Origin of the sequence: Finegoldia sp. BIOML-A1 (assembly GCF_009678325.1) — a bacterium.
Lineage (GTDB): Bacteria > Bacillota > Clostridia > Tissierellales > Peptoniphilaceae > Finegoldia > Finegoldia magna.
This window is the reverse complement of sequence record NZ_WKZF01000001.1, coordinates 173,015-288,357: the sequence shown is the minus strand read 5'-3', so window position 1 is coordinate 288,357 and position 115,343 is coordinate 173,015. Positions and strand designations below refer to the sequence as shown.

General features: G+C 31.7%; 116 protein-coding genes and 1 pseudogene (2 of these 117 running past the window's edge). 92 read left to right on the top strand and 25 right to left on the bottom strand.

The window, feature by feature from the left end; translation table 11 throughout:
• From GKG00_RS01375 to GKG00_RS01335, 9 genes are all read left to right on the top strand, one after another.
• Nucleotides 1-342 carry the 3' portion of an SH3 domain-containing protein gene (locus GKG00_RS01375; protein WP_154253881.1) on the top strand. 615 nt of this gene lie to the left of the window's left edge, so only the last 342 of its 957 coding nucleotides appear in the window; the start codon falls outside the window, past its left edge; it ends in the stop codon at nt 340-342.
• 259 nt (nt 343-601) lie between these two features.
• Nucleotides 602-1,645: a DNA polymerase IV gene (locus tag GKG00_RS01370; RefSeq protein ID WP_154253880.1), complete on the top strand. Its 1,044-nt coding sequence runs from the start codon at nt 602-604 to the stop codon at nt 1,643-1,645.
• A gap of 68 nt (nt 1,646-1,713) precedes the next feature.
• The gene (locus GKG00_RS01365) at nt 1,714-2,028 is read left to right on the top strand and encodes a PadR family transcriptional regulator (protein WP_094205238.1); all 315 of its coding nucleotides are present in this window, start codon (nt 1,714-1,716) and stop codon (nt 2,026-2,028) included.
• Complete coding sequence (locus GKG00_RS01360) at nt 2,029-3,063, top strand: DUF4097 family beta strand repeat-containing protein (protein WP_002835631.1); 1,035 nt, start codon at nt 2,029-2,031, stop codon at nt 3,061-3,063.
• Nucleotides 3,064-3,193: 130 nt separating this feature from the next.
• Complete coding sequence (locus GKG00_RS01355) at nt 3,194-4,315, top strand: class I SAM-dependent RNA methyltransferase (RefSeq protein WP_154253879.1); 1,122 nt, start codon at nt 3,194-3,196, stop codon at nt 4,313-4,315.
• 12 nt (nt 4,316-4,327) lie between these two features.
• Nucleotides 4,328-5,434, top strand: a complete 1,107-nt coding sequence (locus tag GKG00_RS01350) for a PP2C family protein-serine/threonine phosphatase (RefSeq protein WP_154253878.1) — start codon at nt 4,328-4,330, stop codon at nt 5,432-5,434.
• A gap of 8 nt (nt 5,435-5,442) precedes the next feature.
• Complete coding sequence (locus GKG00_RS01345; protein WP_154253876.1) at nt 5,443-6,720, top strand: glucose-6-phosphate isomerase; 1,278 nt, start codon at nt 5,443-5,445, stop codon at nt 6,718-6,720.
• A 1-nt stretch (nt 6,721) separates the two neighbouring features.
• Nucleotides 6,722-7,231, top strand: a complete 510-nt coding sequence (locus GKG00_RS01340) for a hypothetical protein (protein WP_154253875.1) — start codon at nt 6,722-6,724, stop codon at nt 7,229-7,231.
• A 15-nt stretch (nt 7,232-7,246) separates the two neighbouring features.
• Nucleotides 7,247-8,698, top strand: coding sequence for a helicase HerA-like domain-containing protein (locus GKG00_RS01335; protein WP_346962821.1), 1,452 nt, complete (start codon nt 7,247-7,249; stop codon nt 8,696-8,698).
• Between the two features lie 44 nt (nt 8,699-8,742).
• On the opposite strand, the gene GKG00_RS01330 is transcribed toward GKG00_RS01335, so the two are convergent.
• Nucleotides 8,743-9,447, bottom strand: a complete 705-nt coding sequence (locus tag GKG00_RS01330) for a class I SAM-dependent methyltransferase (RefSeq protein ID WP_094207562.1) — start codon at nt 9,445-9,447, stop codon at nt 8,743-8,745.
• Nucleotides 9,448-9,560: 113 nt separating this feature from the next.
• On the opposite strand from GKG00_RS01330, the gene GKG00_RS01325 reads away from it, so the two are divergent.
• From GKG00_RS01325 to GKG00_RS01125, 41 genes and pseudogenes are all read left to right on the top strand, one after another.
• On the top strand, nt 9,561-10,541 hold the full coding sequence (locus GKG00_RS01325; RefSeq protein ID WP_094205246.1) for a C39 family peptidase: 981 nt from the start codon (nt 9,561-9,563) through the stop codon (nt 10,539-10,541).
• On the top strand, nt 10,542-11,246 hold the full coding sequence (locus GKG00_RS01320; RefSeq protein WP_154253874.1) for a TrmH family RNA methyltransferase: 705 nt from the start codon (nt 10,542-10,544) through the stop codon (nt 11,244-11,246).
• Nucleotides 11,246-11,941 carry an HAD family hydrolase gene (locus GKG00_RS01315; RefSeq protein ID WP_154253872.1) on the top strand — a complete coding sequence of 232 codons (696 nt, stop codon included), beginning with the start codon at nt 11,246-11,248 and terminating at the stop codon, nt 11,939-11,941. The genes GKG00_RS01320 and GKG00_RS01315 overlap by 1 nt, the downstream gene beginning before the upstream one ends.
• Nucleotides 11,934-12,533: an epoxyqueuosine reductase QueH gene (locus GKG00_RS01310; protein ID WP_241673630.1), complete on the top strand. Its 600-nt coding sequence runs from the start codon at nt 11,934-11,936 to the stop codon at nt 12,531-12,533. The genes GKG00_RS01315 and GKG00_RS01310 overlap by 8 nt, the downstream gene beginning before the upstream one ends.
• Before the next feature lie 143 nt (nt 12,534-12,676).
• The gene (fdhD, locus tag GKG00_RS01305) at nt 12,677-13,429 is read left to right on the top strand and encodes a formate dehydrogenase accessory sulfurtransferase FdhD (protein WP_094205249.1); all 753 of its coding nucleotides are present in this window, start codon (nt 12,677-12,679) and stop codon (nt 13,427-13,429) included.
• A gap of 2 nt (nt 13,430-13,431) precedes the next feature.
• Nucleotides 13,432-14,067: a formate/nitrite transporter family protein gene (locus GKG00_RS01300; protein ID WP_002835617.1), complete on the top strand. Its 636-nt coding sequence runs from the start codon at nt 13,432-13,434 to the stop codon at nt 14,065-14,067.
• A gap of 10 nt (nt 14,068-14,077) precedes the next feature.
• Nucleotides 14,078-15,259, top strand: a complete 1,182-nt coding sequence (locus tag GKG00_RS01295; RefSeq protein WP_154253868.1) for a molybdopterin molybdotransferase MoeA — start codon at nt 14,078-14,080, stop codon at nt 15,257-15,259.
• A complete protein-coding gene (mobB, locus tag GKG00_RS01290) occupies nt 15,256-16,263 on the top strand; it encodes a molybdopterin-guanine dinucleotide biosynthesis protein B (protein ID WP_154253866.1) in 1,008 nt (335 codons plus the stop codon). Before GKG00_RS01295 ends, mobB begins: the two co-directional genes overlap by 4 nt.
• A 9-nt stretch (nt 16,264-16,272) precedes the next feature.
• Nucleotides 16,273-16,728 carry an NUDIX domain-containing protein gene (locus GKG00_RS01285; RefSeq protein ID WP_154253864.1) on the top strand — a complete coding sequence of 152 codons (456 nt, stop codon included), beginning with the start codon at nt 16,273-16,275 and terminating at the stop codon, nt 16,726-16,728.
• On the top strand, nt 16,728-17,636 hold the full coding sequence (locus GKG00_RS01280; protein WP_346962820.1) for a DMT family transporter: 909 nt from the start codon (nt 16,728-16,730) through the stop codon (nt 17,634-17,636). Before GKG00_RS01285 ends, GKG00_RS01280 begins: the two co-directional genes overlap by 1 nt.
• The gene (locus GKG00_RS01275) at nt 17,629-18,369 is read left to right on the top strand and encodes an NAD-dependent protein deacylase (RefSeq protein WP_154253862.1); all 741 of its coding nucleotides are present in this window, start codon (nt 17,629-17,631) and stop codon (nt 18,367-18,369) included. Before GKG00_RS01280 ends, GKG00_RS01275 begins: the two co-directional genes overlap by 8 nt.
• Nucleotides 18,359-18,757: a hypothetical protein gene (locus GKG00_RS01270; RefSeq protein WP_154253860.1), complete on the top strand. Its 399-nt coding sequence runs from the start codon at nt 18,359-18,361 to the stop codon at nt 18,755-18,757. Before GKG00_RS01275 ends, GKG00_RS01270 begins: the two co-directional genes overlap by 11 nt.
• A gap of 211 nt (nt 18,758-18,968) precedes the next feature.
• The gene (locus GKG00_RS01265) at nt 18,969-19,829 is read left to right on the top strand and encodes a DegV family protein (RefSeq protein ID WP_154253858.1); all 861 of its coding nucleotides are present in this window, start codon (nt 18,969-18,971) and stop codon (nt 19,827-19,829) included.
• A 218-nt stretch (nt 19,830-20,047) separates the two neighbouring features.
• Nucleotides 20,048-21,202: a TlpA disulfide reductase family protein gene (locus tag GKG00_RS01260; RefSeq protein WP_154253856.1), complete on the top strand. Its 1,155-nt coding sequence runs from the start codon at nt 20,048-20,050 to the stop codon at nt 21,200-21,202.
• A 15-nt stretch (nt 21,203-21,217) separates the two neighbouring features.
• Complete coding sequence (locus tag GKG00_RS08860) at nt 21,218-21,370, top strand: CD1871A family CXXC motif-containing protein (RefSeq protein ID WP_002835608.1); 153 nt, start codon at nt 21,218-21,220, stop codon at nt 21,368-21,370.
• Nucleotides 21,363-22,259, top strand: coding sequence for a 4Fe-4S binding protein (locus tag GKG00_RS01255; RefSeq protein ID WP_154253853.1), 897 nt, complete (start codon nt 21,363-21,365; stop codon nt 22,257-22,259). The genes GKG00_RS08860 and GKG00_RS01255 overlap by 8 nt, the downstream gene beginning before the upstream one ends.
• Before the next feature lie 101 nt (nt 22,260-22,360).
• Entirely contained in the window at nt 22,361-23,143 is a 783-nt protein-coding gene (locus GKG00_RS01250; protein WP_172976406.1) for a rhodanese-like domain-containing protein, read from the top strand.
• 54 nt (nt 23,144-23,197) lie between these two features.
• Nucleotides 23,198-24,679, top strand: a complete 1,482-nt coding sequence (locus GKG00_RS01245; protein ID WP_154253851.1) for a TIGR04282 family arsenosugar biosynthesis glycosyltransferase — start codon at nt 23,198-23,200, stop codon at nt 24,677-24,679.
• The gene (locus tag GKG00_RS01240) at nt 24,651-25,313 is read left to right on the top strand and encodes a TIGR04283 family arsenosugar biosynthesis glycosyltransferase (protein ID WP_154253849.1); all 663 of its coding nucleotides are present in this window, start codon (nt 24,651-24,653) and stop codon (nt 25,311-25,313) included. The genes GKG00_RS01245 and GKG00_RS01240 overlap by 29 nt, the downstream gene beginning before the upstream one ends.
• Nucleotides 25,288-26,235: a (Fe-S)-binding protein gene (locus GKG00_RS01235; RefSeq protein ID WP_154253847.1), complete on the top strand. Its 948-nt coding sequence runs from the start codon at nt 25,288-25,290 to the stop codon at nt 26,233-26,235. Before GKG00_RS01240 ends, GKG00_RS01235 begins: the two co-directional genes overlap by 26 nt.
• A complete protein-coding gene (gene arsS, locus GKG00_RS01230; RefSeq protein WP_154253845.1) occupies nt 26,232-27,152 on the top strand; it encodes an arsenosugar biosynthesis radical SAM (seleno)protein ArsS in 921 nt (306 codons plus the stop codon). Before GKG00_RS01235 ends, arsS begins: the two co-directional genes overlap by 4 nt.
• A complete protein-coding gene (locus GKG00_RS01225; RefSeq protein WP_094204092.1) occupies nt 27,145-27,585 on the top strand; it encodes a C-GCAxxG-C-C family protein in 441 nt (146 codons plus the stop codon). Before arsS ends, GKG00_RS01225 begins: the two co-directional genes overlap by 8 nt.
• Nucleotides 27,586-27,880: 295 nt before the next feature.
• Nucleotides 27,881-29,425 carry an FAD-dependent protein gene (locus GKG00_RS01220; RefSeq protein WP_154253843.1) on the top strand — a complete coding sequence of 515 codons (1,545 nt, stop codon included), beginning with the start codon at nt 27,881-27,883 and terminating at the stop codon, nt 29,423-29,425.
• Nucleotides 29,426-29,495: 70 nt separating this feature from the next.
• Nucleotides 29,496-30,449, top strand: a complete 954-nt coding sequence (locus GKG00_RS01215; protein ID WP_154253841.1) for a hexose kinase — start codon at nt 29,496-29,498, stop codon at nt 30,447-30,449.
• A 187-nt stretch (nt 30,450-30,636) separates the two neighbouring features.
• Nucleotides 30,637-32,088 carry an IMP dehydrogenase gene (gene guaB / locus GKG00_RS01210; protein WP_094210186.1) on the top strand — a complete coding sequence of 484 codons (1,452 nt, stop codon included), beginning with the start codon at nt 30,637-30,639 and terminating at the stop codon, nt 32,086-32,088.
• A gap of 9 nt (nt 32,089-32,097) precedes the next feature.
• The gene (gene purE / locus GKG00_RS01205; RefSeq protein ID WP_094205267.1) at nt 32,098-32,571 is read left to right on the top strand and encodes a 5-(carboxyamino)imidazole ribonucleotide mutase; all 474 of its coding nucleotides are present in this window, start codon (nt 32,098-32,100) and stop codon (nt 32,569-32,571) included.
• Complete coding sequence (purM, locus tag GKG00_RS01200) at nt 32,571-33,596, top strand: phosphoribosylformylglycinamidine cyclo-ligase (RefSeq protein ID WP_094208221.1); 1,026 nt, start codon at nt 32,571-32,573, stop codon at nt 33,594-33,596. Before purE ends, purM begins: the two co-directional genes overlap by 1 nt.
• 58 nt (nt 33,597-33,654) lie before the next feature.
• On the top strand, nt 33,655-34,770 hold the full coding sequence (locus GKG00_RS01195; protein ID WP_154253839.1) for a uroporphyrinogen decarboxylase family protein: 1,116 nt from the start codon (nt 33,655-33,657) through the stop codon (nt 34,768-34,770).
• A 135-nt stretch (nt 34,771-34,905) separates the two neighbouring features.
• Complete coding sequence (locus GKG00_RS01190; protein WP_154253837.1) at nt 34,906-36,501, top strand: ATP-binding cassette domain-containing protein; 1,596 nt, start codon at nt 34,906-34,908, stop codon at nt 36,499-36,501.
• A gap of 8 nt (nt 36,502-36,509) precedes the next feature.
• Nucleotides 36,510-38,042 carry a glutamine-hydrolyzing GMP synthase gene (gene guaA / locus GKG00_RS01185; protein WP_154253836.1) on the top strand — a complete coding sequence of 511 codons (1,533 nt, stop codon included), beginning with the start codon at nt 36,510-36,512 and terminating at the stop codon, nt 38,040-38,042.
• Nucleotides 38,043-38,296: 254 nt separating this feature from the next.
• Nucleotides 38,297-38,635 (top strand): helix-turn-helix transcriptional regulator, encoded by a 339-nt coding sequence (locus GKG00_RS01180; protein WP_102164260.1) that lies wholly within the window; start codon nt 38,297-38,299, stop codon nt 38,633-38,635.
• Nucleotides 38,628-39,200 carry a DUF2812 domain-containing protein gene (locus tag GKG00_RS01175; protein ID WP_154253835.1) on the top strand — a complete coding sequence of 191 codons (573 nt, stop codon included), beginning with the start codon at nt 38,628-38,630 and terminating at the stop codon, nt 39,198-39,200. The genes GKG00_RS01180 and GKG00_RS01175 overlap by 8 nt, the downstream gene beginning before the upstream one ends.
• 78 nt (nt 39,201-39,278) lie before the next feature.
• Nucleotides 39,279-39,611 carry an RNA helicase gene (locus tag GKG00_RS01165; RefSeq protein ID WP_102164262.1) on the top strand — a complete coding sequence of 111 codons (333 nt, stop codon included), beginning with the start codon at nt 39,279-39,281 and terminating at the stop codon, nt 39,609-39,611.
• Nucleotides 39,611-39,796, top strand: coding sequence for a DUF4926 domain-containing protein (locus tag GKG00_RS01160; protein ID WP_154253833.1), 186 nt, complete (start codon nt 39,611-39,613; stop codon nt 39,794-39,796). Before GKG00_RS01165 ends, GKG00_RS01160 begins: the two co-directional genes overlap by 1 nt.
• Nucleotides 39,797-40,512: 716 nt before the next feature.
• Complete coding sequence (locus GKG00_RS01155) at nt 40,513-41,799, top strand: DUF2254 domain-containing protein (protein WP_241673629.1); 1,287 nt, start codon at nt 40,513-40,515, stop codon at nt 41,797-41,799.
• A 493-nt stretch (nt 41,800-42,292) separates the two neighbouring features.
• A complete protein-coding gene (locus tag GKG00_RS01150) occupies nt 42,293-42,826 on the top strand; it encodes a helix-turn-helix transcriptional regulator (protein WP_154253832.1) in 534 nt (177 codons plus the stop codon).
• Nucleotides 42,827-42,841: 15 nt separating this feature from the next.
• Nucleotides 42,842-43,220, top strand: a pseudogene (locus GKG00_RS01145) (MobA/MobL family protein); the annotation flags it as partial.
• Nucleotides 43,221-43,358: 138 nt separating this feature from the next.
• Nucleotides 43,359-43,931, top strand: coding sequence for a uracil-DNA glycosylase family protein (locus tag GKG00_RS01140; protein WP_154253830.1), 573 nt, complete (start codon nt 43,359-43,361; stop codon nt 43,929-43,931).
• 113 nt (nt 43,932-44,044) lie between these two features.
• Nucleotides 44,045-44,287, top strand: coding sequence for an AraC family ligand binding domain-containing protein (locus GKG00_RS01135; protein ID WP_154253828.1), 243 nt, complete (start codon nt 44,045-44,047; stop codon nt 44,285-44,287).
• Nucleotides 44,288-44,746: 459 nt separating this feature from the next.
• Nucleotides 44,747-46,804, top strand: a complete 2,058-nt coding sequence (gene fusA / locus GKG00_RS01130) for an elongation factor G (protein ID WP_154253827.1) — start codon at nt 44,747-44,749, stop codon at nt 46,802-46,804.
• A 159-nt stretch (nt 46,805-46,963) separates the two neighbouring features.
• Complete coding sequence (locus GKG00_RS01125) at nt 46,964-48,562, top strand: heparinase II/III family protein (RefSeq protein WP_154253825.1); 1,599 nt, start codon at nt 46,964-46,966, stop codon at nt 48,560-48,562.
• Between the two features lie 165 nt (nt 48,563-48,727).
• Here GKG00_RS01125 and GKG00_RS01120 read toward each other — a convergent pair whose 3' ends face one another.
• On the bottom strand, nt 48,728-49,393 hold the full coding sequence (locus tag GKG00_RS01120) for a Crp/Fnr family transcriptional regulator (protein ID WP_154253823.1): 666 nt from the start codon (nt 49,391-49,393) through the stop codon (nt 48,728-48,730).
• Nucleotides 49,394-49,501: 108 nt separating this feature from the next.
• Between GKG00_RS01120 and cysK the strand changes: the two genes are divergently transcribed.
• From cysK to GKG00_RS01100, 4 genes are all read left to right on the top strand, one after another.
• Nucleotides 49,502-50,398 carry a cysteine synthase A gene (gene cysK, locus GKG00_RS01115; protein ID WP_154253821.1) on the top strand — a complete coding sequence of 299 codons (897 nt, stop codon included), beginning with the start codon at nt 49,502-49,504 and terminating at the stop codon, nt 50,396-50,398.
• The gene (epsC, locus tag GKG00_RS01110) at nt 50,385-50,909 is read left to right on the top strand and encodes a serine O-acetyltransferase EpsC (protein ID WP_154253819.1); all 525 of its coding nucleotides are present in this window, start codon (nt 50,385-50,387) and stop codon (nt 50,907-50,909) included. The genes cysK and epsC overlap by 14 nt, the downstream gene beginning before the upstream one ends.
• A 90-nt stretch (nt 50,910-50,999) precedes the next feature.
• Nucleotides 51,000-52,001, top strand: coding sequence for a hypothetical protein (locus tag GKG00_RS01105; RefSeq protein ID WP_154253817.1), 1,002 nt, complete (start codon nt 51,000-51,002; stop codon nt 51,999-52,001).
• A gap of 142 nt (nt 52,002-52,143) precedes the next feature.
• The gene (locus GKG00_RS01100; protein ID WP_154253815.1) at nt 52,144-53,235 is read left to right on the top strand and encodes a glycerol dehydrogenase; all 1,092 of its coding nucleotides are present in this window, start codon (nt 52,144-52,146) and stop codon (nt 53,233-53,235) included.
• Nucleotides 53,236-53,300: 65 nt separating this feature from the next.
• On the opposite strand, the gene GKG00_RS01095 is transcribed toward GKG00_RS01100, so the two are convergent.
• From GKG00_RS01095 to GKG00_RS01045, 11 genes are all read right to left on the bottom strand, one after another.
• Complete coding sequence (locus GKG00_RS01095) at nt 53,301-54,875, bottom strand: antibiotic ABC transporter permease (RefSeq protein ID WP_154253813.1); 1,575 nt, start codon at nt 54,873-54,875, stop codon at nt 53,301-53,303.
• Nucleotides 54,862-55,602 (bottom strand): ABC transporter ATP-binding protein, encoded by a 741-nt coding sequence (locus GKG00_RS01090; RefSeq protein WP_094206156.1) that lies wholly within the window; start codon nt 55,600-55,602, stop codon nt 54,862-54,864. Before GKG00_RS01090 ends, GKG00_RS01095 begins: the two co-directional genes overlap by 14 nt.
• Nucleotides 55,603-55,895: 293 nt before the next feature.
• Nucleotides 55,896-56,435 (bottom strand): DUF3783 domain-containing protein, encoded by a 540-nt coding sequence (locus tag GKG00_RS01085; protein WP_154253811.1) that lies wholly within the window; start codon nt 56,433-56,435, stop codon nt 55,896-55,898.
• 9 nt (nt 56,436-56,444) lie between these two features.
• A complete protein-coding gene (locus tag GKG00_RS01080) occupies nt 56,445-56,861 on the bottom strand; it encodes a hypothetical protein (protein ID WP_154253809.1) in 417 nt (138 codons plus the stop codon).
• Nucleotides 56,862-56,885: 24 nt separating this feature from the next.
• Entirely contained in the window at nt 56,886-57,752 is an 867-nt protein-coding gene (locus tag GKG00_RS01075) for a hypothetical protein (protein ID WP_154253807.1), read from the bottom strand.
• 220 nt (nt 57,753-57,972) lie between these two features.
• A complete protein-coding gene (locus tag GKG00_RS01070; RefSeq protein ID WP_154253805.1) occupies nt 57,973-58,413 on the bottom strand; it encodes a GNAT family N-acetyltransferase in 441 nt (146 codons plus the stop codon).
• A 288-nt stretch (nt 58,414-58,701) separates the two neighbouring features.
• Nucleotides 58,702-59,238 carry a hypothetical protein gene (locus GKG00_RS01065; RefSeq protein ID WP_154253803.1) on the bottom strand — a complete coding sequence of 179 codons (537 nt, stop codon included), beginning with the start codon at nt 59,236-59,238 and terminating at the stop codon, nt 58,702-58,704.
• Between the two features lie 57 nt (nt 59,239-59,295).
• A complete protein-coding gene (gene rlmD / locus GKG00_RS01060; protein ID WP_154253801.1) occupies nt 59,296-60,624 on the bottom strand; it encodes a 23S rRNA (uracil(1939)-C(5))-methyltransferase RlmD in 1,329 nt (442 codons plus the stop codon).
• Complete coding sequence (locus tag GKG00_RS01055; RefSeq protein ID WP_002835237.1) at nt 60,624-60,884, bottom strand: hypothetical protein; 261 nt, start codon at nt 60,882-60,884, stop codon at nt 60,624-60,626. Before GKG00_RS01055 ends, rlmD begins: the two co-directional genes overlap by 1 nt.
• 78 nt (nt 60,885-60,962) lie before the next feature.
• The gene (locus GKG00_RS01050) at nt 60,963-63,209 is read right to left on the bottom strand and encodes an ATP-dependent DNA helicase (protein WP_154253799.1); all 2,247 of its coding nucleotides are present in this window, start codon (nt 63,207-63,209) and stop codon (nt 60,963-60,965) included.
• Nucleotides 63,206-63,676 (bottom strand): acyl-CoA thioesterase, encoded by a 471-nt coding sequence (locus GKG00_RS01045; RefSeq protein ID WP_094208259.1) that lies wholly within the window; start codon nt 63,674-63,676, stop codon nt 63,206-63,208. Before GKG00_RS01045 ends, GKG00_RS01050 begins: the two co-directional genes overlap by 4 nt.
• A gap of 145 nt (nt 63,677-63,821) precedes the next feature.
• Here GKG00_RS01045 and GKG00_RS01040 point away from each other — a divergent pair, with 145 nt between their 5' ends.
• The 5 genes from GKG00_RS01040 to GKG00_RS01020 all read left to right on the top strand — a co-directional run bounded on the left by GKG00_RS01040 (nt 63,822) and on the right by GKG00_RS01020 (nt 68,790).
• Nucleotides 63,822-64,241, top strand: a complete 420-nt coding sequence (locus GKG00_RS01040; RefSeq protein ID WP_002835234.1) for a PPC domain-containing DNA-binding protein — start codon at nt 63,822-63,824, stop codon at nt 64,239-64,241.
• 9 nt (nt 64,242-64,250) lie between these two features.
• Nucleotides 64,251-65,213, top strand: a complete 963-nt coding sequence (locus GKG00_RS01035; protein WP_154253797.1) for a lipoate--protein ligase — start codon at nt 64,251-64,253, stop codon at nt 65,211-65,213.
• Complete coding sequence (gene lipA, locus GKG00_RS01030) at nt 65,206-66,069, top strand: lipoyl synthase (protein WP_154253795.1); 864 nt, start codon at nt 65,206-65,208, stop codon at nt 66,067-66,069. Before GKG00_RS01035 ends, lipA begins: the two co-directional genes overlap by 8 nt.
• Nucleotides 66,070-66,115: 46 nt before the next feature.
• A complete protein-coding gene (locus GKG00_RS01025) occupies nt 66,116-67,657 on the top strand; it encodes an ABC transporter ATP-binding protein/permease (protein ID WP_154253793.1) in 1,542 nt (513 codons plus the stop codon).
• Between the two features lie 107 nt (nt 67,658-67,764).
• A complete protein-coding gene (locus tag GKG00_RS01020) occupies nt 67,765-68,790 on the top strand; it encodes a YeiH family protein (protein ID WP_154253791.1) in 1,026 nt (341 codons plus the stop codon).
• Nucleotides 68,791-69,003: 213 nt separating this feature from the next.
• Here the strand turns inward: GKG00_RS01020 and GKG00_RS01015 are convergent, their stop codons facing one another.
• Nucleotides 69,004-69,441 (bottom strand): DUF523 domain-containing protein, encoded by a 438-nt coding sequence (locus GKG00_RS01015; RefSeq protein ID WP_154253789.1) that lies wholly within the window; start codon nt 69,439-69,441, stop codon nt 69,004-69,006.
• 11 nt (nt 69,442-69,452) lie between these two features.
• Nucleotides 69,453-70,091 carry a Maf family protein gene (locus GKG00_RS01010; RefSeq protein ID WP_154253787.1) on the bottom strand — a complete coding sequence of 213 codons (639 nt, stop codon included), beginning with the start codon at nt 70,089-70,091 and terminating at the stop codon, nt 69,453-69,455.
• A 70-nt stretch (nt 70,092-70,161) separates the two neighbouring features.
• Between GKG00_RS01010 and pfkB the strand changes: the two genes are divergently transcribed.
• The 5 genes from pfkB (at nt 70,162) to GKG00_RS00985 (ending at nt 75,058) form a co-directional block, all read left to right on the top strand.
• Complete coding sequence (gene pfkB / locus GKG00_RS01005) at nt 70,162-71,085, top strand: 1-phosphofructokinase (protein ID WP_154253785.1); 924 nt, start codon at nt 70,162-70,164, stop codon at nt 71,083-71,085.
• Nucleotides 71,075-72,946 carry a fructose-specific PTS transporter subunit EIIC gene (locus GKG00_RS01000; protein ID WP_154253783.1) on the top strand — a complete coding sequence of 624 codons (1,872 nt, stop codon included), beginning with the start codon at nt 71,075-71,077 and terminating at the stop codon, nt 72,944-72,946. The genes pfkB and GKG00_RS01000 overlap by 11 nt, the downstream gene beginning before the upstream one ends.
• A gap of 52 nt (nt 72,947-72,998) precedes the next feature.
• Nucleotides 72,999-73,865 (top strand): class II fructose-1,6-bisphosphate aldolase, encoded by an 867-nt coding sequence (fba, locus tag GKG00_RS00995; RefSeq protein ID WP_002835224.1) that lies wholly within the window; start codon nt 72,999-73,001, stop codon nt 73,863-73,865.
• 91 nt (nt 73,866-73,956) lie between these two features.
• Nucleotides 73,957-74,520 (top strand): chromate transporter, encoded by a 564-nt coding sequence (locus GKG00_RS00990; RefSeq protein ID WP_012290953.1) that lies wholly within the window; start codon nt 73,957-73,959, stop codon nt 74,518-74,520.
• Entirely contained in the window at nt 74,507-75,058 is a 552-nt protein-coding gene (locus GKG00_RS00985) for a chromate transporter (protein ID WP_154253781.1), read from the top strand. The genes GKG00_RS00990 and GKG00_RS00985 overlap by 14 nt, the downstream gene beginning before the upstream one ends.
• A 30-nt stretch (nt 75,059-75,088) precedes the next feature.
• Here GKG00_RS00985 and GKG00_RS00980 read toward each other — a convergent pair whose 3' ends face one another.
• From GKG00_RS00980 to scfA, 6 genes are all read right to left on the bottom strand, one after another.
• A complete protein-coding gene (locus GKG00_RS00980; RefSeq protein ID WP_094206141.1) occupies nt 75,089-75,925 on the bottom strand; it encodes an antibiotic ABC transporter permease in 837 nt (278 codons plus the stop codon).
• Nucleotides 75,918-76,622, bottom strand: a complete 705-nt coding sequence (locus GKG00_RS00975; protein ID WP_154253779.1) for an ABC transporter ATP-binding protein — start codon at nt 76,620-76,622, stop codon at nt 75,918-75,920. The genes GKG00_RS00980 and GKG00_RS00975 overlap by 8 nt, the downstream gene beginning before the upstream one ends.
• Nucleotides 76,619-76,975 (bottom strand): GntR family transcriptional regulator, encoded by a 357-nt coding sequence (locus GKG00_RS00970; RefSeq protein WP_154253777.1) that lies wholly within the window; start codon nt 76,973-76,975, stop codon nt 76,619-76,621. The genes GKG00_RS00975 and GKG00_RS00970 overlap by 4 nt, the downstream gene beginning before the upstream one ends.
• Before the next feature lie 60 nt (nt 76,976-77,035).
• On the bottom strand, nt 77,036-78,280 hold the full coding sequence (locus tag GKG00_RS00965; RefSeq protein ID WP_154253775.1) for an aminotransferase class V-fold PLP-dependent enzyme: 1,245 nt from the start codon (nt 78,278-78,280) through the stop codon (nt 77,036-77,038).
• Nucleotides 78,273-79,631 carry a thioether cross-link-forming SCIFF peptide maturase gene (scfB, locus tag GKG00_RS00960; RefSeq protein ID WP_154253773.1) on the bottom strand — a complete coding sequence of 453 codons (1,359 nt, stop codon included), beginning with the start codon at nt 79,629-79,631 and terminating at the stop codon, nt 78,273-78,275. The genes GKG00_RS00965 and scfB overlap by 8 nt, the downstream gene beginning before the upstream one ends.
• Before the next feature lie 149 nt (nt 79,632-79,780).
• Nucleotides 79,781-79,930: a six-cysteine ranthipeptide SCIFF gene (gene scfA, locus GKG00_RS00955; RefSeq protein ID WP_002835215.1), complete on the bottom strand. Its 150-nt coding sequence runs from the start codon at nt 79,928-79,930 to the stop codon at nt 79,781-79,783.
• 133 nt (nt 79,931-80,063) lie between these two features.
• Between scfA and GKG00_RS00950 the strand changes: the two genes are divergently transcribed.
• The 7 genes from GKG00_RS00950 (at nt 80,064) to GKG00_RS00925 (ending at nt 86,940) form a co-directional block, all read left to right on the top strand.
• Nucleotides 80,064-81,683: an ABC transporter ATP-binding protein gene (locus tag GKG00_RS00950; RefSeq protein WP_154253771.1), complete on the top strand. Its 1,620-nt coding sequence runs from the start codon at nt 80,064-80,066 to the stop codon at nt 81,681-81,683.
• 19 nt (nt 81,684-81,702) lie between these two features.
• Nucleotides 81,703-82,518, top strand: a complete 816-nt coding sequence (locus GKG00_RS00945; RefSeq protein ID WP_154253769.1) for a hypothetical protein — start codon at nt 81,703-81,705, stop codon at nt 82,516-82,518.
• A gap of 135 nt (nt 82,519-82,653) precedes the next feature.
• Nucleotides 82,654-83,571: an ATP-binding cassette domain-containing protein gene (locus tag GKG00_RS00940; protein ID WP_154253767.1), complete on the top strand. Its 918-nt coding sequence runs from the start codon at nt 82,654-82,656 to the stop codon at nt 83,569-83,571.
• Complete coding sequence (locus GKG00_RS00935; RefSeq protein WP_154253766.1) at nt 83,568-84,338, top strand: ABC-2 family transporter protein; 771 nt, start codon at nt 83,568-83,570, stop codon at nt 84,336-84,338. Before GKG00_RS00940 ends, GKG00_RS00935 begins: the two co-directional genes overlap by 4 nt.
• 1 nt (nt 84,339) lies before the next feature.
• Nucleotides 84,340-85,110 carry an ABC-2 family transporter protein gene (locus GKG00_RS00930; protein ID WP_241673628.1) on the top strand — a complete coding sequence of 257 codons (771 nt, stop codon included), beginning with the start codon at nt 84,340-84,342 and terminating at the stop codon, nt 85,108-85,110.
• Nucleotides 85,111-85,112: 2 nt separating this feature from the next.
• Nucleotides 85,113-85,238: a hypothetical protein gene (locus GKG00_RS09015; RefSeq protein ID WP_256369386.1), complete on the top strand. Its 126-nt coding sequence runs from the start codon at nt 85,113-85,115 to the stop codon at nt 85,236-85,238.
• 232 nt (nt 85,239-85,470) lie between these two features.
• On the top strand, nt 85,471-86,940 hold the full coding sequence (locus GKG00_RS00925; RefSeq protein ID WP_154253762.1) for an ABC transporter ATP-binding protein: 1,470 nt from the start codon (nt 85,471-85,473) through the stop codon (nt 86,938-86,940).
• Nucleotides 86,941-86,942: 2 nt separating this feature from the next.
• Here the strand turns inward: GKG00_RS00925 and GKG00_RS00920 are convergent, their stop codons facing one another.
• Nucleotides 86,943-87,851, bottom strand: a complete 909-nt coding sequence (locus tag GKG00_RS00920; RefSeq protein ID WP_154253760.1) for a DMT family transporter — start codon at nt 87,849-87,851, stop codon at nt 86,943-86,945.
• Between the two features lie 113 nt (nt 87,852-87,964).
• Between GKG00_RS00920 and GKG00_RS00915 the strand changes: the two genes are divergently transcribed.
• Together GKG00_RS00915 and GKG00_RS00910 are read left to right on the top strand one after the other, a co-directional pair.
• Nucleotides 87,965-89,506, top strand: a complete 1,542-nt coding sequence (locus GKG00_RS00915) for an ABC transporter ATP-binding protein (protein ID WP_154253758.1) — start codon at nt 87,965-87,967, stop codon at nt 89,504-89,506.
• Entirely contained in the window at nt 89,499-91,028 is a 1,530-nt protein-coding gene (locus tag GKG00_RS00910; RefSeq protein ID WP_241673627.1) for an ABC transporter ATP-binding protein/permease, read from the top strand. The genes GKG00_RS00915 and GKG00_RS00910 overlap by 8 nt, the downstream gene beginning before the upstream one ends.
• Before the next feature lie 32 nt (nt 91,029-91,060).
• Here GKG00_RS00910 and GKG00_RS00905 read toward each other — a convergent pair whose 3' ends face one another.
• The gene (locus tag GKG00_RS00905; RefSeq protein WP_154253756.1) at nt 91,061-92,212 is read right to left on the bottom strand and encodes an iron-containing alcohol dehydrogenase; all 1,152 of its coding nucleotides are present in this window, start codon (nt 92,210-92,212) and stop codon (nt 91,061-91,063) included.
• A gap of 95 nt (nt 92,213-92,307) precedes the next feature.
• Nucleotides 92,308-93,750 carry a threonine synthase gene (locus GKG00_RS00900; RefSeq protein ID WP_154253755.1) on the bottom strand — a complete coding sequence of 481 codons (1,443 nt, stop codon included), beginning with the start codon at nt 93,748-93,750 and terminating at the stop codon, nt 92,308-92,310.
• 223 nt (nt 93,751-93,973) lie between these two features.
• On the opposite strand from GKG00_RS00900, the gene GKG00_RS00895 reads away from it, so the two are divergent.
• Nucleotides 93,974-95,548 carry an ABC transporter ATP-binding protein gene (locus GKG00_RS00895; protein ID WP_154253753.1) on the top strand — a complete coding sequence of 525 codons (1,575 nt, stop codon included), beginning with the start codon at nt 93,974-93,976 and terminating at the stop codon, nt 95,546-95,548.
• Nucleotides 95,549-95,577: 29 nt separating this feature from the next.
• Here the strand turns inward: GKG00_RS00895 and GKG00_RS00890 are convergent, their stop codons facing one another.
• The gene (locus GKG00_RS00890; protein ID WP_346962824.1) at nt 95,578-95,721 is read right to left on the bottom strand and encodes a hypothetical protein; all 144 of its coding nucleotides are present in this window, start codon (nt 95,719-95,721) and stop codon (nt 95,578-95,580) included.
• Between the two features lie 81 nt (nt 95,722-95,802).
• Between GKG00_RS00890 and GKG00_RS08920 the strand changes: the two genes are divergently transcribed.
• The 18 genes from GKG00_RS08920 to GKG00_RS00800 form a co-directional block, all read left to right on the top strand.
• The gene (locus GKG00_RS08920; RefSeq protein WP_275077064.1) at nt 95,803-95,970 is read left to right on the top strand and encodes an iron hydrogenase small subunit; all 168 of its coding nucleotides are present in this window, start codon (nt 95,803-95,805) and stop codon (nt 95,968-95,970) included.
• 102 nt (nt 95,971-96,072) lie between these two features.
• Nucleotides 96,073-97,212, top strand: coding sequence for a YibE/F family protein (locus GKG00_RS00880; protein WP_094206101.1), 1,140 nt, complete (start codon nt 96,073-96,075; stop codon nt 97,210-97,212).
• Nucleotides 97,213-97,314: 102 nt separating this feature from the next.
• Nucleotides 97,315-98,430, top strand: coding sequence for a YibE/F family protein (locus tag GKG00_RS00875; RefSeq protein ID WP_094206100.1), 1,116 nt, complete (start codon nt 97,315-97,317; stop codon nt 98,428-98,430).
• Nucleotides 98,430-100,769 (top strand): cell wall-binding repeat-containing protein, encoded by a 2,340-nt coding sequence (locus tag GKG00_RS00870; RefSeq protein ID WP_154253749.1) that lies wholly within the window; start codon nt 98,430-98,432, stop codon nt 100,767-100,769. Before GKG00_RS00875 ends, GKG00_RS00870 begins: the two co-directional genes overlap by 1 nt.
• Nucleotides 100,770-100,880: 111 nt before the next feature.
• Nucleotides 100,881-101,603, top strand: coding sequence for a hypothetical protein (locus tag GKG00_RS00865; RefSeq protein WP_154253747.1), 723 nt, complete (start codon nt 100,881-100,883; stop codon nt 101,601-101,603).
• Between the two features lie 106 nt (nt 101,604-101,709).
• Nucleotides 101,710-102,783 (top strand): ABC transporter substrate-binding protein, encoded by a 1,074-nt coding sequence (locus tag GKG00_RS00860; protein ID WP_094206097.1) that lies wholly within the window; start codon nt 101,710-101,712, stop codon nt 102,781-102,783.
• Nucleotides 102,784-102,861: 78 nt separating this feature from the next.
• Nucleotides 102,862-104,457 (top strand): iron ABC transporter permease, encoded by a 1,596-nt coding sequence (locus GKG00_RS00855; protein ID WP_154253745.1) that lies wholly within the window; start codon nt 102,862-102,864, stop codon nt 104,455-104,457.
• Complete coding sequence (locus tag GKG00_RS00850) at nt 104,454-105,386, top strand: ABC transporter ATP-binding protein (protein WP_094225010.1); 933 nt, start codon at nt 104,454-104,456, stop codon at nt 105,384-105,386. The genes GKG00_RS00855 and GKG00_RS00850 overlap by 4 nt, the downstream gene beginning before the upstream one ends.
• Before the next feature lie 57 nt (nt 105,387-105,443).
• Nucleotides 105,444-105,956, top strand: coding sequence for a phosphatidylglycerophosphatase A (locus GKG00_RS00845; protein WP_094225009.1), 513 nt, complete (start codon nt 105,444-105,446; stop codon nt 105,954-105,956).
• An 8-nt stretch (nt 105,957-105,964) separates the two neighbouring features.
• A complete protein-coding gene (locus tag GKG00_RS00840; RefSeq protein ID WP_094204024.1) occupies nt 105,965-106,852 on the top strand; it encodes an ABC transporter in 888 nt (295 codons plus the stop codon).
• Nucleotides 106,818-107,516 (top strand): hypothetical protein, encoded by a 699-nt coding sequence (locus GKG00_RS00835; protein ID WP_241673626.1) that lies wholly within the window; start codon nt 106,818-106,820, stop codon nt 107,514-107,516. Before GKG00_RS00840 ends, GKG00_RS00835 begins: the two co-directional genes overlap by 35 nt.
• 34 nt (nt 107,517-107,550) lie before the next feature.
• Nucleotides 107,551-108,027, top strand: coding sequence for a methylated-DNA--[protein]-cysteine S-methyltransferase (locus GKG00_RS00830; RefSeq protein WP_154253744.1), 477 nt, complete (start codon nt 107,551-107,553; stop codon nt 108,025-108,027).
• An 86-nt stretch (nt 108,028-108,113) separates the two neighbouring features.
• The gene (locus GKG00_RS00825) at nt 108,114-109,874 is read left to right on the top strand and encodes a DUF4153 domain-containing protein (protein ID WP_154253742.1); all 1,761 of its coding nucleotides are present in this window, start codon (nt 108,114-108,116) and stop codon (nt 109,872-109,874) included.
• Between the two features lie 89 nt (nt 109,875-109,963).
• Nucleotides 109,964-110,980, top strand: a complete 1,017-nt coding sequence (locus GKG00_RS00820; protein WP_154253740.1) for a beta-eliminating lyase-related protein — start codon at nt 109,964-109,966, stop codon at nt 110,978-110,980.
• A gap of 537 nt (nt 110,981-111,517) precedes the next feature.
• A complete protein-coding gene (locus GKG00_RS00815; RefSeq protein WP_154253738.1) occupies nt 111,518-113,173 on the top strand; it encodes a peptide ABC transporter substrate-binding protein in 1,656 nt (551 codons plus the stop codon).
• A gap of 72 nt (nt 113,174-113,245) precedes the next feature.
• Nucleotides 113,246-114,172 carry an ABC transporter permease gene (locus tag GKG00_RS00810; protein WP_094202792.1) on the top strand — a complete coding sequence of 309 codons (927 nt, stop codon included), beginning with the start codon at nt 113,246-113,248 and terminating at the stop codon, nt 114,170-114,172.
• A gap of 9 nt (nt 114,173-114,181) precedes the next feature.
• Nucleotides 114,182-115,099 carry an ABC transporter permease gene (locus tag GKG00_RS00805; RefSeq protein WP_154253737.1) on the top strand — a complete coding sequence of 306 codons (918 nt, stop codon included), beginning with the start codon at nt 114,182-114,184 and terminating at the stop codon, nt 115,097-115,099.
• An 11-nt stretch (nt 115,100-115,110) separates the two neighbouring features.
• A protein-coding gene (locus tag GKG00_RS00800; protein ID WP_154253735.1) for an ABC transporter ATP-binding protein crosses the window boundary here: on the top strand, nt 115,111-115,343 show its 5' end (the start). The gene runs 1,003 nt beyond the window's last position; only the first 233 of its 1,236 coding nucleotides appear in the window; its start codon is at nt 115,111-115,113; the stop codon falls past the right edge of the window.

Sequence of the window (115,343 nt, the reverse complement as noted above, 5' to 3'; positions counted from 1 at the left end):
GAATCAGCAGAAGAATTAAAGAAAGAAAAAGAAAGCACAAAACAACCGGATAAAAAAGATGAAAGTTATGAAACTGATGATAACAAAAGACTTATTGATTTGTGCATTCGTTTAGTTGGCAAAACTTATTTGGTAACTACAGATAATGCCAAAATTTACGAAGAACCAAGCAATAAATCAGAAGTGATTTCCTCAATACCTATGGGAAGTGAAGTGTACATTTATGAAGCAAAACCAGATTCAGGTCAAAGAGTATGGTGTCATGCGATAATAAAAAGTGCAGATTCACTAAAATCATACGATGCGTGGATATCATCGAACAACTTAGAAATTAACGATTAAGCTCTCAATAATGAGGGCTTTTTGCAAATTGCAAACCTTCATGCACGAACATCGGACTCAAAAAATTTGTGATTTCTAAAATTCAATCTTCTAAAATCCGTAACTCGCATTCGCTCAAACAGACGGATTTTTCAACGAAGATTTTCAATTTGAAATCAATTAAATTTTTATCGTATGATGTTCTTAGCATTACGGTTTGCAAGTTATAATTGAAACTGCTCTCAATAATGAGGGCTTTTTTAGTAGAAAGGGGTGTGTTATGGATTTAAATTTTTTGCATTTTGATTTGGATGCTTTCTTTGCCTCTTGTGAAATTCTGGATAATCCAAAATTGAAACACGTCCCAATGGTTGTCGGTGGTAAAAGTCAGAGAGGAATAATTACTACTGCGAACTACGAAGCTAGAAAGTACGGATTGCATTCTGCAATGCCAATATTTCAAGCAAAAAAGATCGTTCCAAATCTTGTTATAGTTACTCCAGATTTTGAAAAATACAGAAGAAATAGCGAGAAAGTTTTCAAGGTTTTGTCGGCATTTTCGACTAAAATTCAAAAGATGAGTATAGATGAAGGTTGCATGGATATTTCTCATATAGATATGGATAGGTTGGAACTGGCAAATCTAATACAAGAAAATGTCAGGATAAAAACGGGATTGTCTATTTCTATAGGAATTAGCTACAATATGAGCCTTGCAAAGCTTGCATCAGATTGGAACAAGCCTCATGGAATCAAAATTATCACACAAGATGATATTCCAGATATTTTGATGGACTTAAATGTGGGAAAAATTCAAGGAATTGGCAGAAAATCTGAGGAAAAACTAAATAATATTGGGATAAAAAAAGTATGCGATTTGTACGATTTATCCAGAAATAATTTGAGAGAATTATTTGGTAAATTTGGCGAAGTGATTTACGATAGAATTCGTGGTATTGACGATAGACAGTTGGATTTGTCAAGAATTAGAAAATCTATTGGAGTGGAGTACACTTTTGAAAGAGATTTGAAAAATTACAATGAATTACTAAAGAAAGCCAGTGAATTCAGCGAAGAATTGGCAGAAGATCTTCATAAGAAAAATATTAAAGCGAAAACAATTAGGATTAAAATAAAGCTTAGCGATTTTTCGGTGATTACAAAATCAATGACTCTTGATGAATACATTTGTGATGTCAAGGATATTTATAGGATTGTGAAGTATCTTGTGGTTAACACTAAAATTGAAAAGCCTGTCAGACTTTTTGGGATTACTGCTGCAAACCTTAGCGACACGACTTTTGAGCAGTTAAAATTTTTATAGTAAAAAACTTTACATAATACCTTGCAATATGTACTACTGTGTATTATAATGTAATCAGGAGGTAAGATATGAACACACAATTAAAAAAAGGGATTTTAGAATTATGTGTCTTATCGGTTATATCTAAACAAGACAGCTACGGATACGAAATTATAGATCAGATAAAAGATAAGATACCAATGAGCGAAGGAACGATTTATCCTATGCTTAGAAGATTGAAAAACGACAAATACTTGGAAGATTACACTGAACAATCAGAGTCAGGTCCATCTAGAAAATACTATAAGATAACAGACGAAGGAAAAACTTATTTGCACTCACAACTTGAAGATTATAAAAAATTGGTTGAAAGTGTTAAGACCTTGTTAGAGGAGGGTTTTTAAATGAATAAAGAACAATTTATGGAACTTTTAGATTATTATTTCAGAAATGTCGACGAAACAACTTACAGAGAAATAAAGAATGATTACGAAGAACATTTTAGAATCGGCGTTGAAAACGGAAAAACTGAAGAAGAGATTTCAACTGAATTAGGTAATCCAAGAGAGATATTCAACGAATGTAAAGAAGCTGGAATCATCAGAGAAAACAACTTATTTGGTATGTTTAACTTGGATAGCATTGGTGATTTCTTTAATTCTAAAATTTTTGACCAATCTAAAGACAAAGACTATGATTTGTCACAACAAACATTGGAATTTGACAATGATTTTCACAGAATTGAAGTTAAATCGAATGCGGACATAGATGTGTCAACTCACGAATTGGATAAAATAATCGTAACTTACACTACAACTGATGAAACACAAAAGTTAGATGTAGATTATATGAATCACGTGTTGAAGCTTGGTAAAGTTAAAATGGAAAAATTCTTCCAAAAAAGTTTCATCAAATCAATTTCTATCAAAATTCCACAAGACAGTGATTTGGGATTAAACATTGCGACAGCAAGTGGAGATGTAAATGTAGATGTTATTAGTAATGATGTTACTTGCAACACTTCAAGTGGTGATGTAAATATCACTACACAATCGAACAATGTAAATGTCAACACTGCAAGTGGAGATGTTCAAGTTTCCAAATGCAAAAAAGAAATTTACGTTAATACTGTAAGCGGTGATGTGAAGGTGAATTCTGAAAATCCAGAAATCACAGTGAACACTGTAAGTGGCGATATCGAAATCGATGTGAACGAAAACAAAGATTTGAATGTGAGAGGTGTATCTAGCGATATTAATATCCATATCAAAGAAAAGAAAGGTTCTATAGAACTTAGAACTGTTAGCGGTGAAATTCAAATTGATAGTTACTACAAAGATAGTTCGAAAAAAATCAGTAAATCTCACGACCAATCATTCTCAAATGATGAAATCGAAATAAGTGCTGCAACAGTTAGTGGAGATATTACTGTAGATTAGAATCTAAATAGACTGCAATGATTTTTCGTTGCAGTTTTTTTATTGTAAATTTACAGTTAAATATTATTATAACGTAAAAAAAACATTGAAAATATGATAAAATAGAAGGTAATATGGAGGAATAATAATTTTGAAAATAATAGTAACTTGCGCATTCGGTTTGGAGAGCTTGGTCAAAAGACAACTTTTGGATATGGGCTATGAGAATTTGAATGTAAACGACGGAAGAATAATGCTTGAAGGCGATGAAAAAGATATCGCAAAATTAAATATAAATTTGAGATGTGCAGACAGAGTTCTAATCGAATTGGGTAATTTTAAGGCTGTATCATTCGAACAACTTTTTAAGGGCGTTGAAAAAATAAATTGGTTGAATATTTTGGAAGCGGATTCTAATTTTATTGTAGAAGGCAGAAGTTACAAATCAAAATTATTTTCTATTAAAGACTGTCAATCGATTACGGAAAAGGCGATTATTAAATCTCTTCAGAAAAAATACAAGGTGGACTGGTTCTCAAAATCCAAGGGGAGATTTAGGATTGAAGTTAGTCTGGTAAAAGATATTTGTTCGATAACTTTGGATACCTCTGGAGACGGACTTCACAAAAGAGGATACAGAGAAGAATCAGTTCTTGCCCCTATAAGAGAAAACTTAGCAGCAGGAATTATCGATTTATCATTTGCTAATAGCGACAGACCTCTTGTGGATTTGTTCTGCGGCAGTGGAACTTTTGCGATAGAAGCTGCGAGAAAATTCAGAAATATTGCACCTGGAATTGATAGAAAATTCGATTTTATTAATTTTAATGATAAATTTAACAATGCATACAAACAAGAGCGTACCAAAGCTTTGGAGAGCATTGATTACGATAAGAAGATAGATATTTTCGCAAGTGATGTAGATGGCTCAGCGATTGAAAAAGCTATTGCAAATGCGGAAAATGCAGGAGTCAGAGAGGATATTAGATTCGTGACGAGGGATTTCAGAAATGTTGTGTTAAATGATAATTACTTCGTTCTAATATCTAACCCACCTTATGGAAAAAGGCTTGGCGAAAGACAAGAAGCCGAGAAGATTTATAAGGATTTGGGAATTAAAATGGCAAAATTCAAGACTGCATCACAATATATAATCACAGATTGCGAAGAGTTTGAGAAATTTTACGGCAAAAAAGCATCTAAAAATAGAAAGATGTACAACGGAAATATGAAGTGTTATTTGTATCAATATTTTGGTCCGAGACCTAAATAGGAGGAGATATCCTTGGAGAAGAAATCAAGTGAAGATGTTAGTGATTTCAAAGGATCTGATTACGAGGTTCTAAATTCTATGAAGGATTTAGTTAGAGTAATAGATAAAGATGGGGTAATAATATTTGCCAATACTAGCATGATAAAATCTATGCCTATCAATCCAATAGGAGTGAATTGCTATTTGGATTATAGTGAAGATTTTCCAAAATGTTTGGCAGATAGGAAATACCGTTTGAACAGCACTATCAAAGAAAAAAGAAAAATAAATGGCGTGGATTATTCCATAACTTCTTCTCCAGTTATGGATAAAGATGGAGAAGTGGTAAGTACTGTCGAGGTTTTCAGAGATATTTCAAAAGAGGTCAAAACTCAGATTGATTTGATTAATGCGAACAAGGACATCAAGGATGAAATCAAATTCGCCAAGCACATTCAAAGCAAAACTTTGCCTAGTAAGGGTGAGCATGTCGGTTTGGATTTGGATTACAGCTATATTTCATCTAGGGATTTGTCAGGAGATATCATCGATTGCATAGATATTGACGAAAGATTTGTAGGAATTTACATCGCAGATGTTGTGGGACATGGGATTGCGGCATCTATTTTGACGATGTTTATCAGACAGACAATGAGGTATTTGGTAAGTAGAATTACAGATTCTAGACCGAAAAGAGTGCTGAAGGATTTGAATACCACATTTACTGAACTTAATTTATCGGTAGACAAATATTTTACGATTTTTTATGGGTTATACGATAGAAAACTCAAAATATTTTCATATGCAAATGCTGGGCACAATGGTATTCCATTTTTGATTTCCAATGATAAATTAGAAGAATTAAAGGTTACAGGTCATCCTATCTCTCCAATGTTTGAAGGAGTTGGGTTTGATCAGAGAGATATATTGGTCTCCAGTGGTGATGAATTAATTATGTACACTGATGGGATAACTGAAACTAGAGGATTTAACAACGAATTTTACGGCGAAGAAAGACTAAAAAGAGATTTAATGAAAGTTCCAGATAGAAGAATTGAATATGTGTTAAACGAGGTGAATTCTTTTAGGTTTTTGGAACAGGATGACGATATTGTTCTAGTGAGTTTGAAGGTTCTATAGGAGGAAATATGTTCAAGCTAGATTTTTCAAATACGACAAGTCATAATTCTGTGGATACTTTGAGAACAGAATCCGTAAATGCTTTAGAAAAGCTTTTAAATAAATCCTGTGAAGGCAAGGAATTCACAGGATGGATTGATTTGCCTAAAAATTACGACAGAGAAGAATTCGAGAGAATTAAAAAATGTGCTAAGAAGATAAGAGAAACGTCTGACTGCTTGGTTGTGATTGGAATCGGTGGTAGTTACATGGGGGCAAAGGCGATTGATTATGCGATGAGCGATTATTTTGAGAAATCGGGCATCGAAATCATCTACGCTGGTTTCCAATTGTCTTCTACGTATTTGGCTGAACTTTTGGAATATTTGAAGGACAAGGATTTTTGTGTAAATGTAATAAGCAAATCGGGAACTACTACAGAGACTGCAATCGCTTTTAGATTTATAAAGGAATTAATGGATGAAAAATACACAAAAGAAGAACAAAAGAGCAGAATTTTCGCCACGACTGATAAACAAAAAGGTGCATTGAAAGAATTGTCTGATATCAATGGTTATGAAACTTTTGTAGTGCCAGATGATATCGGTGGAAGATTTTCCGTTCTAACTTCTGTTGGATTATTGCCACTTTGTGTAAAAGGCTTGGACATTGACAAATTGATGATGGGTGCATCCAATGCAATGAAAGATTTTACAAAACTTGACTATGAGTCAAATTTTGCACTGCAATACGCTTCATTCAGAAATGATATGTATCGCAATGGAAAAGATATAGAGATACTTATTAATTACGAAATGAGATTAAAATATTTTTCTGAATGGTTCAAGCAATTATTCGCAGAATCGGAAGGAAAAAACAACAAGGGAATATTCCCAATGATGTGTAATTTCACGACGGATTTGCATTCAGTAGGTCAAATGATTCAAGATGGACAAAAAAATGTATTTGAAACTGTGATTTCAGTAGAAAATCCACGCAAAGATTTGTATATAAAATCCGATGCTGATAATTTGGATAATCTGAATTATTTGAGCGGTAAATCAGTAGATTATGTGAATAAGATGGCTATGCAAGGAACGCTTAATGCGCACTTGTCGTCAAATGTTGAAAGTGTTGTCGTGAAAATTGATGAGATTAATGAAGAAAATCTAGGATATATGATTTATTTCTTCGAGATGAGTGTTGCGATTTCAGCGCTTGTTTTGGGAGTGAATCCTTTTAATCAACCAGGAGTTGAAGAATACAAGAAGCAAATGTTTAAACTATTAGAAAAGCCGGGTTATTAATATGAAAGAGAATTTTAAAAAAATAATTTTGTACGAGAAAAGTTACGAGGTTTCGAAAATAATATTGGTTTTATTGACATCTGTTTTATTTTTGAAATTTGCTAAGGTAGACCACGTTTTTGTTAAATCGTTTTTTATAACTGTGTTTTCATTCGTGCCAATAATAGGAGCGGGAGTGTATTTTATTCCAGCAATCATTCTTAATTTATTAGAATCAAATACGCTCTATCTAGCGATGTATGCGTGGTTATTTTTGGCATTAATTAGCATTGATAAAATAATTTACAGCGTGTTTTACGATTTGCCATTTGATTACAGCCCAATATTTTATGTTATTATGGGAATGATTTTGTATTTGATATTTGGCAAATACATATTGATGGTGTTTAGTTTGTTTGTTTACGGAATAAACGTGTACAACAATTACAACAAGTACAAGAAAACAAAAGCTTTTTACAACAAAGCTTTGTTCAATTTCATTGATTTGAAACAAATTATTCAAGAAAATTAGAATGCGGAGGAAATTGTGGAAAAATTATTGATTGCAAGAGGAAACGAAGATATCGAACTTCTTTCAAATAAAGTAAATCAACATGGGCTTATCGTAGGAGCGACTGGAAGCGGAAAGACAGTTACATTAAAAGTGTTGTGCGAATATTTCTCAGATTTGGGAGTGCCAACTATTTTGTCAGACGTTAAGGGAGATTTGTCAAACTTAGCATCGGTTGGTGAAATGAACGATAATCTTAAATCTAGACTAGATGAAATGAATATCACTGATTTTAATTTCAAAAACTATCCTGTGAATTTGTGGGATGTTTACGGAGAAGCTGGTCTTCCATTGAGAGTTTCAGTTTCTGAAATGGGTCCGATTTTGTTATCGCAAATTTTGGATTTGAACGATACTCAAGCGGGAATTTTGAATATTGCATTTAGGGTTTCAGATGAGGAAGGGCTATTGTTGTTGGACATAAAAGATTTGCGTTCTATGCTTAATCATTTGTCGGACAACAGGGAAGTTTATTCAAAAAAATACGGAAATATCACAACTCAAAGTATTAGCGCAATCATGAGAAAATTATTGTACATCGAAGATATGGGTGCAGATAAATTCTTGGGAGAACCAAGTTTGGATATAAGAGATTTGATGAAGACAGATTCTGATGGACGCGGATTTGTGAATATAATTTCTTCTGCAAGACTTATTAACGAAAAAAACTTGTATTCGATGTTTTTGTTGTGGCTGTTATCAGAACTTTTCGAATCACTACCAGAAGTTGGCAACCCAGAAATCCCAAAACTTGTGTTCTTCTTTGACGAAGCACATTTGTTATTTGATAATGCAAACAAAATGATAATGGATAAAATAGAACAAGTTGTAAGACTTATTCGTTCAAAAGGCGTGGGAATATTCTTCATCACACAAAACCCACTAGACATTCCAGATTCGATTTCTTCGCAATTAGGAAATAGAATTGTGCATCAATTGAGAGCATTCTCTCCAAAAGAATTGAAGGCTGTGCAAAAAGTTTCTGAAACTTTCAGAGCAAACGAAGATATGAATGTAAAAGATGAAATTGTAAACTTACGAACAGGTGAAGCGTTGATTTCATTTTTGGATGAAAAAGGAGCACCAAGTATAACTAAAAAAGGACTCGTACTTCCACCACATTCATCATTTACGCCACTTTCTAAATCAGACGTGGATTATATTGTGAAAAACTCTGATTTGCATCAAAAATATTCACAATCAATCGACAGAGAATCTGCTTATGAAATATTGCAAAAAAAATTGCAAAATCAAATCAAAGAAGAGCCGGAAAAACAAACTAAGAAATCCAAGAAACAAGAAAAATCTCCGATAGAAGATTTCGCGTCTAAAAGCATTAACTCCATGCTTGGTAGTTTTACAAGACAAATCGGAAGAGATATCGCGCGCGGAATTTTTGGATCAATAAAAAAGAGCATAAAATTTTAAGAAACCTCCCAGATGGGAGGTTTTTAAATGTGCTAAAGATTATTTTATAGTTTTTCGGCGACTAATACTAACGGTCTAGAATTTTCCTTATCGAATTCTGCTTTATTAAATCCACCGTATATTTTTATATTCTCAAAACCATTTTGTTCTAAAAGTGTTACTAATTCATCAGATGTTATCGGAAATAAATTAACGTCGTTTTCAATGGATTTATCACCGGCTGTCATAACTGTGTTAAATCGTATAAAATCACCGCTTCTGAAATATTTTCGTACAAATTCAACTTTTTTGTTTTTGATAGTAGGAAGATTTCCTAAGTAATCATCATCTACTTGTAAAAATGGATAGAAATTAATGATTTGAATTACAAGATTTCCTTTTGTGTCTAACTTGTCGTAGCATTTTTTCAAAAATTCATTTATTTTTTCTGAAGATTCCAAGTGTACCAAAGAATTTCCGATGCAATAAATCAAACCGAAATTATCTCTCAATTTGTCGATATCTAGCATATTCATACATTTAGCATCGATTTTATTTTCATTAATCGCTTTGTTCACAAACTTTTCTTCCAAATCAATCCCCATCACATCAAACCCATCATCTTGAAGTCTTTTCGCAACTTTTCCTGTGGCACACGCAACATCCAAGATTTTGCCTTTAGCATGTTCTTCTAAGAAATTTATTTGCTTGTCATTTGGTTGAAATATATCTTCGTAATTATCTGAAATTGAATCGTAAAATTTACTCATATCATCACCTCTAATGTATTTATACCCAAAAGAATGTTACAATTTTATAAAGTTGTCATAATTTTGTAATAATTTCAAATCCTGTGATATAATTAGATAAATGAGGTGGAAACTTGATACGTAATAATCACGATAGATTTCTAGAAGAAAAAAGAAGACGCGCAGTAAAACGAAGGATTGTGTTTTCTGTATTTCTTCTAGTAATTCTATTTTCAATCATAAAAGTAAAAAACGATAGACAAGAGCATGCAGCTGAACAAAAACAAGCTGAGATAGCTCAGGAGAAAAAAACTTCCGTACAACAAGACTCCAAACCAGAAGAACCAGTGGAAAAAGAGAAAACTGATGAGGAGGTTTTTGAAGAAATCAAAAAAACTGAAAATATTTACCAAAACACATTTAAGAGAAATGAATTGTTGCACAATTTGGAAGTTTACGCTAAGTACAATCCTAATGCAAAATTAGTGATGAAAAACGCTGATGACATTCATCCATCTCTTTTAAAACTTGCTGGTAATAACTACACTGCGGTTAATTTCGTGGCGAAAACAATTGATTCTACAATAAAAAACGACTATTCATATCCAGAAAATGCAAATAATTCAAATGTGCCATTGTATTTGCAGTGGGACAAGAGATGGGGTTATGAAAAATACGGATACGGAATTATAGGTTTTACTGGATGTGGCCCTACAAGTTGCGCTATGGCGATGTCGTATTTGAAAAACGATCCTTCAATCACTCCAGCTAAAATAGCAGAAGAAAGTGATCGCAACGGATATTCGTCATCAGAAGGAACAAGCTGGGGATTTTATCCTTATATCGCAAGAAAATACGGATTGAAAGCTGTGCAAATGGATGCGAATTATAATGTTATAAAAGAGAATATAAAAAAAGGAAATCCGATCCTAATTTCTGTAAGACCTGGTGATTTCACACAAACGGGACATGTTATGGTGATTTCGGGAATAGATTCAAATGGCAATATTATAATTAACGATCCGAATAGTTTTACTAATTCGCAAAAATCATGGAAATATGACAGATTACAACCACAAATCAAAGCGATGTGGGTGTTTAGTAATGGAGTATAAATGAAAAAATACACAAAATACAAAAAAGATCTTGAATATTCTTATACAATGGGACCTTTTCCAACTTATGAACTTATTGAAAATAAGGCTGATATTGTTGAGGAGGTCTTAATTTCTGAGGATTTCAATGACACAGAAAAACTGATAAATATATTGAATGATAAGAAAATTCCTTATACGATTTCAAGTAAACAAATAAACAAAATTTCATTAAAAGATAAGGAATACGTGATTGGAGTTTTCAAAAAGCAAAAATCAAAATTACAAGAAAAAAACCACATAATTTTGGACGGAATAGACAACATGGGAAATCTCGGAACGATTATGAGAAGTATGCTTGCATTTGGATATAAGGATTTGGCTTTGATATCAAATACGTGTGATGTTTACAATCCTAAAGTTGTCCGTGCCAGTATGGGAGCTTTTTTCAAATTGAATATCCAAAGATTTGATAACCTACAAGATTATAAGAAAAATTTCCCGGAAAATAAGATTTATTCGTTTTTGCTAGATGAAAGTTCAGATGAACTTGGCGATGTGAAGTTCGAACAACCATTTAGCTTGGCATTTGGAAATGAAGGGGCAGGGCTTCCAAAAGAATACTACAATGAAAATAAGATTTTCATCAATCAATCTAAGGATGTGGACTCCTTGAATTTACCGATAGCTTGTTCCATTGCAATGTATCAATCGAGGGTGATTTAATGAAGAGAGTATTTGTATTTGATTTGGACGGAACGTTGATAGATTCTATTGAAATGATAAATAATTGTTTCAACTATACCACTAAAAAATTCGGGCTTAAACCTGTAGAAAAGGAAAAATTTAATTATTTTCTTGGAGATGGACCTAAAATTTTGGTGGAAAAATCTTTGAATTATTTAATAGAGCGTGATAATTTGGATGAAGCAGTGATTAATTCGAAATTTTCTAAAATCTACGACAGCTATATTGAGTATTACAACGGATATGACGATAAGAAAACGCAACTGTATCCATACATTAGAGAAAGTTTGGATAAATTAAAAGAAATGGGCGCGCTTGTTTGCGTATGCACGAATAAAACTCTTCCAGCAGCGGAGAAAATTTTGAACAATTTATTTCCAAAAGGCTATTTTGATTATGTGTCTGCACTGGAAGATGAAACCAAAAGAAAGCCTAATCCATTTTTGCTAGAAAAAATCGTGGAAGATTTGGATATTAAAAAAGAAGAGATTGTATATTTTGGAGACACTGATACAGATATTGAGACGTGTAAAAATGCGAGTGTAACAAGTGTCGGTGTTGAGTGGGGATTTAGAGAAAGAGAAGAACTCGTAGAATCGGGAGCAGATTTTGTGATTTCTGATCAAAGAAGGATAGTTGATTTTTATGGAGAATTACCAAAAAATATTGGATAAAACAATTGAAAATCTAGACGGAGGAGAAACACTTCTTCTTCACAGTTGTTGTGGGCCTTGTTCCAGTTATGTTTTGGAATATTTGTCACAGTATTTTAAGATAACTATTTTGTTTTACAACCCAAACATTTCTCCACAATCTGAGTTCGATAAGAGAGTTGTGGAGCAGAAAAAAGTCATCGCAAATACAAAAGCAAAATATCCTATTGATATAATCGTCGACAAATACGATCCAGATGAATTTTACGAAAGAGTTGCTCCTTATAAGGATTTGGGAGAGAAATCACAGCGATGCTATGAGTGCTACGATTTGCGAATCGACAGAACTTTCGACATTGCAGATGAGATGGGTTTTGATTTTGTAACGACGACGTTGTCGGTTAGCCCTCATAAAAACAGCCAATGGATTAATGAAATCGGAGAAAAATTAGAACAAACTCATAAAACTAAATTCTTGCACTCTGATTTCAAAAAGAAAAATGGTTACAAGAGGTCGATTGAATTATCAAAGGAATTTGATTTGTATAGACAAGATTACTGTGGATGCGTTTACAGCAAAAAAGAAGCAGAACAACGACATAATAATGATTGATTGAATCGGTGATTTTTATCGCCGATTTTTCATTTCTAAAATATTTAAAATGAGAATTATATGACAAAATTATTATAAAAATTTGGAATTATAGTATTTGAATCGGCTAAAGTTGTTTGATATAATTAAATAAAGGAGATTTTATGAATTTTGAAAAAAATGTAATGGTTAAGAAATATAACGATGGAGTTATAGAAGAAGTAGAAGATGTTATTCTTAGAGAATTTTTGTTGGATATCAATATTAATTCGAAACCGATTGTTAAACTTTTGTGTATTGAAAAGGATTTACAAGAACTTGTGACGGGATATCTTATCACGGAAAATATTGTAAGGCCAGAAGATATACAAAACGTAGATATAAATATTGATGGAAATATTTGTAATGTTGAGTTGAAAGATATCGATAACACTCCAAGTCATGTGACTACAGAAAGTGGAGATTACAAAAATGTTCCATACAATTTTACAAACAGAAATGAAAAAGTCACTCCGATTGATTGGGATGAAGAAACGTTGTTGAAGATTTCCAATTACAATTTATCGGGATCGCAGTTATTCAAAGAAACTGGCAATGTGCATTCTGTTGTTTTGGCAAAAAATGGAGAAATAATTTGCCAATGTGATGATATCGGTAGATATAACGCTTTTGACAAAGCCGTTGGAACAGCTGTATTGAAAGGCGAAAAATTATCCGATCTGATTGCATTTACATCAGGGAGAATTCCTTCATCAATTGTTCAAAAATGTATCAATTCAGGAATTTCTGTCATAGTTTCTAGAAGTGCACCAACGGATATTTCTTTGGAACTAGCAAGCAAATATAATTTGTCCGTAATCGGCTTTTGTAAACAAAGTCGTTTAAATATTTATAGGGATTTTAGAAAGAAGGATTAGTTATGAAAAAATTAGCGGATTTTTTGTATGCCATTATGGCAGGGGCATTTATTGCTATGGGCGGAGTTGTGTTTTTGAGCCTAGACAATAAAATCGTTGGAGCATTTATGTTCAGTTTGGGACTTTTTGCTGTGTGTACTTTGAAGTATAATTTGTTTACGGGAAAAGTTGGATATCTGTTCTGTAATGATGTGAAAACTTATTTGCCATGGTGCTTGATGGTGTGGGTTGGAAATTTAGTTGGTAGTATTATCGTAGCGGAATTGGTTCGTCTTACAAGAGTTGCCCCAGGAATTATCGAAAAATCCACGAAATTGGTTCAAGTAAAAGCAGACGATACTTTGATTAGTTTGTTTGTTTTGGGTATTTTCTGTAATATTATGGTTGTTCACGCTGTGGATCAATACTTAAACAATCCTCACGAAATTGGAAAATATTTGGGAATTGTAATGAGCATTATGGTATTTATCCTATGCGGATTTGAACACTGTATTGCAGATATGTTTTACATTCAAATGGCAAGAATGTGGAATTCACAAACAATTATCGCTCTAATTGTCATTACTTTGGGTAATGTGTTGGGCGGAATTTTGATTCCAACAATGAGAAAAATCAACACAAAATTAAAGAGTGAATAAGGTTGAATAAATGTTATTACAAGTAGAAAAAGCTAAGGAGATTCTTAGAAAAATACAAAAAAAAGCATCTGATATTGAGGAAATTGATATCGATGATGCTTATAACAGAGTTTTGGCGGAGGATGTGTTGGCGAAGTTCAACAATCCTCCTTATCCAAAAAGTGCAATGGATGGATATGCTGTAAGTAGCAAAGATTTTGACAAATTATCGAAAAAGAAAATTATTGGGACGAATTTTGCAGGTGATTGCAATGACTTTGAATACGAAGAAAATACTTGCGTGAGAATAATGACAGGTGCATTCGTACCACAAGGCTACGATGCAATTGTAAAACAAGAAGACTGCGAAGTAGTTGATGATTTTATTGAAATCAAAAAATCTTACAAGCCTTTTGATTACTACATCAAAGAAGGCGAAGATGTGTCCAAAGGAGATTTGTTAATTCCTAAAAACACGAGGATTTCTTCAGTTGATTTATCGATTTTGGCTTCAAATGGTTATGCAAAAGTTAAAGTTTATAGGAAATTAAAAGTAGCGCTATTGTCGACAGGATCTGAATTGTTGTATCCTGGGGATGATTATACTCCAGGTAAAATCTACAGTTCAACTACTTTTACATTGAAATCTATTCTAAAAAATTCAGGCGTAGAAGTTGTCGAACAAAAAAACTGCATGGATGATGAAAAATCAATTATAAAAGAAATAAAAAACCTAACACAAAAATCAGATATCGTTATAACAACGGGCGGAGTTAGTGTTGGTGACAAAGATTTAATGGAAACCTGCATGAAACAAATCGGAGAAGTTTTGTTTCATAGAATTGCCATGAAGCCTGGAACTCCAGTGATGGCATCAAAAGTAGGTGACACAATTGTGTTGTCGTGTTCTGGAAGTCCGTTTGCAGCTTTTTGTAATTTTGAAGTTTTATTTTGGGATTTGTACAATAAATATTATGGATTAAATGTAAAACAATTTGAAAAAGGAAAAGTTGTAAAAGGCTCGATGAAACCTTCCAAGCTTCAACGATACGTCAGATGTTTTGTAAAAGATTCTGAGATTACGATTTTTGATAAGCACAAGAATTCTATGCTACAAGATTTGACAAATTGTAATGCGCTTTTACTTCAAAAACAAAACGAAAATTTGGAAGTGGGTTCAAGCGTGGATTATATATATTTGGGTGAAATATGAGAGCTTCTGTAGGAATATTGGCTGGCGGAAAAAGTGTGAGAATGGGTCAAGACAAGTTTAATTTGAACTTTTACGGTCACACTTTTATAGAGGAATTAATAGATAGGTTCAAAGATTTTGAAGTAATTGTTTCATCTAATACAGCCGATTATTCTCCAATTAAAACTGTAAAGGACACTTATATTGATGCGGGACCTTTGAGTGGAATATTGGAGATTTTAAAAAATTCTACAAATGAATATGTATTTATAACTTCTTGCGATATGATAAATGTAAAATCTGATTTGGTGGATTTTGCAGCATCTATCGCAAGTTTTTCAGATGAAGCTGTAATTTTTGAAACAGATGGGAGATGCTATCCTACTTGCGGGATTTTTTCGAAAAAAATTATTCCTGTTATAGAAGGAATGCTACAAATTGGAGATTATCGTGTGATGAATTTGGTTAAGAAAATCGATGCGAAATTTGTTAATTTGAAATACACAATTTTTGAGGATGAATTTGTTAATATTAATTATCCAGAGGAATTAAAACAAAATGCGACGCCTTTGATTTGTATCTGCGGCAAAAAAAATAGTGGCAAGACTACTTTTATTAAAAAGCTTGTTGGAGAATTGAAAAATAGGGGTAAAAGCTGCTCGGTAATTAAACACGATGGGCACGATTTTGAGCTTGATTTCAAAGATACTGACACTTTTTATTACAAAGAGTACGGCGCTTGTCAGACCTTGATTTTTAACGATAAATACTTTAAATTAGATGGTAGGAGTAAAAATATTTATGATTTGATCAAATTATTGGACGATGTCGATTTGATTATTATCGAAGGAATGAAGGATTCAGATTTCATTAAATACGAATGTACTCTTACAGATAATTTGGTATGTAGCGATGTAAATAAATACGGAATTATTAGCGACAGAAATTTTACGGGGTATGATAATTTCGATATAAATAATCCATCAGAGTTTACAGACTACATTATTCGAAAATTTAAAATTTAGAAGGTATTTATGGAAAATATTTTGTGCAATATGATAAAAATCAATCGTGGAAATGATGTTTTGGTTTTAGATAAAGTAAAAAAATACGGCTGGGAAGGGTTAACTTTTCCAGGAGGTCATGTCGAAAAGGTAGAATCTATAACTGAATCTGTCATTAGAGAAGCGAAAGAGGAAACTAATTTGGATATTGAAAACATAAAATATGTTGGAATGATTAGCTGGTACGACATTGACAACAACGACAGAATTGTCGGATTTTTGTATGAAACTGATGATTTTTCTGGAGAATTGATAAAGGAAAATATCGAAGGAACGTTGGAATTTATAGATTACCAAGAATTTAAAAACATGGATGGCCATAGCGATTCTATGGGTGAAATTTTCGCTATTTACGACGGGGAATATTCTGAAATCGTGCTTTATTATGAAGATAATAAATGCGTAAAAAAGGAGTGTTATAAATAGTGAGAAAAGCTAAAGGAATGATGTTCGCCATAATATCGGCGTTGATTTTTGGATTTACACCGATTATGGTCAGAGAAACTCTGAGCAATGGAAGTAACGTAATTATGACTTCTTTTTTGAGGGGGTTTTTCGTAATTCCATTTTTGATTATTTCATTGAAAAGCAGAAATGTCAGCCTCAAAGTTACAAACCAAGAATTGAAAAAACTAATTTTGATGTGTAGCATTGGTGGTTGTATCACAATGACAATGCTTTACGCGTCGTATCAATACATTTCCGTTGGGCTTGCAACTTCTATTCATTTTATTTTTCCGACGATTGTAACAGTGTATTCGGTTATGTTCCTAAATGAAAAGATGACGAAATACAAATTCATCTCACTGATCGCATCTATAATCGGAGTTATTTTACTCGCAAATAATGTCGGTGGAAGCAGTAATTTTCCATTGGGAATGTTTTTGGCTGTGGCATCTGGTTGTACTTATTCTTTTTATTTGATTTATATGGATGTATCGGGGCTAAAAAACATGGACAGTGTCAAAGTTACATTTTACAATTGCACAATTAACTCAACGATGCTTTTGATATTTGGACTTATTACTGGAGATTTTACGTTGTCTTTATCAAGATATGCGTGGATAATTGCATTCGTGATTTCGATATTGGTTTCAGTTTTTGGAACGTTATTCATTCAACTTTCCATTGTGAATGCAGGTGTTAGCACGTACACGATTTTTTCGACATTGGAACCAATTACATCTGTAATTTTAGGAATTATTTTATTTAACGAAACTACAGATCCAAGAAGATTGCTTGGCTGTTTTATGATATTTTTGTCGGTGATGATATTGGCAGTTTCAACTAGATTTCAAGAAAGAAAAGCAAAGGGAGCGGTAAAAAATGGATGATGTTGAAAGATTAAAACAAATTGTAGAACAAAGTGACAAAATCGTGTTTTTCGGTGGAGCAGGAGTGTCTACTGCATCTGGAATTCCGGATTTTAGATCTGCAACGGGACTTTACAACAAGAAAAACGACAGCGATTTTTCACCAGAATATATGTTGAGCCACGAATTTTTCGTGACACGTCCCGATTTATTTCAGAATTATGTTTTGGAAAATTTGATTATTGATGGAGTAAAACCAAACAAAGCTCATTTGTCTTTGACGAAATTAGAAAAAGCAAACAAACTTCTTGGCGTTATTACTCAAAATATCGACAGCTTGGACAAAATGGCTGGAACGAAAAATATCGCTGAAATTCACGGCAATTTGAGAGATTATTACTGTGTGAATTGTGGTGCAAAATACGATTTGGATTATTACAAACAAAACAGACCTTGCAAATGTGAAAAATGTGGAGGTGTTGTGCGTCCAGATGTTACATTGTACGGAGAAGTTCCACCACAAAGTGAATTTGCAAAAGCAATCAATTGGATAAATAAAGCAGACACTATGATTGTAGCTGGAAGTTCACTTGTCGTGTATCCTGCGAGTGGGCTTATAAATTATTTTAGAGGAGATAATTTGATACTGATTAATCGAGATCGTACAAGCTACGACAATATGGCAAATATCGTCATTCACGACGATATCGCAAAAACTTTAGAATATGTGACGAGGGATATTGATGAAAGATAAAATAAAAAATTATTTGCAAAAAGTGTACGGAGTGGATTTTTTGTCGAAAACTATGATAATAGTCGCTCTGATACTTTCTTTGATTAATTTAAAATTTAAAAATAGAGTTATAGAAGTCATTACGATGATTTTGATTATGTATTTTGGGATTTTCAGAGTTTTTTCTGTTAATAAATATCAAAGAATGGTTGAAAATCAAAAATTCGCGAAGGCTGTAAAGCCTATGACGGATTTTTTTGAAAAATATAAAATCAGAGCTTTAAATTCCAAGGACAAGAAGTACATTAAATGTCCAAACTGCAAGAAAGAAATGAAAATTCCAAGAAATAAAGGAAAAATCAAAGTAACTTGCCCTCATTGTGGACATAAATTTGTGAAGAAAAGTTAATAAAAAATCTGTGAATCTATTATTGAGCTAGTCGCTTGATAATAGATTTTTTTGTGTTTTTATTTGATGAATTATTCGTTTAAAAGTAATAATTTGGGTTAATAATGTATAATTGGCTAAAATTTCATGAGTTTATGTATATAAATTACATATAATTGACCGCGTGAACAATAAATGTTATCATTAAAAAAATAATTAGGAGGAGCAAACGATGATAAAAATCATATCAGATTCAGCTTGCGATTTAAAAAAAGCCTATACGGAACAAAATAACATAGGAATTGTTCCATTTAATATAATCATAAACGAAGATACATCACTTAAAGATAAAATTGAAATCCAATCAGAAGAATTATTGGAGATGATGAAAAACGATTCGCAATTTTTTGCAAAAACTTCACAGCCAAGCCCGGACGATTACAAAATAGAATTCGAAAAGGCGGCAAAACAAGGCAGTGACATAATATGTTTTACGATAACATCTGAACTGAGTGGATCGTACCAATCAGCAGAGATTGCCAAGAAAATTATTCAAGAACAGTACGACGTGGACATCAGAATTGTTGATAGTTTATCGGCATCTCTTGGACAGGGGATTTTAATTAAAAAAGCCGTGGAAATGATTCAGCAAAATAAATCGTTGGATGAGATAGAAGATTATGTAAATAAAATCAAATTGACTGGTAAGATTTTCTTATTAGTGGATACTTTAAAATATCTTGAAAAAGGTGGAAGAATTAGTAAATCCAAGAGATTAATCGGGAATGCACTGAGCCTAAAACCTATTTTGAAATTAGAAAATGGAAAATTAGACATAGTGGATAAAGTTATTGGCAAAAAAAGAGCTATAAAACATTTGATGAAATTGGTTAGCACAGAGAAAAATAATGCAGCCAAAGGCTATGAGTATTTCGTGGTACACGCAGATTCCAAACAAGAAGCTAGTGAAATCTATGATGAATTAAAGACTGAAAATAATTTGCCTTTCGATATAGAAACAATATCTCCGGTTTTAGTTTGCCATTCGGGAAATGGAAGCATTGCTGTTGGGATTGTAAACACTGAAGCTTAATCTAAAATAATATATAGAAAATTAAAATAAATGATAGTGCGTTTTAACTAACGCATTATTTTTTTGCGTTTAAATAGGGATTTTATTAACTGCGATTTAATTTAATTAAAAAAAGTTTTTTGTTTCACGAACATTTCATAAAACTATCGTAATATAATATCAGATCACACGAGACCGTGTTATCTAAAAATGAACTTAGATATTTTATGGAGGAAATTATGAGAAAAAATGTTTTAAAAGGAACAACTTTGCTACTAGCTTTGTGTTTTAGCGTTGGAGCAGTTGGATGCCAAAAATCTAGTGGAAATACGGGAAAAGAAACTAAAGTGGTAAGTCCAAAAGAAGCGGGAATGAAGGACGATAAAACGCAAGAAAATGAAAAATTCAAACCTTCTGATTATTCATTAAAACCAAAAGATGAATTTGTATATGAGTTTTTGGGATTGAAGTTCAAGCTTTCAGAACAAGTTAAAAAAGATATGACGAACAAGAAGATTGCGATGCTGGATGAACAAAGCCCTATCGACAAAGAATTGAAATACGCGATGCTTACTTTCAGTAAATTGACAGAAGAACAAAAAAATGCAGTAGTGGATAAGATGGGTGATGGATACGAAAAGTGGCAAAAAGAACTTGAAAGAGTTGGTACTATCGGAATGTTTGAAAAAAACATGTCCGAAGCTGAGATTGCTAAAATCACAAAATGTGACAATCATAAGAAAATCGGAAAATCAAAAGATGGTAAGTTCACTTACTACATAAGCACAAAAGGCAAAATGAATGAGGGCTTTGCAAAAGAATTTGCTAATACTCAAATTGATATTATAGACAAAAAACCACGTCCTGAAAATGGATTTGTATTATCTGAAAAAACTGATTTGGAAAATACAGAAGCATTCGACAAAAAATCTGTTAAGGGTTTGAACAATTTATCCACAAAAGACATCAATGGCAAAGATTTCTCAAGCAAAGATTTTTCAAAATACGACCTTACAATGGTAAATGTGTTTGCCACTTGGTGTAGTGCTTGTGTGAATGAAATTCCTGATTTGAGTGAAGTTCAAAAAGAAATGAAGAACAAAGGTGTAAATATTGTAGGAGTTGTCACAGATACTGTGGACGATAATGGTACTAATAATGAAGCATTGAAAAAGGCAAAACTAATTCAAGAAAAAACAAAAGCTTCATATCCATTTTTAATGCCAGACAAATCAAACTTCAACGGCAGATTAAACGGAATACAAGCAATGCCAGAAACTTTCTTTGTCGATAAAAATGGAAATATTGTAGGAGAAACTTATTCTGGTGCAAAATCAAAAGAAGAATGGAAACAAGTTATCGAAAAAGAATTAGCTAATTTGAAAAACAAATAAAATTAGGTGATTTAAATGTACAAAAAATTTATTCATAGCCGTATATTTTCAGTTACGATTTTATTTCTGTCTGTTGGGATGATTTATTACGGTTACAACAACGGCGAAGTAAAAGTTGTGTTGGATAAGGCTATAAGAATTTGCATGGAGTGTATTGGAATTGGATAAGATTAAAAATTTATTAAGCTTTGGAACGAAGAAAAACAGATATAAAATAATGGATAATTTCAGACACGCTTTCCAATCGCTGTGGTTTTTGATTACAAATTCTTATGTAGAAGGTTTTAAAACCGGAAAGATTTACGGTGGAAACCTCAAGAAAATTTGCGTTCCGGGGATGAATTGTTATTCTTGCCCCGGAGCCAAAGGCTCTTGCCCGATTGGTTCATTGCAAGCTGTAATTGGAAACTCTAATTTTAAGTTTAGCTATTACATAGTAGGATTTTTGTTTTTCATTGGAGCTTTGATGGGAAGATTTGTGTGTGGATGGTTGTGTCCGTTTGGATTGATTCAAGATTTGTTATACAAAATCCCTTTTTTCAAAAAGATAAAAACTTTTAAATACGATAAACATTTGAGAAAATTAAAATATTTTATTTTGCTAATTTTTGTAATTATTTTGCCGATGTTTGTGGTGGATATTTTGGGACAAGGCTCTCCGTATTTTTGCAAACTGATTTGTCCGGTAGGAATGCTAGAGGGAGGAATTCCTCTCGTATTACTCAACAAAAGTATGAGAGGAGCGATCGGATTTTTGTATTATTGGAAGGGAACTATTCTGATACTTACGATTTTACTTTCAATAATGATTTACAGACCTTTCTGCAAATATGTTTGTCCTTTGGGTGCAATTTATTCATTTTTCAATCCGATTTCTATTTTTAAATATAGATTGGACAAAGACAAATGTATTAGTTGTGGAAGATGCAAGAAAGTTTGCCAAATGAACGTGGATCCTACGAAAAACTGCAATCATAAGGAATGTATTAGATGTGCAAGATGCAAAAATGCCTGCCCTGTTGATGCGATAAGCTGTGGAATAAGAGATAAAAATTAATACTCAAAATCATTTATAGAAAATTTCAATAAATGAATCTTGGAATTTGTAGTGTCTGTATGATACAATGTTATAGAAAAGATTTTTAGGAGGAATTTATAGTGAAAAAACTTTTATTAACATTAGCTTTAGTATCAGCTTTAACTGTTACTGGATGTTCAAATAATTCAGATAAACCAGCTGACAATAATACTAAAACAGAAGAAAATGCTGAAAAACCAGCAGAAAAGACTGAAGAAAAAACTGAAGAAAAAACTGAAGAAAAAGCAGCCATAAAAGAAATGAAAGGCGCTGATCTTGAAGCTATCGAACAAGATAAAAAGAAAAAAGAAACTGTATTGGTTGTTGACGTTAGAAGCAAAGAAGAATACGACCAAGGTCACGTTAAATGGGCTATCAATATGCCAATTGACACTTTCGAACAAGAAGTTTCTAAGTTAGATGCTTACAAAGATAAAGCTGTAATCACAGTTTGCAACACAGGAAAGAAAAGCCAAAAAGCTGCTGAAATTTTAGTAAATAACGGATTCAAAGATGTTACAAACGCAGAAGGCGTTAAGAAATTTGAATACAAATTAGTTAAATTCGCTAACATTTTACCAGAAGATTTAGTAAAAGCATCTGAAGATACTAATAACGTAATAGTTGATGTTAGAGATAAAAAAGATTATGATGCAGGTCATATCAAAAATGCAATTAACATTCCATTAGATGAAGCAGATGCAAGATTATCAGAAATTCCTACAGATAAACCAGTTTACACTTATTGCTATTCTGGAAATAAATCTGGTCAATTAGCACAAAAATTAATCGACAGAGGAAACAAAGACGTATTCAACTCTTTAGATGGAACTAAAGAACACGACTACGAATTAGTAAAATAGTTTTTAAAATTAATGCGGCTCAGAATATGGGCCGCTTTTTTTACAGGAGATTGAATGAACGCAGTAATTTTAATGACTAAAATTCCAAATAAAAATTCTAAAACAAGATTATCTACAATTTTATCTGAAGAACAAAGGATAATGATGAGTAATAATTTGATAGAAAAAAACTTAAATGCTATCAAAAACTACAAAGTTTTTTTGTCTCTAACTCCAGATGAATTATTTGACGATTACACGAAAAATTCTCCTTATGAATGTATCAGACAAATAGGAAATGATATTGGTGAGAGAATGAACAATTCTATAAAAGAAGTTTTGTCACTTGGCTATTCCAAGGTGGTTTTAATTGGCTCAGATATAATTGATTTTGATGGTGAGATTTTCGAAGAAGCTTTTGATAAATTAGAAAATAACGATGTAGTATTCAGTCCAACTGAAGACGGCGGTTATAGTCTGATTGGAATGAAAAAAGCGCACGACGTGTTGTTTGAAAACAAAAAATATTCTAATCCAAACGTAGAAAACGATTTGGAAAATAGTTTAATTAAAAATAATTTGTCGTATTATAAATTGAAAGAAACCCACGATATTGACACAGATATTGATTTTGTAAGATACATATCCCAATCTGAAAATGTGAAATTACTTGGTAAAGGAGAGTACAATTCGAATTATTTGATTGATGATGATTATTTGATAAGAATTGCGCGTGGATCACAAATGCATTTGGATAATCAAATTGAATACGAGTATAATGCGCTCAAGTTTTTAGAAAAATCAAATGTAACTGCCAAGGTTTACGATTTGAAAAAGGATAAATTATCAGGGATTTCTTATCTTACGGAAGAATATTTAATAGGAAGGGATTTGGATTATCATACTGATTTAAAAATCGCAGCATATTTGCTTTCACAAATCCACTCATTAGATGTTATTGGACAAGATTTTATAAAAGCAGGCAGTCCTTTTAATATGATGTTCGACGAATTTACACAGATGTTTTCTCATTATCAAAAATGGGATAAGAAAAACAATGCAACTGAAGAAAAGATTTCAAATATGCTAAAATACATCAAAAATTTAGGACTTGATTCTACACTTGAAAATCCATGTCTTATCAACACTGAACTCAACAATAAAAATTTTATAATTGATGAAAAATCTTACGTTATAGACTGGGAAAAGCCAATTATAGGAGAGCGTGAACAAGATTTGGCGCACTTTTTGGCACCGACTACGACTTTTTGGAAAACGGATGTAATTTTTGACAACGACATAATGGATGATTTCTTAGATGAATACGACAAATTATCAAAAACAAAAGTTGATAGAAAAAAATTCGTAAAATATTTGTTGTTCACATGTCTCAGAGGAATAACTTGGTGCTCAATGGCATACACTCAATATGTTGATGAAAACAGGGATAATGGATTTACTTTTGAGAAGATAAAAGCGTATTTGTCGGATGAATTTTTAGATAATATATGGGAGTTTATAAAAGCGAATGATTTCAGTAATAGTGCCAGTGTATAATGAATCTGACAAAATCGATAGGTTTATCGACCACCTGGATGTTTTTGATGATGAGTTTGAGGTGGTTTTCAGCGTAAGTGGAGATGACGACACGTTTGAAAAAATCAGAGACAGAGGATATAATCCAATTAGAAGCATCAAGGGTCGTGGCAATCAAATTATAAATGGAATTGCAAAATCAACAGGGAAAATAATTCTGATTCTTCACGCGGATACTTTCTTCAAAGAAAATCCAAAAGAAGAAATCAAATCAATTTTACAAAATTATAAAATGGGTTGTTTCAGTATTTCGTTTGTTCCAAAACAGTTCATAATGAAGATTGTCGCATTTAATTCTAGTAATCGTGTCAGACACAGAAACATCGCATTCGGAGATCAGGGAATGTTTTTCACGAGAGCGTTTTACGATGAGATGGGTGGATTCAAAAATATTGATTTAATGGAAGATTACGATTTTTCGATTAGAGTAAAGGAAAAAGGATACAAAATTTTTCTTTCAAAAATGAAGATATATTCTTCATCGCGTAGATTTCAGAAAAATGGGCCTTTTAGAACTATGTGGATGATGCAGAAATGTCAACATATGTATCGCAAGGGGGAAAGCGTAGATGATATCAAACAAAAGTACAAATGATTACTTACAAGAAGTAAAAGATAAGTGTATTGATTGTGGTAAATGCACAAAATGTTGTCCGTTTTTGACTAAATACAAGATTAATTTAAAAGATTTTGCAGACAGACAAGACTTGGCTTTTTCTTGTTTCTTGTGTCAAAAATGTGAGGCAGTGTGTCCAGTTGATTTGGATGGAAAAAAGATTTCACTTATTCACAGAAAAGCAAATCCAAAGTTCGAATCAGTTAAAAAACAAAAAGAAAATTATTTCTTCAAAAACAAATCCGATAGAAAAACAAAAGATTTGTTGTATCTGGGATGTAATTTTCCAGCATTTTATCCGGATACTACAAAGTATTTAATGGAATTGTTCAACAAAGAAGGATTTGATTATTCAATAGATTGTTGCAATCTTCCAAGTGATTATACGGGATTTGAAAATAATTACATGGAAAGATTGGAAAAAGAACTCAAAGACAAACAAGTGGAAAGAATTGTGTGCGTGTGTCCAAACTGTTTCCACAAATTCTACAAAAATTTGTCGGTAGAAGTCATCACGATTTTTAAATGGCTTGAAGAAAGAAATATGATTCAAGACATCGACGAGGAAGTAAATGTGTTCTTCCCATGTTCTGACAGATACAATCATATAATATTTGAAGAAATCAAGAGACATATTAAAGGATTCAACAATAAATACATAAGCACAAACTGCTGTGGAGCAGGTGGAATTGCAGGCAAAAGCGAAAAAGACATCGCAACACAAATGCAAAACTCCATTAAAAATGAAAAAATGTATACTTATTGTGCGACTTGTTCATCCAAGTTTGTGGCAAATAATGAAGTGCACCATTTTGTAAGTACAATGGTTGGTATAGATGAAAAATGCGATCCAAGCTTTTTCAAAAATGCATTAAAAGGAAAATTTAGGGGGAGAAAATGAGATTCGAAGACAGAATTCCAGAAAAATTTAAGAAAACTGGAGATATCACAACACTACAATTAAACATTACTGAAAAATGTAATTTGCGTTGTAAACACTGCCACGTTATGAAAAACAGCGAAAACTTAGAAATGTCCAAGGAAACTATGGAAGATTGCTTGAAGTTTTTGGATAACCACAAGATGAAAACTGTGGATATTACAGGGGGAGAACCAACAACACATCCAGAAATTGTGTGGTTTATAAAAGAATGTTTGAAAAGAGTAGAAGAACTTATTATTAGAACAAACGCAACAGATATCGAAAAAAACAAAGAATTAATGGATTTATTTGATAAAGAAAAAATCAAAATTGTCGTATCTCTTCCCTGCTACACACAAGACAATGTAGATAGCCAAAGAGGAGATGGCGTATACGACAAAGTCATAGCTAACTTGAAGAAGCTTAACGAAATTGGCTATGGAACTGAAAAAGAATTGGATTTAGTTTATAATCCACTTGGTGGATTCTTGCCACCAGAACAATCCAATCTTCAATCAGATTATGAACGCGAATTGAAAAAGAAGGATGTTGTGTTTAATAATTTGTTCACTATTACAAATATGCCTATTGGATATTTCAAAGATTTTTTAATTGAAAAAGGCGAATACGAAGATTACATGAAATTGTTGGAAGATAATTACAATGAAGAAACTTGTGAAAATATAATGTGCAGATTCCAAATTTCTGTAGATAGTTTGGGAAATCTTCACGATTGCGACTTCCACTTAGCAGAAAAAGTCCCAATGAAAGACTACACAAACATCAAAGATTTAATCGATGTGAAGGATTTGTCCAGAGAAATTGTGTGGAAAGATTACTGCTACGGATGTACTGCAGGTAGTGGATCAAGTTGTGGAGGTGCATTGGATGAGTAAATTAACTAACGAAGAAATTTGGCAACAATTTACAGAAGGCATAGATTGTGCGCAAGTAGTTTTGAGATATTTCGCAGATGATTTGGGAGTGGACAAGGAACTTGTTACAAAAATCGCATCACCATTTACAGGTGGAATGTACAAAGGAATGACTTGTGGAGCAGTAACTGGTGCCTACATGGTTTTAGGAATCAAATACGGACATTCAAAGCCGAATGAAGGCGAAAAGAAAGTTGAATTAGTAAAAAAAATGTTCGAATTCGATACCAAATTCAAAGAAAAACAATCTACGATAATTTGTGAAGAAATATTGGGAGATAATATAGCAGAAAATCTTGAAAAAATCGAACAAGAAAACACGATGCAAAGAAAATGTCCACAAGCTGTGAACGATGCAATAGATATATTAGAGGAAATGTTTGAAGAAAAATAAAATGAGAGCTGTCTACTTCGGTAGGCAGCTTTTTGAGTGTGGATTTAAAAATCCTAATGCTAAGAATATCATACGGAAAAAATTGGCTTGATTTCAAATCGGAAAAATCCGGCTAAAATCGCACTGTTTGAGCGATAGCGAGTTTGCGATTTTAGGATTTTGAGATTTAGAAATCTACAATTTTTGTAGTCTAGATATTCGAGCATTAGATTTTTAAAAATCGTTATGTTTTGCCAATCAATATTTCTATTTAAATAATGATATAATACAAGTAACAAATGAAAGAGAGAAAATTATGATTATTATTAGAAATATAAAATTAAAAAATGACGACGAAAACGAATTGAAGAAAAAAATCTCTAAAATGATTGGAATGAAAAACTTCAATTATGAAATCTACAGAAAATCAATTGATGCTAGGAGGGGAATTCTGTTCAACTACCAAGTTATCGTTGATGTTGATTTGTCTGATAAAAAAATAAAATCAATCAAAAATTGCGAAAGATATCATGAAGAAGATTTTAACCTAGAAGATGTCGATAATTCGAAAAGCGTCACAGTTGTTGGAAGTGGTCCTGCGGGATTGTTTTGTGCGTATTTATTAGCGAAAAATGGAACTAAGGTGAAAGTTATTGAACGAGGAAGCCAAGTATCCAAAAGAGTTGAAGATATCAACAAATTCCTGGATACTGGTAAGCTAAACACAAACAGTAACGTGCAATTTGGTGAAGGAGGAGCTGGAACTTTTTCTGACGGCAAATTAACTGCACGTTCCAAAGACAAAAGAGTCAGGGAAGTTTTGAAGACATTTGTTGACTACGGCGCTCCAAGTGAAATCATGTACGACTCCAAGCCACACATCGGAACTGATGAATTACAAAAAGTAATCGTGAATATGAGAAATGACCTTATAAAAATGGGTTGCGAATTTGAATTCGATACATTAATCGACAATTTGGAAATTGAAAAAGAAAAATGTGTGGGAATAAAATCGCATAATAGAAAATTTCAATCTGACTGTTACGTTTTGGCTCTTGGCAATAGTTCAAGAGATACTGTGATGATGTTAGCCGACAAAATTAAAATGACGAACAAACCTTTTGCGGTTGGTTTTAGAATTGAGCATCCACAAAAAATGATTGATTTTGCACAATATAAATGCGATAGAGATCTTCCAAGTGCGACTTATCAGCTTTCTTATTCTGAAGAAAACAAAAGAGGAGTGTACACTTTCTGTATGTGTCCAGGCGGATATGTAATCAATGCTTCTAGTGAAGAAAATGAATTGTGCGTCAATGGTATGAGTTTTCACAAAAGAGACGGCAAGAACGCAAATAGTGCGATTGTGTGCGGTATAGATGAGAATACTTACGGACATAATTTGTTAGATGGGATTAGATTTCAACAAGAAATCGAACGCAAGGCTTTTGAATTGGGAGGATCCAATTACAATGCACCAGTTCAATTGGTAAAAGATTTTATGGATGATAAAAAATCTGAAAAAATCGGAGAAGTTGAACCGACTGTAAAACCGGGATATGTTTTGAGCAATTTGAATGATATTTACCCAGAGCATGTTACAAATTACATTAAAACTGCGATTAAAATGATGGACAACAAGCTTCACGGATTTTCAATGGATGATGCTATACTCACAGGAGTTGAAACGAGAACATCGTGTGCAGTGAGAATGGATCGAGATGATTTGTTAAGAAGCGAAAATGTTGATAATTTGTATGTGATTGGCGAAGGTAGTGGATATTCTGGAGGAATCGTGTCAAGTGCTATTGATGGATTGAAGGCTGCTGAAGTTATTCTTACATCCAAATTATCCAAATAATTTAAAAAGCTAAATTATTGGGTATATTTATTAAAGATAAATTTTTAATTAATTTGAAGAGGGGAATAAAATGATACTTTGTATAACTGCAAATCCTGCTATTGATGTGATTTACGAAATGGATGAGCTGGATACTAATGGAGTAAATGTAGTTGATGATGCGTATAAAACGCCTGGAGGCAAAGGGATAAATGTGTCCAAAGTTTTGGATTTGTTGAGAGCAGATTTCATGGTTACAGGCTTTATCGGAGGAAGTAATGGAGATTATGTAATCGACAAGTTGGACGATGTGAATATCAAGCACGATTTTATTTTTACAAATGTCGACACAAGAAACTGTATTAGAGTGATTCATGGCGATAAGCAATTTGAAATCTTTGAAAAAACTAACAAAATTGATTCTAGATTTGAAAGAACTTTTATGTCACTTATAAAAGAAATCGGAAAAAATTACAATATAGCAGTAATCAGTGGAAGTTTGATGAACGGTTTATCCGAAGATTTTGTCGAAGAAACTATGGATATTCTAAAAGCTAATAGCAAGATTATTTTGGATACAAATGGACAAGTGACTAAAAAAGTTTTGAAAAATAATTATAAACCATTTGCTATCAAGCCTAATTTCTACGAATTTAAGGAAATCATTGGTTTAACAGAAGATATTTCTTCAGAAGATTTCATAAAAAAAGATTCTGAGTATTTGAAGAACATCTTTGAAAACGAGTTGTTAGATGATATTGAAATAGTTTTGGTTACCAATGGAAAATACGGAGCGATTTTAAAATACAAAGATAATTTGTACAGGATTTCTGTTCCTCAATATAAAATACAAAGAACTGTCGGAAGTGGAGATGCTACTGTGGCAGGCCTCGCGAAATTCTTGGATGAGGGAGAAGGCGTAATGGAAACTGTTTTGAAGGCTTTATCTCTTGGCGTATTAAATGCCAGAGTTTCAGAAGTTGAAAAATTGGACGCAGATAAAATAAACGAAGTAGCAGAACAAATAAATGTTGAATTATTATAGAAGATTTACGCATCAAAAGTTTTTTTGGTGCTTTTTTCTTGCTCAAAAATTTGTATTTCTGATATAATAGCTGTAAAGAAAATAAAAGGAATAAATTTGCTTGACTTGTGATCATTTGTATGGTAAATTTATTCTCAACATTAAAAATTTTTAACAAAGTTTTTATTTATTTTATGAGGAGGGTATTATGCAATTTATCGGCGAAGGATTAACATTTGATGACGTACTTCTAGTACCAGGTCCATCAGAAGTGTTACCTAATGAAACTATCTTGAAAACAAGATTAACTAAAAAAATTGAATTGAACATTCCTATGATGTCAGCAGGAATGGACACTGTAACTGAGTCAAAAATGGCTATCGCTATGGCGAGACAAGGCGGGATCGGAATTATTCACAAGAACATGACTATTGAAGAACAAGCAAGAGAAGTAGATAGAGTTAAACGTTCAGAAAATGGAATAATTACTGATCCTTTTTACTTATCTGCAGATGACAAAATCGTTGATGCTTTGAAATTGATGAGTCATTACAGAATTAGCGGTGTACCTATAGTTAATGATGAAATGACTTTGGTCGGAATCCTAACTAACAGAGATGTTAGATTCGTAAAGGACGAACAACTTCCAATTGGAGATGTTATGACTAAGGACAATTTAATAACAGGTCACGAAAACATATCAATGGATGAAGCCTTGGAAAAAATGATGAATGCTAAGATTGAAAAACTTCCAATTGTAGATGAAAACTTCAAATTAAAAGGTCTTATCACTACAAAAGATGTTGAAAAAACAATCCAATATCCAAATTCAGCAAGAGATTCACAAGGAAGATTATTAGTTGGTGCAGCTGTTGGTATCACTAATGATATGATTGAAAGATGTCAAGCTTTAGTAGATGCAAAAGTTGATGTCGTAACTATTGATACAGCTCACGGTCATTCAAGAGGAGTTTTGAATGCTGTCAGAAAATTAAAAGAAGCTTTCCCAGATCTTCAAATTATCGCAGGTAATGTTGCAACAGCAGATGCTACAAGGGATTTGATAGAAGCTGGGGCAGATTGTGTTAAAGTTGGTATCGGACCTGGATCTATTTGTACGACAAGAGTTGTAACAGGTATAGGTGTTCCTCAAATGACAGCTATAATCGAATGTGCGAAAGAAGCTGATAAACACGGTATTCCAATCATCGCCGATGGTGGTATTAAATACTCAGGAGATATTACAAAAGCATTAGCAGCAGGTGCATCTGTTATCATGGCAGGTAGCTTGTTCGCTGGTACTGAAGAAAGTCCTGGAGAATTAGTTGTATTAGAAGGTAGACAATACAAAGAATACAGAGGAATGGGTTCGCTTGGAGCTATGAAAGCTGGAAGTGGAGACAGATATTTCCAAAATAACACTAAAAAATACGTTCCAGAAGGAGTAGAAGGTAGAGTTGCTTACAAAGGATCTGTTGCAGAAGTTGTTTATCAATTAGTTGGTGGACTTCGTTCAGGTATGGGTTATGTAGGAAGTAAAGACTTAGTTGAATTAAAAGAAAAATCAAAATTCGTGAAGATTTCTCCAGCAACACTTGTAGAAAATCATCCACATGATATTACAATTACTAGAGAATCTCCAAACTATACAAAAAAATAGGAGCAAACAATGGATATTAGATTAATAATGGGAAGCAGTTCAGATATTGAAGTTGCAAAAAAAGTTACTAAAATGTTGAAAAAATTTGATCTATCTTATGAAGTATCAGTTATTTCAGCACACAGAGCATTGGATGTTTTAAAAGAAACTGTTGAAAAAGACGACTGCAAAGTTTACATCACAATCGCTGGCAAAGCAGCACACTTAGGTGGAGTAACAGCAGGAATGACAACAAAACCAGTTATAGGAATTCCTGTAAAAGGATCTGCACTTGCTGGAATGGATGCTTTGTATTCAATAGTTCAAATGCCTAAAGGAGTTCCAGTTGCAACTGTAGCAATCGATGGTGGAGAAAATGCAGCTATCTTAGCAGCTCAAATGATTGCTTTGTCTGACGAAAAACTAGCTCAAAAATTAAAAGATTACAAAGAAGAAATGAAACAAGGTGTCATTGATTCTGACAGGGAGTTAGAAGAAATATAATGGGATTAACTTACAAAGATTCTGGTGTAGATAAAGAAAAAGGCTACGAAGAAGTTCAAATCATAAAAGAAATCGTAAAGAAAACTCATGGAAAAGAAGTTCTAACAGGTATCGGTGGATTTGCTGGTTTATTTAAACCAGAAATCTCCGATATGAAAGAACCTGTATTGGTTAGTGGAACTGATGGCGTTGGAACAAAAATCAAATTAGCCATGGAACTAGACAAACACGATACAGTTGGTATTGATTTGGTTGCAATGTGTGTTAATGATGTTTTGTGTCAAGGGGCAAAACCATTGTTTTTCTTGGATTACATCGCTACAGGAAGTTTAAAACCAGAAAAAATGGCGGATTTGGTTCGTGGTGTAGCGGAAGGTTGCACTCAATCAGAATGTGCATTAATTGGTGGAGAAACTGCCGAAATGCCAGGGTTATACAAAGAAAATGATTATGATTTGGCGGGATTTGCAGTTGGAATCGTAGACCGCGAAAAAATAATTGACGGAAGTAGCATTAAGGAAGGAGACGTTGCAATATCTCTATCTTCAAGCGGAGTTCACAGCAATGGATTTTCACTTGTAAGAGCAGCATTGGATATGGCAAATGTGAAATTATCCGACAAATTTGAAGATACTACAGTTGGAGAAAGACTTTTGGTTCCTACGAGAATTTACGAAAAAGAAATCTCAGCTTTATTAAAAGAAGTTCAAATCAAAGGAATTGCTCACATCACAGGTGGTGGATTGTACGAAAACGTGCCTAGAATGTTGCCTGAAAATATAGGAATAGAATTTGACTTAAAAGAATCAGAGATTGATCCTGTGTTCAAAGCTATTCAAGAATGGGGAAATGTCGAAACAAAAGAAATGTTCTCCACATTTAATATGGGAATTGGAATGGTAGTTGTAGTAGATGCAAAAGATGTGGATAAATCTCTTGAAATATTACAAAAAATAGATCCAAAAGCAAAAAAATGCGGAGTTTGCAAACAAACAGAAACAAAAGTTGCGATTAATCTAGACTAATGTAGGAATTAATCAAAATTTTCAAAAATAATTCTGGGTCAAAAAAGTGAGGGAGAATATGTCGAAAAAATTTATTTCATTTGTTGATGAAGGTCTTTTGAATATGACTTATACTTCCAGGTTACAATCATACTTGGAAGGAAATGTCGTGGATGTAAATCCTTTCGATCTTTTTGATGTGGAGACTCCACTGGCTATAAATTCCGGATATTCCAAGAAAGATATTTTAAATGATTTTGGGTTGTACACTGATATGGTTCATTTGAAAAAATCGTTGTATGGAATTGATTACATGTATATAGGAATGGATCAAAAAGGAATTGGAAGTATTTTGGGAAGTGAAACCAAGATGACTGAAAAAGGAGATTCATTGACATCGGTGTATGCGCTTGATGATTACAAAGATTTTTCTAAAATGGAAAATATCGATATAAAATCTAGCGAAACTGTGGTAAATTTTATTGAAAAAGCTAAAAAAACAAAAGAAGCAATGAGAGGAATCACCATATTTGGTGCTGTGACAGGACCTCTTACGACAGCATCAGGAGTTAGACCTGTGGAAAAACTTCTTCGTGATACTCGAAAAAATAAGGAAGAAATCAAAAAACTGTTGGAAATGTGCACAGATTATACTATAGAATTTGTAAAGATTTTTACAGAAGAAGTAGGTGGATGTTTTTTCAAAATTGCTGATCCAGTTTCTTCGTTGAATGTCATCAGTAGGAAACAATACGATGAATTCACTCAACCTTACATGGAAAAATTATCAGATAGTGTGTACGAAATCACTGGAATTAAGCCTATGGTTCATATCTGCGGCAAAACAGATAAAGTGTGGGAAAATTTCAGGGACAGTAGTTTTTCAAGATTTTCTGTGGACAATATCGAAGATATCGGAGAATTGAAAAATAGTTTGGGCGACAATATGATAATCGAAGGAAATATTGCGCCTATGGATATACTATTGAATTCGAATCCAGAGACTGTGAGAAACGAAGTCAAAACACTTTTGCAAAAGGCGTCAGACAGTCCAAAAGGATACATTCTAAATGCAGGATGTACTGTTTGTGATAACACTCCAATTGAAAACATTGAAAGCTACATCAGAGCTGTGTGTGAATTTGGAAAAGATGCTTCAATTGGAAATTTGCCAAAAGGATTGACCAATATATAAATTTATAAAATCAACAACCATTTATTTTTCAAAATTAAATGGTTGTTTTTGAATTGAAAAATGTATCCAAATATTGTGATATCAAGACTTGATAATACTTTTATGGTATAATATGTGAGTATTGGAGGGATTTAGATGTTAACAGTTAACAATTTAAGTGTCATATTCCCCGATAAAAAATTATTTGAGGATGTTAACCTAATTTTTAATCCAGGTAACTGTTACGGAGTTATTGGTGCGAATGGTGCTGGGAAATCTACATTCCTCAAAATTTTATCCGGAGAAAAAGAGCCTACAAAAGGCAATGTCACGATAGATAAGAACACAAGATTATCAAAACTTAACCAAGATCACTACGCTTTTGAAGAAAACAGCGTAATGGATACAGTTTTGATGGGAAACAAAAAGCTTTACGATATCCAAAAAGAAAAAGATGCTATATACATGAAGCCAGATTTCAGCGATGAAGATGGAATGAGAGCAGCGGAATTAGAAGCAGAATTCCAAGAACTTGGAGGATATGAAGCAGAAGCGGAAAGTTCATCTTTGCTGCAAGGTTTGGGAATAACGACACAACAACATTTTATGTTGATGAAAGATTTGAAAGAATCTGACAAGGTAAAAGTTTTATTGGCACAAGCTTTGTTCGGAAATCCAGGAATATTGCTACTAGACGAACCTACAAATGGTTTGGATTTGAAGGCAATATTGTGGCTTGAAGACTTTCTGATGGATTTTCCAGGAATTGTAATTATAGTATCTCACGATAGATATTTCTTAAATGAAGTGTGTACTCATATGGTCGATGTCGACTACGGAAAGATTAATATGTTTGTTGGTAACTACGATTTCTGGTATGAATCAAGCCAACTTGCACTTCGAATGCAAAAAGAACAAAACAAGAAAAAAGAAGACAAAATCAAAGAACTTCAAGATTTCATTCAAAGATTTTCTGCCAATAAATCAAAATCAAAACAAGCTACAAGTAGGAAGAAACTTTTAGATAAAATCACATTAGATGACATTAAACCATCTAGTAGACGTTATCCATTCGTTGGATTTGAACTTTCAAGAGAAGTTGGTAATGAAATTCTAAATGTAGAAAACTTGACTGTAGAACAAAATGGCAACAAGCTTATCGATAATTTGAGCTTCAGAGTAAACAAAGGAGATAAGATTGGATTCATCGGAAACGAAATTGCAATCACGAAATTCTTCGAAATAATCAACGGAAACGATGATGATTATACAGGAGAATACAAATGGGGACAAACTATAACTCACACGTATTTTCCAAAAGATAATACTAGGTTCTTCGAAGATTGCGATTTGAATTTGATTGATTGGTTGAGACAATTCAGCGAAGAAAAATCTGAAATTCACATCAGAGGATTTTTGGGAAAGATGCTTTTTTCAGGTGATGAAGCTTTGAAGAAAGCCAACGTTCTTAGCGGGGGCGAAAAAGTCAGAATGATGTTTTCCAAAATGATGGTAACACCAGCCAATGTCTTGGTGTTCGACCAACCTACAAACCATTTGGATTTGGAAAGTATCGAAGCTGTAAATAACGGTTTGATTACATTCAAATCAAACATTTTGTTCACATCACTCGATCACCAATTTGTATCTTCTGTTGCAAATAGAATTATTGAAATATTTGATGACGGAACTTATCGTGACGTATCAATGAATTACGAAGACTATATAGAAAAATATTTAACTAATAATTAGGAGTAGAAATGAAACATCAATTAGTTATTGTAGTAGATTTTGGAGGACAATATAATCAACTAATCGCTCGCCGTGTTAGAGATTTGAACGTGTACTGCGAAGTTGTTCCTTACAAAAAAGCATTGGATGTTATCAAAGAAAAACAACCAATCGGGATAATCTTTACAGGTGGACCAAACAGTGTTTACGAAGAAAATTCTCCACAAATCGACAAAGAAATTTTTGAATTAAATATTCCTATTTTGGGAATGTGCTACGGAATGCAACTTATCTCCAAAGATTTTGGTGGAGTTGTTGAAAAGGCAAAAAATCGTGAATTTGGTAAAACTAATGCCAAAATTGCAAATCAAAGTTCTATCTTAAAAGATATGAGCGACGAAAGCATCGTGTGGATGAGTCACACTGATTTCGTATCAGAAAAACCAGAAGGATTTGACATCATTCAAATAACGGATTCTTGCCCAGTAGCAGCAATTGCAAATGAAGACAAGAAAATCTACGCTGTTCAATATCACCCAGAAGTTAATCATACAGTTGAAGGTAAAATACTTATCAAAAACTTCCTTTATGAAATCTGTAAAGCAGACGGAGATTGGACAATGGAAAACTTCTTGGAAGAACAAATCCAAAAAATCAGAAAAACTGTAGGCGACAAAAAAGTTTTGTTGGCATTATCAGGTGGGGTAGACAGTTCTGTATGTGCATCACTTTTATCAAAAGCTATCGGCAAAAATTTGACATGTGTATTCGTTGACCATGGTTTGATGAGAAAAAATGAAGGCGACGAAGTTGAAGCCGCATTCAAAAATGACGAATTGAACTTTGTAAGAGTAGATGCAAAAGACAGATTCCTAGATAAATTAAAAGGTGTATCAGATCCAGAACAAAAGAGAAAAATCATCGGAGAAGAATTCATCAGAGTATTTGAAGATGAAGCTAAGAAAATCGGATCTGTAGATTTCCTAGCACAGGGAACAATCTATCCAGATGTAATAGAATCTGGACAAGGCGATGCATCCGTTATCAAATCTCACCACAACGTTGGAGGACTTCCAGATGTAGTTGATTTCAAAGATTTAATCGAACCACTTCGTGATTTATTCAAAGACGAAGTTAGAAGATTGGGATTAGAATTAGAAATGCCAGAATATTTGGTATATCGTCAACCATTCCCAGGACCAGGACTAGGAATCAGAGTAATGGGAGAAATCACTGAAGAAAAATTAGAAGTGTTGCGTGAAGCAGACTATATATTCAGAGACGAAGTCGCAAAAGCAGGAATCGACAAAGACATCAACCAATACTTCGCAGTAATCACTAACAATAGAACGGTTGGGGTAATGGGAGATTTCAGAACTTACGATTACACATTGGCACTAAGAGCTGTAACAACAACAGACTTCATGACAGCCGATTGGGCGAGAATCCCATACGAAGTATTAGATAAAACTTCAGTAAGAATAATCAACGAAGTAGACCACATCAATAGAATAGTTTACGATATAACAAGTAAACCCCCAGCAACAATTGAATGGGAATAGTCGCAAAAAAATTAAAAGCTTTTTAAAATCAACGGTTACAGAGAATCAAAAACTGTAACTGGGATTAAAATGGGAACATTTGTAAAAAAGAATAAACTGAATAATTCTTCCAAGTGGTTTGCATTTGGGCAAAAAATTAGACCGTAGTTTGAAGCTACGGTCTTTTTAAAAATAATAATTACGTTATACATACTACTTGATACGTAGTAAGTTTGGTGATATACTTTAGATAATCAGATACGGGGGTGTTGATAATGGGTGATGATTTAGAGAAAAATATTCCTTTGACGGAAACGATGTTTCTAGTTTTACTAACAATGCTAGAAGAAAACTATGGCTATAAAGTTTCACAAGAAGTCGAAGAAATAACAGGAGGAAGAATTGTTTTAGGGCCAGGTACACTGTATGGTGCGATAAACAATCTTAGCAAAAAAGGCTGGATCAAGTTAGTTGATAAAGATAAGGAGAGTGGAAAAAAAGTCTATATAGCAACTGACATTGGAAAAAAATTAGTCTTATTAGAGATTGATAGGATGAGAACTTTAGTCTTAGAGGGGGAAAAGAAATTAAAGAAGGAGGGAAATTATGAATAAAATAAGAGTTTTTATGAATCCAATAGAAGGCAGAGAAAAATACATTAATCAAATTGCAAGTGAAGGGTATCGTCTCGTAAAAAGTGGATCAATTTTACATGAATTTGAAAAAACTAATTCAGATCACAAATATTCAGTACAGTATGTCGGATATATGAGTAATACAGAAAGAAAAAAATACTCTGATTTTTTAAAGGAAATGAATTTTAAAGTTTTTACTGCTCCACTTAATATTGGAAAGTTTAGTTTAGGCAACGTGAAATTAAGACCTTATAACTCACCTAAAGGTATGATAGCGACTTATCCTGGTATGATTAATAAGGAAATCTTGTTAATTGAATCAGATGGAAATAAAGAAATTCCAGTTTTTTCAGATAGGGAGAGTAAGAATTTAGATATTAATAGGAGAAAAGCACCATATTATTATCTTATCACTACCTCTGTTCTTTTGATGGTCTTAGGTTTATTTAAAATAATTGATTATAAATCAATAATTTTAGGAACATTTTTATTTATATTAGCAAGTCATGGCTTATATAAATTGTACTCAATTAAAGAAAAGTAAAGGAGAATATATTGTAATTACAGGAGTAGGAACAAATGGATTTATAGTATCAGTTTATCCAGGAGGAGGTTCAAGATAATGAAAAAATTAATAATAATGTTAGATTTTATATCTGGTCCACTTTGGAAGGATATATATGATACAAAAAAGAAAGAATTAGTTACAGGAATAGATGTTGTTGACGATGACGAATATATCCAAAAACTAAATAATGAAATTTCGAATTTATATTCATCATACTATAAAATCAATTACAATGATGAACCTGTGTATTTTGATAAGGAAAAAGAGAAAAAAGATAAATACAAAATGCTTGACCTGCTTGAGAAACTTATTAAAAGACTTGACGAATTAAATGATGGCTCTTTTGAAATTGATGATAGAGAGACTGAGAGGGTTAAAAATTTATAATGAAAGAATTAGATGAAGTAAGATTGAAAGAGGATTACAAAGAAATAATTAAAGGAACAAAGGGAACGATTGTTTTACTTTATAATGATAAAAATTGTGAAGTTGAATTTTTTGATAAAGATGGAGATACAATAGATGTATTCATGACTCCTTTAAAAAAATTAGAACTAATAAATTCATTCTAATATAATTTAAATTTTTGTGAATAGAGCTTGTGAGGAATAAATCATACAAGCTCTATTATTATATCCATTTGAATAAATTACTTTTGTTAAGTACCATGTCTTCTATCGTTAAATTGAAAAGGATAGGGTAAATTCATCAAGAGAACTATGTAAATCTAGTTTTTCAATAAATACGTAATATTACGATACAGCTCAAGATTTACATTTCTGTATTTAAATTTAATTCCGGTACTGGGACGAGACTAAAAATTTGAAAACATCCTATAATTAGGTAGATTTAGTGATACTCTAAAAAATAGAATATAGTATTCTGAATGGTTTGGGATATATCGGACGTTTGGAAAAGAAGAGTGGGAATAAATTTGCGGTCTAAATGGCGTATTAAACTTGTTTAGTCGCCTCACAACCTCGACGTACTAATTGTACGACTCGACTGCGAGGCTCCTCATCGGCGTCTAATCCATCCATTTATTTCCGCAAATTGTTGTAGCATTTTAAATGGTGAACTAGGCTTGTCTCGAAAGCACCTCATTGCGGCGTACTTGAGTAGTTTCTTTTATAGATTGATTGATGATAGATTGGGGAAATAAACGAGAAAATCGCCAGTGAATTTTCAATGACAAGGATATAAATATATAAATTCATATTGTACAAGAATCAAGTATATGATAATATAGTTTAATAATTACAATATTTAAACAGGAGGATTGAGTATATTGTCTAAAATTAAATTGTGGTTTTTTAATCATAAGAATTTTTTAAGGATGTCAAGATTTTTAATTTTAACAGTGTCGCTTCTTTTAGTTACCTGGATTTTTGATTATCAATATATTGCAATTAAATCTTATATTCCCAAACAACTATTGCTGTCGGTTGAAGTTTCGGTAGATTTCCTTTCTAATATATCTGGAATATTTCTGACTATAAGTACTTTTTGTTTTACAATTATTGTCACTGTACTTAATAAATATAGCAGTAGCATATCACCTAGGATGCTTCAGAGTTTCATAGATAGGACCGGAGTTCTTGGTTTATATGGTATATTTGTAAGTGGTTTTTTCTACTCGGTAATCAGTATCCTATTATTGCAAGATATTGCTCCAGACCAACATGTTGTCGCTGGAAGTCTTGGAATTGCTTATTCCATAATTGCGATGCTAAGTTTTATCGCTTTCTCAAGACAGGTTCTTGATAATATAAAGGTATCAAATGTTATAGAATATATTTTTAATGACTGCGAGAAACTTATTGATAAAGAGGTAGAACTAAGAAAAAAAGCTAAGCATTATGAAGTAGATGACGAATCTACAAAGTTATCAATTGTAGCTGAGAGTTCAGGTTATTTATTTGAAATAAAAGCAGATGAGATTTTTAAAGAGCTTAATGGCATAAAAGCAGAACTTGCTATAAACAAGAGAATTGGTGAATACACAACCAAAGGCGAAACCTTAGGAGAATTAAATATATTCCAATGCGAGTTAGATGATGATGAAAAAAAAGAATTAAAAGAAAAATTAAGTCCATTGTTTATAATAAATGCTTACAATAATAGAGAAGAAGATTATCACCGTGGAATTGTAAACTTAACCGAAATTGCGAATATGGCGCTAAGTCCTGGCACAAATGATCCAAATACTGCAATAATTTGTATAAATAAAATGTCATCATTGCTAGGGAAACTATTATCTGCAGGCAATCATTTTATAATCATGAAAGAGGACGAAGATGTAAAAATAATTTATCAAAGTTATTCTGTGGAGGATGAACTATATCTTGGTTTCAGCCAGATAATTTCCTATTCAGCAGGTGATCCTTTGGTTACAAAAGCGATTTTAGAAGGAATTTTTATAATATATACAATGGCAGATATAGATGCTAAAAAAAGCATAAAAGAATTTTTTGATGATAGTTATGAAATTTTAATAGAAAATTTTACTCACGAAATTCATTTGGATATTTTTAAAAGAATAAAAAACAAAATGGAAGAGCACGTAAGCTTATAGGAAAATGAGACAATGTTTTTAAAAAAATAGAAAATGATTCCAAACTAAAAAATCTACATGATAGATTTAATAATTATAGATCTACAAATTATATTTCTAAGGGATTGGGACTGAAAATCTGAAAACAGCCTATAATTAGATGGATTTAGTGATACTCTAAAAAATAAAATCTAGTATTTTGAATGGTTTGGTATACATCGGACGTTCGGAAAAGAAGAATTATTGATTAAAGGATAAGCATAGGCTTGTCCTTTTTACGTGGGAAAAATATTGTACTAGGAATGAAATAAACTCATTAAAATAGTCGCGGTGAATATTTATGATACAATATTTTGAAACTAATAATTATTTATCATTTATATCACGAATACGCAAGTTATATTAACTTAGTGATTAATGCTGAAAATCATAGAATTATGTTATGTTAGTTTTAGTTTCTTGTAGCAACGGCAGGAATTATTGTATCATTGTGGCATAGAAAGAAGGGATAAAAATGTTGAATGAAAATATTAAATCACTAAGAAAACAAAATGGATTGTCACAAGAAGAATTAGCAAATAAAATGCACGTTGTCAGACAAACAGTATCGAAATGGGAGAGAGGATTGTCCGTTCCTGATTCGGATTCTTTGATAAATTTATCGGAAATCTTACACACATCTGTAAGTGTTCTATTAGGTGAAAATATAGAAGAAACACAACAAACAGAATTAGATAAAATATCGGAGAAACTCGAAGAAATTAATCTGCAATTTTTCGAAAATAAACAAAAGAAAATTACGATTTACAGAAATATCTTTATCGTAGTTGATGTTTTAATTGTTTTTGTATTCTTAGTGTTGTTTTTCATGAAAAGTAGCTATTTACAATGGGACACGACAGATTCAAATACAGCAGTAATGAAATTCATATTGCAAAGTTTCGAATGGGGATTTGTCAGAGTTGCACCACTAATTCTTGTGATTTGCACAATTTGTGCTTATATTTTTAATAAGAAATTAAAAGCAATGTTTGTGTCGTGTAATTAGCATATTTCAGAAAAAATGGCAGATAGTTTTCATTTTTCAGTAAACATAATATCAAGAGAAAAAGGAAAAAGCGCAGTAGCAAGTACGGCATATATAAGTGGAGAAAAAATAAAAAATGAATGGGACAGAGTAACCTACGACTATACAAGGAAAAAAAGTATTAGTAAAAAATATAATATTACCTGATCATATACCAAAAGAATTTAATGATAGGTCGACCTTATGGAACAAAGTAGAAATGGCAGAAAAAAATTCTAATGCACAATTAAAAAGACAATTAATAATAGGACTACCCAAAAAATTATCTTTAAGTGAAAACAAAAACCTAGTTGAAAAATTTATAAAAGAAAATTTAACATCACAAGGAATGATAGTAGATTATGCAATTCATGATTAGAGTCAAGACAAAAATGGGTAATAATCTTATGTAGGTTGAAAGTTTTACTATGCTAAGAATAGATTTTTTACGAAAATTGTTACTTGCCATAAAGCTTGGTAAGGTTCTAATTCTAATGAAGGTGATGGCAAAATTATGAAAGAAAAACTCATTATTAAAAAATTAAGAGAAGATAGCAGAAATGAAATCTACACAAATAGAGGAATTAACCCAATATTCCAGCTAAATCCAAAATCAAAATTTTTGATAATTGGGCAAGCTCCTGGGGAAAGGGTTGAAGAAACTGGTATTTTATTTAATGATAAGAGTGGGGAAAATCTTGTCAAATGGTTGGGTATATCCGAAGACGTCCTCCATAGTGAAGATTTTTCTATAATTCCAATGGATTTTTATTATCCTGGAAAGGGGAAATCGGGCGACAAGGCTCCTAGATCTTTTATTGCAAAAGAATACCATCCACTATTATTAGATGAATTGAAGGATATAAAGTTAACCATTTTGATAGGAGCCTATGCTCAAAAATTTTATTTGAAGGATAAATTTAAGAAAAATTTAACCGAAACAGTAAAATCTTACAAAGAATTTTTACCAGAATATTTCCCAATAGCCCACCCAAGTCCTCTAAACAACAGATGGATAGCAAAAAATCCTTTTTTTAGAGAGGAGGTCTTGCCTGAGTTAAAGAAAATTGTAAAAAAGCTGAGATAAATTGTGTTTGTAAAAATTTATTGTATACCATTTTTTATGGTAATGGTCATTAACAAGGAGAGAAAATATGAAAAAAAATAAGTGCGAATATTTTAGACGGCAAATTTGAGCATTTGGTGGATGAGGATAATTTACAAATAACCCACCTACAAATCAAAAAGGGCGATGAAATACCAAGTCACAAGTCAGATAAAAGTGTAGTAGTTGTAATTTATAAGGGCAAGGTAGATTTTAAGGGACAGAACGGAAATCAGATAATAATCCCAGGTGATATAATCACAATGGATCCTAATGAAATCCATGCTCTTGGGGCTCTTGAGGATAGCGATTTGATGGTTATCAAAGTAAAAATTTAAGAATATATTTAGCTAAGATAGGCAGGTGGTTATTTTATCAACCTGCCTTTAATTTTTACATATTTAAGCTAAAATTTGAGGCATCATATATAAAAAAACTTAGTTTTATTGAAAATACAGAGGTTTTATGTTTTATAAGAATAATTATCTTATTTTAGAAAGATATCGTGCTTTAAGATTATCTTATGTAGATATAAGATGTTAGATTTAGCTTCAAGCAAAATAAAATCTCATTTTAAAAAATATAAATATGTAAGTAGGAATTTTTCTATAATATTTTTTAGGTTGTTAGGAATTTTAATTTTTGGGTATATATATTTTAATAATATAAGAGAAACGTTGCGGTCATTTTGCAAACGATATTATAAATATTGTTTGACAAATTTACTTATCAAATTGCGTATTAAACTATGCAATAAAAATGCAAATGTTTTCTTATAAATAATAGGAGGCACAATTATGAAATCTTATCCAACAAACAAAATCAGAAATCTTAGCTTGGTTGGGCATAGTGGAAGTGGAAAAACTCAACTCACTGAAGCATGCCTATACTTAACCAATGTGATTAACAGAGTAGGAAAAGTTGAGGACAAAAACACAGTTTCTGACTATTCTAAGCAAGAAATGAAGAGGGGTATTTCTATATCCAGCTCTGTTATTCCAATCGAACATAACGACATAAAAATCAATTTCATAGACACTCCGGGCTATTTTGATTTCGAAAGAGAAGTTTATCAATCACTAAGAGCATCTGAAGCGGCGCTTATTGTTATTGATGCTGTTAATGGTATAGAAGTAGGAACAGAAAAAGTTCTTCGTTACACTCAATCAATAGATCTTCCAAGAATTATTTTCGTAAATAAAATGGAAAAAGAAAATGCTAATTTCAACAAATGTGTTAGTGATTTGCACGTTAAATTTGGTAATAATATCATTCCATTTACTTTGACTCTTGGTGAAGGCGAAGACTTTAAGGGAGTTATTGATGTTATCGACAAGAAAGCATATGAATACAATGGTTTCGAATTTAAGGAAGTTCCTATTCCAGAAGATAGAGTGGATGAAGTTAATGTCGTATTCGATGAAATTTGTGAAGTTGTCGCTCAAACAGACGATGATTTGATGGAAAAATATTTCAACGGAGAAGAATTTACTCACGAAGAATTCAAAAAAGCTTTGGTATCAGCACTACTTGAAGGTAGTTGTGTACCACTTATTGCAGGAAGTGCGCTTACAGGAGTAGGTGTTGATGTTTTATTAGAAATTATCGAAAAATACATGCCAACACCTGACGATGAAAGAGCAAAATACGGATTCAGACATGCAGATGATAAACAACGTAAGTTTTCTGTTGACGAACCAATGAGTGCAGTTGTATTTAAGACAATTGTGGATCCTTTTGTTGGAAAGATTTCGATTTTCAAGGTTATATCAGGTAAAATAACCAAAGATACTTTAATATATAATTCAAGCAAGGAAGTTGAAGAAAAAATTGGTGATTTGTTCTTCTTGCGTGGTAAGGAACAAATCAAGACTGATGAAGTTCACGCAGGAGATATCGGTGCGATTAGCAAATTAGTTGAAACAGAAACAGGGGATACTATTTCTGATAAGAATGATCCAACTGTTTACAAACGTTTGAAATTAAAACCTGCAACATTATTCTTTGCAATTCAACCAAAATCAAAATCAGATGACGATAAGATTTCAAGTGCATTAAACAAATTGCAAACCGAAGATTTGTCATTTGTATCTGAAAGAAATAATGAAACTAAGCAATTATTAATCGGTGGACGAGGCAATGTTCAACTTCAAGTAATGATGGACAGATTAAAAGATGAATACCAAGTAGAAACGGAAGTTGTTCCATTGAGAATTGCATATCGTGAAACTATCAAATCCAAATCAGATGTCGAAGGAAAACACAAGAAACAATCTGGTGGTGCTGGACAATTTGCGGATGTATTTATTAGATTTGAACCATTGACAGATTCTGAAGAAAACTTCGTATTTGAAGAAGAAGTATTCGGTGGAGCTGTTCCTAAGAATTTCTTCCCAGCAGTTGAAAAAGGCTTGGAAGAATCTTTGGAAAAGGGACCTTTGGCAGGATATCCTGTAGTTGGCGTCAAAGCGATTCTTTACGATGGAAAATATCACCCTGTAGATTCAAATGAAATGGCATTCAAGATCGCAGCCCAAATCGCATTTAAAAAAGGAATTGAAGAAGCGAAACCAATTTTATTAGAACCTATTATGAAAGTTACAATCAAAATCCCTGAAGAATACATGGGAGATGTAATGGGAGATATGAACAAACGCCGTGGTAAAATTTTGGGAATGGAATCTGACGAAGACGGTAACCAAGTAGTAATCGCAGAAGCTCCTCACAAAGAATTATTCGAATATTCAATAGATTTGAGATCAATGACTCAAGCAAGGGGAGAATTTGAAATGGAATTTGTGAGATATGAAGAAGTTCCTTCTAATGTTACAGAAGAAATAATTAAAGAACAATAAAATTAGAGATGCCCTTATCGTTTGATAGGGGCATTTTTTCGTGACAAAAAGCTTGCTGACGTATATGTTAATCTATTATTTATTTCTATTGCAAATACATTTGATTTATTGTAAGCTAATATTGATATTATATATGAAAAATACATACAAGGAGTTAATATGAAGTTAAGGATTTTATGTCTGGTTATATTATCGTCTATTGTTCTGTCTGCTTGTGGGCAAGAAAAATTAAATAATAAACCAGAACAAAAAATTGAGCAAACAAATAATTCGAAATCTAAGATTATTTCCGATAAAATTATAGATGGTACAATGGTTATTGATTTTAAAGGGAAAGAACAGACATATAAATTTGATGGAGATTGGAAAGCTTTCAGTAATATAGAAAGATCTTTTCAAAGATTGATTTATGGATTTTCTTTTTTAGACGATTTTTTTAATGCGTATGAAGATACAAAGGATATTTCATATATAAAAGAAGGGTATTCATTGATTATTTCTTTTGTAGAGCAAATGGAGTTTGATAAAAGTAAAATGTCATGGCATGATGAAACAACTGCTCTTAGAATGACAAATATTCTAAACTTTATTAAAAAAACTGAACAATTAGATTTTAAATTGTCTAATAAAGATGAAGAATTGCTTGACGATAATTTGAAGAAAACCGCAGAACTTTTTGCATTTACTGATTTCTATTCTGGTAATAACAATCATGGGTTTTTTCAAGATGAAGCAGGTCTTATGTATGCAGTAAAATATGGTAGAGATGACATAAAAGATATATGCAGTAAAAGAATAGAAAAATATATTAAAGATAACTTTGATAATGATGGTGTCCATTTGGAAAATTCATCTGAATATCACTATGTGTTAGTTGCTGAATTAAAAAAAGTTTTAGATAATTATGACGAAAATGTGATTCCAAATTACAATGAATTAAAGGAAATTTACGTAAAATCTGCAGATTTTGCCTACCAAACTCTTCTTCCAAGTGGAATCATACCTAATATTGGTGATTCCTGGTCGATGAAGATTAATCTAAATGATTATTATAGTGAGGATATTTTAAATAATAGAAACACTAACAAAAGACAAACTTATTATGAATCTGGTTATGACATTTACAAAAATATGGACAAAAAAGCTTTTCTTTTGTTTAGGGGTGGTTACATCAAGAATCCTCACCATCATAACGATGATTTGAGTTTTTGGCTATATAAGGACGGTAATATATTTACTGAATTTGGTTCGTATGGATATGAAGAATCTAATCCTCATACAAAATACCAAACAGATTTTGAAGCCCATAATACTTTAATTGTAGACGATGGAAATAAATTTAAGGGTAAGGATGTAAAAATAACAAAAACAGATTCTCCATGGGAAATGTCAGGTGTGACTAAAAGAATTTCAAATATTACTTTCAAAAGGAATATAAGATTTAACAAAGACTTATCAAATATTTCGATAATTGATACTGTAAAATCATTGGACAAACAAGAACATAAATACACTAGACTATTTCACTTAGATCCTTCAATTCAACCTAAAATCAAGAAGAAGTTAGGAAAAAATGTTGTTGAACTTTATAGAGGCGACAAGCTTATTGGAAAGTTAATTACTGAAGATGAAGTGAGTTTAACAGATGATTTTTATTATTCTGTTTACTATCAAAATCCTCCACAAAGTACAAAAGTAATTAAAGTTGATTGTAATGGAATAGATAAAGAAATGAAAGTTGATATTGAATTAAAATAATTATAATAAGTAGAGATGCCCTTATCGTGTGATAGGGGCATTTTTTGTGTGGAGGAATTTGGTAGCATATAGGAAATATTACAGTTGCTGTACACACGTAGGTCAAGATTATAGCAAATATCACCAACAAATATATTTTTTCAGACAATATGCTGTTACTCATTTCTAGATTACGTAGAAGTATTCTTCGTTGAAGTTTTTGTGGAGTGAGAAGTGGTTTTTGTTGTAGTCGAGCAGTCCTTCTTTTTTCATTTCCATTAGTTCCTTAGATAGTGCACTTCTGTCGACGTTTAGGTAATCTGCTAGTTCTTGTCTATTAAATGGTATGTCGAATTGGTTGGTTTCTTTTTTTAGGGCGACAGAGCTAAGGTAGACGGATAGTTTTTGTCGAATTTTTTTGAAGGAGGATTGGCAAAGTTTTTGTGATAGTGAATAATTGTCATTTGATAGTATGAGTAGCAAATTTTTTATTAATTTATCGTTGTAGTTGTTGTGATTTGCGAAAATTTGGTTTGTTTTTATGAACAAGATTTCACAGTCTTCACTTGCAACTACATCTATGATTAATTTTTCGCCACTTATTGCGTAGGACTCTGCTATTATTTGGAATTTGTTCCTGTTAGAAAGTATCATTCTACTTCCCCAATAATTTGTGATTTCTAATCTAATTTTTCCTTTGAGTATTAACCCGAATGTGTCTGTTGTGTTTCCAGATTTGTATATGTATTGGTGTTTTTTATAGGATTTTTGGTAAATAAAATTTGAGTTTAATAGTTGTTCGATTTCTTGTTTTGAGAAGTTTTTAAATAATTCTGATTTTAATATTTCCATTTCTACCTCTTATGTTGTTTTAACAACGTACTTTTTCATTAAATTATATTAAACTATAGACATAAAATCAAATGTGGTTTATTATATATGGAAACAAAGGAGAGAAAAATGAAAAATATTTTAGATACAATTGGAAATACAAGACTTGTTAGATTGAAGAACATAGGAAATGGAAGTATTTATGTTAAGGTTGAAAAGGAAAATGCAACTGGTTCAATCAAAGACAGAGCAGCTCTTGAAATGATAAAAGGTGCGATTGATGATGGTTCATTAAAACCAGGCATGAAGATTGTTGAACCAACAAGTGGTAACACGGGAATTGCGATTGCAATGATTGGTAAAACTTTGGGCTACGAAGTTACAATTGTTATGCCAGAATCAATGTCTATCGAAAGACGTAAATTGATGCAAGCTTATGGTGCGACAATTATTTTGACTGGCGAAGGTGGTATGCAAACAGCTGTTGATAAGGCGAAGGAATTGGAAGCTACTGGAGAATATTTTATGCCAAATCAATTTGCAAATCCTTACAACACTTTGGCTCACGAAAAATACACAGGTCCTGAAATCTATTCTGAATTACCAGAGGTTAAAGGATTTATCGCTGGTGTTGGAACAGGTGGAACTGTTAGTGGTGTTGGTCATTTCTTAAAGGAAAAGAATGAAAATGTAGCTGTGTGGGCTATTGAACCAGAAGAATCAGCGTTGTTGAGCACTGGAAAAGCTGGTGGACATAAAATCCAAGGAATTGGAGCAAACTTTGTTCCAGAAATTTTGGATAGAGAAATGTTAGATGAAGTAATCACTGTAAAGGGTGATGATGCTTTGGATATGGCAAGAAGACTTGCAAAAGAAGAAGGACTTTTGGTGGGAATTTCTTCGGGCGCAAATGTATTTGGCGCATTAAAAATGTTAGAGAAAGTTGATGGTCCGATAGTTACTGTTCTTCCAGACACTGGAGAAAGATACTTGTCGACTGAATTATTTGAAAATGAGGCTAATTAAAAGATTATCTGAATACGGTGATTTTATTTTAAAAGAAGATCCTGCATGTCGCACCAAATTCGAAGCGTTATTCATGTATCCAATCGTGAAGGCGTTAATTTATCACAGAATCGCAAATTATTTTTACAGAAAAAAGCACACAACTCTTGCGAGATTTTTCTCACAAAGAGCGAGACGTAAAACTGGAATTGAAATTCATCCAGGAGCGACTATCGGCAAGAATCTGTTCATAGATCATGCGATGGCAGTTGTAATTGGGGAGACTGCGATTGTCGGGGACAATTGCCACTTCTACCATAATGTCACATTAGGTGGTACTGGCAACGAAAAAGAACACCAACGCCACCCGATTGTAGGAAATAATGTTGTAATTGGAACTGGAGCAACTGTTCTGGGGCCGATTAAAATTGGAGATCGTGCGAAAATAGGAGCAGGAGCAGTTGTTTTACATGATGTTCCAATTGATTGTACAGCAGTTGGAATGCCTGCAAAAATAATAAGACACCATTAATATTGAATTTAAATCTCTTTGGCAAATTATTTGCTGAGGAGATTTTTTATTTGTGATAAAATGGGTGTATAAGCAAGCAGGAGGAATTTTATGAAAAAGAAAATATTTGCAATTTTAATGGCGCTTTTAATGTTGTGTTCATGTAGCATTGGAAAAAGAGAAGTGTATTTGTATGGAGAAGACCACGATATAAAACCTATTTATAATGAAGAATTAAACATTTTGAGAGATTACTACAAAAAAGGTGGTAGGAATTATTTTTTGGAGGATTCTCATTATGGTGCACAATATCTTAATTTGTGGATGAAATCAGATAATGATGAGTATTTGAACAAAATGTATGATGTTATTAAAAAATACGGAAACTATGATTATGATTACACTATCGAATATTTCAAGACAATAAAAAAAGAAATGAATGATATTAAATTCTACGGTGTAGATGTGGGACATTCATACGATATTATAGGCAAGGATTACCTAAAATTAGCAAAAGAAAAAGGCGACAAAGAAGATATTGAACTTACTGAAAGAGCGATAGAACAAGGCAAGAATTTCTATGGCAAAGAAAAAGTTGATCATTTAAAAGCCAGTGAGTACAGAGATAAAATGATGGCAGAAAACTTCATGGATACATATAACAGGACAAAAGGAGATGTTATTGGATTTTTTGGATTGGGTCATATAGATGGAACACGTTATATTAACGATTATATGACGAAAATTATCCAAGATAAAATTAAAAATCTTCACATAGTTAATTTGTTGAAAAGTAAAAATCTCAAACCAATCTCAACAGAAAAAATCACATACAATGGAAGAGAATTTGAAGCAGATTATTATGGAATTATAAGTCACAAGTACTCTCCATATCCTCACGAAAAACTATACCGAATTAAAGACAAGGAATACTTCAAAGATTTCACGACAACAGTTTACAATCAATCATTTCCGTATAATTTCAGCTTTGAAAAAGGAGACATCATATTAACTAGACAATACAACGATAAAGATCAAGAAGATGTAGTTGTAAGAGTTAGAAGTGATGGAACAGAAAAACTTTTCTTAGTAGACTACATTCAACCAAAATAATTAAAAAATAGACAGCGATGAACGAAAAAAGTTTGTCGCTGTTTTCGTTTTTTTAAATTTGGGTATAAATATCTTAGAGGTTGATTGAACATAAATGTTAAATAAATAACCTTGTTTATCAAAATTACGAAAGGAGAATTAAATGTTAAAATTAATTAGAACACCACAAAAATACGTTCAAGGCAAAGACGCTTTAAATGAATTTGGGAAATACGCAAAGGATTATGGAAACAGGTTTTTGTTCGTATCTTCAAAAAGAGGATTGAACGATTGTAAGGAAAAAATCGAAAAAAGTTTTGAAGGAACTGACGCTTTCAGAAAATATGAAATTTTCTCCGGGATTTCTTCTAATGGAGAAATAGAGAGAATGAGAAAAATTGTCGTCGATGAAAAAATCGATGCGGTGGTTGGAATTGGTGGAGGATCTGCTATTGATACTGCAAAGGCCACAGCATTTTATGAAAACAAACCAGTACTTGTAGTTCCTACTGTTGTAGCGACTGATGCTCCTTGTACTGGACTTTCAGTTATTTACAATGACGATCAGACATTTGACAGATATATTTTCTATCCAGATAATCCTAACATGGTAATCGTGGATACGACAATAATTGCCAACGCTCCTGTGAGATTTTTGGTTGCAGGAATGGGCGATGCTTTGGGAACTTACTACGAAGCAAGAAGTTGCAAAAAAGTTGATGCACCTTCACTAGAAAATGGTGGAATTAGTGAATCAGCGATGGCACTTTGCAAATTGTGCAATGAAATTTTGTTTGAACATGGAGAAATTGCCAAGAAATCTGTGGATAATCATTTGTTGAATGAATCTGTAGAAAAAGTTATTGAAGCAGCAACTTATCTAAGTGGTGTTGGTGCTGATAATGGTGGACTTGCAGCGGCACATTCTATCTACAACGGATTTACTGAAATAGAAGGTGTGTCTGCAATGCACGGAGAAATCGTAGCTTTCGGTTCAATTGTGCAATTGTTGATGGAATCAGCTCCAAAAGATGAATTGATGAAGGTAATGGATTTCTGCTACAAAGTTGGACTTCCAATCACTTTGAAAGATATGAATATAAAAGCTGAAAATATAATGGTAGGTTGTGAAAAAGCCTGTGTTGAAGGAGAAACTATTCACAACGTAGTTGGAGAAATCACTCCGGAAAAATTAAGAGATTTCGTATTGACAGCTGATGTATTGGGAACAAGATACTACGAAGAGCACAAATAAATTTACACATTAATAGCATATTAAAAAATCATCCTCTATTTAAAAAGAGGATGATTTTTGTGTGTCTATTTTATTTTTCTCCAAAAACCGATTTGATTGTAAAGTTCAATTCCTATTACTATTAATGCCCATGGAATTAATATTCCCATGAGAATCCATTTAATTGGGGCTGATTGAATGCTAAACAATACAAATGAGAATATTGCTATTGTCAAAAATGAAAGTCCCATCATTTTAATAACGTAGGCGAATTTGGATTGTCTGTTCATTATGTCTGAAATGCTCGACCAATTTACGTACTTGTGTTTATAATCTCCTGCGACTTTGAATCTACAAAATACGAATATAGATATTAAATTCAACACAATTGCAACGATTACGAAATAGATTTTTACTCTAAAGAATATGGAAAATCCTAATATTGCAAGGGCAGATAACACGCCCATTATTGTAAATGAGAATTTTACTTTTTCATTCAAATAAGTTTTCTTACTCATTGGTAGACTCATCAAATAATCGTGATTTTGTCCGTCCAATGAAACTATTATCGATTGTAGGTTCATAGGAAATAGTCCAATGAACACACTGTACATAAATGAAATGCTAAGAGCAATAGCAAGTGATTGCAAATCGGAAATATTTGTCCCGATTTCGCTTCGCATACTAGGCGCGCTAGTAAATGTCATCAATATTGGAAACATTACTGGGAATAAAATGCACGATGTGATAGTTGTAGCATCACTCAAAAGCATTTTGTTGTATTTGAACATTTCCTTGCCGATATTGCTTGGTTCTTTGTCAACTTTAGTTCTCTTAACAGAATTTTTTCTGTTTTGAATATCGCTCATGTGTTCGTACAAGTTCTTCGATGCAAATTCTAGAATCGCTTTTCCTAAAATCACTTCAACAACTGCCAATACAGCTATGAAAATAATCGCCGATAATGGATTGTGAAGTAATCCTGAAATAGGGCCAAATCCTGTAGTGTTTTTCATTATGTTTGAATTTTGAATAAAAATTACAAATACTATGGCAACGACTTGAATGAAAATATTAAGCCCAACCATTATTTGCGTGTTGAATTTGTACAATGCAGATGTTCTCACCAAAAGCTCCGCAACGACAATATTCAAAATTATTGTAAAAACGAATAAAACTACGAAATTCAAAATTCCGAACAAAATTGCCAAGAATATATTGAATTTGAAATCAATGAAAAACTTTATCGACAACAACAAAATCGGACTTAGAACTGTCAACGAACTCAACATTGTCAAGAAAGTTTTGGAAACGAACATTTCCTTCTGACTGATTGGAAAATAGGACATCTTCAACGAATCCTTGTTTTCATAAAACAGATTGAATACGCTGATGAAGTTTTGCAAAGTTCCCAAAATTACCAAGTAAAACACGAATAAATCAAACATCTTAGGTGCCTTGCTATAATCAAACACAAATCCGAACATAATTCCGTAAATTACAAGCATCATCACAGCGGACATTATATATTGTCTGATAATTTTCTTGTAAATACTTTTGTTCTCAGCAGGCTTGGTCTTCTGTCTGATTTGACCTGTGAGCATAGGATTTATATTCAATAAGTCGATTTTCATCAATTCTTTTAATTTAGTTTTGTTCATTTGGAACCTCATCGTGTGATTTTATCATTTCAAGATAAATTTCTTCCAAAGATTTATCCGGATGTAAATCTTTTAGTTCTTGAACCGTACCTAAGAATATAAGTTTTCCTTTTTGCAAAATTCCAATTCTGTCGCAAAGTTTTTCTGCAATTTCCAAAATATGAGTAGAGAACAAAACAGTATTTCCTTTGTTGGCGTGTTCTCTCATCATTTCCTTTAAATTGTACGAGCTTTGTGGGTCAAGTCCTGTCAACGGTTCGTCCAATACCCACACATCTGGATCAGATAACAGAGCAGCTATTACGAAAACTTTTTGTCTCATACCATGTGAAAAAGATTCAATAGGTTGGAAGAATTCTGTCAAATCAAATTTTTCGGAAAGCATCTTGCAAGTAGCGTTGAATTTGTTTTCTTCAATTTCATAAATTGTTCCGACAAATCTCCAAAATTCGTAAGGAGTCATCTTCAAAAACATATCTGGACTGTCAGACACATATCCGATTTTCTTCTTAGCTTCCATTGGATTATCTCTTACATCAATATCGTCAACTTTGATAGTCCCTTCTTCAGGTTTTATAACACCAACTAAGGATTTTATCGTAGTTGATTTACCAGCTCCGTTATGGCCGATAAGACCGAAGATTTCTCCGCTGTTAATTGTAAGATTCAAATTGTCCAAAGCAATTTTTCTGTCGTATTTTTTTGTCACATTCTCAAAAGTAATCATACATACCTCCTCTTGTATCATACTGTATCATAATCGTAGCACACTTGTGATATCGTGTCAAATAAAAAAGAATTAGCTATTGCTAATTCTAATACGTAAGCAAACCCTCATACACGAATATCTGGACTACAAAAATTGTTGATTTCTAAATCTCAAAATCCTAAAATCGAAAACTCACTTACGTTCAAACAGTTCGATTTTTACGGATTTTTTCGAATTGAAATCAAAGCAATTTTCTCCGTATGATATTCTTAGCATGAGGGTTTATTACTTTGACTATGAGTTAAATAAATCTAGCCAATTCTTTCTATAACTGATTTTAAATGGTTGAATCTTCTGATAAGTTCATCCTTTTCAAATTCTTTTGGTTGCATATATTCAGTGACTTCAGTAATAGTTTCATAAAGTTCATCATCGTCGTTTTCTTTATACAATTGAATAGCTTGTGATCTGAGAGAAGCAAGCTCCTTGTAAATCGTCATCACCTCGTGCTCTTCTTTGTTTTCCAAAAGAAGTTGTTTAAGTGGCCAATTGATATTGTGCTCAGTAGTCACGCATTTGTTTGGAATGTAAATATTCTCACGTTGCATATCCTTCAAAAATCTATTTAAAATTTGGTTGTTGAATTTATTGATCATTAGAAAATTAATATCAACACCTTCTTCAGCACACTCAATTTTTTCGCCGTCTTCTTCTGTTAAAAGCACAGATATTTTAGTGCGCAAATCAGAATCATCGCATTCAATTATTTCAAAATTGTGCTTTTCAGATTCTATCACCAAAAATTCTTTAATATTTTCAGGTATATTGTAAATTAAAATCGATCTAGCCATAAAACCTCCTTAAATACTCATATCTTCCCAATCAAAATCATCACTCAAAGGCTTTTCATTATAAAAGTCCTTGAACAAATCCTTCGTATCTTCGACACTCACATCATCGACTATTTTCACCAAACTGTCAGATATGTCTTTCATATATTCAATATGATAGACAGACTCATCAGGAGCAGGAATAAAAGTCGCTTGAATGAAACTTTCGCCTACAAATTCCAACGAGAAAAAGTAAGTCTTCTTACCAGATCTCACTTCCTTGTAATTTCTTAACGCATCTTCTGAAATCTTGTCTATCTCATCTAAAACTATATCGAATAGGGGAGAGTCGAATGTTTTTTCTGAAGTTTTCAAAATCAATTTACTATTTTGCTCTAAAAACTCATCAGTTCCACTAAAAACTCCCTTTTTCAAAAACTCAAGCATAAAAACCTCCTTAAAATTATACATTTAATTGCTTAAACTAATTGTATATAATTCATACTTCGCTACGAAATTAAAACCAACACTTTCAACTATTTTTCTTTCTTTTTCTTCAACAAAAAACGTAGTATATTTTTGATTATCTAATTTTGATGTATTCAAGCATTTAATCAATAAACTTCGCATTATATTTTCGTCAAAATCATCCTTATAATCAATCCCGAAAACTTCCATAAGTAAAGGCGTGTACACAAAATAAATACATCCTTTTAAAATATTTTTTTCGTAATATAAAAAAATATTCCATTTCTTATTTGACTTTGAATTTAAAGCGTTGAAAAGCCTATCGGAATTCCGGTAGATATCACTTGTTTTATCATGTAAATCTCGAAAATCATTCCAATTTTCATCATTAACTCTAACAATATCTCCATCATATTTTAGAGGAGAATATTTTTCAAAATTTAAAGTATATACGTAGTTTTCGTCAATTTTTTCAGAATTTATACTTTTTAAATACTCAATACTTAGTTTATTATCTGAAGGAAAACCAAAATAAATAGTATAGTTTGGATATCTGGATTTTGAATATTCAATAAATTCTTCAATAGCTTCTTGTTGATTATTTTGAATATTAAATACATTAAAGCCTAAATAATGGTCTTGTTCAATCCAATAATAATCAATCCAACCTAACACTTCATCATTATTTATAAATAAGAGTATTTTTGAATTTGATTTTGAAAATGATGAATATGCTGATTTGTAAAAATCATTTTTAGTTTTGATACCATCCAAATAAGTTGGGAATGCTGAAGTTGTCAAATCTTGTGATAAATTATATGAAAAATCCAAATAATTTTCTATATCTTGTAAAGTTGCTTCTATTAGCATATATTACAAATTTCCCTTCATTAATATCTGTCATACATTAATGATACCACAAATCAAATAAATTACGGTAATTAAATCAAAAAACACGATAGCGTACAATGCAATATTAAGATATTGTATATTACGATGTTGCATTAAAAATATCAAAATAATAATGAGTTGAAAAGTTTTGTAATAGTTTACTAAATTTTTGCAAGAAAAAAAGCGACAAGTTCGCCGCTTAAAATTTGTATTCAAATAATTCTTCATCGATTTGCTTAAAACCTACAGCTTCAAACATTTTTCTGCTTTGATGATTAAAAGCGTAGATATTTGCCGTGACAGATTTTAATCCATTTTCTTTTGCTAATTCCAAAATCTTTTTGACACAACATCGTCCGATGTGTTTGTTTTGAAATTCTTTGCACACAACTATTGTTATTTCATTGTCATCAGTCAAGGAAATATCTCCAACTAATTCGTTATTGTATTCAATGTAGAACAACTTTCCATGAGTATTCAAGTAATTGTACATTTTTTGAAGCCTATCAATATCGTATACGAAATCAATGTTGTCGACTTGTTTGCACACATCCTTATCTTCGTACCATTTCAAAGTAGTATCGTAATTTTCGAAATAGGGAACAAGCTTGATTGCTTCATTGACGGTAATTGTGTTCATGTTATTTTTCCTTTATTTTATGTTTTATTTTGCAATTCATCATAATTTAATAAATATTTCAGTTTCATTTTTTATTTTGATACTAAATTTGTACTTAAATTATACCACTGATTTTAATAAAAAATTAAAAACTTTATATATTCAATTTGATCCTGACTTTGTTTTTTATAAATCTATCATTTTAATTTTATTCATGTATTTCAAATTAATATAACTGAAATTTTACTATCCAAAACCCGACCATTATCAATTGTGATAAAGCCGGGTTTTAAATTTTAATATAAATTTTTATTGTGTTATGACAATCTTCAATAAATAATCTTCATTTTTATCTTCAAACGATTTATTTGCTTCATTAATATTTGCCCATTTGAATACCAACTCTGTTGTTTCACTATCTGAAACTTCGATATTAAATTTCTGTACAAAAGGTGAGATACCTTCAATCATATTATCTTTCTTTATTGGATACTCTAATTTTTCATAAGATTTTAAATTTATATAATTTTTTTCATCGAAAAACCAACTATTAATAGGAAGATATTGAGGAAGAATAATTTCAATATCTTTTTTGTCATCTGATAATTTCAACTCAATTTTAGTGTTAACTTTGGAATTTTCATTTGAATTATTTTTAAGGTTTATAGAGTAAGTATTTCCGTTAATAATTACAACATTATTTTGAGGATAGTCTTTATCGTCTAAAGGGAAATCCACACTTTTTTCATGAGTATCTGTATTTTTATTGTTGCAAGAACTTAGTATGAAAACTGATAGAAACAAAAGCGAAATCATAATAATTAAAAATCTTTTTTGCTTAATCATATATAAACCTCCTTCATAAATAATAAACTATCACAGTTAATACAATTTCCGTAATTTCTAATTTTTCTCCAACAACACAACAGCTTCGCAGTGGTACGTTCTTGGAAACTGGTCGAAAAACTCTAATGACTTAATTTTATACCCTTTTTCGATAAATTTCTCCAAATCCATTCTTTGTGTTATCGGATTGCATGAGATGTAGATAAATTTATCGGGATTGATGTCGATTAATCTATCGATTGCTTTTGGATGAATTCCATCTCGTGGAGGATCGAGGACTACTACGTCTTTTTTCTCAACTTTTTCCATAAAATTCAAGCAATCATCGCATACGAATTCTGTATTTGTTAATCCGTTTAGTTTTGCGTTTTCTCGAGCTTTTTCGACTGCTTCTTCTACTATTTCGACGCCAATCACACTTTCGGATTTTTTTGCAAAAATTTGTGCGATGGTTCCAGTTCCACAGTACAAATCGTAGACGTTTTTTCCTGACAAATCTCCAGCTAATTCCAAGGCTCTGTTATAGATTTGTTCTGCTTGTGCTGGATTTGGCTGAAAGAATGAAAATGGAGATATTCTAAATTCCAATCCGTTTATTTTTTCTGTCAAATATTCTTTGCCGTACAACAATTCTAATTTGTCGACAATTACCGCATCAGAAATATTATCGTTAATTGTGTGATAAATAGACACGATTCTGTTGTCGATTTGCTTTGCAAATTCAACGAAATCATTCACATCAAACTCATCACTTGTCGTTACCAAATTAATCATGTACTCATCTTCACTGAAACTTTTTCTGATTATGAAGTGTCTCAAAAGTCCAGTATGTTTTACTTTTTTAAAAAATTCGTAATTTTTGTCGCGAAAATATTCTTGAACAGCTTGTCTGATTTTGTTAAAGCCTTCATCAATGATATTGCAATCTACGGTGTCTGTTATTTCGTAGAATTTGTTTTTAGTGTGAAGTCCTAAAACAAGTGGACCACCTTTGACACTATCTCCAAAAGTGTATTCCATTTTGTTTCTATAGCCTTGTAAAATAGGCGATGGATGAAAAGTAATATCCTCATCGTAAATATCTTTGTATAATTCTGTGAGTGTTTTTTTCTTCAAATCGCACTCCACATCATACTCTAATTTTTGATAAATACAACCGCCACATCTTTCATTTACAGGACAACCTTCAATAGTTTCAAGAGGAGACTTTTCTAGTTTTTCAACTAGTTTTCCCTCAATAAATCCCTTTTTCTTTCTTTTTCGTTGAAAAGAGATTGTTTGTCCTTGAATTGTGTTCTTTATAGAATACAAATTATCGTCTATTTTGCAAATTCCCTTGTTAGGAAATAAGTTGTATTCTACTTTTGCCTCTAAAATTTTTTTCATTATCCTTGTAGACCGTCTGCTTGTCTTTGCATATTTTCTACGACGATATCGTGAATATCTCCGATTGATTGTCCGTATTCCAATACTTGCCAAGGTTCATTAGTATGGAAATGAATTTTAATCAAATCATCGCCACCTACAACCAAAAGGCAATCTCCTTTGAAATGTTCTGTAATATATTCACTAATTGTATCGCTTGATAAGTTTTCTCCTGCTATTAATAATTGTGTATCAAATCTAAATTCTATTTGTTCTGACATAATTTCACCTTCATTTTAAAATTTCCCATTGGGATTAAGTTAATTTTACCATATTGCATGATTATTTTCTTAAAAAATTTATTTCCAGCTATTTGGAAGAAGCGATTTGTATGGATATGAGTCAAACCTATCGTCAATCAAAAATAATTCTCCAGTATCGGTGTCTGTTCTAATAAGTCTTCCACCAGCTTGGTGCACCTTGTTCATTCCTGGATACACGTAAGCGTAATCGAATCCGTTTTTTCCATTTTCGTCAAAATATTTTTTAATCAAATCATTTTCTACGCTAATTCCGGGAAGTCCGACGGAAATTATTCCAACAGTATTCAATCTGTCGCCACTCAAATCCACGCCTTCGCTGAACACTCCACCTAAAACACAAAACGCCATTATGTTTGAACTAGTTGTAAATTGGGACAAAAATTCCAATCTTTCCATATCAGTTAGCGTTCGTTCTTGTGTTAAAATATCGAAACCACAAATCTCATACACAGATTCCAAGTACGAATAAGAAGGGAAGAATATGAGTTTGTTTCCAGGCTTTTCGTTGATTTTTCGAAGGATTTCTGCAATTTTATATTTCGTATCTTCGCGGTCTTTGAATCTAGTTGAAATGTTGATGTGATTTACTTTCAAATTCTCTTTTGGGAAAGGAGATTCCAATCTTATGTTATAGAATTTTTCCAAACCCAATACATCTGCAAAGTAGGTCATAGGAGACAAAGTAGCTGAGAAAAATACGTTTGATTTACACTTTTTTAAAAGATTTTTAAAAATATTGTGAGTGTTCAAGCACATGATGTTGTAAATAACATCATTGTTTTCTGATTTTATCAAAGTGACGAAAGAATCATCGTAAAAATCAGAAATTTTCAAAAACTTATTGATTTCAAAATACACATCCAATACTTTGTCGTAGTATGGTTTGTCCTTTTCTTCGACCAAGAATTTCGTCATGGATTCTTTGCAATGCACACAATAATCAATCAAATCTACTGACAAATCCTTGTAAGTGTTTACTGGTTTTCCTAATGCTTCATCTTTGATTTGTTTTGCGAGTTTCTTCAAATTGCGTTTGATTTTGAGCTCTTTTTTATCATCTAAAAGCTCATCACAACAGTCCATAAGTTGGTTGAAACTCAATGAATACGAATACATATCACGTCCTCGACTCACCAAGTTATGAGCTTCATCAACCAAAAGCGACATTCTCAAATAAGGAACTTCGAAAAATCTTTTCAGATATACTACCGGATCAAAAACGTAATTGTAATCACAAATCACAATGTCACAGAAATTGGACAAATCCAGCTCCAATTCCAACGGACAAACTCTGTATTTGAATGCGTATTTTTTAATGATTTCTTCCACGATAATATCCTCGTTTTCAAGCATATCGAGAATGCATTTGTTGACCCTGTCGTAGTGACCTTTTGCAAATTCACAATCATTTGGATTACACTTGACTTCATTGTTGATGCAGACTTTGTTCTTTGCGATTATCTCGACTGATTTTATTATCAAACCTTTTTGTTTCATCAAATACAATTGGTCGTTGCAGGCTTTTTTTAGCGTAGATTTTGCAGTCAAATAAAAAATCTTGTCCGTCAAATCTTCTCCCATAGCTTTAATTGAAGGAAAAAGCGTGGAGATAGTCTTGCCAATTCCTGTTGCAGCTTCCACCATCAAATCTACACCCTGTTTGGTTGCAGAATAAACGTTTTGGCTCAAATACTTCTGACCAGCTCTAAATGCAGGATATGGAAATGACAAGTTCTGAATGGATTCTTCACGATCTTTTATGTGCTGTGTGATTAATTCTGTGAACACGGAATATTTTTCTAATAATGAAAAATAAAATTCTTTTAATTCTTCAAAAGTAAAATTTTGCCTGATAAATTTTATTTTCTTGGTATCAGTTTGATAATAAGTTAGCTGCAAATCAATATCTTCCAAGCCATTGTCCACAGAATAAAAATACCCGTAGCATTTTACTTGTGCCCAGTGATATTTGTTCGAATTGTATTCCAATTCTTCCAAATCACGCGTAGTAGATTTTATTTCATCTATTAAAGTTTTACCGTTTTTAATTCCTATTCCGTCAGCTCTACCTTCCACGATGTAATTTACCGACTTGTAGAGGGTAGTGTTTTTGAGAGTAACTTCCGGCAAAAATCCAATATCGTATTCTTTTTGAATCATTTTGTGGATTCTTTGCCCTTCTTTTGCTCTGTCGAACACATTTCTGAACCTGTCGTCTATGTCGCCACTTCGTTCAGTGTATTCAACCAAATCTCTGACAGAAAGTTTGATTTCTTTTTTCATAGTTTATAATTTTGTTGAAGCAAATTTACTTCCTTGTAAATTTTTCTTCGTTCAATCGCCAAATCGCGATACATTTTATCCTCATCTGTTACATATTCTATTGTTTCATTTACCATTTCAGATTCTCCGTCTTCGTTTACACTCACCATTGTGAAATATCCTGAAGCTTTTATGATATCTGTGCCTTCGACTTTTGCACGAACGAAACATTCCATGCTAGTTTTTCCAACGTAATCTATAATCGCTGTGATTTTTATAATTTCTCCCAATTTTGTTGGAGCGTTGAATGTCAAATTATTTACGGCTTTTGTCAATGTTTTATTGGAACAAAATCTTCTCGTGCACACACCTGCGATTGTGTCCATCATTTTGAACAATTCTCCTCCGTGGAGAAGTCCGTAAAAATTTCCCATATCTCCATTTGCTCTGAATTTTACAATTGTTTTTGTATCTTGTTTTGTTTTCATTTTTTCCACCTTTTAATTCTTACTTCTATTATAGTATAAAATTTTGTTTTCGGAAAAATGAAATCAATCGCAAGATTTTAAAATTGAAACAAAAAGAAATTAAATGTATAATTAGATTGTATGAACTTTACAGGAGGTTAATGATTTGAAATATAGAGAATATTATGATAATGTTTTAGTCCGAATTGAAAAGGGCGAAGACGTTGTAGAAAAATTATTCGAATTAGTTGAAAAGCTTCAGCTAAAAAATGGTTCTATTTCTGGTATTGGTGCCAGTGATAATATAACTGTGGGATTATATAGTGTCGAAAAACAAGAATACACTAAGAAAAATTTCACAGGAGAGATGGAAATCACAAGCATCCTTGGAAATATCTCTACTATGAATGACAAACCTTATTTGCACATGCATATTACATTTGCAGATGAGAATTTGAATGTTCACGGCGGACATTTGAACGAGGCTATCATATCAGCAACTTGTGAAATCATAATTAATAAAATAGACGAAAAAGTTGATAGATTCAAAGATTCTGAAACAGGTTTAAATTTATACGATATTTAAAGGAGATAAATGAAATATTATTTTAATAATGACAGCGTAGATCCGTATTACAATTTTGCGGTTGAATATTTTTTCGCAAAGCATAACATTCCAGTGTTTATTTTGTGGAGAAACAAGGATTCAATTCTACTAGGCAAAAATCAAAACATTTACAGAGAAGTTAACTTAAAATACACTGAAGAAAATGGAATTAATCTAGTTCGTAGGTTATCTGGCGGTGGTTGCATATATACTGATGAAAAAAATATGCAATACACTTTTATTGAAAGTCAAAACTACGCAAATGACTTCAAACATTTCGCTAATATGATAATCAATCAAATGAAAAAGATGGGACTTAATCCAGAATTCAGCGGTAGAAATGATATTTTGATTGACGGTAAGAAAATAAGTGGCAACGCACAATATATGAAAAACAGCATGGTTGTTCATCATGGTACAATTCTTTTCGATATTGGAGTTGAAAAGATGATGCATTCACTTACTCCTCAAAAAATAAAATTCGAAGGAAAAGCTATCAAATCTGTAGAATCCAGAATCACAACTATTAATGATATGATTGATATGGAATACGATGAGTTTTTCAATAAAATTAAAAACGGTATCATTGAAGATAATAACTTAGAAGAATACGTGCTTAACGATTCTGAAAAAGAAGAAGTGAATGATTACATCGATTTATTTAAAAATGAAGAATTTATTTACTCAAAAGGAGAAACTACTGCAAATTATCAAAGAAAACACAAGTTTGGAGTTGTGGAGTATAGCTACAACATCAAGGATAATTTGATTGATAGTTTCAAAATAGAAGGGGATTTCTTTTCAAACAAAGATATTTCAGAATTTTGCGATATGTTTGTTGGAAAGGCTATGACAATAGATGGTTTCCACAATGTTTTGAATGATGTTAATATCGGGGAATACATTGTTGGAATGGATGAGAAAGTGTTTTTAGGTGATATATTTGATTAGAAAACCAAAATGGATGAGAGTAAAAATCGAAGGTAGCCAAAACCTTCACGAAGTAGAAAGTTTAGTAGATGGTTTTGAATTGAACACAGTTTGCAAGGAAGCAAATTGTCCTAACAGAATGAAATGCTACGAATCACGTACAGCTACATTTATGATTTTAGGAGATATTTGTACTAGAAACTGTAGATATTGCAACGTAACTACTGGAAGAGGAAGAGCTGTTGATGAAAAGGAACCTGAAAATGTTGCAAAAGTTGTGCAAAAATTAGGGTTGAAATACGCTGTTATTACTTCAGTTGACAGAGATGACTTAAAAGACGAAGGTGCAACTCAATTCAAAAATGTTATCAAGGAAATTAGAAAACACAACGAAGGAACATTGGTTGAAGTTTTGATTCCTGATATGCACGCAAAGCATGAATTGTTGGATATTGTTTTTGATGAAAGACCAGATGTATTAAATCACAACGTTGAAACAGTTCGTTCTATCTTCAAAGAAATGAGACCACAAGGTAACTTGGACAATTCTTTTGAAGTTTTAAGATATGCAAAAGAAAAAGGACTTGTAACTAAATCTGGATTTATGGTTGGACTTGGAGAAACTAATGAAGAAGTTCATCAAATGTTAGATAAGTTGAACGAATTAAAAGTAGATATAGTTACTATTGGACAATATTTGATGCCTACATTAGAACATGCAGAGTTGGACAGATATGTTACTCCCGAAGAATTCGAAGAATACAAAAAATACGGAGAATCAATCGGAATTAAGCATGTTGAAAGTGGCCCATTCGTAAGAAGTTCCTACAATGCAGGAAATGTATTTAAATCATTGGAGAAAAAAGAAAATGAGTAATGCAAAATAGGGCGAAAGCTCTATTTTGTATTATAAGAGGGAATATATGAATAAGTACATTTTTAGAGAGAAAATCAATTTGCTAATGCAAATTTTACTGACAATTTTGTTGTCGTGTTTTTTGGTGGTGGCGATAGTATTTACGAAAAGATTATTTGAAGTCCAAAATAAGACCTTCTCACTTATTGTAATTAGTGCATCGTTAATTTTATTCGCTGGAATAAATTATCTCAAGGACAGGACGATTTACAATATGGGACTTTTATTTGTAGAAGGGTTTAAACAAGATTTGTTTCATAATGTGATTTCACAAAACTTTTACGAAATACAACAAAAAGAAAAAACTTTTTCGAATGACATTACATCGACATCGCTATACTTAAAAGAATATTACATTATTCCGACATTGGAGATGATATCTGATGCAATTCTATTGATTGCAGTTTTTGTTACAACAGGATACTGCGTTTCATTTATTCCGGTGTCAATTATAACTGTAGGAGTGTTGGTTTTCAGTTTGATAAATGTGAGAATCGACAAATCAATATTAGAAAAGAAAACAAATACATCGAATTTAAGAAAAAGATACGTGTATTTTCTAGATGATATGTTAAATTCCAAGAAAGTCATCAACTCAAAGGCTAACAAAGCGCTTGAAGTTGTTCACAGTAAATTAATAGAAGATATATCAGAAAAAGTGACGGAACTTGACAAGGAAGAGCTCACAAAATACAATCTAAAATTATTATTCATCGGAGTATATTTTATAATTAGTTTGATTTATATTATTAAGCAGCCACAAATCAGCACCGGTGAAGTTATCATTCTTATAAGTTCAGTTATGTTGCTTCATCATATCATTAAAAAAATCGTAAAAGAACGATCTATGATTGTGCAATCTGAGCAAAAAGTTTTCGAAATGGAAGAAATTTTTGGGAATCAAGAAAAATCAGATAAAATTGTAGAACACATAAAAGACATTGAGTTCAGAGATGTGAAATTGTATTCTTCAAATGTTAAAGTTAAGATCAACTACACATTTTATACTGACAAAAAATACTTAATTATTTGTGATAATGAAGAAGTTGTAAACTTACTAGCCAAATCATTCATTCAGACATTGTCTCCGCAAAGTGGAATGATTTTGGTAAATAATGAGCCATTAGAAGAGTTTGATTTGTCATCAAACCTGCTAGTAACTTACGATGAAAGTTACATCTTCGATACTGATTTTAGAAATAATGTTACATTGTTTAATTCTTTTGCGGATAAGAAAATCCCACCATTGTTAAAAATATTCGATGAAGAATTGACTTCGAAACAAAGATATTCTGAATATAGTGATAGAGATAAGAATTTAATCAGATATAAGAGAATAATCAATCAAGATTCTGAATTTAACATGGTAGTTAATTTGTTTGAAAATTTGGACGAAAATACTGGCAATATTTTGCTAGAAGATTTCATCTTGAGATTCAATGGATCAATATACTGTGCTAAGGACGTTAATCCATTTATAAAGGAAAAATTCGACGAAGTATTGTATGTTAAAAATATTGACAGCGACTATTTGTTAGTTCAAGAATAAATCAAACATCACGGTAAATTATTTATCGTGGTGTTTTTTTATTTTTATACTTTACAAGAAAAAATTTTGAGTTAAAATATATAAGTAATTTAAATTTTGGAGGAATTATGAATTGGTTAAATAAAAATTATAAAGGATTATTGCTTTGCCTTTTAATAGCTATTCCTTGCCATTTTTTGGGCAAAAAATTCCCTGTAATAGGTGGTGCAGTTCTAGCGATTTTGGTTGGGATTGTTATGGGATATGTTATTAAAGACAAATCACAATTTGAAGTCGGAATGAAATTTGCATCTAAAAAAATATTGCAATATGCTGTAATTTTACTTGGATTTGGAATGAATTTGGCGGTTGTAATGGAAACTGGAAAACAATCATTGCCAATAATTACACTAACTATTTCCACATCTTTAATTATTTCTTATGTACTTGCAAAGAAAATGAATATTGCGAAAAACATTGCGATATTAGTGGGAGTTGGATCATCAATTTGCGGTGGATCTGCAATTGCAGCAACTGCTCCAGTAATAGAAGCTGATGATGAAGATGTTGCACAGGCAATTTCTGTAATATTTTTCTTCAATGTAATTGCGGCTTTGATTTTCCCGTTGTTGGGAAGCGTGATTGGATTTTCCACTCATTCTGGAGAAGCGTTCGGAATATTTGCAGGAACTGCTGTAAATGATACATCATCAGTAACAGCGGCAGCCGCAACTTGGGATGGATTGTACAATTTGGGAACACAAACATTGGACAAAGCTGTTACTGTAAAATTGACTAGAACATTAGCGATTATTCCAATCACTTTGGTATTGTCGTATTTGAGAACTAAAAAACAAGAACAATCAGAAAAAGTTGAACTCAAAAAAATATTTCCTATGTTTATTTTGTATTTCGTTCTTGCAAGTATTATAACTACAGTTGCTTTGAAAATGGGAGTGGATGCGAAAGTTTTTAATCCATTAAAAGAATTGTCTAAATTTTTCATTGTAATGGCAATGGCTGCAATTGGATTTAAAACAGATATTGTAAAATTAATAAAAACAGGTGGCAAACCAATCCTTCTTGGATTTTGTTGCTGGATTGGAATCACTATAGTTTCAATAGCAATGCAATTTGCACTTGGACTAATATAGCATAAAGCTACGCAAAAATTTTGCGTAGCTTTTTTCATGAAAAAAAATCACGGCTTTAGGGGGAGCCGTGATTCTTAAGTACAATTTTATCTTACAAGGGGTTTGTTTGATATAAATTGATATCTATTATCATTATACTACGGTTTTTCAATTTGTCAACTAAAAATGATTATCAAATTAAAAAAATCAAACAAATAGTAATATTTTTATATTTTACAGTAATATTTTAACATTTTCTTCACTAAATAATTTTATATTTTCTTTTGAAAGTTTGTGAGCAGCAATCCCCATGCCTTTTATTTTTTGATGATTGAAAGTTCCATCGTAAATATAATTAGTTCCACATGATGGAGAATTTTCTTTTAAGATGGCGATTGTAGCATCGTATAACTTGGCAAGTTTTACCACTTCTTCGCTTCCTTTTTCAAACTCTTTTGTAAATTCTTCTCCGTCATAATCAAAAACTTTCCCATCACTAATCTCAACAGGATTTCTGGGAGTTGGTAAACCTCCCATAATTTCTGGGCATACTGGAATTAAATTGTATTTTTCTTTGAGTAAGTTGATAGTTTCTTCGTCTAGTTTATTATTAGAACCGTTGTATTTACAATCAACGCCCAATAAACAAGCGCTAATTAAAACATTTTGCATATTTGTCTCCTTTAATTTTTGAAAATCCTTTTGTTAATTTCACTGACAGGAAGGCCTATTATTGTATTCAAATCACCTTCGATGTAATCTATAAGAACTGGATTTAAATCTTGAATTCCGTAGGCACCAGCTTTGTCATAGACTGTGCCTTCATCGATGTATTTTTTGATTAAATGGATATTTTTATCTGTTTTTTCTGAAAATTTTACGTTACTGTAAGTGTAGAATATTTCTTCGTAATTTTTTGATTTCAAACAAACAGATGTCACAACTTTGTGAACTTTTCCGAGATAGGATGTTAGCATATCCAATGCCTCGTCATAATCTTGTGGCTTGTTCAAAATTTTACCGTCGTTAATTACGATTGTGTCAGAAGAAATGTAGAGCGTGTCTTCTTTTAATTCTAATGGAAGAATTTTTGCTTTGGATATTTCACAGCAAACAAGTGCAAGTTTTTCTATAATTTCACGGTCTTTGTATTTTTCATAAGCTAGTTTTTCTATTTTTCTCTCATCAATATCAGTAGATGTGCTTTCAAATTCACAAATATTTTTCAATAATTCGTTTCTTCTTGGAGATTTGCTAACCAAAATTACATGAGTAAATTCGTCTAATTTCCCAATTTTTGTAACATTTTTTACGTATTTCATTTTATCACCAAATATATTGTCTTATCTTTTTATTAATGTGTCAAATGGGTATATATAATATGGTGATTATATGATATATACAGTGACATTAAATCCTTCGATTGATTACATAATGCGATTGGATGATTTTCGAAATGGAGAAACAAATAGAGCAAAAGTTACTGAACTTTACGCTGGTGGAAAAGGAATTATGGTTAGCAAATTGCTACATAATTTGGATGTAGGAACCCAAAATATTGGATTTTTGGGAGGATTTACAGGGGATTACATCGAAAAATTATTAGATGAGATGGAAATTCTCCACGATTTTACAAAAATTAATGGAAACAACAGAATTAATGTAAAATTAAAAATGGATTCTGAAACAGAAGTTAACGCACCAGGGCCAGATATTTCTCAAGAAGAATTAGAAGACTTCTACGAAAAACTTTCTGGAATTGATGGTGGAATAGTATCTTTTTCCGGATCTGTGGCAGCGAATATGGACAAGGATATTTATATTGAGATGATAAAAAAATTATCTCCGAATACTAGATTCACATTGGATACAACTGGTGATGTGTTATTGAAAAGCTTGGATTATAATCCTTTGCTGCTAAAACCCAACCAAGCAGAATTAGAAGAAATTTACGGAGACAAGTTTAATTCAAAAGAAGAAATAATTTCATATATAAAATCGACCATGATTCCAAAAGCAGAGCATGTGATATGTTCTTTGGGAAGTGATGGTGCGATTTTTGTGAGTGCAAATAATTCATTTTACATTCCAATTGTAAAAGGAGAAGTTATCAACAGTGTTGGCGCTGGAGATAGTATGGTTGCAGGATTTATCTACGCTTATATGAATGAAATGAGTGAAGAAGATATGTTCAAAATGGCTGTGGCTAGTGCGACTGCGACTGTTTTCTCATATGATATGGGAGAAAAGGATCAAATAAATGAAATATTTGGCAAATTAAAAATAATAAATATGGGGGAAAATAATGGAAATTAAAGATTTGCTTTCAAAAGATCTAATGATTATGAATCTTAAATCTACAACAAAAAAAGATGTTATAGATGAGATGATTGAAAAATTGTACGAAAACAATGTTATTAATGATGTACTAAAATTTAGATCTGAAATTATGAAAAGAGAGTTGGAATCTTCGACAGGTCTTGGAGAAGGTGTTGCTATGCCTCATGCGAAAACATCGGCAGTGAATAAACCTGCGATTGTATTTGCAAGAAGTACAACTGGCGTGGATTATGAAGCATTAGATGGAGAAGATACTTATATATTTTTCATGATTGCTGCAACTGAAGGACAAAACCAAATGCATATTGAAACTTTGGCGAAATTGTCCAAGCTTTTATTAAAAGAAGGATTTATCGATAGATTAAAATCTAGCGAATCTCCAGAAGATGTTTACAAAACTATTGACTATTATGCAGAAGAATCTGAGCCGAAAGTAGCACCAGTAGAAACCAGCTCGATTTATACAGAAAAACCATTCGTCCTAGCTGTAACTGCATGTCCAACGGGAATTGCACACACTTATATGGCAGAAGAAGCTTTGAAGGAACAAGCATCTAAAATGGGAGTTGACATCAAGGTAGAAACAAACGGATCTGATGGTGTTAAGAACAAATTAACAGCTGATGATATCGAAAAATCTACTGGAATTATTATAGCTGCGGATAGAAAAGTAGAAACTGCACGTTTTAATGGCAAAAATGTAATTGAGTGTCCGGTTTCCGATGCAATTAGAAATCCAAAAGATTTGATTGAAAAAATAGTAGACGGCAAAGCGAAGATTTATCACGCAGATGAATCGGAGTCAAAAGAAGTTGAAGAAGAAACGACAAATTGGAAATCAAAATTATACCAAGATATTATGAATGGTGTAAGTCATATGTTGCCATTTGTAGTTGGCGGCGGAATTTTATTGGCGTTGTCATTCTTGGTTGAAAGATTTTTCTCAGATACTTCACCAATTTACAATTTATTCTCCGTAGGTGGAAAAGCAGCGTTTGGATTTTTGATTCCAATTTTGGCAGGATACATTGCTATGAGCATTGGAGATAGACCAGCGTTAATGCCTGGTATGGTTGCAGGTTTCATTGCAGGACAAGGCGCAGGATTTTTGGGAGGACTGTTAGGTGGTTTCTTAGCAGGTTATGTTATTTTATTCTTGAAGAAGATTACTAGAAATCTTCCAAAATCACTTGAAGGGACTAAACCAATGTTAATCTTCCCGGTATTTGGGTTGCTATTAACATCTTTGGGTATGATTTTCGTAATATCTCCAGTGTTTACTACAATTAACAAAGCAATCAATGGATTTTTGGCAAATATGGGAACTACAAACTCAATTTTACTTGGAGCTTTGCTCGGAGCGATGATGAGTGTGGACATGGGTGGTCCTGTTAACAAAGCAAGTTACACTTTCTCAATAGGAGTATTCACAGATACTGGTAATGGTGCTTTTATGGCAGCTACAATGGCTGGAGGAATGGTTGCGCCACTTGCAATAGCTATAGCATCTAGTTTATTTAAAAATAAATTTGACGAAAAAGAAAAGAAATCAGCAGTCACTAACTATATTTTGGGTGCATCATTTATCACAGAAGGAGCGATTCCTTTTGCAGCAAAAGATCCATTGAGAGTAATTGTGTCATCTGTAATAGGTAGTGCAATTGCAGGTGGACTTACACAAGCATTTGAAGTAAAATCTCCAGCACCACACGGAGGAATATTCATTTTACCAGCTATGGAATCTGTAGACAAGGCGTTGTTCTTCGTATTATCTGTAGCAGTGGGATCATTGGTTTCAGCAATCATTTATGGATTGTGGAAACAAAAAGCAGAATAATGTTATAATAATATTGTAATTTACAAATTTTCAAATTTTCAAGGAGGAAATTATGTTAGTAGCAGCAGACAAAATGTTAAAAGATGCATTAAAAGGAAAATACGCAGTAGGTCATTTCAACATCAACAACTTGGAATGGACTAAAGCTATTTTGGAAACAGCACAAGAAAACAACTCACCAGTTATTTTGGGAGTTAGCGAAGGCGCTGGAAAATATATGGGCGGATACAAAACAGTTGTAGGAATGGTTAAAGGAATGATTGAAGAATTAAACATAACAGTTCCTGTAGCAATCCACTTAGACCACGGATCATTCGAAGGAGCAAAAAAATGTATCGAAGCAGGATTTACGTCAGTAATGTTTGATGGTTCTAAATATCCAATTGATGAAAATATAGAAAAAACAAAAGAAATAGTTGAACTTGCTCACTCAAAAGGAATCAGCGTTGAAGCAGAAGTTGGAGCTATCGGTGGCGAAGAAGACGGAGTAATCGGTCAAGGAGAAATCGCCGACAAAAACGAATGCAAGAGAATTTCTGAATTAGGAATAGATTTCTTGGCAGCAGGAATTGGTAATATCCATGGTGTTTATCCTGAAAACTGGAAGGGATTAGACTTCAATGCTCTTGGAGAAATCAAAGGAGAAATCGGAGAAATGCCCCTAGTTCTTCATGGTGGAACAGGAATTCCAACTGATATGATAAAAGAAGCAATCAGCCTTGGAGTATCCAAAATAAATGTAAACACTGAATGTCAAATCGTATTTACAGAAGAAACTAGAAAATATTTCGAAGAAAATAAAGACAAAGAAAAGAAAGGATTTGACCCAAGAAAAGTTTTGAAACCAGGCTACGAAGCAATCAAAGCAAAAGTTAAAGAAAAAATGGAAATTTTTGGATCAATCGACAAAGCAAACTAATTTAAAAATCAGAATTCAAGCTGAATCTATTAATTTAGATTCGGCTTTTTGATTTGAAAAAATTTTTATTGTATAGGATAATATTACCTAGGTGATAAATTTGAAAAACATTGATTTATTTAAAACTCTTTTGAAAATTAATGCCGTGACGTTTGGTGGAGGATATACAATAGTTCCTATAATTAGAGATGAGTTTGTTAAGAACAAAAAAATAATTGACGACGACGAAATGATGAAAATAATCGCCTTGGCACAAAGTTGTCCAGGAGCGATGGCTATTAACACGTCGATTTTATTAGGATACAGGATTAATAAAACAAAAGGGGCAATTGCAAGTGTACTTGCAGCGACTCTTCCATGTTTGGTTATTATTTCGATTGTAAGTTTAATTTACAACAAAATTCACGACAATCCATTTATCAACATGATGCTTATTAGTATGAGTGGAGCAATCAGTGCGATATTACTTTTAACTGTTGTGGATTTGGCAAAATCAAATTTGAAAAAAGACAGAGCACTTGGAATTGGAATAATGATCTTAGCATTTGTAATGGGATTTGTATTTAACATAAATGTTGCGATAATTTTACTTGCTTGCGCTTGTATCGGGGTAATGTATTCAAAGATTGTAGGTGGCAAATATGATTTTGATTAAATTATTCTGGGTGTTTTTTAAAGTTGGATTATTTGCTTTTGGTGGAGGATATGCAACACTTCCACTTATCACAAATTTTGTAGTAAATGAAAATCAATGGATCAGTCTTAGAGAATTGACAGACGTACTTACGATTTCGCAAATGACGCCAGGACCAATAGCGATAAATTCTGCGACATTTGTTGGAATGAAAATATATTCCGTGCTGGGAGCTGTTGTAGCAACTACTGGATTGGTGTTTCCGGCGTTAATTATTCTACTTCCGTTATCTAAGCTAATTTTTTCGGGAAAAGAATTAAAGTTTTTGGATTATATACTAAAAGGGATCAAACCTGCAGTTGCAGCACTGATATTCATTGCATTTATCGATTTGTTCGAATCGGCAGTGTTTAATGGCACATTTAATACGACAAACATAAACATTGTCGCCGTAATTTCATTTTTTGTAGGATTTGTAATGTATTATAAAAAAGTTTCTATTATTAAGATAATCGGCGTGTGTGCAACGATAGGACTTATATATCAATTTGTAATCTAAAAAAAGCCTCACTATGAGGCTTTTTGTCGTTTAAATATCTATTGAGTTGTCCATCATTTTTATTGACGCTTGGTATAAGCCAAGACCTGTCAATATCCAAATAATAGTGCTTGTAATTGGTATTCCCATTATTTTTGTGAATGTGTTCATTGTAATTGTATCTGAATTTTTTAGCGTTATTAATTCGCTAGCATCTACGATTCCTTCACCTACATATGAGATTAGATAAGGGAATCTTGCGAATATTTCTTGGTCGATTAGGGATATAACCACGTTAATCACAATCATAATTATAATCCATGAGTAACCAGTTTTGTTTGATGGAAACAATGATTTTGTAGCAACTATTGAGAAATACATTACAATATATCCTATAAATGTACTTATAATAAAGTTTACAGTCAAAATGATGAATGTAAATGGAGAAATCGTAAAGTACGGATTATTAAATGCCAATTTAATCATTTCTAAGAATTTCGATTCACCAACAAAATACATTCCCAAGAAGTTTATTAAAGAAAATGCTATTGCAAATATTACTGTCCAAATAAGAGCGAATAATAGTTTACTCATTAAAATGTCGTTGCTTTTAACAGGAAGTGTGAACATCAAATAGCCTCTGTCGGAATAGTAATCGCGTCTGAACACCATAACTATTTGTACAGTCAATGCCAAGAAACTTCCAAAAACTGCAAGGATACATAAAATCAAGAAAAGCATTTCGATAAATCCCATCGTTTGAGTATTTGCGATTATTGAATTTTTAAATAATGCATATAACAAGCTGTTTCCCAACAATCCGACAAATAATGATATCAAGCATAATTTCAAGTTGTTTTTTAAATCGTGTTTTAAAAGTTTAAGCATGGTGACCTCCAAAAATTTGTTTGTACACATCTTCAATGCCTTTGTTGTAAGTTGATCTCAAATTTTCTACGCTATCATTTAATTCCACAGAACCTTTGTTGAGCATGATTACTCTGTCGAAAATTCTTTCGATATCTCTAACCAAGTGAGTAGTAATGACGAGAGTAGAATCAGGGTCGATGTTATCAATGATTGCATCCAAAATTTGTTCACGAGCTACAGGGTCAACTCCTGCGATTGGCTCATCAATTATGAAAAGCTTAGCGTGACGTGATAACACAAGTGCCAAGTTCAATTTTTCGGTCATACCTTTTGATAGATTGCTGACTTTCATTTTCTTGTCCAAACTCATTTGTTCAATAAAACTTGTGAATTTTTCTCCGTCAAAATCGGAATAAAAATCTTCGAACAATGCTTGTGTTTGAGCGATTGTAAGGTTAGGATCTAGGAAAAAACGATCCGGCAAATAACTTACGAATTCTTTTGTCTTGTAATTAACATTTTGTGAATCGATTTTAACTTCGCCTTCGTATTTTTTTATTATTCCAGCTAAAATTTTGATTAAAGTTGTCTTGCCAGAACCATTTGGACCTAGAAGTCCGATGACTTCTCCTTTTTCGGCTGTAAATGATACATCTTTAAGTGCTTGTTTGTTGCCGTATTTTTTCGACAAATTTTTTATTTCGAGTACGCTCATTTTTTCCACCTTTCATCTATAAGTTCCATTAGTTTTTCTTTTGGCATATTCATTTGATACATTTCGTTTAAGAAATCATCTATCAATTGTTCTGCCATATCATTTTTCAAAGCTTTTAATTTATCTTCGTCGACATCGACAAATGAACCAAGTCCTCGTTTACTCATAGTAATTCCACAGCTTTCCAACTCTGCATAAGCACGTTGAACTGTGTTAGGATTTACATTTAATTCTTTCGCAGTTTCTCTGACAGAAGGAATTTTATCAGAAGACTTTAATTCTTGCCTAATTATTTTGTATTTAAAATAATCTACGATTTGAATGTAGATAGGCTTATTATCATCAAATTGCATATTATCTCCTTTCTCATCTGTTCTATAACAATAATACACCGTTACAATAAAAAAGTCAAGCTATTTTAATAAAATATTTACGCCCTTTGATGATAAATCATTCAGCTCATCGATTTGTTCTTGATTAATTGTGGAATTTTTCTTAGCGAAAATCTTTCCCGGTGGATAAATCACGATATCATTGGTAATCTTTTTGTTCAGTAAATAATCGTATGTTTTATAAATTTTCGTAGAGTCTGATTTTTCATATGAACGAAGAGCTTCCAGCAAAATTTCAAAATCTTTTTTATCATCGGCAATCGTTGAAATCAATACGAGATTTTTGTAGTCTATCATTTCAATATAAATTCCGTTTTTTATCAAATGCTCATTCACATCACTTGGATTGTCGCATTCAAGGACAATTCTTGTAAAATCTCTCTTGCAATTTTTTTGAATAGGAGTTTTTCTTATGAAATCTAAGCCTTCAATCTCACTATAAAACCAATCTATTATTTCTTTTAATTCAGCGTATTTGCTCTCATTTTTAGTACAATAATTGACGGCATATTCCACAGATGTCATGAAAATATATGATGGGGAAGATGTCATAATCATTTGTAGATTACTCATAGTTTTATCTATCAATCTATCTTCCGAGTTGAAATTAATCGCAGCAGTTTGTGTGAATGCAGGCATCGTTTTGTGATACGAATTAATAGAAATATCACAACCTAGTTGCATTGCATTTTTGTCAAAACATTCCAATGCAAAATGCGTTCCGTGTGCTTCGTCAACAATAATCTTGATATTATTTTCGTGACAGTAAGTTACAAGTTTTTCGATAGGCTGATAAATCCCATAATAATTGGGGCGTGTTATAAGAACTGCTTTGATAGATGAATCTTTTTTCAAATTTTCTATCAAAACTTCTTGTTCACACACTCCATCACAGTCAATCTCCACAGATTCTCCGCGAGCAAGTCGTACGCCGTTGATTACGGATTTGTGGCAATTTTTCTCTACCAAAATTTTGTCGTTTTCATCTAATACGCTCATTATACTTGCGACTATTCCAGAGGTTGAACCATTGACAAGATACATTGATTTTTTTGCATGTGAAAAAAGGGCAAGATTATTCCTGCCCTCAGCTATAATATTATTTGCATGGTACAAATCATCTGTATCAGATAATTCAGTTACATCAATCTTCAAAATATTTTCAAGAAAATCGCTCATGCCTTCCAGCATCTTGCCCTTATGACCAGGCATGTGAAAGCTTACTTTTTCTTTTCTTTTTCTCAGATTTTCATACAAATTACGCATTCAACATTTTCTCCACTTCTACCATAATTGCACATTCAGTACGTTTCTTTTGCATTGCGCAACCCAATTCGTATGGCTTGTAAATATCGTTATTAAAATTGTACGCATTTGCATGGCAACCACCAGAACAGTAGAATTTGCACCAACAATTTTTGCAATCTTCTTTTGTAAATACGTGACAATTCAAGAATTCTTCACGCAAATCTTCTGGTAAAGTTAGATTTTCATCTAAAATATTTCCCATTTTGAATTTTTCGTTGCCGACAAATTGATGACAAGGATAAATATCTCCTTCTGGAGTAACTGCAATGTATTCGCATCCAGCTCCACAACCTTGCATTCTTTTTATTACACATGGACCTTGAGTCAAATCAACCATAAAATGGAAGAACTTAAAGTTAGAACCATTAACTTGATCCTTTGCATAATCCACTGCCAATTTTTCGTATTCATTCAAAACAGTGTCCAAATCTTCCTTAGTAATAGCGTAATCGTCATAATCGCTGTCTACAACAGGTTCGATACTTGACAATTCAAATCCCAAATCTTTGAAATGTTTTACATCTTCTGAGAAATCCAAGTTTTTCTTAGTGAAAGTTCCTCTTACGTAATAATATTTTCCTTTTCTTCCTTTAATAAGCTTTTGGAATTTAGGAACGATTAAATCATAAGAGCCCTTATCGTTCAAAGTTTTTCTCATATTATCGTTGACAGATTTTCTACCATCAAGACTAAGAACTACGTTGTGCATATTTTCGTTGATAAAATCAATCTTGTCATCGTCCAACAAAACGCCGTTAGTAGTTATCGTAAATCTGAATTTCTTACCTTTTTCATCGGCTATTTCATTGCCATATTTTACTAATTTCTTTACAAGTTCGAAATCCATCAGAGGTTCTCCACCGAAGAAATCCACTTCCAAGAATTTTCTTGAACCGCTATTGTCAACCAAATATTTCAAAGCTTTCTTGCCGACTTCTTCAGTCATATAAGCTTTGTGTCCACCGAAATCACCTTGTGAAGCAAAACAATATTCGCACTTCAAGTTACAATCGTGAACAACGTGAAGACACATTGCCTTTAACACAGGTTCTCTCTTTTTGAAATCTTCAATGTGAAGATAATCATCCGATGAAAAAAGCATATTCGCTTTTTCCAATTCTGCAATTTCCTTGATAGAATCTCTGACAGATTCTTCAGGATATTGAGCTAATTTTTCTACTATTTCATCTGCACTTAAATCTTTGTAATAATCAAGTACATCGTAACTTATGTCGTCAAAAACATGGACACTTCCACCGTTTACATCTAAAACAATGTTGTGGCCATTCATTTTGTATTTATGTATCATATAATTCTCCTTTCAGCTACCGTACTATTTTATAGAAAATTATGAATTAAGTCAATAAAAAACGAAAACCACTCAAAAGAGTGGCATTAATTTAATAATCGCATATCTGATTGTTTACTTAAAAGTCTTCAATCATTATGTAAACAAGATTATCTATTTTCGTTTTCACATTCTTGGTTAGCAACTGTGCAAGAAGTTTTGCAAGCTGATTGGCAAGATGTTTGGCATTCACCACAACCACCTTTGCAAGCTGATTCTTTCAAAGTGTTAGGTGTTAAAGTTTTAATATGTTTTTCCATAATATTCACCTCAAAATAATTATATCATAAATTCTAAAAAAATGTGAGAGATAATATTTCGGGTGTATAATCAAAAAAAACATTGCATAATAATAAAATAAGTGATATATTTAACTTAAAGGGGGAGATTAAAATGTTCAAATACATTACTCATAACAAAAAATTATTCTATTTAACTCTTCTTACAGCGCCTATTGCCGTTGGATTTGATATTGGCTTGGCGTGGCTTTTAAGAATTATAACAGATGCAGGAACTAATGGAGAAGAACAACTTTTGCCCAGATTAATTCTAATTTCTGTGTTGTACATAATTTTTGCAAGTATTTCCGATTTGCTATATCGAAAAAGCACAGTAGAACTTACGAATAATTGTATATATAATGTTAGAAATGATTTGTTCAACAGTATAACAGACGAATCTCTAATCAAAATATCCAAACAAAATAGTGGATATTATATATCGATGTTTTTGAATGATTTGGAAGATTTGAAGATGGATTATTTCAAAAATATGGTGTCTTCATATCATGAAATTCTCAATTTCGTAATATCCTTAGTCTTGCTTGTCAAAATCGACATAATAATGGCAATCACAATAATAATATTTTCCGTGGTGCAACTAGCAGTGCCATTTATTTTCGAAAAATTAATCGAAAAAAGACAAGAAGAACTTATGAATATAAGAAATGAATATACGTCTAGTTTGCAAGAATTCGTGAACAATTTCAATTTGATTAAGTTTTTCAAAAAAGAAATTATTTTTCAAAAAATTAACCAAGATAAATCCATTGAATATCGTAACGCATCAAATACTAAGGAAACTTTGAGCAAAACTATTTACGTTTTATCATTTGCTAGTTCATTGGCAATGTATTTGGGTTGTATGTTGGTCGGAATTTGGCTAGTATTTAAAGACAGAATAACCATTGGTCAAGTAATAGAATCAAGTCAACTTATGGCTTATGTGACAGGACCGTTATTAAATTTCACAGATATAATGACAAGCTTTAAATCATCAAAACCAGTCCAAAACAAAATTATGAATTTCATCTCAGAAGAAAAACCTGTTGAGGTAGAAGATGAATTCGAATTTAATAATTTGAAATTAAACAATATTTCGTTCAAATATCCAACAAGTGACAAATACGTTTTGAAAAATTTGGATTTTACATTTGAAAAAGGCAAAAAATACATTATTATTGGAGAAAGTGGAACGGGCAAATCAACTATATTCAAGATTTTGCAAAAACAAGAAATAGCAACCGAAGGAGAAGTTCAGCTTAACAATAAAAATATTTTGAATATTACAGATAGCACATATTATTCTAAAATCGGATTTGCAACACAAGACACTGGAATATTCACAGCTAGTATCAAAGACAACATATCCTTGTTTGACAACAAACCTGTAGATAAAACAATCATTGAACAATTGGGATTAAATACTTTGATTAATTCCAAACCAAAAGGAATTGACACTGTAATTTCCAGTGAAGACAAATCTATCTCAGGTGGAGAAAAACAACGAATTGCCATTGCAAGACTACTAAATGAAGACTTTGACTGTATTTTATTAGACGAATCAACATCCTCATTGGATAAACACAGTGTAGATATTGTTGAAGAATGCATACTTTCGAAAAAAGATTTGACAGTAATTGCAATTACACATCATTTGACAAGTAAAGCAATTGAAATGAGCGATTGTATTTTAAAATTAGAAGACGGGAAATTAGTACCAGTTACAATGTAAACTAAAAGAGGTTAATAATATGGGAACTAAAAACACTTATAACAACTATCAATTTTATGAAACACCAGCATTGACTAAATATTTGGAAGAACAATCAATAAAAGGCTATAGTTTTTGTGGCGCAGTGGGAAGTTTTTTGGATATACTGAAGTTTCGCTATGATGAAAACAAAGCCCCACAATCTTATTGTGTCTTACGTAAGCGTTTTGACAAACATATCGATGAAAAAATACAAATCATGAAAACTAATTCTCAGATGATTTATGAAAATAATGTGTATGTTGTATTTTCGAATCAAACAGATAATGAGTTTAAGAATTTGGAACAAATACTGAAAAAACAAGATGATTTGCAAGCAGTTTCCATCAAAAAATCCATATCATTCATTGCAGTATTATTGGTGATTTCTCTGATTAGTTTGGTGATAAATATTTTATTTACGCAAGAAGAGAATTTGCAGTTAAGAAATTTGAATGTGGGAGTTTGTATTTCTCTAATTATTAATTTCTTGATTTATTTTATTGGAGATTTGCACGATTATTTTTCGGGAAAAGCAGTAATAACAGACGGGAAGCTAATATTTAATAACCGCACCAAATTAAAATATACGCTATTTCGATTTGGAGATGTACTTAAATTCGCAATATTATTGGTAAGTATATTTCTTAGCATAAAAGTTGTGCTACAAACAAGTGATCCTGCGGTTACAGTTAATGTTTTAAAAATGTGGTCGATATTTTGTATTGTGGGATTTGGTTCAAGGATAAAATTCCAAAAATCATATATCGCATTGCTTTTTATCGAAGTATTTCTAATAACACTTGGAGCGTTGTAGAAAACAAAAACTAATTTCTATGTAAAAAATTGCACGATTAATCTCGTGCTTTTTTTATTGCTAACATGTAGCAGGAAATTGTTTTTTTAGGATATAATATATAATGATATTGAAAGTATAAACATGGAGCGAATTATGATAGAGATAAACAACTTGAAAAAAGATTATGAAATAATTAAGAGAAAAAGTTTATTAAACAAAGAAAGAACTATCGTGAATGCAGTGAAGAAGATTTCTTTTAAAATTGAAGATGGAGAAAGGGTCGGACTCATTGGGCTTAATGGAGCTGGCAAGACTACTACGATTAAAATGATGACTGGAATTTTGTATCCAACGGATGGTTTTATAAAAGTGAATGGATTCACTCCGTCTGATAGGAAAAAGGAATTCTTGAATGAGATCGGAGTATCAATGGGACAACGTTCGTGTATGTTTTACGATATTGATGTGATAGAATCTTTCAAGTATTTCAAAGAAGTTTATGAAATTTCAGATGAGGATTTTGAGGAAAGACTACAAGAATTTGATAAAGTTCTTGGACTTTCACAACTTTTACATACTCCTGTAAGAAAATTGTCTTTCGGTCAGAGAATGAAGTGTGAATTGGCAGTGAGCATTATTCATTTGCCGCGAACGATATTTTTGGATGAGCCTACTATTGGTCTTGATGTTGTGGTTCAAGAAAATATATTTGAGTTTTTGAATATGATAAACCAAAAATACAATTCTACGATCATATTGACCACACATGAGATAGAAAATATAGATAAATTTTGCCCTAGAATTATAGTATTAAATCATGGAGAAGTGATTTACGATGGAAGGTGTAATAAATTTTTGGATAGGGATAAGTACAGAAAACTAACTGTATCTTCAAAATACGTTAATTATTTGAAGGATTTTAATCCAGAAATCGACAATGAGAAGGCGACAGCTTTATTGACAATCGATCAGTTAAATAGTGTAGATATTTCACAATTTTCTAAGTCCGAATTCACCATCGAAGAATTGAGTTTGGAAGATGTTTTGAAGACTAAATTGAGGGGTGAATGATGAAATTATTTGCTTGTTCTCTAAGAATTGCTTTGAAAAAGATGCTTGCTTATCCAAATGAAATAATCATGATATTTTTTCACAGCCTTTTCCAATTATTGTCGACGATTTTGTTTTGGGTTGTGTTATTTGACAATGTAGATTCTTTTGGATACGACAAATCTTTTATATATTTGTTGGCAATGGTCGGGATGTTATCGTCGGCTATTGAAGAAATGTTTTTCGGACTCAGAGATTTTGAGTGGTTGGTGCGTGACGGAAGTTTGGATAGGTATTTGTATCGCCCTCAAAATACTTTGTTTATGATAATGATAGAAAATATTCCACTTGTTGCATTTATTGAACAACTAGTGCTTGGAATTGTCGGAATAATTTTGGTAGTAGTGAAGTTTGATATCGCGATTTCTTTTGTAGCTGTATTAAAGATGATAATTCTTTTAATAATAGGGAACATTTATTATCAAACGATTTATGCGACTATAACTATGCTGAGTTTAAGATTTGAAAAAATATCGACATTAAGGGATTTGATTTTCAATTTTAATTTTTCAAAAAATTATCCTACTACAATTTTCCCGGATTTTTTGAGAAAATTTCTGACTTATGTAGTTCCTGTTTCTTTGATAGCATTTGTTCCAACACTAGCTTTAAGCGGAAAACCTACTAGACATTTTCCTCTAATATTAATTTTTTTAGCAGTGAGCTTGATGATTTTATACATTGTGTACAATCGTGGACTTAGAAGATATTCTTCAAATGGAGGTTAGAATGAAAAAATACTTGCAGTCTTTGAAAATAGAATACCTAAATTCAAAAGAATACTTTATTTCTTTTGTTTCCTCCATATTTTATATACCAATTACAATAATTGTTTATTATTTTTTGTGGAAATTCATAATGAAAGAACAAGCTGATATTGCTGGAATGAATTTTGATGATGTGATTGCGTATTTCATGACGATTTTGGTAGTAAAAAATTCAATATCAAATACAATGGCTGAAACTTATTACATATTTCAAGATATAAATTCGGGAAATATTGATACTCTGATAACTAAGCCAATTTATTATCCTCTTTCTAGATTTTGCATATCTATAGGAAGAGTTGTAATATCAATGCCTTTGGGGATAGTTTTTTGGATAGCAGTTCAGTTGTATTTCAATAAGTTTTCATTTGCATCGCTTGGTTATTTTATAATATCCTTGTTTCTAGGATTTTGTTTGATGTTTCAAGTGTTATGCATTTTAGGATTACTAACATTTTGGTTAAAATCTGTACTTAGTCTCAGAGATATTTTCTGGTATATTCTGGCAATATTTTCAGGAGAAGTAGTTCCTTTAGCGTTTTTCTCCGGAAAATTTGAAATGATAAAACACAATCCTCTTGCAGGAATTTATTACATTCCTGCAAACATAATTAACTCAAACAATATGAAGGCTTTGATTTTGGAACAAGTAATTTACATCGTGATTTTTTCCATAATAATTTATTTTATGTGGAGAAGAGGAATAAAACATTACGAATCACAAGGCGGGTAAATATGATTTTGATATTAAATAATATATATGATAGGATTAAATTAGCAATGGATGTGAGTTTATTTATGTTTACAGTATTAAGAGAAGGTGGCAGTGGCGGAGAAGATAAATGCCCAAGAAGAGCTTAAATATTGAATTGTAAAAAAGAGAAAGCAAAAATGAGCGAATATTCTTAAAGTTGGTTTTATATCTAATTTTTGAGAATCAGTTCAAAATGTTTCCTTTTTTTATAATAAATGAAAAGGTTTAAAATAAATTGTAATTATGAATCTATAAATTATTTGAATAAATTATATTTTTTGTTTGAATTGTCAAATGAATTTGGTGTTTACATAGAAAACCCATTGGGGGTGATAAATAATGTTGAAATTAAAAAGATATGTTTCAAATAAAAGCCTTGCCATTTATTGTTTGATAAATGGTCTATTAAAAATTTTGTTTTTAGTATCTCCACTTGTTGCAAAAAAGTTTATAGATAATGCAATGAATAAAAATTTTAATAATATGTTGATTTTTGGACTGATAGATGTTTTCTTATTTGTATTAACTCAGGTTGTATCTTATATATTTGATATTTTCAGTAAAAAAGTAGAAACATCAGCAATATCTAATATTTTCAAAGAGGTAAATGAAAATTTGGATACATATAGAGTAAAAGAACATTCAATTAATAGAGATAGGATTAATCAAGAAATAACAAATAATCTTACATTAATAAAAGGCTTTATTGTAGATATACCTGTTAGTATTGTATTTTCTATTATTACTATGATAGCAATATTTTTAATAATGTTAAAATTGTCTATTAGCTTAGCATTAGTTATGATAATTGTAGTCCCAGTAGGTGCATATATATCATATAAATTAGGTTATTTGATTTCAGATTATTCGGAAAAGGATTTAACGAATAATAGAGATATTAAGGGATATCTGCTAGATAAATATTCTATTACAAAGTCAGAAAGACTTTTAAAAAAAAAGCAGATGTTTGATATAAAAATTTTATTAGAAAATTATGAAAATACCTTAAATAAAAAATATAAATTAGAATCTCTTGTAAATAATATGATGATTTATTTTGTTTTAAATGGTGTAATAATTTCTATGTATTTGATTTCTGGATATTATGTGTATAGAAATATGATTACAATAGGTACTTTTTATGCTACACAACTTTATGTGTCTAGATTTTGGACACCAGTAGAATATTTGTTTGACATAAGAAATCAATATTTAACAGCAAAGCCAGCAATAAATAGTTTTTTGAATTTTATGGAAGTAAAAAAAACAAGATACAATTATGATATTATAAAAGAAATAGAATTGGTGAATTTTGAATGTTTGAGTAATAAAGGGAAAGTATTAAATGAAAAAATTTCTATGAAATTTGATAATAAAAATATAAATATAATTTCTGGAGATAATGGTGTAGGAAAAACAACTGTGATAGAATCTATTTTGAATTATACTGATAGATACAATGGAGATATATTAATAAATGGAAGAATATTAAAAGAGAGCTACTATGATATGGTGTACATATCATCTGATTATAATATATCTAATTTTGGATTGTTATCTGATAAAATAAATTTTTCTTCTGGACAAAAGAAAAAAGCACAAATAGAGTTAGCATTAAATACGGATAAGAGTGTTTATATAATAGATGAACCTACTAATTTTTTAGATGAAGAAAATAAAATCAAAATAGCGAATATGATAAATGAGTTGTATTTTAAAAAGAAAATAGTGATTTTGATTACGCATGATAGCGAAATTATTAATATGATAAAAAATAAAAAAATGTATTTTTTAAAAAAATCTGCATGAGATTATACTCGTGCAGATTTTTCATTTATTAGCATTCTTTGTTTTCTTCTATTGTTTAAAAAGTTAATCAATGCTCCGCTGAATATCAATACATATCCGATTATACTTAAATAATCAGGGATTTGATGCAAGAATAAAAATCCGAACAATCCTGTAAAAATTATCGTCGAATAATCAAACACTGAAATTTCAGATGCAGGAGCGAATTTGTAAGCTAATGTTATTCCAAATTGTCCGATAAGGGCTGCAAGTCCAACGCCGATAAGAGCAAGGATTGATGATGTTCCCATTGGAACAAAATTAAATATCATAAAAGGAATACATACTATACACGAAAATCCAGAGAAAAACGCAACGATAAACGAACTATTAACTCCTAGAGTGTTCAATTTTCTAACGCAAGTGTAAGCTCCGCCTGCGCAAATTCCACCCAAAATTCCTATTAAATATGGAAGGATTTCTTGGATTTGTAGTGTAGGTTTTACGACGAATAAAACCCCTACAAATGCTATCAAAATCGAAATTATGTGTTCCTTTCTCAAATCTTCTTTTAGGAAAATCCAAGACAAAATCAAAGTCGCAAATGGAGCTAGTTTGTTGAGAACTGATGCATCAGAAATAAACAAATGATCCAACGCATAATAATTACAAAAAATTCCTGCAGTACCCAAACTTGCTCTCAAAATCAAAGTTTTCCATGGGATTGACTTAATATCGTGAAGTTCTTTTACTTCTTCTTTTTTATTTGATTTCAATAAAAGCGCGAATGCCACCAAAAAAGCAATCAAATTTCTGAAAAAACTTTTTTGAATAGTTGGCAAATCTCCAGCAAGTGGTATGAATAAATTCATAAGAGCAAATCCAAATGCTGATAATAATATTGCTATAATACCTTTAGTTCTATTATTCATTTATTACCTCCGTATTAATAAATGATATCATAAAACAATGTAGATTTGAAATTTATTCTATTTCGCAAGATTTTATTAGGTGGTATAATCAAAAAAGAGAGGAATTTGTGATTATGAAAACTAAAGCGAAAAAATATTTTATTTATTCAAGTTTGTTTTATGTATTTATTTTTGTGCTTGATTTTTTAGTGTCTGTAATTACATCAAATTTTGCAGACGAATTTGTAAAACTAAATACAGTAGAATTTCAAAATACAATAAAAACTATGTTAATTATAATATTAGTATTTGGTGTGAAATTTTTATTAGAAAAACTGATACCTTATAAATTAGAATTAATAAAACATCAATTAAAATTTCAGTTTAAAAACAATATACTAAAAGATATTTACAATTTACGAAAAGAATTGTTATTCGAATTGTCAGGAGAGCAAGTTTTGCAAATTGTAGATAAGGATAGCGAAATCGTAGCAAGTTTTAGGTATGAATATTTGGTAGAATTTTTTTCTTCATTATTTATTTTTGCGATGGTACTTGTTTCATTTTTGGTTTTAAGTTATAAGGTGACTTTTATTTTTGTTTTATTAGCTATTTTGCAAGTAATACCGCCAATAATTACTAAAAATAGCTTATATAAGATTTACATGGATACTAGAAAAATAGAACAAGATACTACTAACTGGATTATTTCAGCATCAGAAGGAAGAGATGTTTTGAAAACTTTTAATGCGACTGATTGGTATTTTAAAAATAAAAGGAATTTAGATGAACTGAATGTAAATGCTGGTACTAAGGCTGAAATTGCATTTGCACTTGAAAATGCGATGTATTCTCTGTTAGATTTGATTTTAAAAATAGTTAGTTATGCAATTATTGGTATGGCAATCTATAATCAGGAAATTACCATTGCTGATTCGGTGTTTATGATTATGTTACTGAGTACGTTTTATTCCAATTTTGAGAATATAACAAAATATATTTCGAAGGTTCAAGAATTCAATGTATCAAAAACTAGAATAAATAATATTTTAAATAAAGATATTAATAGTAACGATGTAACAGTTTCAGATACTGATTCTCTAATAGATTTAAAAATTGAAGATTTAGATTTTTGTCAAAATTTAAATGGAACAAATTTTAAATTAGAAAAAGGAGATAAAATTCTAATTTCTGGGAGTAATGGCAAAGGAAAAACAACAATTTTCAATTTGATTTTAGGACTTTTACACTCAAATAGCAAATTGGTTATTAGAGATATTCCAGAAAGACTTATAAGTTATTTAAATCAAAATGATTTATGTATTTCTTTTACAATGAGAGAGATTATGGGTATGCTTGAAGGAAAAGAATACGCTAAAAAAGTCCAAGAACTCTGCAATTATTTTGGGATTAAGGAGCTTGAATGGAGTAAATACTTAGATGAATTATCAGGTGGAGAAAGGAAAAAATTTGCATTAGCAGTTTGTCTGGCATCTGATAAGAATATACTTTTGTTAGATGAACCGACAAATCATTTAGATGATAAATCAGTGGAAAAACTAATCGGTGTTTTAAGATCTGATTCACGAGAAATGATTGTAATTAGTCATGATGAAAGGTTAAATAAAATATGCAATAAAACTTTAGATTTAGATAGCGGTGATAATTATGTATAAGGATTTATTCAAGTCTATGAGACTTGGCGCAATAGTAGGCCTGATTAGCAATATAATTCAAGATGTGTCAGCAGTTTTCATAGCGACTGTTTTGGGAACTTTTACATCTGCAGTATTGAATTCAGATATAAAAATGATGAAATCTTCAATATATAAGTTGCTCATTGCTATTTTGATTACTGTAGTTTTGATACCTATTTTTCAGATTTTATCAAATAAAATTATCCTGAAAAATAGTTTTACTCACGAAAATTTGCTAATAGACAAATACTTAAAATTTGATGAAAGTATTTTAAGAGATATAAAATCTTATAAATTTGACAATATTATAGAAAAAGAAGCAACTATGCTTAGATTGTATTTTATATGGGCATTTCAAAATATTTCAGAAGCTTTAATAATAGTTTTAATTTTGATAATAAGCTTGAAAGAATTACCAATTTATTATTTCATATTCATAGTTGCTATGGGATTTTTAAGATTTGTATCATTTACTACTTTTAAGAATGAAGTTTCTGAATATACAAGAGATAAATTTACATTTAAAGAAAATGAAAGAAAAATATTATTTTCTTGCTCTTTTGAAAAAGATTGGTTGAAATTTAATAATTTGTACACAAAATTCATACAGGTATACAAAGAATTATTTGATGAATTTGTGAAAGATAAAGTAGCAAGAGGAGAAATGTATACAAAAACTCAAAACGCAGTAAGAAATTTAGCAGATGGATTGTTTTTAATACTAGTAGTGGGATTTGGAATTATTCTATGTTCCAAGCAAATTATAGGAATCAATTCAATAATAAAAGTTTTAGCTATGTCTGTTGTTATCAATAAATTTTTCGATTGTGTGAAAAAGTCCGTGGACTCATTTATTCAATTAAAAAGTTTAAAAGTTAATGTTGGAAAATTTTATTCACATATTTCTCAAAAGAAGAATTTTGATAATAAAACAAATCATATTGAAATTATTGCTGAAAATCTAAGTTACACGGTAAATGATAAAAACATTTTAAAACCTGTAAATTTTAACATAAAAAAAGGAGATAAAGTTAAAATATCTGGAGAAAATGGAACTGGAAAAACAACTTTAATTAAAATTTTAAGTAACATTTATACCGATTATAATGGAAATATTAGTATTAACAACACAGAGTTAAATAATGCGAAGAATATCAACATAAATTATTTTTGTCAAAACTCTTATGTTTTTCCAACTACTGTGAAAGAGAATATTTTCCTTGGAAAGGATAAAATAGATACTGTATTCACAGATAATAAGTTACTAATGAAAACAAATGTGAATGGTCTATCTGGTGGGGAAAAACACAAAATAACTTTAGATAGAGCGCTAATAGGAAACTCAAATATATTTATATTTGACGAACCACTCAATCACTTGGATAGCGAATCAACCGAAAAATTTCTGAAAGTTTTTGATGAAATTGAAGGAATAGTTATTTTTGTCGACCATAAAAATATAATTAAAAACTACAATAAAGAAATAATATTATCTCACTAAAAAATCTGCCTGTTTCAAGGCAGATTTTAGTTTTAATATGCGTTATTGTAAATTGTTTCGATGTCTGATGTTGACAAATCTGAGTAGCTTGTTTTATATGCGGCTGTGTTTTCAGCCATTTCTTTGATTTTGTCTTTTGGAATGTCAAGTTCACGAAGTGTAGTTGGAGCTCCGATTTCTTTGAAGAAGTTTTGTAGTGCTTCGATTGATTCTAGTGCTAATTCTTCATCTGTTTTTCCTTCTGGATCTATATTCCACACGTTGATTGCAAAGCTTCTGAATTTTTTCAAATGATTTTTGTAGACAAATTTCAAATAATTTGGATGAACTACTGCAAGTCCCATCCCGTGAGTTACATCAAAATATGCGGATAATGTGTGTTCCAATTTGTGGCTTAACCAATCTGAGCTTTTACCAGTGGCAGTAAGTCCGTTGATTGCAAGTGTACTTACCCACATTAGATTGCTTCTAGCTTGGTAATCTTCAGGATTTTTGAGAGCTACTTTGATACTGTCGATTACAGTTTTCATCAAGCTTTCTGATATATTATCTGTTGTGTTTTCGTAATCTGGTTCTGAAAAATATTCTTCCATTATGTGGCTGAACATATCGCAAGTTCCACTGATTAATTGATATTTTGGAAGTGAATATGTGTATGTTGGGTCGATTATTGAAAATACTGGATACAATAATCTGTGCCCGTAGCCGTATTTTTTCTTTCTTTCGATATTTGAAATTACACAACTACCGTCCATTTCACTACCAGTTCCAGCCATTGTAATTACTGTTCCAAGTTTGATAGCGTCTGTTGGTTTGTTTTTTTCTTCGAAGAAATAATCCCAGAAATCTTCATTAGTTTTTGCACCCATTGCGATAGCTTTTGAGCAGTCCAATGTAGATCCGCCTCCGACAGCCAGTATAAAATCAATGTCATTTTCTTTGCAGATTTTAATTCCTTCATAAACTTTGTCAGTTCTTGGGTTTGGAGTGATTCCAGAAAGTTCAAAAACTTCTTTGCCTTTCAAATTTTCCATAACATCATCGTAGACTCCGTTTTTCTTGATGCTTCCTCCACCATAAGTTACTAAAATTTTATTGTAATCTTTTAATTCTTCTTTTAGGTTTGTAACTTGACCTTTACCAAAATGTACTCTTACAGGATTGTAAAATGTAAAATTGTTCATAATGCCCCCTTGTTTTATTTTAAAATTTCTCTTATTTTAATATATATCCGATATTTGATTATTTAAAACAAAAAGCAGCGTAAAATTTGCGCCGCTTAATTCATTTCTTGTATTTTTTTGTAAACTATATCTTTGATTTCAGTTGAATCGAAAATCGTCGTGTCAATTTTTTTGATGTTTTGTAAATTATCGGGAATAGGCGATTTTATAAAAGAGTTTAACTTTTCCAAAGCCATATTTATATCCAAATCTTCATTGTACCCGAATGATTTCAACACATTTTCCGTAGAAGAATATGGTGATGTTGTAGCCATAATTATTGAAGGAGTGTAGTCATAAGAATCGATGACATATTTGTCGTAGGCAAGAGAAGCCATTGCAGTTTGAGGGGATAATGGATACTGACATTCCAAGAATAATCTCAAAATTTTCTGACTGACTTCATCACTTGTCATGCTGTAAGTTTCAATACAACTCAATTTTTGTAGTTCTTCAGGATACAAAGTGAATTTATTTTTCTCTCTAAAATCGGTGTAAATCTCTCTTATTCTATCTTGATTATTTATCAAATGATGTAGTAATCTTTCGATATTCGCCAAGACCAATCTTTCAAATGATGTGGATTCTTCACCGAAAACTTCGTCATAGACAAATTCTCCCGTATCCAAGAATTTTTTGAAAGACAATGGACTTTTTGTCGCACAAATTATTTTATTAATAGGAAGTCCCATTCTTTTTGCATAGAAACAAGCCATTATATTGCCGAAATTTTCCGTAGGAATACTTACGTTGATTCTTTTTCCAGCTTCTATCTCTCCGTATTTTACCATTGTCACATAACTGTAAAAATAATAAATAACTTGAGTGAGAACTCTGATTATATTCAAAGAATTGCACGTAGAAATCACCGATTCTTTTTGTGCAATCAAATTTTTGATATCAGAATCATTTATCAAACTATCCACTAATTTTTTACATTCATAAAAATCACCATCTACGCCAATTGCACAGACATTATCGGAAAGTGTGGATAATAATTTTGATTTTTCGATATCTGAGATATTATTTGGATAAAACACGAAAACTTTTGTGTTCATCTTTTTAAAATTCTCAATCGTAGACACAGAGATATCCGTGGAAGCTGTGAACAGGTATAAGTTTTTCACATCTTCATTATTATTCAAATTAATATCTATAAATTTAGAGATAATACTCAATGACAAGTCCCTATAAGACAGACTTTTGTTGTTGAAAAGTTCGACGTAGCATCTATCATTTGTTTTTCTCAAAAAAACATTAGGCTCATCTCCATCGTAAGCGTTATTTACAATGCTTGATATTGAATCTTCGTCAATATCAGTTAAAAAATGCTTCAAAATATATATAGCAAGTTCGTTATATGTCATATCTCTAAGCACATCAATATCGTACAAATTATCTAAATTCAAAGGAACGTAAATATCATCATTTATACAATTGAAGATTACTTCTTGAGAATCGATAGTTATTGAATTATCCCTAGTGCTAATAAATTTCATATTTCCTCCTAATATTATTCTAATTATATCATTTTATGAGATTTAAGTTAATCTTTTTAAATTTCGATAAAATTTGAGTAAAAAATGCCGAAAATATAACGAGAAGCTTATAACCATTGTTTATTTTTTTTTGAAGAGTATAATAATAGTAAAGCGTTTTCTAATCAATAGAATTGATTGTAGCTTTGGGTAAGAATTATAAAATTGAAGGAGAGAGGGCATTATGATAAAAGTAATTCTTAAAAAGAACATCAAGTTTATAGCAGTATCTTTGATTATGAGTTTAATTATGGTTGTGGCGACGTTGTCCGTACCATTTTTAAGTAATAAAATTTTCAGAGATATTACCAACATTCAAAGAAGTGATTTGTTCTTATTGTTTGGTATAATGGTGTTAAATTATTTTATTCAAATAGGGCTGATTTTGTTAAAAGAAAAAGTAGCGGTGAATGTGAATTCAGAAAACATGGATAATTTTATGAAAGATTTATTTCATGTGAAATACGACACTATGATTAATTTGGGAAACAATTCACTGATTACGAAGATTTCTAAGTTGACTAATTCTATTTACAGTTTTTTGATTGATGATGTAAATACAATGGTTAGTTCTATTTTGATAATTATTGGAGCTTTGATTTTTGTTTCAATTCAAAATATTTATTATGGTTTGATTTTACTGGCGATAATACCATTTACGTTTTTTGGATTTAAATTAATCAATAAGAAATTATCTGAAAAATGCGTATCACTATCTGCAATTACTTCCAAAAACTACCAAGATTTTAACAATATTTACAGCAATCCAGATTTTTTGAAACAATACTCCAAGTTTGATGGTTTTGATAATCTTATCAACAAGAAAATCGTGGAAATTTTTGAAGCACACAAAAGCGTTAATCAATTCGCAGGTGCAGCAAGCAGTAGTATTAGAATGTTTAACGAGCTTGTGCAAAACGCTTTGTTGATATGGATAAGTTATAATGTTACGATTGGAAATGCTAAGTTATACTCAATTGTGGTGTTTACTTTGGTAATCAATGTATTCTTCGATTCGTTGTATTCATTAAATGGAGTAAACATCGATTTAACGAATTTGAAGGTTGACTCTGGTTTTTATAAGGAAAATATTTTAGATAATTTGGAAAATAAAAATGATGTTGCAATTGAAAACACGATTAGCAAAGTGAAGTTTGAAAATCCTGTTGTGAAAATATTGGACACTGAGTTCAAATTTGATATTAATGAAGAATTTTATCCTTCAGATATCGTATACATAGACGCAAAAAGTGGTGCGGGTAAAAGTACACTTCTACGTTCGCTGTTGAATATCAGAGATGTCGATGGAATATCTATTAACGAAAAGTCCGTCAATTCATTATCTTTGGATGAATTAAGAGAAAAAGTCGCATACGTTCCACAAAATCCACTTATCATTCCTGCAAGTTTGAGGGAAAATATTTTGGTGGATACAGTCAAAGACAAATCTATCGATGAAAAAATATTGTCTATGGATGTTTTGAAGCCTGTGTTGAAGAATAAAAACTTGGATTCAGAAATTTTGGCAAATGGAGAAAACTTATCGGGAGGAGAAAAACAAAGAGTATCCATCGTTAGAAGTCTTATGAGAGATGCAGATGTTTATATTTTTGATGAAATAACTAGCAACTTGGATTCAGAATCACAGGAAGATTTCTTCTCGAATTTTATTAAAGATATCGACAATAAAATCGTGTTCATTATAAGTCATGATAAAAAAGTACAAAAATATTGCAACAAAACAATGCAAGTAAAATAAGAAACGAGCTGATTTAATTCAGCTCGTTTTTAATATGTGATTCTGTCTAATATTTTATTGATTTTCGCAAGAACAATTCCATAATTGGTCATTGGTATGTTGTGCGATTTTGCGAAATTCGTTTTGCTTTGCATGTACATTTTGTTTTGCATACAGCCACCACAATGAATTATCAGATTGTAATTGCAAGCAACATTGAAACATTAGCAAATATTACTCCTTTAATAAACAATGGAGCAGACTAGTTCAAATCTATTGGTTCATATCATAAAGAAGACAGGGACAAACCAATCAGAAGATCATACGAAAATAAATCTATCAAAAAGATTTACGATGAGTATTTGGATGCTCCTGGTTCAGAAAAAGCACATCATTTGCTTCACACAGAATATTCTTCAAGAGAAAAAATATTAATACAGTAATAGATAAAAATTCTTTGGCGATTGCCGAGGAACTTTTTTATTAAAACCAATTATCAAACTAAAAAAATTATAGTATTATATATAGATGGAGTTGGTGAATAATTGAAAAAAATTTGTAATATATTTTTGGGATTGATTTTGGCCCTGATTTTTATAATAAATTTAAAATGGGGAAATAATGACCATTTGGTAAGCTATGATGGAATTGAACTTGATTATGTAAAAGCTACTGTAGTAGATATTGTAGATGAAACGCTGGATTATCCTTATAATTCAAAACCTGTAGGAATACAAAACATCAAAGCGAAAATTAGAAAAACTGGAGAAATTGTGGATGTGGAGAACAAACTAGAAGCATCGCATAGTGTTTTAGTAAAAAAGAACGACAAGGTGATTCTGGCGAAAAGTAGAAATCCTCATCACAATTCTGAAACTTTTTACAGGATGTATAATTACGATAGAAGTTTTAGTACAATCTTATGGATGGGGATATTTATAATTTTCATAGCACTTGTTGCAGGAAGTAGAGGAATAAAAAGCACGATTGCTCTTGTGATTAGTATATACATAATTTTGTTTTTTGATATTTCGCTTATCATGAATGGATTTAATAATATTGTGATTACAATTTTAACTGTGATTTTGTGCACAATATATTCCACTTTGATTTTATATGGTTATTCTAAAATGAGTTTAATCAATATGATTTCTGTTTCGGTATCATTTGTATTTGTGAGTATTTTGGTTAAGCTAATGAGTATCGGACTTAATATTTCGGGGTATAATCTGGAAAATGTCGGGGAATTGATACTAGTGATAGGAAAGGTATGGAAATTAAATATCGAAAATTTACTGTTTTCCACTGTTGCTATTTCAGCTTTGGGAGCGTCAATGGATGTAAGTGTATCGATAGCTTCTGCATTAAGAGAAATTCAGTCGTTAAATAAAGATGTATCGAGTAAAAAATTATTTAAAAGTGGGATGAGTATTGGTCGAGATATTATTGGAACAATGGTCAACACATTAGTATTTGCATTTATTGGATCATCACTTGTGAGTATTATGATTTTTATATTGCACGGAACAAATACTTTTAATAGAGTTGTAAGTTCTGATTTTTTCGCAGTGGAAATTACGAAAGCGTTAATTGGAATTAGCGTTGTGATTATAATGGTTCCGGTTACTTCTTTTTTTGCCTCAAAAATATACAGTGAGAATATTTTTAATGAGCATATCAAATGATATGCTTTTTTTAATGTTTTTTTAACAAATTTTTACATTTTATTAACTTTGAAAAACATAAATTTAATATTTTAATCGTACAATGTAATAGGTGATGAAATATTGAAGAAAATTGTTAATGTAATTTTAATCTTGCTATTGATTGGAATTTTCTTTTTTAATAGAAAGCTAGATGTAAATGAAAGCTTGATTAGTTACAAGGGTGTGGAATATCTGAGGGCGAAGGTTGTGGAAGTTGTGGATGAATCGCTAGATTATCCGGACAATTCTAAACCTGTCGGCGTTCAGAAGATTAAAGCTAAGATTTTAAAAACTGGAAAAGTTGTAGAGTTGGATAACGAACTTGTGAACACACACAGCATTAAAGTTCACAAAGGAAGTAATGTTATTCTAATTCAAAATCAAAATTCAGGTTCAACTGATGATTATTACTATTCCGTGTACAACTACGATAGAAGTATAAGAATTTTTGTGATTATAGCATTATTTGTAATATTTTTGGCTGTGATTGCTGGGATAAAAGGCCTCAAAAGTGCGATAGCTTTATTTGTAAGTATTTACATAATTTTATTTTTTGATGTGGCGCTTTTGATGAATGGATACAATAATATTTTGGTTACGATTATAACGGTAATTTTGTGTGCAGTCTATTCTCTAGTGGTGTTGTATGGATACAGTAAAATGACTTTGGTAAATATGATATCGATAGGAACTTCATTTTTGATAGCGGCAATTATGGTCAAAATCATTGGAAAAGTTTTGTATGTTTCTGGACACAATATGGAAAATGTAGAAACTTTGATTTTGGTAGGAAAAACATGGGGACTTAGGATTGAGAACTTATTATTCTCTGCAGTCTCCATAGCATCTCTTGGTGCTTCAATGGATGTTAGTGTGTCGATTTCATCTTCTTTGAAAGAAATTAAATCATTAAATACAGATTTGGATAGCAGGAAGCTTTTTCGAAGCGGAATGAATATAGGTAAAGATATTATTGGAACAATGGTAAACACTTTGGTGTTTGCATTTATTGGATCATCTCTAGTGACGATTATGGTTTTGATATCGCACGGAGTAAGTTTTAATCAGCTTGTAAATTCTGATTTCTTTTCAGTGGAAATCACAAAAGGGCTGATAGGTACGGTCGTTGTGATTATAATGGTGCCAGTGACATCATTATTCTCATCAATTATATATAATCATAAGGGGGAAAATTAATGAACAAAACGGCAAAAGCGTTATTAGCATTGGGTATGGTATTTTCAATAGCAACAACAGCTACATACACAACTACATTTGCTGAAACTAATGGAAAAAATGATATTAGCACAACAGCAACACAAACTCAAGAAGAATCTCAAATAAGATTTCCAATCTTGACTATAGGTAAAGACCAAAGTGAAAGAAACTTCACTTGGTACAGCAAGAGCAAAGAACAAGGTTATTTGGAAATCGTAGAAGCAAATGATCAAAAAGATTTTTCAAATGCAACGAAAATCAAAGCTGTAACTTCTGACAAGAACACAACATTTGATATCAATGACAAATCAAACGCAAAAGTAAAAATCGAAAAAGATAAGAAAGATCAAGCTTTAAAAGATTTGTATGAACTTAAAGATATGTCAAACTCTCAAGTAAATATCAAAAACTTGAAACCAAACACTAAATACATGTACAGAGTTTACAATGGTAATGGCAAAAAATCTCAAGTATTCGAATTTACAACTCAAGCAAAAGGAGACTTTACATTTGTATTAGCAGGGGACCCTCAAATTGGTGCTGGTAAATTCTATGCAGACAGAGACAAATGGGAAAAAGCATTGGGAACTATCAAGAAACAAGTTCCACAAATGAGTTTCTTGTACAGTTTGGGAGACCAAGTCAACGAATATACATCTAAATCAGAATTAGAATACAGTGGATATATCGAAAGAGAAAACGCAAAAGGAATTACATTTGCTACGTTAATTGGTAATCACGATTCACAAGCAAATTCTTATTCACAACACTTTGCACTTCCTAACCTTCAAGCTGAAGGAGCTACAGAAGCAGGTTCCAACTATTATTTCGTGTACAATAATACACTATTCATTCAATTAAATTCTAACAACATGAATACCGCTGAACACAAAGCTACAATTGAAAAAGCAATTGAAATGACAAAAAATCAAAATATCAAATGGAAAGTAGTTGGCTTCCACCACGCTATTTATTCTGCAGCAACTCATGCGAATGACGATGATATCATCAAAAGAAGAGCGGAATATCCAGCATTGATGAAACAATACGGTATTGATTTAATAGTATCCGGTCACGACCACGTTTACACAAGAAGTAGAATGATGAATGGCGGAGTAGCTATTGAAAGCGAAAGAAACTTTACTGACAAATCAAAAGAAGAAGGTAAAGTTCCATCAAAATATGTAAACCCAAAAGGACAATTATATTTAACTGCAAACTCTGCATCAGGTTCAAAACACTATGATTTAGTAGAATTCAAAGACTACATGGCAGTTAGAGACCAACATTACAAACCAAACTTTACAGAAGTTAAAGTGACTGACAAATCAATAGTAGCTACAACTTATGAAACTGATTCATTAAAAGTTGTTGACCAAGTCGAAATCGAGAAATCAACTGCAGATAAAACAAATGAAAATGTTAAAAGAATTTCTGGGGTAGATAGGGAACAAACTGCTATTGAAGTTTCTAAAAAAATGTTCAAAGACGGAACAAATAAAGTAGTATTAGCTAACAAAAACAACTACTCAGACGTTTTAACTGCAGCACCTTTTGCAAAAGCAAACAATGCATCATTGTTATATATATCTTCAAACTCAATCAGTAAGGAAGTTATGAGTGAAATCGCAAGATTAAAAGCAAAAGAAATCACTATTATCGGTGGAGAAAAATCTGTAAATGAAGGATTGAAGAAAGAATTAGAAAAGAGAAACTTCAAAGTTGACAGACTTTCAGGAGCTGACAGATACAAAACTAGTGCACAAATCGCAGCTAAACTTATTGACGGTAAGACAACAACATTAGAAATCGCGAGTGGTGAAAATTATGCCGATGCATTATCACTTAACAACGCAGCAGAAAAGGATAAAGCTCCAATACTTTTAGTAAGAGTTAACGCTATAGACAAATCAGTTGAAGATGTTATCAAATCATCAAAAGCATCATTAATAAATATAGCTGGTGGTGAAAAATCAGTATCTGAAAATACTAAAGCTAACATCAAAAAAATCTCCAAGGCAACAGTTAATAGAATGGGCGGAGCTGACAGATACGAAACAAGTATTCTTCTTGCAAAATATTCTGGAGCAAAAGAAGTTGTCGTAGTAGCAAGTGGCGAAAACTTTGCAGACGCATTAGTTGCAGCACCATTCTCAGCAAAACAAAATGGCGCAATCCTTCTTACTAACAAAGACAAATTAGGACAAAACGCAGAACAATTCATCAAAGATACTAAATTCAACAAATCTTATGTAATTGGTGGAGAAAAATCAGTATCTGAAGATGTAATCAATCAATTAACAAGTATCATAAAGTAATCCCATAAACTTCTAAATTTTAGGTATCCTCTCAATTTATATTGAGGGGATATTTTTGTTATAAATTTTAAAAATCAGGGTATAAATAAACCAAATAAAGGGGGAGTATGTATGAAAAGATTACATAAGTTTTTACGATTTTCAGTTGTTTTATTATTTGCGATAATTTTTCTAGCATCTTGTAGTAAAAATGATGCGGAAAAAGAAGAAATAAAACTAACTGAAGAACAACAAAAATGGGTCGGAAATTACTTTGAACAAGCTTTTAAAGGGATAAAGGCAGGAAAAGATAGAAAGCTTACAGATGACGAGGTAAATCAAATTAAAAAAGTATTTGTGGAAAAACGTCCTGGATCAGAATTTGATGAAATTAAAAACATAACTTCTAATTTCTTCAAGGCAGGAAGATACAACGATCCAAAAGAAATAGATTTGGATGGTTTTATCAAATATTTTCCATCGAAAAATTATGAAGAAAATTCAGATGAGCTCAAAGCTATAATAGAAAAATTGAAAAAACTAGATAGTTTTTCAGAATTCGAGTTTTCAAGCAAAAATATGCCACTTGTAGAAATCGACAAGAATCTTGTAGATGCAACTTTGAAAAAATACGCAGGTATTGTTTCTGATGATGTTAAAAGCAAAGAAAAATGCTTGTATTTGAAAGAAAACAACGCTTATTATACATTTGTAAGCGATGTTTCGATAGGAACTTTTTATCCAAATGAAGGAGAAATCAAAGGCAATGATTTGATATTAAAAAATAACTATGCGACTCTTACTCTTGAAAACAAGGACGGCAATTACTTTATAAAATCATATATTGAGAAATAATTTACACGAAATGGCTCCACAAAATAGTGGTCATTTTGTATATTTGTAAAATATTTCAAAATAATATATACTATCTAATGATAAAATTAAAAAATATGGAGGGATTATGAAAAACAAATTTTTAAAGATGTTAAGTCTTTCTTTAATGTTAATTTTTGCATTGACTGCTTGTCAATCAAAAGATAACTCAAAAGAAACAACATCAAAAGAACCTACAAAAACTGAAGAAAAAGCTGACGACGCTAAGAAGTTTGAAGGAAAAACTTTGAACGTTGTTGCAACAAGCGACAAATACGTAAAATTGTTTGACAAGTTCACTGAAAAAACAGGAGCTAAGGTAGAATTCTTATCTATGTCAAGTGGTGAAGTTTTATCAAGAGCGAAGGCTGAAGGTAAAGCAATGGCTGACGTATGGTTTGGAGGCGGAATCGACGCTTTCATGAAAGCTAAATCAGACGATATGTTAGAAAAATATGAATCTGAAGCTTTGAAACAAATTCCTGACGATTACAAAGACAAAGATGGTTACTGGTTATCAAAAGGAATCACAGTTGTTGGTTTCTTAGCAAATAACGAAGTATTAAAATCTAAAAACTTAGAAGTTCCAAAAACTTGGGATGAATTAGCAGATCCAAAATACAAAGGCGAAGTAATCATGAGCGATCCTTCAATCTCTGGTACAAACTACGCAGCAGTTAAAGGATTATTGGACAAATATGGCGAAGAAAAAGGTTGGGATTATTTATCTAAATTAAATGATAACATCAGTTTCTACGGCAAAAGAGGAAAAGATCCTCAAGAAAAAACAGCAGCTGGAGAATTTGGAATTGGTATTATTCCAGTTGACAAATCAGCGTTCGATACAGCAAAAGACAACAACTTAACTGTTGTATATCCTGAAGATGGTATTCCATGGGTTCCAGAAGGAGTAGCTATTTTCAAAAATTCACCTAACACTGAAGTTGCAAAAGCATTCATCGATTTCATGTTAGAAGATGAATCTTTACAAATGTTAGCAGAAATAGACGGAAAAGATTCTAACCAAATGGTTAAAGATGGAATCAAAGGTCTTGATTTAGGTTTGAAAAAAGAAAACTTAATCAAACAAGATTTGTCTACTTTCGGTGAAAAAAGAGAAGCTATTTTAAATAAATTCTCAGAATTTGTAAAAAGTAAGTAATTCAATAGGGAGAAATCTGTTTGGTTTCTCCCATTTAACTAGCACCTTAACGGGTGCTTGTTTTATATGGAGTAAATTATGAAAACATTAGATAAATTTATTAAATACATAATTTTTCTACTCATATTCGTGTTTATTGGACTTCCGTTTTTATACGTATTTAAAGAAGCCTTCACAACAGATGGCGGCAATTCCATAGATTTTATTTTAAATGTATTTAAAGAAAATAGAAAACTGTTTGTGAATTCAATTACAGTTGGTTTTATTGTATCCGTTTTAACGACGGTTTTTTCTGCGATAATTGGCTTGTATTGTTTTTTGAGTGGTAAAATTCATCAAAAAATCATCAGCGCAATTTTATTGGTGACGATGATTTCGCCTCCTTTTGTAACTAGTTTGTCTTACATAAATTTATTCGGGAGAAGAGGATTCATCACTTATAATTTGTTGAAATTAAACACAAACCCTTATGGAATGACGGGAATTATTTTGATGGAAACATTGGGATTTTTGTCGTTGAGCAGTTTGATGGTAATATCTTATCTGAATAATTTGGATTCAGACTCTATAAATTCAGCGGTTGATTTAGGAGCAAATACGAATCATATAGTCATTGATATTTTGATTCCACAATTAAAAAACACATTGATTTCAGTGTTTTTCCTAACATTTATTCGTTCGATCGCAGATTTCGGAACACCTGCAATTATAGGTGGAAAGTTTAACGTTTTGGCAAGTGAAGGTTACATGGCTGTCATTAGCAAAGGGGATATTAAAACTGCCGCAGTTATCAACATAATGATTTTGATTCCTTCTGTTATTATGTTTATCATTTATTCGAAATCAATGAGAAAAAGTAATGTTAATTCTAATTCGTCAGGCACACCAATTATCGATAAAAAGTCTGCTGTGTTTTATTTCTTGTGTGCAATCAGTGTGTTTTTGTTGAGTTGGCTTGTAATTCAATATGCGTCAATTATTTTGTCAGCATTTACAAAAATGAAAAACAACGAACTTACATTTACTTTGGAAAACTTCAGAAATTCCAAATCGTACATTACAAACACAATCACAAGAAGTATCGTGTACTCTTTGATTAGTGCATTTTTCGGAAGTATGATTGGTTTGTTGATGGCTTATTATTCGATAATAAAAAAGAGCAAGGTAATTAAAGTTGCAGATTATATTTCGAATTTGCCTTATATTTTGCCGGGAACATTCTTTGGTTTAGGTTATTTGTTGGCGTTCAATCACAAACCGTTGATGCTTGTTGGAACTAGTGCAATTGTAGTGTTGAATGTTTTGTTCAAACAAATGCCTTTTTCGACAAAAGTTATGAACAGCCACGTCTTGTCAATTAGCGAAGATGAAATCAATTCTGCACAGGATTTGGGGGCAAATTTCATTTATGTATTTAAAGACATCGTGCTTCCACTAACTAAGAAGGGATTCACAGTTACATTCATCAATGCGTTCACTGCGACGATGACCACAATTGGATCGATTATTTTCTTGGTTTATCCAGGGCAAAAAGTTTTAACGCTTGTTATGTTTGATGTTATAAACAGTGGTAATTACAATATTGGTTCTGTAATTGCTTTAATAATAATTTTGATATGTCTTGTTGTAAATGGTGGATATTATTTGGCGACAAAAATAGGAGATAGAAAATGATTTTAAGTGTAAAAAATCTTACGAAAATTTACGAAGATAAAACCGTAGTAGATAATGTTGAATTTGAATTAGAAAAAGGAAAAATGTTGTGTATTTTGGGGCCTTCTGGTTGTGGTAAAAGCACGATTTTGAATATGATCGGTGGTTTTGTGAAGCCGAATTCAGGACAAATTATTTTGGATGGAGAAGATATTACGCACTTAACTGCTGAAAAAAGGGACATCACTACTGTGTTTCAATCATACGGGCTTTTCTATCACATGAATGTGTTCAAAAATGTCGCCTATGGTTTGAAATTCAAAAATATGGACAAAGCTACAATTGAAAACAAGGTCAACGAAATGATTGATCTTGTTGGCTTAAAAGGTCATGAGAAGAAAATGATTGACGAATTATCTGGAGGACAAAGACAAAGAGTTGCCCTTGCAAGGTCTTTGGTTTTGAGTCCAAAACTTTTATTACTTGATGAACCTCTTAGCAATTTGGATCAAAAATTGAGGGTTAGCATGAGGTTGTTAATCAAAAATATTCAAAAAAATCTAGGAACTACGATGATTTTCGTAACACACGACCAAAACGAAGCTTTTGAGTTGGCAGATGATATTATTTTGATGAACAAAGGTAAAATCGAACAACATTCCTATCCTTTAGATATCTACAAAAATCCGAAAAATAATTTCGTGTTGAATTTTATCGGAGAAAAAAATATTTTTGAAGGATATTACGTTAGACCAGAGGATGTGAAATTTTCAGATCAAGGAGAAGATGGAGTTATCAAGGATATTGTATTCCAGGGATCGAGCGTTAAAGTGGTTATTCAATTGGAAGATAAAACTATCGATTCATATATGCTCAACAATGATTTTACAAATGAAATAGGAGATAAAGTAAAAGTTATATATTCTAAAAGAAAATTGCCGACAAATTAGAGTAAAACACTTGAATTTTGGGTAAAATATAGTATAGAGATATTTTTAGGAGGTAACATGGGTAGAAAAAAAGTTTCTGAATATCCTTATACTATTCAAGAATTGAAAGAGATTACGATTCGCCAATTACAAGAAAGAGGCGTTGAGATAGAAGAAATTTCAAAAATAGTGTTCACTTTACAAGAAAAATACTATCCGAATTTGACGATGGAATTGTGCACTGAAAATGTGGAGAGGGTTTTAGAAAAGCGTGAAGTGTTGCAATGTGTATTAACGGGGATTGCAATCGACAAAGCTTGTGATAAAAAGTTATTCGACGATCCTATTCAAAAAATTATCGAATCAGATGAAGGACTTTATGGAATTGATGAAGTGTTGGCTTTGTCAATAATCAACGTGTACGGGTCAATCGGATTTACTAATTTTGGGTATTTGGATAAGGAAAAGATCGGAATTATCAAAGAGCTAGACGTAGAAAAAACAGATTGCGTTAACACATTTTTGGATGATATAGTAGCTGCGATTGCAGCGGCTGCGGCAAGTAGGTTGTCTCATTCGAGATTTAAATAGGAGATTTTATGTATACGATAGATAACATAAACAAAAAAAGAAGATTGAAAAAAATTGACTTGGATTGTAGCCTTGAAATAGAAGAAGGTTACATATATTTGTTTACGGGTCACGACAAAAACATTGATGAATTGTTTGATATTTTGGGATCTTTTACAACAAAATACAATGGAGAATTCTTGTATGGTTTTGAAGAAAAAGAAAACGTCCTAAAGGATCCAAAGCTAACTAATGAAGTTGAGTTTTCAACATTTTTACAAGATTACAATTCATCTATGAAGGTGAAGAAGTATCTTAAATTAAAAAAGAAGTTGAATCCTTATTTCGACGAAGAATTTGTGGATTCTGTGCTAAAAGGATTTGCAATTGATGAATTCGCAAGGCTTGAAGATTTGAAAGAAGATTACTGCAACATCGTGCTTATGACTGCGGCACTTGCTACGAACAAAAAGATAGTATTACTGAAAAATTTTGAAATAGCAGACAGAAAGCTTTCTTTGGAATTCATAGATATAATGAAAAAGCGTCAAGAATTAATCAGAAACACGATATTGATTTCAGCACCGATAGTGGAGGAAGTATTTTTTGATTATTTGGTGTTGATGCAAGATGGTAGAATTAAATTCAAGGATTCTAAGCACAACATACTTACCAAAGCAAACGTAGTTCGTGGACCTAAGGAAATCATCACTGCTATGAATTACAAGAGGATTTTGACGAGAACTTCTGATGGATTAGAAGATGAAATTAAAATGTTCGATGATATCAACGAAGACGAACGAATTTTACTTGAAAATAACGGCTGTGTAATCAAACAATTGCCATTAGACGAATTAATTACAATGATTGAGGAGGGAAATTATGAAAAGACTGTTAAAACAGAAGTTGTCGAATAGTTTTGCGTACGCATTCTACACTCTTCTTGTATCTGTTGTGATATTAGCAATCATTGAAGGACTTTCCTACTTTAATATATGGAAATTCGATTTTGGTAAATTGCCACTATTCACATACGTTGTGCCGATGTTTTTATTCAATACTTTCTACTTTTTATTAGTAGCAAGTAAGGATTATTTCCAAGATTTTGGAATGAACATAGAATCATCTTACCACAGAAAACAAATCAAAAAAGCTACGATTTTTGAAAGAATTTTCAACGTCGTGTTGGTATTCGCAATTATAATTGGTGTAATTTATTTGACAAGAGTTTTGTCGGGATTCTTACACGCTAGACAAATCGAAATTTATTACGACAAGATAGGATTGTTCACAAAAGGCTCATTGTTATCATATATGCCAATAGTTTTTGTAATCACATCAGTGTGTAGCCTTGCATTTAATTCGTTGATATTCTTAGCGTACAAATTCGGTGCCGTGAAAATATTCATATTATTTACTGCAATTATTATCGCTTTAAATGTATTCTTCTCAGAATATTTAATATCAGCATTCAAATTATTTAGTGGACTTAATATGTATATTTATTTGGGAGCTGGGGTAATAGCACTTGTATTATCTATATTATTTACCAACTTCATCAAAGGCTTAAATGTAAAATAAAGGAGATAGCTCGGAGTAATCCGAGCTTTTTTATATGAGAGAAATTTACAAATCAAAAATAGGAAATATTCTTATAGAAAGCGACGGAGAACATATAATAAAATGTGAATTCGTGGATTATTTTGTAGAACAGGGGACTGATGAAATAATTGAAAAATGTAAGAATTATTTGGACGATTATTTTTCGGGTAAGATTACAGGGCAATTTGACGATATATTAATAGACAAATCAGATTATGCAACTAAGATATTGAAATTAGTATGTGAAATTCCGTATGGAACAACTGCGACATACACCGACATCAAAGAAAAATACGAAAAAATTTACAACACAAAAACATCAGCAAGAGCAGTTGGAAGAGCTGTTGGCTCAAATGATTTGATGATTTTAGTACCTTGTCACAGAGTGATCGGAAAAAACAATGAGCTCACTGGATATAAATTTGGTATAGAAAAGAAAAAGTATTTATTAGATTTGGAACAAAATCACAAACCTTCTGTAAATATTTGAGCAATGTTTACGAAATTGCAACAAATGTTTTCAAGCGATTTTTAAGATATTTATCGTGATATAATATAGAAAAGCAGGAGGAAATTATGAGGTTAGATATTTTTAAATCGAAACTAAAAAACTTACAGAAAACAATAAAGCTATATCCAATGGTACTACTTGCCATATTTATTGCTACAATATTTGCAATTATGGTGATATGGAATATTGAAGTTGGAGCATTTAATAGCACATTAACAACAGATTTGCTTATTTCTTCGCTTTATTTTGCGATGAGCTACATGATTGTAAAGCTGATAATCACAGACAAAAACATAGAAATCACCAAGGGCAAAAAAGCTTTGGTATATACAATTGTTTCATTGATTATGGGATTAGTGTGCTATTTCCTAATAATAAAGGTAGATAAGTCCTTCGTACTTAGAAATCAAATCACGGAAATGGGATTATTTGTGACGCTTTTTGTCGGAATGTTTATCGCAGGTCACTTTAATAAGAAAAATGACTATGCCGACTACGCAGTTAAAATAGTTTTATCAATAATAGAATCGTTAATTTATTGCGTAACGATTTTTATTGGAATTGTTGCGATTTTGTTCACGACAAAGGAACTGTTCAAACTACAATTTAATCTTAGCAATGTCATGGTATCATGTGCAGCGGTAATTTTTCTATTGCTAAATTCATCTATAATTTTATCCAAATTTCCATTGAAATATTGTGATCAAAATCTAAAAATTAAATGGCTTTTGCCTTTTAAGTTTTTATTTACGAGAATTATTGCTCCGATATTTTTGATATACGGTTTTATTTTACTTCTATATATAATAAAGGTAGTAGTTTTAAAGACGATACCTAACAATATCATCACAAATCTTATTTTGCGGTATGGATTGCTTTCAGTAGTGGTCTTGTTCATATCAAAAACGGTAGAAGATAAATTCATAAATGTTTACAATAAAATTCAACCTATAATATTATTGATACTTTCAGTCATGATGTTTTACTCAATAGGAATCAGAATATCATATTATGGAGTCACGGAAGAAAGATATCTTGTTGTAGTTGGTGGAATATTCATTGTTATATCAATGGTTTACTATTTGTTTTTCAATAAAAAGACATACATCACTATACCGACAACGTTTTTGATATTGGCACTGATTTCTTCGGTGGGACCTCTTTCTGCATATAATATCAGTAGAATAGACCAAAAAGCCAAATTAGAAAAAATGCTAGTTGAAGAAAATCTGCTTGTCGATGGCAAAATAAAATCTCAAAGCAATGTAAATCCAGCTAAAATAAAGGAAATAAAAGACAAACTTGACTATTTTGTAGTCAAACACAGCACAAAAGAACTTCCTTATTTGGGTGATAAATTTACAACTTCACAAGAGGATATGAATCGTGTATTTGGATTCAGAGGAGACGAATTTGAGTCGCTATACGGACAAATCAGATCCTTTGTCAATGATAGGTTAGAAATTGAAACGACAAACTACGACCGTTTATTGGAAAATATTCAATTTCAATACGACTCCAACACACAAAATATCGAAAATTTAGGAAATCAAAATGTTACGTTTTCCAAAAAATCAAATATTGTTGTTATAAAATACAAAAATGAAATAATTGGTAAATTTAACATAGAAATATTTAATAACAGATTAGAAGAATTGTGGAATCTACAAGGCCCTGATATTAACGCAGAAGATCCTGACAATTTGATAAAAGATGAAGGTGTAATTAACAATCGTAAATACAAGACGATACTTGAAAGAGCTGAATGTGTTTATGACAATGGACAAAAAATGACATATTACATCAAATGTTTATACACAAAATAAGTGAATAATATTCTTTACAAAAAATTATCAAGTGTTATAATAAATCTGTATTTTAACAAACTAATTATTGTCGATTGAGGAGAAAAATTATGTATAATTTTAACTGTGATTACCTAGAAGGAGTTCATCCAAATATCATAAAAGCACTTGAAGAAACCAATATGGTTCAACAACAAGGCTATTGCAACGATGAATACACTCATCAAGCAAAAGAACTTATCAGAAAAAAGATTTCTGATCAAGACGTTTATTTTCTACATGGTTCTACAGCTTGTAATAAACTTGTTATCAAAACATCGCTAAGACCTTTTGAAAGTGTTATCGCATGTGATAATGCTCATATTAATACATTAGAAACAGGAGCTATTGAAGATATTGGTCACAAAATAGAAATAGTAGAAGATGAAGATGGATTAGTAATTCCAGAAGTAATAGATAAGTTTGTATCAGAAAGAATGAATGATCCTGCATATTTTCACAAGCCAATTCCAAAAATGGTTTACATAACCAATTCATCGGAATCTGGAACAATCTACACTAAAGAAAGACTTATGGAAATAAAAAAAGTCTGCGACAAACATGGACTGTATTTATTCATGGATGGTGCAAGACTTGCATATGCATTAGCTGCAAAAAACAACGACCTAACATTAAAAGAAATTTGTGAGATTGTCGATGCGACATATGTCGGAGGAACAAAGTGTGGGGCTATGTTTGGAGAAGCATTGATATTAAACAACGATGACTTCAAGCTTCATTTTAAAAACTACATTAAAGGCTCTGGAATGTTGATTGCTAAATCCAGATTTTTGGGAATTCAATTTAGAGAATTATTTACTGATGATTTGATATTCAAATTAGCTGAAAAAGCAGATGAACAAGCTGACAGAATAAGACGAAGATTAAAAGAACAAAACTATGTGTTAGCTACTCAATCTACTACCAACACAATATTCGTAAATATGGATTATGAAAGATATCACAGATTAAAACACAAATATAATTTTTGCGAAAACTACAAAACAGAGGATTACATAAATGTAAGAATTTGTACATCATGGTCTACCGAAGAGCACATGGTAGATGAATTGATAAATGATTTATAAATTTGCGACCTTAAATGGTCGCTTTTTTCTTAGAAATTTTTTAAAAATAAAAAAATATTACAAAAAAGTTACAATGATTTACAAAAAACTACTAAATACTTTTGTGGTATAAATTCCTAAAATATCTCATCTTTTATTTGTTTAAATCCGTTTATTAAATTTTTCACACAAAAATAACAAAAATATCGCCCCAAAATGTAAAAATATTTCACTCAGAACGGATATGATAACAAATATCAAAAGAGAAATTTATGAAAACAATATTTCAATAAAATAGCGATTATTACGAAAAGTATACAATCCTGCAAAGATAAATTAAAACGAAAAAATCTATAAAAAAACAGAACAAGACAATAAAATAACAATTTAATATTAAAATATTTTGAAAAAACTATGATTATGTTATCATTTTCATAGATTCATGTTATAATGAAATTACGAAAAAAGTGAATGCTAGAACTTATATATTTTCAAATATGTATTCACGATTAATTCGGATTTTCTCATATGATTAAAATATTTAAGGAGGAATTGTAAATGAGAAACAAGAAAAGGTTTGTTGCCTTGATGTTAGCCGGTCTTATGGTTGCCGGTACAGCATGTGGAAATGGAGGATCAAAAGACGGAGGAGCTAAGGGGGAAAACACAGTATATAATACTTTCGTAGCTTCCGATCCTGAATCTATAGATGCTCAAAAAGGTAGTGATACGTATGGTAATGTTGTAGTTAATAACGTATATGAACCACTTATCAGATTAGTTCAAAACGAAGATTTGACATTAAAACCAGAAGCAGCTGCGGCTAAAGAATGGAAAGTATCTGAAGATGCTATGACTTATACATTCACATTACGTGATGGATTGAAATGGGATGATGGTCAGCCATTAACAGCAAAAGACTTTGAATATGGTATTAAAAGAACTGCAGACCCTAAGACAGGTTCTGGTTCTTCATTCTTATTAGCTGATATCGCTAACTTCCAAGAAGTTAACTCAGGAAAAGCTCCATTGGATAAATTGGGAGTTAAAGCTATTGATGATAAAACATTAGAAATCAAATTGGGTGCTCCAGCACAATATTTCATTAACATCGTACCTTTTAGAGTATGTTTCCCACAAAGAAAAGACATAGTTGAAAAACACCGTGAACAATTCGGTTCTGAAGCTAATACAATCGTAGGTTGCGGACCTTTCAAATTAACTGAATGGAGCCACAACTCTAAATTAGTTCTTGAAAAGAACAAAGACTACTGGAACAAAGACAAAGTTAAACTAGAAAAAGTTAACCTTAGAGTGTTAACAGATGAAAACACTAGAATGAATGCTTTCCAATCTGGAGAAATTATGAGTGTAGGTACTAATAAACCAGAATGGACTTCTAAGTTTGATAAGAGAGAAGGAACTAAGACTCAAAAAGTTGACCTTCCAGCTGTAGACTATTTTGCAGTTAACCACCAAGATAAACTTTTCAAGAACAAAAAAGTTAGACAAGCATTCAACATCGCTTTAGACAGAGAAGGCTTCAACAATACAGTCCTTAAAGGAAAATCAGCTCCAGCTTATTTCTGGGTACCAAAAGCTATCTCAATTAACGAATTGAAATACAGAGAAATGGCAGGAAACCCTGTTAAAGAAATGGCTGATAAATTAGGCGATCCAAAAGCATTATTATCAGAAGGTCTTAAAGAATTAGGAATGGATCCAGATCCTTCCAAATTAGAAGTTAGCTTGATTATGACTAACTCTCCAGAATTAAAAAAATCCGGTGAATATTTCCAACAAAACTTCCAAAACAAACTTGGTGTAAAAGTTAAATTGGAAATGATGGAATGGGCTATTCTTTCTGGTAAAATCAACAAAGGTAATTACCAAATGGGATATTTAGCATGGACTGCTGACTACAACCACCCATCAGCAATGATGTCTCTATTCACTTCAAGTGCTAACGCAGTTAGAACTGGATGGAAGAGCGATGAATATGATAAATTAATCAGAGACGCTGCCAAAGAAAAAGACGAAAACAAACAAGTAGAATTGTATAAGAAAGCTGAACAAATCCTAGCTGATGAAACAGTTATTATTCCAATTATATCTGGTTCTACAAATATTTATTACCAAGATTATGTAAAGAATATTAACTTAAACCAATTCTCAACAGCAGGATACAAAGACACTTATTTAGAAAAAAAATAAAATAACTAGTAGCAAATGGCAGGCTGTTACAAATAATTTGTAACAGCCTACTAATTGTATATAGGAGGACTCATGTTAAAATATCTTATAAAGAGAATCTTGTACATGGTGCTTACATTATTTGTAATCACAACAGCAACATTCTTCTTGATGCATAACATTCAAGGAGATCCATTGTCTGCTATGGGTAAAACTCTTCCAGAGCAAACAATAAAAAATTACAAAGCAAGATACGGTTTGGATAAACCAGTATCAACACAATATGCAATATTTTTAAAAAATGCATTACACGGAGATTTAGGTGCTTCATACAAATATCCAGGTAGAGAAGTTAAGACTACAATAGCTCAAACTGCTCCAGTATCTGGAAGAATTGGTGGACAAGCCATGGTAATAGGTATTACTATTGGTATTATCTTTGGTATTCTTGCGGCCTTAAACAGGGGTAAAGTGCCAGATTATATTATCAGTGTATTAGCTATTTTGGGTATTACGATACCTGTATTTATTTTGGGGGCTCTTTTACAATACGCATTCGCAGTAAAACTAAATTGGTTTCCAACTTCAGGCTACGGAGACGAAATTAAGTATACAATTTTGCCTTCAATAGCATTATGCTTTGGCTCAATAGCTACTTATGCTAGATACATGAGAAGTAATGTATTGGAAGTTTTAAACGAAGACTACATACTAACTGCAAAAGCAAAAGGTGTATCAGGCTTCAATGTAATTAGAAAACACGTATTCAGAAATGCTATACTTCCTATCATCACAATAATAGCTCCACAAATCGTTGGTATTTTTACAGGATCTTTCATTATTGAAAGTATGTATTCTATACCAGGTTTAGGAAGTTACTTTGTAAACTCTATAACTGCCAGAGATTATCCTATGATTATAGGTACAACAATTTTCTATGCATTCTTGTTCTTAATCTCTCAATTAGTTGTAGATATCTTATACGGAATAGCAGATCCAAGAATTAAAATTGTAGATTAGGGGATTAGTATGGAAAAAATAGATCAAAGCAAATTTCAAAGACTAACAGATGACGATAGAACATCTGAGTTTATAGCAAGACCTGTAGTAACATACTGGTCTGACGCTTGGAGAAGATTTAAAGAAAACAAGGCAGCTTTAGTTGCATTCATTATATTAGTAGTTTTAATTGTAATGGTTATCATCGGACCGATGTTAACGGGATATTCTCACGAAGATTTAGTAGGAGAAATTAACTTATCACCAAGCTCAAAATTCTGGTTCGGTACTGACGAACTTGGAAGAGATATATTTACAAGAATTTGGAGAGGTGGTAGAATTTCCATCATAATAGGTCTTGCAGGTGCTGTTATTGGTACTGTAATTGGTTCTATTTATGGTGCGGCTTCTGCGTTCTTTGGCGGAAGAGTTGATACAATTATGATGAGAATTGTAGAAATATTGATTTCTATACCTTACCTTTTATTAGTAATCATTTTAAGATTAGCTTTAAACTCAAATGGTGTAGGAACACTTATTTTAGCCATGACTATCACAGGATGGTGTGGACTTGCAAGACTTGTAAGAGGTCAAATTCTTTCATTAAAAGAACAAGACTATATCATGGCAGCTCGTGTATTAGGAGTAAGCAACAAAGATATCATTATCAAACACCTTATTCCAAATACTTTGAACGTAATACTTGTATCAATTTCATTTGATATTCCAGGATATATATTCGGTGAAGCTTTCTTAAGTTACTTAGGACTTGGTGTACAACCTCCAGAAACTTCTTGGGGACTTATGTGTTCACAAGCTCAACAAGTATTCCAATTTTATCCTTATCAATTGTTTTTCCCAGCTCTAATGATCGGGTTAACAATGCTTTCATTTACTTTGTTAGGTGATGGTTTAAGAGATGCGCTTGACCCTAACCTTAGACAGTAGGAGGAAAAAACATGAGCAAGAATAAATACAAAGATATAGATGAATTAAAAAAAGAACAAAACCTTTCAGAAGAAACATTAGTTGAAGAAACTGTAATTAATGAAAATAATGAAGTTGAAACTACAACTAAGTTTGTTTCTTCTGAAGTTGTAGAAGATAAAGTTAACGAAGAAAAAAATATGAACGAAAAACAAAATTTATCAGAAGAACTTACAAGAACTGCTAGAGTAGAAAAGGATTATAC

Coding starts and splice junctions, on each gene's coding strand:
- GKG00_RS01370 (WP_154253880.1), top strand. CDS start 602: ATGGATTTAAATTTTTTGCATTTTGATTTGGATGCTTTCTTTGCCTCT.
- GKG00_RS01365 (WP_094205238.1), top strand. CDS start 1,714: ATGAACACACAATTAAAAAAAGGGATTTTAGAATTATGTGTCTTATCG.
- GKG00_RS01360 (WP_002835631.1), top strand. CDS start 2,029: ATGAATAAAGAACAATTTATGGAACTTTTAGATTATTATTTCAGAAAT.
- GKG00_RS01345 (WP_154253876.1), top strand. CDS start 5,443: ATGTTCAAGCTAGATTTTTCAAATACGACAAGTCATAATTCTGTGGAT.
- GKG00_RS01340 (WP_154253875.1), top strand. CDS start 6,722: ATGAAAGAGAATTTTAAAAAAATAATTTTGTACGAGAAAAGTTACGAG.
- GKG00_RS01330 (WP_094207562.1), bottom strand. CDS start 9,447: ATGAGTAAATTTTACGATTCAATTTCAGATAATTACGAAGATATATTT.
- GKG00_RS01320 (WP_154253874.1), top strand. CDS start 10,542: ATGAAAAAATACACAAAATACAAAAAAGATCTTGAATATTCTTATACA.
- GKG00_RS01315 (WP_154253872.1), top strand. CDS start 11,246: ATGAAGAGAGTATTTGTATTTGATTTGGACGGAACGTTGATAGATTCT.
- fdhD (WP_094205249.1), top strand. CDS start 12,677: ATGAATTTTGAAAAAAATGTAATGGTTAAGAAATATAACGATGGAGTT.
- GKG00_RS01300 (WP_002835617.1), top strand. CDS start 13,432: ATGAAAAAATTAGCGGATTTTTTGTATGCCATTATGGCAGGGGCATTT.
- GKG00_RS01295 (WP_154253868.1), top strand. CDS start 14,078: ATGTTATTACAAGTAGAAAAAGCTAAGGAGATTCTTAGAAAAATACAA.
- mobB (WP_154253866.1), top strand. CDS start 15,256: ATGAGAGCTTCTGTAGGAATATTGGCTGGCGGAAAAAGTGTGAGAATG.
- GKG00_RS01285 (WP_154253864.1), top strand. CDS start 16,273: ATGGAAAATATTTTGTGCAATATGATAAAAATCAATCGTGGAAATGAT.
- GKG00_RS01275 (WP_154253862.1), top strand. CDS start 17,629: ATGGATGATGTTGAAAGATTAAAACAAATTGTAGAACAAAGTGACAAA.
- GKG00_RS01270 (WP_154253860.1), top strand. CDS start 18,359: ATGAAAGATAAAATAAAAAATTATTTGCAAAAAGTGTACGGAGTGGAT.
- GKG00_RS01265 (WP_154253858.1), top strand. CDS start 18,969: ATGATAAAAATCATATCAGATTCAGCTTGCGATTTAAAAAAAGCCTAT.
- GKG00_RS01260 (WP_154253856.1), top strand. CDS start 20,048: ATGAGAAAAAATGTTTTAAAAGGAACAACTTTGCTACTAGCTTTGTGT.
- GKG00_RS08860 (WP_002835608.1), top strand. CDS start 21,218: ATGTACAAAAAATTTATTCATAGCCGTATATTTTCAGTTACGATTTTA.
- GKG00_RS01245 (WP_154253851.1), top strand. CDS start 23,198: ATGAACGCAGTAATTTTAATGACTAAAATTCCAAATAAAAATTCTAAA.
- GKG00_RS01240 (WP_154253849.1), top strand. CDS start 24,651: ATGATTTCAGTAATAGTGCCAGTGTATAATGAATCTGACAAAATCGAT.
- GKG00_RS01235 (WP_154253847.1), top strand. CDS start 25,288: ATGATATCAAACAAAAGTACAAATGATTACTTACAAGAAGTAAAAGAT.
- arsS (WP_154253845.1), top strand. CDS start 26,232: ATGAGATTCGAAGACAGAATTCCAGAAAAATTTAAGAAAACTGGAGAT.
- GKG00_RS01225 (WP_094204092.1), top strand. CDS start 27,145: ATGAGTAAATTAACTAACGAAGAAATTTGGCAACAATTTACAGAAGGC.
- GKG00_RS01220 (WP_154253843.1), top strand. CDS start 27,881: ATGATTATTATTAGAAATATAAAATTAAAAAATGACGACGAAAACGAA.
- GKG00_RS01215 (WP_154253841.1), top strand. CDS start 29,496: ATGATACTTTGTATAACTGCAAATCCTGCTATTGATGTGATTTACGAA.
- guaB (WP_094210186.1), top strand. CDS start 30,637: ATGCAATTTATCGGCGAAGGATTAACATTTGATGACGTACTTCTAGTA.
- purE (WP_094205267.1), top strand. CDS start 32,098: ATGGATATTAGATTAATAATGGGAAGCAGTTCAGATATTGAAGTTGCA.
- purM (WP_094208221.1), top strand. CDS start 32,571: ATGGGATTAACTTACAAAGATTCTGGTGTAGATAAAGAAAAAGGCTAC.
- GKG00_RS01195 (WP_154253839.1), top strand. CDS start 33,655: ATGTCGAAAAAATTTATTTCATTTGTTGATGAAGGTCTTTTGAATATG.
- GKG00_RS01190 (WP_154253837.1), top strand. CDS start 34,906: ATGTTAACAGTTAACAATTTAAGTGTCATATTCCCCGATAAAAAATTA.
- guaA (WP_154253836.1), top strand. CDS start 36,510: ATGAAACATCAATTAGTTATTGTAGTAGATTTTGGAGGACAATATAAT.
- GKG00_RS01180 (WP_102164260.1), top strand. CDS start 38,297: ATGGGTGATGATTTAGAGAAAAATATTCCTTTGACGGAAACGATGTTT.
- GKG00_RS01175 (WP_154253835.1), top strand. CDS start 38,628: ATGAATAAAATAAGAGTTTTTATGAATCCAATAGAAGGCAGAGAAAAA.
- GKG00_RS01165 (WP_102164262.1), top strand. CDS start 39,279: ATGAAAAAATTAATAATAATGTTAGATTTTATATCTGGTCCACTTTGG.
- GKG00_RS01160 (WP_154253833.1), top strand. CDS start 39,611: ATGAAAGAATTAGATGAAGTAAGATTGAAAGAGGATTACAAAGAAATA.
- GKG00_RS01150 (WP_154253832.1), top strand. CDS start 42,293: ATGTTGAATGAAAATATTAAATCACTAAGAAAACAAAATGGATTGTCA.
- GKG00_RS01140 (WP_154253830.1), top strand. CDS start 43,359: ATGAAAGAAAAACTCATTATTAAAAAATTAAGAGAAGATAGCAGAAAT.
- fusA (WP_154253827.1), top strand. CDS start 44,747: ATGAAATCTTATCCAACAAACAAAATCAGAAATCTTAGCTTGGTTGGG.
- GKG00_RS01125 (WP_154253825.1), top strand. CDS start 46,964: ATGAAGTTAAGGATTTTATGTCTGGTTATATTATCGTCTATTGTTCTG.
- GKG00_RS01120 (WP_154253823.1), bottom strand. CDS start 49,393: ATGGAAATATTAAAATCAGAATTATTTAAAAACTTCTCAAAACAAGAA.
- cysK (WP_154253821.1), top strand. CDS start 49,502: ATGAAAAATATTTTAGATACAATTGGAAATACAAGACTTGTTAGATTG.
- epsC (WP_154253819.1), top strand. CDS start 50,385: ATGAGGCTAATTAAAAGATTATCTGAATACGGTGATTTTATTTTAAAA.
- GKG00_RS01105 (WP_154253817.1), top strand. CDS start 51,000: ATGAAAAAGAAAATATTTGCAATTTTAATGGCGCTTTTAATGTTGTGT.
- GKG00_RS01100 (WP_154253815.1), top strand. CDS start 52,144: ATGTTAAAATTAATTAGAACACCACAAAAATACGTTCAAGGCAAAGAC.
- GKG00_RS01095 (WP_154253813.1), bottom strand. CDS start 54,875: ATGAACAAAACTAAATTAAAAGAATTGATGAAAATCGACTTATTGAAT.
- GKG00_RS01090 (WP_094206156.1), bottom strand. CDS start 55,602: ATGATTACTTTTGAGAATGTGACAAAAAAATACGACAGAAAAATTGCT.
- GKG00_RS01085 (WP_154253811.1), bottom strand. CDS start 56,435: ATGGCTAGATCGATTTTAATTTACAATATACCTGAAAATATTAAAGAA.
- GKG00_RS01080 (WP_154253809.1), bottom strand. CDS start 56,861: ATGCTTGAGTTTTTGAAAAAGGGAGTTTTTAGTGGAACTGATGAGTTT.
- GKG00_RS01075 (WP_154253807.1), bottom strand. CDS start 57,752: ATGCTAATAGAAGCAACTTTACAAGATATAGAAAATTATTTGGATTTT.
- GKG00_RS01070 (WP_154253805.1), bottom strand. CDS start 58,413: ATGAACACAATTACCGTCAATGAAGCAATCAAGCTTGTTCCCTATTTC.
- GKG00_RS01065 (WP_154253803.1), bottom strand. CDS start 59,238: ATGATTAAGCAAAAAAGATTTTTAATTATTATGATTTCGCTTTTGTTT.
- rlmD (WP_154253801.1), bottom strand. CDS start 60,624: ATGAAAAAAATTTTAGAGGCAAAAGTAGAATACAACTTATTTCCTAAC.
- GKG00_RS01055 (WP_002835237.1), bottom strand. CDS start 60,884: ATGTCAGAACAAATAGAATTTAGATTTGATACACAATTATTAATAGCA.
- GKG00_RS01050 (WP_154253799.1), bottom strand. CDS start 63,209: ATGAAAAAAGAAATCAAACTTTCTGTCAGAGATTTGGTTGAATACACT.
- GKG00_RS01045 (WP_094208259.1), bottom strand. CDS start 63,676: ATGAAAACAAAACAAGATACAAAAACAATTGTAAAATTCAGAGCAAAT.
- GKG00_RS01035 (WP_154253797.1), top strand. CDS start 64,251: ATGAAATATTATTTTAATAATGACAGCGTAGATCCGTATTACAATTTT.
- GKG00_RS01025 (WP_154253793.1), top strand. CDS start 66,116: ATGAATAAGTACATTTTTAGAGAGAAAATCAATTTGCTAATGCAAATT.
- GKG00_RS01020 (WP_154253791.1), top strand. CDS start 67,765: ATGAATTGGTTAAATAAAAATTATAAAGGATTATTGCTTTGCCTTTTA.
- GKG00_RS01015 (WP_154253789.1), bottom strand. CDS start 69,441: ATGCAAAATGTTTTAATTAGCGCTTGTTTATTGGGCGTTGATTGTAAA.
- GKG00_RS01010 (WP_154253787.1), bottom strand. CDS start 70,091: ATGAAATACGTAAAAAATGTTACAAAAATTGGGAAATTAGACGAATTT.
- pfkB (WP_154253785.1), top strand. CDS start 70,162: ATGATATATACAGTGACATTAAATCCTTCGATTGATTACATAATGCGA.
- GKG00_RS01000 (WP_154253783.1), top strand. CDS start 71,075: ATGGAAATTAAAGATTTGCTTTCAAAAGATCTAATGATTATGAATCTT.
- fba (WP_002835224.1), top strand. CDS start 72,999: ATGTTAGTAGCAGCAGACAAAATGTTAAAAGATGCATTAAAAGGAAAA.
- GKG00_RS00985 (WP_154253781.1), top strand. CDS start 74,507: ATGATTTTGATTAAATTATTCTGGGTGTTTTTTAAAGTTGGATTATTT.
- GKG00_RS00980 (WP_094206141.1), bottom strand. CDS start 75,925: ATGCTTAAACTTTTAAAACACGATTTAAAAAACAACTTGAAATTATGC.
- GKG00_RS00975 (WP_154253779.1), bottom strand. CDS start 76,622: ATGAGCGTACTCGAAATAAAAAATTTGTCGAAAAAATACGGCAACAAA.
- GKG00_RS00970 (WP_154253777.1), bottom strand. CDS start 76,975: ATGCAATTTGATGATAATAAGCCTATCTACATTCAAATCGTAGATTAT.
- GKG00_RS00965 (WP_154253775.1), bottom strand. CDS start 78,280: ATGCGTAATTTGTATGAAAATCTGAGAAAAAGAAAAGAAAAAGTAAGC.
- scfB (WP_154253773.1), bottom strand. CDS start 79,631: ATGATACATAAATACAAAATGAATGGCCACAACATTGTTTTAGATGTA.
- scfA (WP_002835215.1), bottom strand. CDS start 79,930: ATGGAAAAACATATTAAAACTTTAACACCTAACACTTTGAAAGAATCA.
- GKG00_RS00950 (WP_154253771.1), top strand. CDS start 80,064: ATGTTCAAATACATTACTCATAACAAAAAATTATTCTATTTAACTCTT.
- GKG00_RS00945 (WP_154253769.1), top strand. CDS start 81,703: ATGGGAACTAAAAACACTTATAACAACTATCAATTTTATGAAACACCA.
- GKG00_RS00940 (WP_154253767.1), top strand. CDS start 82,654: ATGATAGAGATAAACAACTTGAAAAAAGATTATGAAATAATTAAGAGA.
- GKG00_RS00935 (WP_154253766.1), top strand. CDS start 83,568: ATGATGAAATTATTTGCTTGTTCTCTAAGAATTGCTTTGAAAAAGATG.
- GKG00_RS00930 (WP_241673628.1), top strand. CDS start 84,340: ATGAAAAAATACTTGCAGTCTTTGAAAATAGAATACCTAAATTCAAAA.
- GKG00_RS09015 (WP_256369386.1), top strand. CDS start 85,113: ATGATTTTGATATTAAATAATATATATGATAGGATTAAATTAGCAATG.
- GKG00_RS00925 (WP_154253762.1), top strand. CDS start 85,471: ATGTTGAAATTAAAAAGATATGTTTCAAATAAAAGCCTTGCCATTTAT.
- GKG00_RS00920 (WP_154253760.1), bottom strand. CDS start 87,851: ATGAATAATAGAACTAAAGGTATTATAGCAATATTATTATCAGCATTT.
- GKG00_RS00915 (WP_154253758.1), top strand. CDS start 87,965: ATGAAAACTAAAGCGAAAAAATATTTTATTTATTCAAGTTTGTTTTAT.
- GKG00_RS00910 (WP_241673627.1), top strand. CDS start 89,499: ATGTATAAGGATTTATTCAAGTCTATGAGACTTGGCGCAATAGTAGGC.
- GKG00_RS00905 (WP_154253756.1), bottom strand. CDS start 92,212: ATGAACAATTTTACATTTTACAATCCTGTAAGAGTACATTTTGGTAAA.
- GKG00_RS00900 (WP_154253755.1), bottom strand. CDS start 93,750: ATGAAATTTATTAGCACTAGGGATAATTCAATAACTATCGATTCTCAA.
- GKG00_RS00895 (WP_154253753.1), top strand. CDS start 93,974: ATGATAAAAGTAATTCTTAAAAAGAACATCAAGTTTATAGCAGTATCT.
- GKG00_RS00870 (WP_154253749.1), top strand. CDS start 98,430: ATGAACAAAACGGCAAAAGCGTTATTAGCATTGGGTATGGTATTTTCA.
- GKG00_RS00865 (WP_154253747.1), top strand. CDS start 100,881: ATGAAAAGATTACATAAGTTTTTACGATTTTCAGTTGTTTTATTATTT.
- GKG00_RS00860 (WP_094206097.1), top strand. CDS start 101,710: ATGAAAAACAAATTTTTAAAGATGTTAAGTCTTTCTTTAATGTTAATT.
- GKG00_RS00855 (WP_154253745.1), top strand. CDS start 102,862: ATGAAAACATTAGATAAATTTATTAAATACATAATTTTTCTACTCATA.
- GKG00_RS00850 (WP_094225010.1), top strand. CDS start 104,454: ATGATTTTAAGTGTAAAAAATCTTACGAAAATTTACGAAGATAAAACC.
- GKG00_RS00845 (WP_094225009.1), top strand. CDS start 105,444: ATGGGTAGAAAAAAAGTTTCTGAATATCCTTATACTATTCAAGAATTG.
- GKG00_RS00840 (WP_094204024.1), top strand. CDS start 105,965: ATGTATACGATAGATAACATAAACAAAAAAAGAAGATTGAAAAAAATT.
- GKG00_RS00835 (WP_241673626.1), top strand. CDS start 106,818: ATGAAAAGACTGTTAAAACAGAAGTTGTCGAATAGTTTTGCGTACGCA.
- GKG00_RS00830 (WP_154253744.1), top strand. CDS start 107,551: ATGAGAGAAATTTACAAATCAAAAATAGGAAATATTCTTATAGAAAGC.
- GKG00_RS00825 (WP_154253742.1), top strand. CDS start 108,114: ATGAGGTTAGATATTTTTAAATCGAAACTAAAAAACTTACAGAAAACA.
- GKG00_RS00820 (WP_154253740.1), top strand. CDS start 109,964: ATGTATAATTTTAACTGTGATTACCTAGAAGGAGTTCATCCAAATATC.
- GKG00_RS00815 (WP_154253738.1), top strand. CDS start 111,518: ATGAGAAACAAGAAAAGGTTTGTTGCCTTGATGTTAGCCGGTCTTATG.
- GKG00_RS00810 (WP_094202792.1), top strand. CDS start 113,246: ATGTTAAAATATCTTATAAAGAGAATCTTGTACATGGTGCTTACATTA.
- GKG00_RS00805 (WP_154253737.1), top strand. CDS start 114,182: ATGGAAAAAATAGATCAAAGCAAATTTCAAAGACTAACAGATGACGAT.